Annotated in this window: 109 protein-coding genes and 1 other RNA gene (1 of these 110 running past the window's edge); 44 read left to right on the top strand and 66 right to left on the bottom strand. The window is 48.8% G+C overall.

Annotated features, from left to right (window positions below):
• The 3 genes in view from NH568_RS13510 to NH568_RS13500 are tightly spaced (at most 8 nt apart) and all read right to left on the bottom strand, a layout consistent with a single transcriptional unit that may run on beyond the window.
• Positions 1-562 carry the 5' portion of an ATP-binding cassette domain-containing protein gene (locus tag NH568_RS13510; protein ID WP_138544617.1) on the bottom strand. It extends 212 nt beyond the left edge of the window, so the window shows 562 of its 774 coding nt (coding positions 1-562); it begins with the start codon at positions 560-562; its stop codon lies off the left edge, out of view.
• Complete coding sequence (locus NH568_RS13505; RefSeq protein WP_235411245.1) at positions 555-1,523, bottom strand: ABC transporter permease; 969 nt, start codon at positions 1,521-1,523, stop codon at positions 555-557. Before NH568_RS13505 ends, NH568_RS13510 begins: the two co-directional genes overlap by 8 nt.
• Positions 1,524-1,531: 8 nt before the next feature.
• On the bottom strand, positions 1,532-2,617 hold the full coding sequence (locus tag NH568_RS13500; protein ID WP_253048113.1) for a substrate-binding domain-containing protein: 1,086 nt from the start codon (positions 2,615-2,617) through the stop codon (positions 1,532-1,534).
• 295 nt (positions 2,618-2,912) lie between these two features.
• Between NH568_RS13500 and NH568_RS13495 the strand changes: the two genes are divergently transcribed.
• The gene (locus NH568_RS13495) at positions 2,913-4,094 is read left to right on the top strand and encodes an ROK family transcriptional regulator (RefSeq protein ID WP_253048112.1); all 1,182 of its coding nucleotides are present in this window, start codon (positions 2,913-2,915) and stop codon (positions 4,092-4,094) included.
• On the opposite strand, the gene NH568_RS13490 is transcribed toward NH568_RS13495, so the two are convergent.
• Positions 4,091-4,927: a sulfurtransferase gene (locus tag NH568_RS13490; protein ID WP_253048111.1), complete on the bottom strand. Its 837-nt coding sequence runs from the start codon at positions 4,925-4,927 to the stop codon at positions 4,091-4,093. The two genes, NH568_RS13495 and NH568_RS13490, sit on opposite strands and share 4 nt — an antisense overlap.
• Positions 4,928-5,058: 131 nt before the next feature.
• A complete protein-coding gene (locus tag NH568_RS13485) occupies positions 5,059-5,685 on the bottom strand; it encodes a hypothetical protein (RefSeq protein WP_253048110.1) in 627 nt (208 codons plus the stop codon).
• 223 nt (positions 5,686-5,908) lie between these two features.
• Here NH568_RS13485 and NH568_RS13480 point away from each other — a divergent pair, with 223 nt between their 5' ends.
• Positions 5,909-6,922, top strand: a complete 1,014-nt coding sequence (locus tag NH568_RS13480) for a glycosyltransferase family 9 protein (RefSeq protein ID WP_253048109.1) — start codon at positions 5,909-5,911, stop codon at positions 6,920-6,922.
• A gap of 240 nt (positions 6,923-7,162) precedes the next feature.
• Positions 7,163-7,972 carry an FkbM family methyltransferase gene (locus NH568_RS13475; protein ID WP_253048108.1) on the top strand — a complete coding sequence of 270 codons (810 nt, stop codon included), beginning with the start codon at positions 7,163-7,165 and terminating at the stop codon, positions 7,970-7,972.
• Here the strand turns inward: NH568_RS13475 and NH568_RS13470 are convergent, their stop codons facing one another.
• The 5 genes from NH568_RS13470 to NH568_RS13450 all read right to left on the bottom strand — a co-directional run bounded on the left by NH568_RS13470 (position 7,973) and on the right by NH568_RS13450 (position 13,623).
• Entirely contained in the window at positions 7,973-8,353 is a 381-nt protein-coding gene (locus NH568_RS13470) for a group 1 truncated hemoglobin (protein WP_253048211.1), read from the bottom strand.
• Positions 8,354-8,434: 81 nt separating this feature from the next.
• Positions 8,435-9,277 carry a DUF3034 family protein gene (locus NH568_RS13465; RefSeq protein WP_253048107.1) on the bottom strand — a complete coding sequence of 281 codons (843 nt, stop codon included), beginning with the start codon at positions 9,275-9,277 and terminating at the stop codon, positions 8,435-8,437.
• Complete coding sequence (locus NH568_RS13460; RefSeq protein ID WP_253048106.1) at positions 9,264-11,579, bottom strand: EAL domain-containing protein; 2,316 nt, start codon at positions 11,577-11,579, stop codon at positions 9,264-9,266. Before NH568_RS13460 ends, NH568_RS13465 begins: the two co-directional genes overlap by 14 nt.
• Positions 11,569-12,306, bottom strand: coding sequence for a methylamine utilization protein (locus NH568_RS13455; protein ID WP_253048105.1), 738 nt, complete (start codon positions 12,304-12,306; stop codon positions 11,569-11,571). The genes NH568_RS13460 and NH568_RS13455 overlap by 11 nt, the downstream gene beginning before the upstream one ends.
• Positions 12,307-12,519: 213 nt before the next feature.
• Positions 12,520-13,623, bottom strand: a complete 1,104-nt coding sequence (locus NH568_RS13450) for a phosphoribosylaminoimidazolesuccinocarboxamide synthase (protein WP_253048104.1) — start codon at positions 13,621-13,623, stop codon at positions 12,520-12,522.
• Positions 13,624-13,818: 195 nt separating this feature from the next.
• Here NH568_RS13450 and NH568_RS13445 point away from each other — a divergent pair, with 195 nt between their 5' ends.
• Genes NH568_RS13445 through NH568_RS13435 form a run of 3 tightly spaced genes read left to right on the top strand, consistent with a single transcriptional unit; the run spans position 13,819 to position 16,455 of the window.
• Positions 13,819-14,505: an ABC transporter ATP-binding protein gene (locus NH568_RS13445; protein ID WP_253048103.1), complete on the top strand. Its 687-nt coding sequence runs from the start codon at positions 13,819-13,821 to the stop codon at positions 14,503-14,505.
• Positions 14,502-15,950 (top strand): FtsX-like permease family protein, encoded by a 1,449-nt coding sequence (locus NH568_RS13440; protein ID WP_253048102.1) that lies wholly within the window; start codon positions 14,502-14,504, stop codon positions 15,948-15,950. The genes NH568_RS13445 and NH568_RS13440 overlap by 4 nt, the downstream gene beginning before the upstream one ends.
• A 10-nt stretch (positions 15,951-15,960) precedes the next feature.
• A complete protein-coding gene (locus NH568_RS13435; RefSeq protein WP_253048101.1) occupies positions 15,961-16,455 on the top strand; it encodes a DUF3299 domain-containing protein in 495 nt (164 codons plus the stop codon).
• A gap of 60 nt (positions 16,456-16,515) precedes the next feature.
• Here NH568_RS13435 and NH568_RS13430 read toward each other — a convergent pair whose 3' ends face one another.
• The 5 genes from NH568_RS13430 to NH568_RS13410 all read right to left on the bottom strand — a co-directional run bounded on the left by NH568_RS13430 (position 16,516) and on the right by NH568_RS13410 (position 24,395).
• Positions 16,516-16,689, bottom strand: a complete 174-nt coding sequence (locus tag NH568_RS13430; protein WP_171039557.1) for a hypothetical protein — start codon at positions 16,687-16,689, stop codon at positions 16,516-16,518.
• An 81-nt stretch (positions 16,690-16,770) separates the two neighbouring features.
• Positions 16,771-19,245 carry a cation:proton antiporter gene (locus NH568_RS13425; RefSeq protein ID WP_253048100.1) on the bottom strand — a complete coding sequence of 825 codons (2,475 nt, stop codon included), beginning with the start codon at positions 19,243-19,245 and terminating at the stop codon, positions 16,771-16,773.
• A gap of 82 nt (positions 19,246-19,327) precedes the next feature.
• Positions 19,328-21,919 (bottom strand): M14 family zinc carboxypeptidase, encoded by a 2,592-nt coding sequence (locus tag NH568_RS13420; protein WP_253048099.1) that lies wholly within the window; start codon positions 21,917-21,919, stop codon positions 19,328-19,330.
• A 75-nt stretch (positions 21,920-21,994) separates the two neighbouring features.
• On the bottom strand, positions 21,995-23,389 hold the full coding sequence (locus NH568_RS13415; protein ID WP_253048098.1) for a hypothetical protein: 1,395 nt from the start codon (positions 23,387-23,389) through the stop codon (positions 21,995-21,997).
• Positions 23,390-23,447: 58 nt separating this feature from the next.
• On the bottom strand, positions 23,448-24,395 hold the full coding sequence (locus tag NH568_RS13410) for an ATP-grasp domain-containing protein (RefSeq protein WP_253048097.1): 948 nt from the start codon (positions 24,393-24,395) through the stop codon (positions 23,448-23,450).
• Between the two features lie 188 nt (positions 24,396-24,583).
• Between NH568_RS13410 and NH568_RS13405 the strand changes: the two genes are divergently transcribed.
• Positions 24,584-25,714, top strand: coding sequence for a M20 family metallopeptidase (locus NH568_RS13405; RefSeq protein ID WP_253048096.1), 1,131 nt, complete (start codon positions 24,584-24,586; stop codon positions 25,712-25,714).
• Here the strand turns inward: NH568_RS13405 and mutM are convergent.
• The 3 genes from mutM to NH568_RS13390 all read right to left on the bottom strand — a co-directional run bounded on the left by mutM (position 25,711) and on the right by NH568_RS13390 (position 28,737).
• Positions 25,711-26,520 (bottom strand): bifunctional DNA-formamidopyrimidine glycosylase/DNA-(apurinic or apyrimidinic site) lyase, encoded by an 810-nt coding sequence (gene mutM / locus NH568_RS13400; protein ID WP_253048095.1) that lies wholly within the window; start codon positions 26,518-26,520, stop codon positions 25,711-25,713. The genes NH568_RS13405 and mutM overlap by 4 nt on opposite strands.
• Positions 26,520-27,008 (bottom strand): hypothetical protein, encoded by a 489-nt coding sequence (locus NH568_RS13395; protein WP_253048094.1) that lies wholly within the window; start codon positions 27,006-27,008, stop codon positions 26,520-26,522. The genes mutM and NH568_RS13395 overlap by 1 nt, the downstream gene beginning before the upstream one ends.
• An 85-nt stretch (positions 27,009-27,093) precedes the next feature.
• On the bottom strand, positions 27,094-28,737 hold the full coding sequence (locus tag NH568_RS13390; protein ID WP_253048093.1) for a methyl-accepting chemotaxis protein: 1,644 nt from the start codon (positions 28,735-28,737) through the stop codon (positions 27,094-27,096).
• Positions 28,738-29,084: 347 nt separating this feature from the next.
• On the opposite strand from NH568_RS13390, the gene NH568_RS13385 reads away from it, so the two are divergent.
• Entirely contained in the window at positions 29,085-30,116 is a 1,032-nt protein-coding gene (locus tag NH568_RS13385; RefSeq protein ID WP_253048092.1) for a hypothetical protein, read from the top strand.
• Positions 30,117-30,274: 158 nt separating this feature from the next.
• Here the strand turns inward: NH568_RS13385 and NH568_RS13380 are convergent, their stop codons facing one another.
• Complete coding sequence (locus NH568_RS13380; RefSeq protein WP_253048091.1) at positions 30,275-31,135, bottom strand: LysR family transcriptional regulator; 861 nt, start codon at positions 31,133-31,135, stop codon at positions 30,275-30,277.
• Positions 31,136-31,222: 87 nt separating this feature from the next.
• On the opposite strand from NH568_RS13380, the gene NH568_RS13375 reads away from it, so the two are divergent.
• Positions 31,223-31,444 (top strand): DUF2798 domain-containing protein, encoded by a 222-nt coding sequence (locus NH568_RS13375; protein WP_253048090.1) that lies wholly within the window; start codon positions 31,223-31,225, stop codon positions 31,442-31,444.
• Positions 31,434-31,766 carry an antibiotic biosynthesis monooxygenase gene (locus NH568_RS13370; RefSeq protein WP_253048089.1) on the top strand — a complete coding sequence of 111 codons (333 nt, stop codon included), beginning with the start codon at positions 31,434-31,436 and terminating at the stop codon, positions 31,764-31,766. The genes NH568_RS13375 and NH568_RS13370 overlap by 11 nt, the downstream gene beginning before the upstream one ends.
• Positions 31,767-31,834: 68 nt before the next feature.
• Here NH568_RS13370 and NH568_RS13365 read toward each other — a convergent pair whose 3' ends face one another.
• From NH568_RS13365 to NH568_RS13355, 3 genes are all read right to left on the bottom strand, one after another.
• Positions 31,835-31,987: a hypothetical protein gene (locus NH568_RS13365; RefSeq protein ID WP_171045418.1), complete on the bottom strand. Its 153-nt coding sequence runs from the start codon at positions 31,985-31,987 to the stop codon at positions 31,835-31,837.
• Positions 31,988-32,091: 104 nt separating this feature from the next.
• On the bottom strand, positions 32,092-32,913 hold the full coding sequence (locus tag NH568_RS13360) for a hypothetical protein (RefSeq protein WP_253048210.1): 822 nt from the start codon (positions 32,911-32,913) through the stop codon (positions 32,092-32,094).
• A 296-nt stretch (positions 32,914-33,209) separates the two neighbouring features.
• Positions 33,210-36,020 carry a putative Ig domain-containing protein gene (locus NH568_RS13355; protein WP_253048088.1) on the bottom strand — a complete coding sequence of 937 codons (2,811 nt, stop codon included), beginning with the start codon at positions 36,018-36,020 and terminating at the stop codon, positions 33,210-33,212.
• A gap of 270 nt (positions 36,021-36,290) precedes the next feature.
• On the opposite strand from NH568_RS13355, the gene NH568_RS13350 reads away from it, so the two are divergent.
• A complete protein-coding gene (locus NH568_RS13350; RefSeq protein WP_253048087.1) occupies positions 36,291-36,863 on the top strand; it encodes a DUF4879 domain-containing protein in 573 nt (190 codons plus the stop codon).
• A gap of 44 nt (positions 36,864-36,907) precedes the next feature.
• On the opposite strand, the gene NH568_RS13345 is transcribed toward NH568_RS13350, so the two are convergent.
• The 4 genes from NH568_RS13345 to NH568_RS13330 all read right to left on the bottom strand — a co-directional run bounded on the left by NH568_RS13345 (position 36,908) and on the right by NH568_RS13330 (position 39,286).
• Positions 36,908-37,363, bottom strand: a complete 456-nt coding sequence (locus tag NH568_RS13345; protein WP_253048086.1) for a hypothetical protein — start codon at positions 37,361-37,363, stop codon at positions 36,908-36,910.
• 151 nt (positions 37,364-37,514) lie between these two features.
• A complete protein-coding gene (locus NH568_RS13340; RefSeq protein WP_253048085.1) occupies positions 37,515-37,736 on the bottom strand; it encodes a helix-turn-helix transcriptional regulator in 222 nt (73 codons plus the stop codon).
• Positions 37,729-38,238 (bottom strand): hypothetical protein, encoded by a 510-nt coding sequence (locus NH568_RS13335; protein WP_253048084.1) that lies wholly within the window; start codon positions 38,236-38,238, stop codon positions 37,729-37,731. Before NH568_RS13335 ends, NH568_RS13340 begins: the two co-directional genes overlap by 8 nt.
• Positions 38,239-38,392: 154 nt before the next feature.
• A complete protein-coding gene (locus NH568_RS13330; RefSeq protein WP_253048083.1) occupies positions 38,393-39,286 on the bottom strand; it encodes a hypothetical protein in 894 nt (297 codons plus the stop codon).
• Between the two features lie 191 nt (positions 39,287-39,477).
• Here NH568_RS13330 and NH568_RS13325 point away from each other — a divergent pair, with 191 nt between their 5' ends.
• A complete protein-coding gene (locus tag NH568_RS13325; RefSeq protein ID WP_253048082.1) occupies positions 39,478-41,592 on the top strand; it encodes a winged helix-turn-helix domain-containing protein in 2,115 nt (704 codons plus the stop codon).
• A 52-nt stretch (positions 41,593-41,644) separates the two neighbouring features.
• On the opposite strand, the gene secF is transcribed toward NH568_RS13325, so the two are convergent.
• From secF to rsmI, 5 genes are all read right to left on the bottom strand, one after another.
• Entirely contained in the window at positions 41,645-42,547 is a 903-nt protein-coding gene (secF, locus tag NH568_RS13320) for a protein translocase subunit SecF (RefSeq protein WP_253048081.1), read from the bottom strand.
• Position 42,548: 1 nt separating this feature from the next.
• Positions 42,549-44,363 carry a protein translocase subunit SecD gene (gene secD / locus NH568_RS13315; protein ID WP_253048080.1) on the bottom strand — a complete coding sequence of 605 codons (1,815 nt, stop codon included), beginning with the start codon at positions 44,361-44,363 and terminating at the stop codon, positions 42,549-42,551.
• Between the two features lie 114 nt (positions 44,364-44,477).
• Positions 44,478-44,930, bottom strand: coding sequence for a hypothetical protein (locus tag NH568_RS13310; RefSeq protein ID WP_253048079.1), 453 nt, complete (start codon positions 44,928-44,930; stop codon positions 44,478-44,480).
• A 212-nt stretch (positions 44,931-45,142) separates the two neighbouring features.
• An RNA gene (gene rnpB, locus NH568_RS13305) (RNase P RNA component class A) lies at positions 45,143-45,525 on the bottom strand.
• Between the two features lie 50 nt (positions 45,526-45,575).
• Complete coding sequence (gene rsmI, locus NH568_RS13300; protein WP_253048078.1) at positions 45,576-46,439, bottom strand: 16S rRNA (cytidine(1402)-2'-O)-methyltransferase; 864 nt, start codon at positions 46,437-46,439, stop codon at positions 45,576-45,578.
• Positions 46,440-46,502: 63 nt separating this feature from the next.
• Here rsmI and NH568_RS13295 point away from each other — a divergent pair, with 63 nt between their 5' ends.
• The 4 genes from NH568_RS13295 to dolP are packed head-to-tail and all read left to right on the top strand — an operon-like array spanning position 46,503 to position 49,920.
• Positions 46,503-48,395, top strand: coding sequence for a penicillin-binding protein activator (locus tag NH568_RS13295; RefSeq protein ID WP_253048077.1), 1,893 nt, complete (start codon positions 46,503-46,505; stop codon positions 48,393-48,395).
• 3 nt (positions 48,396-48,398) lie between these two features.
• Entirely contained in the window at positions 48,399-48,764 is a 366-nt protein-coding gene (locus tag NH568_RS13290) for a YraN family protein (RefSeq protein ID WP_138550179.1), read from the top strand.
• 1 nt (position 48,765) lies between these two features.
• Positions 48,766-49,350, top strand: a complete 585-nt coding sequence (locus NH568_RS13285; RefSeq protein ID WP_138550180.1) for an SIS domain-containing protein — start codon at positions 48,766-48,768, stop codon at positions 49,348-49,350.
• A gap of 3 nt (positions 49,351-49,353) precedes the next feature.
• A complete protein-coding gene (gene dolP / locus NH568_RS13280) occupies positions 49,354-49,920 on the top strand; it encodes a division/outer membrane stress-associated lipid-binding lipoprotein (RefSeq protein ID WP_054014300.1) in 567 nt (188 codons plus the stop codon).
• 50 nt (positions 49,921-49,970) lie between these two features.
• Here the strand turns inward: dolP and NH568_RS13275 are convergent, their stop codons facing one another.
• From NH568_RS13275 to zapE, 8 genes are all read right to left on the bottom strand, one after another.
• Positions 49,971-50,420, bottom strand: coding sequence for a ClpXP protease specificity-enhancing factor (locus NH568_RS13275; protein WP_253048076.1), 450 nt, complete (start codon positions 50,418-50,420; stop codon positions 49,971-49,973).
• Positions 50,420-51,046, bottom strand: coding sequence for a stringent starvation protein SspA (gene sspA / locus NH568_RS13270; protein ID WP_010386598.1), 627 nt, complete (start codon positions 51,044-51,046; stop codon positions 50,420-50,422). Before sspA ends, NH568_RS13275 begins: the two co-directional genes overlap by 1 nt.
• Before the next feature lie 127 nt (positions 51,047-51,173).
• Complete coding sequence (locus NH568_RS13265; RefSeq protein WP_054014297.1) at positions 51,174-51,911, bottom strand: cytochrome c1; 738 nt, start codon at positions 51,909-51,911, stop codon at positions 51,174-51,176.
• Entirely contained in the window at positions 51,908-53,200 is a 1,293-nt protein-coding gene (locus NH568_RS13260) for a cytochrome b N-terminal domain-containing protein (RefSeq protein WP_138546526.1), read from the bottom strand. The genes NH568_RS13265 and NH568_RS13260 overlap by 4 nt, the downstream gene beginning before the upstream one ends.
• Positions 53,200-53,790: a ubiquinol-cytochrome c reductase iron-sulfur subunit gene (petA, locus tag NH568_RS13255; protein WP_054014295.1), complete on the bottom strand. Its 591-nt coding sequence runs from the start codon at positions 53,788-53,790 to the stop codon at positions 53,200-53,202. The genes NH568_RS13260 and petA overlap by 1 nt, the downstream gene beginning before the upstream one ends.
• A 504-nt stretch (positions 53,791-54,294) precedes the next feature.
• Positions 54,295-54,684 carry a 30S ribosomal protein S9 gene (gene rpsI, locus NH568_RS13250; RefSeq protein ID WP_010386602.1) on the bottom strand — a complete coding sequence of 130 codons (390 nt, stop codon included), beginning with the start codon at positions 54,682-54,684 and terminating at the stop codon, positions 54,295-54,297.
• A gap of 12 nt (positions 54,685-54,696) precedes the next feature.
• Positions 54,697-55,125, bottom strand: coding sequence for a 50S ribosomal protein L13 (rplM, locus tag NH568_RS13245; protein WP_010386604.1), 429 nt, complete (start codon positions 55,123-55,125; stop codon positions 54,697-54,699).
• A 259-nt stretch (positions 55,126-55,384) separates the two neighbouring features.
• Complete coding sequence (gene zapE / locus NH568_RS13240; protein ID WP_138546538.1) at positions 55,385-56,479, bottom strand: cell division protein ZapE; 1,095 nt, start codon at positions 56,477-56,479, stop codon at positions 55,385-55,387.
• 142 nt (positions 56,480-56,621) lie between these two features.
• On the opposite strand from zapE, the gene NH568_RS13235 reads away from it, so the two are divergent.
• From NH568_RS13235 to NH568_RS13225, 3 genes are all read left to right on the top strand, one after another.
• Entirely contained in the window at positions 56,622-57,074 is a 453-nt protein-coding gene (locus NH568_RS13235) for a DUF1043 family protein (protein WP_253048075.1), read from the top strand.
• A gap of 111 nt (positions 57,075-57,185) precedes the next feature.
• Positions 57,186-58,538, top strand: a complete 1,353-nt coding sequence (locus tag NH568_RS13230) for a DegQ family serine endoprotease (RefSeq protein ID WP_253048074.1) — start codon at positions 57,186-57,188, stop codon at positions 58,536-58,538.
• A gap of 273 nt (positions 58,539-58,811) precedes the next feature.
• Positions 58,812-59,894: a trypsin-like peptidase domain-containing protein gene (locus NH568_RS13225; protein ID WP_253048073.1), complete on the top strand. Its 1,083-nt coding sequence runs from the start codon at positions 58,812-58,814 to the stop codon at positions 59,892-59,894.
• 68 nt (positions 59,895-59,962) lie between these two features.
• Here NH568_RS13225 and murA read toward each other — a convergent pair whose 3' ends face one another.
• Genes murA through NH568_RS13190 form a run of 7 tightly spaced genes read right to left on the bottom strand, consistent with a single transcriptional unit; the run spans position 59,963 to position 64,621 of the window.
• Positions 59,963-61,228: a UDP-N-acetylglucosamine 1-carboxyvinyltransferase gene (gene murA, locus NH568_RS13220; protein ID WP_253048072.1), complete on the bottom strand. Its 1,266-nt coding sequence runs from the start codon at positions 61,226-61,228 to the stop codon at positions 59,963-59,965.
• Between the two features lie 12 nt (positions 61,229-61,240).
• Positions 61,241-61,498, bottom strand: coding sequence for a BolA family protein (locus tag NH568_RS13215; RefSeq protein ID WP_010386610.1), 258 nt, complete (start codon positions 61,496-61,498; stop codon positions 61,241-61,243).
• Between the two features lie 5 nt (positions 61,499-61,503).
• Complete coding sequence (locus NH568_RS13210) at positions 61,504-61,797, bottom strand: STAS domain-containing protein (RefSeq protein ID WP_253048071.1); 294 nt, start codon at positions 61,795-61,797, stop codon at positions 61,504-61,506.
• The gene (locus NH568_RS13205) at positions 61,790-62,470 is read right to left on the bottom strand and encodes an ABC transporter substrate-binding protein (RefSeq protein ID WP_253048209.1); all 681 of its coding nucleotides are present in this window, start codon (positions 62,468-62,470) and stop codon (positions 61,790-61,792) included. Before NH568_RS13205 ends, NH568_RS13210 begins: the two co-directional genes overlap by 8 nt.
• Positions 62,471-62,478: 8 nt before the next feature.
• On the bottom strand, positions 62,479-63,024 hold the full coding sequence (mlaD, locus tag NH568_RS13200) for an outer membrane lipid asymmetry maintenance protein MlaD (RefSeq protein ID WP_253048070.1): 546 nt from the start codon (positions 63,022-63,024) through the stop codon (positions 62,479-62,481).
• A 14-nt stretch (positions 63,025-63,038) separates the two neighbouring features.
• On the bottom strand, positions 63,039-63,815 hold the full coding sequence (gene mlaE, locus NH568_RS13195) for a lipid asymmetry maintenance ABC transporter permease subunit MlaE (protein WP_253048069.1): 777 nt from the start codon (positions 63,813-63,815) through the stop codon (positions 63,039-63,041).
• Positions 63,815-64,621 (bottom strand): ATP-binding cassette domain-containing protein, encoded by an 807-nt coding sequence (locus tag NH568_RS13190; protein WP_253048068.1) that lies wholly within the window; start codon positions 64,619-64,621, stop codon positions 63,815-63,817. The genes mlaE and NH568_RS13190 overlap by 1 nt, the downstream gene beginning before the upstream one ends.
• A 228-nt stretch (positions 64,622-64,849) precedes the next feature.
• On the opposite strand from NH568_RS13190, the gene NH568_RS13185 reads away from it, so the two are divergent.
• From NH568_RS13185 to mgtE, 12 genes are all read left to right on the top strand, one after another.
• The gene (locus NH568_RS13185) at positions 64,850-65,809 is read left to right on the top strand and encodes a calcium/sodium antiporter (RefSeq protein ID WP_253048067.1); all 960 of its coding nucleotides are present in this window, start codon (positions 64,850-64,852) and stop codon (positions 65,807-65,809) included.
• A gap of 9 nt (positions 65,810-65,818) precedes the next feature.
• Positions 65,819-66,790, top strand: coding sequence for a KpsF/GutQ family sugar-phosphate isomerase (locus tag NH568_RS13180; RefSeq protein ID WP_253048066.1), 972 nt, complete (start codon positions 65,819-65,821; stop codon positions 66,788-66,790).
• A complete protein-coding gene (gene kdsC / locus NH568_RS13175) occupies positions 66,791-67,342 on the top strand; it encodes a 3-deoxy-manno-octulosonate-8-phosphatase KdsC (RefSeq protein WP_253048065.1) in 552 nt (183 codons plus the stop codon).
• Entirely contained in the window at positions 67,339-67,893 is a 555-nt protein-coding gene (gene lptC, locus NH568_RS13170) for an LPS export ABC transporter periplasmic protein LptC (RefSeq protein ID WP_253048064.1), read from the top strand. Before kdsC ends, lptC begins: the two co-directional genes overlap by 4 nt.
• Positions 67,883-68,422, top strand: a complete 540-nt coding sequence (gene lptA, locus NH568_RS13165; protein ID WP_253048063.1) for a lipopolysaccharide transport periplasmic protein LptA — start codon at positions 67,883-67,885, stop codon at positions 68,420-68,422. Before lptC ends, lptA begins: the two co-directional genes overlap by 11 nt.
• The gene (lptB, locus tag NH568_RS13160) at positions 68,419-69,144 is read left to right on the top strand and encodes an LPS export ABC transporter ATP-binding protein (protein ID WP_253048062.1); all 726 of its coding nucleotides are present in this window, start codon (positions 68,419-68,421) and stop codon (positions 69,142-69,144) included. The genes lptA and lptB overlap by 4 nt, the downstream gene beginning before the upstream one ends.
• 44 nt (positions 69,145-69,188) lie before the next feature.
• Positions 69,189-70,697 carry an RNA polymerase factor sigma-54 gene (locus NH568_RS13155; protein ID WP_253048061.1) on the top strand — a complete coding sequence of 503 codons (1,509 nt, stop codon included), beginning with the start codon at positions 69,189-69,191 and terminating at the stop codon, positions 70,695-70,697.
• Between the two features lie 25 nt (positions 70,698-70,722).
• Positions 70,723-71,010, top strand: coding sequence for a ribosome hibernation promoting factor (gene hpf, locus NH568_RS13150; protein ID WP_010386630.1), 288 nt, complete (start codon positions 70,723-70,725; stop codon positions 71,008-71,010).
• 2 nt (positions 71,011-71,012) lie between these two features.
• A complete protein-coding gene (locus NH568_RS13145; RefSeq protein ID WP_138546511.1) occupies positions 71,013-71,468 on the top strand; it encodes a PTS sugar transporter subunit IIA in 456 nt (151 codons plus the stop codon).
• 12 nt (positions 71,469-71,480) lie between these two features.
• A complete protein-coding gene (gene rapZ, locus NH568_RS13140; RefSeq protein ID WP_138546510.1) occupies positions 71,481-72,326 on the top strand; it encodes an RNase adapter RapZ in 846 nt (281 codons plus the stop codon).
• Complete coding sequence (locus NH568_RS13135; protein ID WP_253048060.1) at positions 72,323-72,601, top strand: HPr family phosphocarrier protein; 279 nt, start codon at positions 72,323-72,325, stop codon at positions 72,599-72,601. Before rapZ ends, NH568_RS13135 begins: the two co-directional genes overlap by 4 nt.
• 180 nt (positions 72,602-72,781) lie before the next feature.
• On the top strand, positions 72,782-74,140 hold the full coding sequence (gene mgtE / locus NH568_RS13130) for a magnesium transporter (RefSeq protein ID WP_138546508.1): 1,359 nt from the start codon (positions 72,782-72,784) through the stop codon (positions 74,138-74,140).
• A 24-nt stretch (positions 74,141-74,164) separates the two neighbouring features.
• On the opposite strand, the gene pmbA is transcribed toward mgtE, so the two are convergent.
• Entirely contained in the window at positions 74,165-75,511 is a 1,347-nt protein-coding gene (pmbA, locus tag NH568_RS13125; RefSeq protein WP_253048059.1) for a metalloprotease PmbA, read from the bottom strand.
• Positions 75,512-75,702: 191 nt separating this feature from the next.
• Between pmbA and yjgA the strand changes: the two genes are divergently transcribed.
• Complete coding sequence (gene yjgA, locus NH568_RS13120; protein ID WP_253048058.1) at positions 75,703-76,224, top strand: ribosome biogenesis factor YjgA; 522 nt, start codon at positions 75,703-75,705, stop codon at positions 76,222-76,224.
• Between the two features lie 56 nt (positions 76,225-76,280).
• Here the strand turns inward: yjgA and tldD are convergent, their stop codons facing one another.
• From tldD to NH568_RS13075, 9 genes are all read right to left on the bottom strand, one after another.
• On the bottom strand, positions 76,281-77,735 hold the full coding sequence (gene tldD, locus NH568_RS13115; protein WP_253048057.1) for a metalloprotease TldD: 1,455 nt from the start codon (positions 77,733-77,735) through the stop codon (positions 76,281-76,283).
• Positions 77,728-78,552, bottom strand: a complete 825-nt coding sequence (locus NH568_RS13110; RefSeq protein WP_253048055.1) for a carbon-nitrogen hydrolase family protein — start codon at positions 78,550-78,552, stop codon at positions 77,728-77,730. The genes tldD and NH568_RS13110 overlap by 8 nt, the downstream gene beginning before the upstream one ends.
• Positions 78,549-82,505 carry a YhdP family protein gene (locus NH568_RS13105; RefSeq protein ID WP_253048053.1) on the bottom strand — a complete coding sequence of 1,319 codons (3,957 nt, stop codon included), beginning with the start codon at positions 82,503-82,505 and terminating at the stop codon, positions 78,549-78,551. Before NH568_RS13105 ends, NH568_RS13110 begins: the two co-directional genes overlap by 4 nt.
• A gap of 4 nt (positions 82,506-82,509) precedes the next feature.
• Positions 82,510-83,982: a ribonuclease G gene (rng, locus tag NH568_RS13100; protein WP_253048052.1), complete on the bottom strand. Its 1,473-nt coding sequence runs from the start codon at positions 83,980-83,982 to the stop codon at positions 82,510-82,512.
• Positions 83,975-84,553, bottom strand: a complete 579-nt coding sequence (locus tag NH568_RS13095; RefSeq protein ID WP_253048051.1) for a nucleoside triphosphate pyrophosphatase — start codon at positions 84,551-84,553, stop codon at positions 83,975-83,977. The genes rng and NH568_RS13095 overlap by 8 nt, the downstream gene beginning before the upstream one ends.
• Positions 84,553-85,029, bottom strand: coding sequence for a rod shape-determining protein MreD (gene mreD / locus NH568_RS13090; protein WP_138550208.1), 477 nt, complete (start codon positions 85,027-85,029; stop codon positions 84,553-84,555). Before mreD ends, NH568_RS13095 begins: the two co-directional genes overlap by 1 nt.
• Before the next feature lie 2 nt (positions 85,030-85,031).
• Positions 85,032-85,865 carry a rod shape-determining protein MreC gene (gene mreC, locus NH568_RS13085; RefSeq protein WP_253048050.1) on the bottom strand — a complete coding sequence of 278 codons (834 nt, stop codon included), beginning with the start codon at positions 85,863-85,865 and terminating at the stop codon, positions 85,032-85,034.
• Complete coding sequence (locus NH568_RS13080; RefSeq protein ID WP_054014269.1) at positions 85,865-86,908, bottom strand: rod shape-determining protein; 1,044 nt, start codon at positions 86,906-86,908, stop codon at positions 85,865-85,867. The genes mreC and NH568_RS13080 overlap by 1 nt, the downstream gene beginning before the upstream one ends.
• A 139-nt stretch (positions 86,909-87,047) precedes the next feature.
• Entirely contained in the window at positions 87,048-89,072 is a 2,025-nt protein-coding gene (locus NH568_RS13075; RefSeq protein ID WP_253048048.1) for an SUMF1/EgtB/PvdO family nonheme iron enzyme, read from the bottom strand.
• Between the two features lie 211 nt (positions 89,073-89,283).
• Here NH568_RS13075 and NH568_RS13070 point away from each other — a divergent pair, with 211 nt between their 5' ends.
• On the top strand, positions 89,284-90,186 hold the full coding sequence (locus tag NH568_RS13070; protein WP_253048046.1) for a pyridoxal-phosphate dependent enzyme: 903 nt from the start codon (positions 89,284-89,286) through the stop codon (positions 90,184-90,186).
• Positions 90,187-90,339: 153 nt separating this feature from the next.
• Here NH568_RS13070 and NH568_RS13065 read toward each other — a convergent pair whose 3' ends face one another.
• Positions 90,340-91,983, bottom strand: a complete 1,644-nt coding sequence (locus NH568_RS13065; protein ID WP_253048044.1) for an EAL domain-containing protein — start codon at positions 91,981-91,983, stop codon at positions 90,340-90,342.
• A gap of 329 nt (positions 91,984-92,312) precedes the next feature.
• Between NH568_RS13065 and NH568_RS13060 the strand changes: the two genes are divergently transcribed.
• Genes NH568_RS13060 through NH568_RS13050 form a run of 3 tightly spaced genes read left to right on the top strand, consistent with a single transcriptional unit; the run spans position 92,313 to position 94,655 of the window.
• Positions 92,313-92,657, top strand: a complete 345-nt coding sequence (locus tag NH568_RS13060; protein ID WP_253048042.1) for a helix-turn-helix transcriptional regulator — start codon at positions 92,313-92,315, stop codon at positions 92,655-92,657.
• A 2-nt stretch (positions 92,658-92,659) separates the two neighbouring features.
• On the top strand, positions 92,660-93,394 hold the full coding sequence (locus NH568_RS13055; protein WP_253048040.1) for a hypothetical protein: 735 nt from the start codon (positions 92,660-92,662) through the stop codon (positions 93,392-93,394).
• Positions 93,395-93,416: 22 nt separating this feature from the next.
• Positions 93,417-94,655, top strand: coding sequence for a serine hydrolase (locus NH568_RS13050; RefSeq protein ID WP_253048038.1), 1,239 nt, complete (start codon positions 93,417-93,419; stop codon positions 94,653-94,655).
• 182 nt (positions 94,656-94,837) lie between these two features.
• On the opposite strand, the gene ssb is transcribed toward NH568_RS13050, so the two are convergent.
• From ssb to NH568_RS13035, 3 genes are all read right to left on the bottom strand, one after another.
• Entirely contained in the window at positions 94,838-95,533 is a 696-nt protein-coding gene (gene ssb, locus NH568_RS13045) for a single-stranded DNA-binding protein (protein ID WP_138550215.1), read from the bottom strand.
• Positions 95,534-95,560: 27 nt separating this feature from the next.
• On the bottom strand, positions 95,561-96,928 hold the full coding sequence (locus tag NH568_RS13040; protein WP_253048036.1) for an MFS transporter: 1,368 nt from the start codon (positions 96,926-96,928) through the stop codon (positions 95,561-95,563).
• A gap of 97 nt (positions 96,929-97,025) precedes the next feature.
• A complete protein-coding gene (locus NH568_RS13035; protein WP_253048034.1) occupies positions 97,026-97,778 on the bottom strand; it encodes a transporter substrate-binding domain-containing protein in 753 nt (250 codons plus the stop codon).
• Between the two features lie 124 nt (positions 97,779-97,902).
• Between NH568_RS13035 and uvrA the strand changes: the two genes are divergently transcribed.
• Together uvrA and NH568_RS13025 are read left to right on the top strand one after the other, a co-directional pair.
• Positions 97,903-100,722 (top strand): excinuclease ABC subunit UvrA, encoded by a 2,820-nt coding sequence (gene uvrA, locus NH568_RS13030; RefSeq protein ID WP_253048032.1) that lies wholly within the window; start codon positions 97,903-97,905, stop codon positions 100,720-100,722.
• A 68-nt stretch (positions 100,723-100,790) separates the two neighbouring features.
• On the top strand, positions 100,791-101,873 hold the full coding sequence (locus tag NH568_RS13025) for a hypothetical protein (RefSeq protein WP_253048031.1): 1,083 nt from the start codon (positions 100,791-100,793) through the stop codon (positions 101,871-101,873).
• A gap of 430 nt (positions 101,874-102,303) precedes the next feature.
• Here the strand turns inward: NH568_RS13025 and NH568_RS13020 are convergent, their stop codons facing one another.
• A complete protein-coding gene (locus NH568_RS13020; RefSeq protein WP_138546489.1) occupies positions 102,304-102,693 on the bottom strand; it encodes a thioesterase family protein in 390 nt (129 codons plus the stop codon).
• A 29-nt stretch (positions 102,694-102,722) separates the two neighbouring features.
• On the opposite strand from NH568_RS13020, the gene NH568_RS13015 reads away from it, so the two are divergent.
• Complete coding sequence (locus NH568_RS13015) at positions 102,723-103,439, top strand: 2OG-Fe(II) oxygenase (RefSeq protein WP_253048030.1); 717 nt, start codon at positions 102,723-102,725, stop codon at positions 103,437-103,439.
• On the opposite strand, the gene NH568_RS13010 is transcribed toward NH568_RS13015, so the two are convergent.
• Complete coding sequence (locus tag NH568_RS13010; protein ID WP_253048028.1) at positions 103,436-103,810, bottom strand: YacL family protein; 375 nt, start codon at positions 103,808-103,810, stop codon at positions 103,436-103,438. The two genes, NH568_RS13015 and NH568_RS13010, sit on opposite strands and share 4 nt — an antisense overlap.
• Before the next feature lie 135 nt (positions 103,811-103,945).
• On the opposite strand from NH568_RS13010, the gene NH568_RS13005 reads away from it, so the two are divergent.
• The gene (locus tag NH568_RS13005; RefSeq protein ID WP_253048026.1) at positions 103,946-104,854 is read left to right on the top strand and encodes an AEC family transporter; all 909 of its coding nucleotides are present in this window, start codon (positions 103,946-103,948) and stop codon (positions 104,852-104,854) included.
• Here NH568_RS13005 and NH568_RS13000 read toward each other — a convergent pair.
• Entirely contained in the window at positions 104,846-105,070 is a 225-nt protein-coding gene (locus NH568_RS13000; protein ID WP_054014253.1) for a hypothetical protein, read from the bottom strand. The two genes, NH568_RS13005 and NH568_RS13000, sit on opposite strands and share 9 nt — an antisense overlap.
• Before the next feature lie 237 nt (positions 105,071-105,307).
• Between NH568_RS13000 and NH568_RS12995 the strand changes: the two genes are divergently transcribed.
• Positions 105,308-106,621, top strand: a complete 1,314-nt coding sequence (locus NH568_RS12995) for a TIGR00366 family protein (protein ID WP_253048024.1) — start codon at positions 105,308-105,310, stop codon at positions 106,619-106,621.
• A 40-nt stretch (positions 106,622-106,661) separates the two neighbouring features.
• On the opposite strand, the gene NH568_RS12990 is transcribed toward NH568_RS12995, so the two are convergent.
• A complete protein-coding gene (locus tag NH568_RS12990; protein ID WP_253048022.1) occupies positions 106,662-107,675 on the bottom strand; it encodes a site-2 protease family protein in 1,014 nt (337 codons plus the stop codon).
• A 186-nt stretch (positions 107,676-107,861) separates the two neighbouring features.
• Between NH568_RS12990 and NH568_RS12985 the strand changes: the two genes are divergently transcribed.
• From NH568_RS12985 to NH568_RS12975, 3 genes are all read left to right on the top strand, one after another.
• Positions 107,862-109,070 (top strand): EAL domain-containing response regulator, encoded by a 1,209-nt coding sequence (locus NH568_RS12985; protein ID WP_253048020.1) that lies wholly within the window; start codon positions 107,862-107,864, stop codon positions 109,068-109,070.
• 89 nt (positions 109,071-109,159) lie between these two features.
• Positions 109,160-111,613 carry a prolyl oligopeptidase family serine peptidase gene (locus NH568_RS12980; RefSeq protein ID WP_253048018.1) on the top strand — a complete coding sequence of 818 codons (2,454 nt, stop codon included), beginning with the start codon at positions 109,160-109,162 and terminating at the stop codon, positions 111,611-111,613.
• A 210-nt stretch (positions 111,614-111,823) separates the two neighbouring features.
• Positions 111,824-112,528 (top strand): response regulator transcription factor, encoded by a 705-nt coding sequence (locus NH568_RS12975; RefSeq protein ID WP_138551604.1) that lies wholly within the window; start codon positions 111,824-111,826, stop codon positions 112,526-112,528.
• A gap of 6 nt (positions 112,529-112,534) precedes the next feature.
• Here NH568_RS12975 and NH568_RS12970 read toward each other — a convergent pair whose 3' ends face one another.
• Positions 112,535-114,052 carry a YifB family Mg chelatase-like AAA ATPase gene (locus NH568_RS12970; RefSeq protein WP_253048016.1) on the bottom strand — a complete coding sequence of 506 codons (1,518 nt, stop codon included), beginning with the start codon at positions 114,050-114,052 and terminating at the stop codon, positions 112,535-112,537.
• Between the two features lie 14 nt (positions 114,053-114,066).
• Positions 114,067-114,681: a trimeric intracellular cation channel family protein gene (locus tag NH568_RS12965; RefSeq protein WP_253048014.1), complete on the bottom strand. Its 615-nt coding sequence runs from the start codon at positions 114,679-114,681 to the stop codon at positions 114,067-114,069.
• Positions 114,682-115,343 lie beyond the last annotated feature (662 nt).

Here is a 115,343-nt window from a genome sequence, read left to right as displayed (position 1 = left end):
CAACACCCAGTGCTGCGGTTGGCTCATCCATAATCACGATGTCAGCGCCCCAGTTCACGGCACGGGCAATGGCCACAGCCTGACGCTGACCACCAGACAAGCGGTGGATCTGCTCCTGATAACTTGGAATGCGGCTGTTCAGTCGGTTCAGAGCTTTTTTCGCCCGTTTCTCCATGGCTTTTTTGTCCAGCCAGCCCAGTCGGCGCAGGATCGGATTTTTGTGCAGGATCTCGCGATTAAGAAAAAGGTTCTCCGTGATATCGAACTCGGGCACCATGGCCAGATCCTGAAATACCGTTTCTATCCCTGTCTCACGCGCAGCCAGCGGCGAGTCGATATGTACCGGCTGGCCGTTGACCAAAATCGCGCCTTCATCCGGCGGGTGGATCCCGGAGATACAACGCACCAGAGTCGATTTACCGGCACCATTGTCACCCAGTAAGCCAACCACTTCGCCTTTATTAATGGTAAAGCTGACCCCTTTAAGGGCGTGAACGCCGCCAAAGCGCTTATGTACATCCCTGACTTCGAGGGCGATTTGATCCAATGCACTTCTAACCATTTTTCAACTCCTTGACACCAATTGCCACTGCCACAATCAGGATAGCGCCGCGGGCTATCATTTGTTCATTTGTAGAAAACCCGGACAAGATCAGACCATTGTTGATCATGCCCATCAACCAGGAGCCCAGAATGGCACCGATAATACAGGCCCGGCCACCAAACAGGCTGGTCCCGCCAATCGCTACCGCGGCGATAACGGTCAACAGATCCGCCTCACCCAAAGTGTAACGGGCACCATGCAGGCGGCCGGCATACAAGAGTCCCGCCAGCGCAGCAGCCATAGATGAGATAACCAGAGCGTAAATACGCACCTGAGTCACCTTAATCCCCATCGCCAGTGCTGCTTTAGGACTACCACCTACCGCAAGTAAGTGCTTACCAAAAGCTAATTTAGTGAGCACCACATAACCCAGAGCCGCGATCACCAGTGTCCAGATAAATAGCGATGGAATACCAAACAGCTCACCAGCACCAAAAAACGCAGTGAACGTCTGATCTATGATAGGTACCGATTCAAGATTGGTCAGTTGACGCGACAGACCCGTGATCACGCCCATAGTGCCCAGGGTGATCAACAAAGAAGATACCTGTAACCGCTCAATCAGCAACCCGTTGATCAGACCCACGACCAGGCCCACACTGAGCGCCCCCAGGACCGCAAGCGGAATACCCACATGTTGTAATAGCAGAGCGCCAACCAGGGCTGATAAAGCGACAACCGAGCCTATGGACAGATCGATATGACCCACCGCCAGTGCAAAGGTCAAGCCCACTGCCATCACAGTAATGGGCGCAGTCTGGCGCACAATGTTCATAAAATTGGTCAGGCTAAAAAAGCCCGTATCATGCAGCGCAACTGCAAAAATCAGCATCACTGCAAGGAATATATAGTAGATAAAGAACTCTCGTTTTACTGCCAGCAACTTCAGCTGCTGCAAAGGTAGTTGATTAACGCTCATGGTATTCCTTATTGTTTTAACGCTAAATTCAGGAGTCTGGGCAGAGGCGACTGGAACGCGCGCTGCCAGATCTCAGCAATATTGTCTCGTTTCACCGTATCAAACGGCACCAGAGTAAAGTGCGGTGCTGGTAAACCCAGCGTTGCAGCCGCACCCAGCCTGGCCATGGTCTGGCCGATATCAAATGGGCGATCCGAAATGGTGCCGTGCACGTTGCCATTCATAGCCATATCCAGCAGATTATTGACCCCTAAGTCATGGGTGATCACTTTTATATCGCGCCGACCCAAAGAGCGCAGTGCTTCGACAACGCCTTCAGCGGCAGCATCCCAGGAAACATAAATCGCCTCCAGCTCAGGATGCTGTAACACCATGGCAGCAGCCACATTGCTTGTCTCATGCTCTTTGATAAACCCCTTCTCGATGATCACGTCGAGTTCAGGGTAGGCTTTGAGCCCTGTGCGGTAGGCATTATCGCGGTTGTTGGTGATAAAATAGCTGGCATCATGATAGATCATGCCAATTTTACCTTTGTTATCCAGCGCACTGGCCGTCAGGTCAGCTGCCGCCTTACCCATACCGAACATGTCATCGGTTACAATGCCGACAAAATCTTTGCCCTGCTCAAATCCGGGGATGGGGTTGCTGAGCAGCACCAGTTTGGCGCCCCGCTCAATGGCTTTCGCATAGCTTTGTTTCGTACTTACGCCATCTACACTCAGTGACAAAATGATGTCGGGGTTTAATGCCGCAATATTTTCGAGATCAGCCACTTGCTTGGCAGGATCAAACTGGGCGTCGGTTGCTGCCACCACTTTAATGCCTAACTTTTCAAATTCAGCACGCGCACCACGTGATACCGCAGCCACCCAGGGGCTGGCGCCATGCCATACCAGTGCAGCAGTCAAATCTTTTGATTTAATTGCCTGGCTCTGCTGTTCGCTCAGGTGAATATCACTGGATTTTGCCGCTTTGCTCCAGTCGATACTTTGCGTTGCCCAGCTCATCGACGTTGCGCACAGTGCAGCAGCGGCAAACATCCCGCTCAACCACGCCCGGCTACGATGGCCCTTTATCTGAGTTCCTGTAGACATAGGTAGATCCTGCTGTTGATTATTAAAATTCGCACTCGCGAATATCCTAACTGCCTTTTTAATACTGGCATTTAGGATCTGTTTTGTTGTATTTATAGTCATATTCAGCCAACAAACCGCTTATGTCAAATAGTTTGACTAATTATTTTTTATTCGGTTTAGCATCATGATCGAGTAAGATGATCGGCTTAGTTCAAGGAGAATGTGTTGTATAAGCAGGTACATATGACACATTAACAGGGGTTGTATGATGTTTAGAACCCCGTAATCAGATTCAAATAGTAAGGCGAACACATTGAAAGGCTCCAACGCAAAACAGAATAAATCGATAAATTTGCGTCTTGTACTCGCTCAGATTGTCACGCAGGGGCCGATCTCCCGTGTAGAGATTGCCCGCAATACACAATTGACCAAACAAACCATTACCAATATGGTCGAAGAATTACTGAGCGTTCAGCTTGTCGAAGAAACCGGCATAAAGAAATCTGAAGGGGCAGGTAAACCCTCAAAAATGCTGGTTCTGAATAAGAAGGCGGCGTATACCCTGGCCGTACGGATTGTCGATAGTGAGCTGGAAGTTGGCTTGTTTTACCTCAACGGTGAACTGCTAAACCGGCTGCATACCCGACTAGACACAAACGATACACCACTCGAGAAAGTCAAATATCTGATTGATACCCTGCTGACAGTGGCCAGCCTGACCGTGTCTCAGGTGCTTGGCTGCGGGTTGTCGGTGCAACTGAGTCATCTTAAAGGTGTCGAGATCTTTGCTCACAATCGACAATTACAGCAGCTGCTTGCCGATACACTGGCGGTTCCGGTTGCGCTCGAAACCACCGCATCCGCCTGTGCCAGCTTTCAGATGCTGTTTGGCGAAGCCCGGCTGCTCGATAGCTTTGTATACGTACATTTGGGTAATCAGGTTGAATCTGCGGTGGTGTACGACCGTCGGATACTGCTCGGACAAAATGGCCTTACAGGCGCCTTAGGTGACTTGTTTGTGACACCCGAAACCGATGATGATACCGCAGAATTAGGCAGACTGAATGACTTTGCCTCACTCAATGCATTGAAACAACACCTGGGACGACCGGGTTGTTCCACAGAAGAGCTACACCACCAGCTACAGGAACACCCAGTGATCGACCGCTGGCTTGAGCAAGCCGCGGAACCGATGCGGATCGCCATTCACAGCATAGAGTCGTTATTGAATACTCAGACTATTATTTTAGGAGGAGACATTAATGACTGGCTGTTGGATAAACTGACATCAGAACTGCGCCCGTTTATCCCATCCATTGCGCAGTTTGGTGAGCGGCAGGTAGTACGCCTGGTCAAAACCCCAGATGTGGCAAATATTGCGCTTAAAGGAGTAGCGACCCTACCACTACACAGCGCACTCAGCGCCAAAAATATGCAAACCTTGTATTTTCCAGCCCTGTGCCTGCCCAGTGAGCTTCAGGAACTGGTTTACTAACTCTCAGGGGCAAGTGTCGCAACCGGTACCTCCGAATCTTGCCCCCATTCGCTCCAGGACGCGTCATATACAGACAATGGATGGAACCCGCATTCATCAGCAATCATGGCCAGAATACAGGCAGTGATCCCGGAGCCACAGCTAAACTGCAAGGCCTGATGAGTGACACCCGCGTCGCTCAGTAGCGCTCTTAACTGCGTCCTGGACTTTAACAAGCCGCTGTCATCAAGTACGCTGGCATAATGGACATTGGCACTGCCCGGAATATGTCCGCTACGCATCCCCTCTCTGGGTTCACTTTCCTGACCACTGAATCTTGCCGGGCTGCGGGCATCCAGCAATAAAACACTGGGATCGTCTATTGCTGCCAGTACCGCCTGTTTATCTATAAAATAGCCAGCCTGAGGCTGAGCAACAAACTCTCCAGACTGTGGGCTCTGTGCATAGTCTGGCGCCACGGGCAAACCCAGTTCCAGCCATTTGACCAGGCCCCCATCCAGCACATAAACCTGCTCAAACCCCATGGCCTTAAACATCCACCAGGCACGGGCCGCGCTAAACAAGCCAAAGTTATCATAAACAATCACGGTATCCCGCTGGTTGATCCCCAACAACCTAGCCTCATGCTGAAATTGCTCAGCACTGCACATAGTGCTGGGAAACCTGCCATCGGGATCACTAAACGTCTGGCTGATATTAAACCGTTTTGCACCCGCGATGATCCCCGCAGGCTGATACTTTCCTGTTGCCCCGGGTTTGAGCATGCCGCAATCGAGTACCACAACTCGGTCGAGGTTCTTTAGTAACCAGTGACAGCTTTTGATGTTTTTCATTTTGAATGAATTGTATTGACTGTTTTAGTATGCCACTAATACTAGATGGGAAATATGGCAGAAACAATTGGATATTGTACAGAGTCAGTTAAATTCTGACTCTGGGACATCACTTTGTAGGGGCCTGTTGATTAGAAAGCAAACCTAAGGCTCAGCGTGGTCGACGTATAATCACCCGCGTCGCGATAAACCAAATTCGACGCCAAGTTCGAGTTAAAGCGATAACCTAAACCGGCAAGAAAAAACGCGTTGTCATCAGCTCCTTCTCCTGAAATATGCTCAAAGCCAATACCCAGTTTGGCTTCCCATTTTTCTGCAAACACACGTTGATACTGAACACGAGCGCCATAAATATCTGCATGATCATGCCACACGTTACTGACGCTTCTGAATGCGTTTTTGTATTTCAGACTGTGCTCAAACGTATAACGCCCTAACTGAATACCAAAATCAACGGCTGAGCGATTGCTGAGATCAACAACCTGACCCACTCCCAAACGCAAATGCTTGATTGTCTGTGCCGATTCGTTGAATTCACCTTCTACGTGATAACCCGACTCATCTTTGGTCCTGTCAACTTGTGCTTCCCAATAAATACTATCATTCCGACCCACAGCAGCAAACGAGAACCCCGATGAATCATCTGTAAAGTCAAAGGTTTTATGGCCAAGCTCTATGTAGTTGTAATCTACCTGATGTGCTACCACTGAAGCGTTGCAGAGTAATAATGAAGCACAGCCGAGCATGTACTTGTTCATAAATAAATCGCCTTTTTCCCTTAAAAATCAAAACCCTAATTGTACCCAATTATCACACTGAGCTCGACTTATTTTTGCGAATACTCACTCTATTACTGCAAACTCGTAGCAACTCCACTACCTACCTAATAACAAAACACTTCTACACCCAAAAACACACAGTGATGACCTCCCTTTTTAGACAGGTTATACTCGACGAATTCCGTCGATTATTTGTAACGTTATGTCCTCGAAAACAATCACACAAGACAATGTACGTGGCCCAATCCTGGTGGTTTTGCCTAAATTTATCGGTGATGCCATCAATACTTTGCCAGCAATTGCTATGCTCAGATCTCTATATCCCGAGCATCCTATACATCTACTGGCACGCCCCTACATGCTTGAAGTACTTGAGCGTGCAGCACATTACAACATTGAGTTGATTGCGGATAACCGCTATTGCAAAGAACACAAGCAAGGTATGTTTTCTTTTGCACGTACACTGAGAAAGAACAATTATGCTTTGGCAGTGTTGTTCAGAGGTTCAATACGTGAAGCACTACTCGCTAAACTGGCTCGTATAAATCTGATTGTTGGTTATGCACAGAACGGCCGTAAACCACTACTCAGCCATGCGCTAAAACTCAACGAATGCCATCATTATATTCATCGGTATTGCCGTCTGGTGAATGACGTTCACAATCGCCCTTTTTCTCACTTTGAGTTACCCACCTTGTTACCACGCACCACTAAGTTACCGGAGCACGTGCACAGAACAGCGGTCTACATAGGTGGCAAGAACAAAGGAACCCGACACTATGACATAGCAAAAAGTGTGGATGCCCTCACCCGTATAGCAAAATCGACAGAGACCCATTTTTTTATTGTGGGGGATCCATCCGAGTCAGAAGACGCAGTCCGTTTATGTCAGGCGTTAACACAAAATAAGATTTCTGTAACTAACATGGCTGGCAAGACCACGCTTGGGGAACTAGTTGATACAATCGCCGCTATGGACACTATGATTTCCATAGACTCTGGCCCGATGCATATTGCAGCAGCCTGTAATGTACCTTGCCTGGCCTTAGTAGGGCTAGGTACCTCCCCCTGGTCTATCGTAAGGCCACTACAAAAAAACCTTATGGCATTGGAAAGCCCATCAACCAGCTTGAAAGAACATGAGATCATCAATGACATAAGCCCAGAAATGATTGCGCACCAGTATATTGCGCTACTCGCTCACACTAAAACCTAACACAACCCGTCTCCTTCACCGCCACTCCTCATGGCGGTGAAACAGAAATAAAAATAAGAAAAACCAAAATCTTGTACAAAAACACGTATCACAGCCAGGAATAGACGCGTGTTACCAACGCACACCGAGCACAAATAATTAAAACAATTAAAATATAAGTGAACTTTAACGAAAAAAAATGTTCTACTAATGCCGGAACGTAAAGTCGAACAAATAATAATAAACTGCCGGAATATCTACATGAAAATCAACAAACACGCCCTGCGCCCAAATCACTGTCCAGACTTAATCCGTATGGGTAACCACTTTGATGGTGGATACATCGTGCCCAAAAGCCATATAGAAGAAACTGATGTTTTGCTCTCGCTGGGTATCAATGATGACTGGCGGTTTGACAAAGAATTTCAGGCGCTCAATCCAGATTGCCGGGTTGTGGGGGTAGACTATACCGTCGGGCTTGGCTTTATCGTTCGAAAAACCCTGCAAAATAGCCTCAAGTCTCTGATCAATACATTGTTGTTTCGCCATGACAAACGCCAGAAGTACTGGACGCGTTTATTAAACTGTGTGTTTTTTTACAGCTTTTTCCGCGGCAAAAACTGCCATTTACAACGCCGTGTCAGTAAGGCTTCAGATCAATTGGATATCAGCCTGGATGAATTAATCAACCAGCATTGTGGGGCGAAAGATGACATCATTTTTCTTAAAATGGATATCGAAGGGGCTGAATACCAGGTTATCGATGACCTGTGTAAACATGCCGACAGGATCAATGTCGTTGCCGCAGAGTTTCATCACCTGGACACGCAGACCGCTGACTTTAACCACTTTATTGAATTGATAAAAGCGCATTTTCATGTTGTTCATATTCATGGTAACAACTATGGTAAATACGCAGACTCGATTGATTTCCCTGAAACTGTTGAAATTACATTTATCAATAAAGCTTTGGCGCCTGATGCGACGGTTTCCCAACTCTCTTACCCGGTTGAAGGACTAGACTTTCCAAACAACCCGAAAAAACCGGATTACTCATTGGCGTTTGAGTGATCACATCTTTATCACCACACCGCGCAACGGTGCCAGTCTGGCGAGGATCTGGTTTTGCGTGGTGTGGTCAATGCCCGCTTCGGTCATGGCGTTAATCAATAGCTCAACGACCCGGTTAAAGTCGGCTTCGGTGATCTGCATGCCGGTGTGAATCTGTATCATAGAATCCCCCTGATAATCGCAGGGGCCGTCGAGGGTATCACACAGGTGAGTAATAAACCCCTGACGAAAGCGGCTTACATTGGCCTTAGCAAAGTAAGGCAGAATGGCTTTATCCCGTCCTATTTCCTGAATAAATAGATCAACCAGTCGCTCCAGACCGGCCTCACCGCCAATTTTTTGATACAGAGTCGGCCGGGCAGCGGACTGGCAGCCACCCATCCAGACGCAGGCTAGCAAGACTATCAGACTGGCTACAAGGTTGCGGGTCATGTGATGTGCTTTATTATTCACCCTAATCCCTTAAAAGTATCCGGTAACAGACACATACCAACCGGTTTGACCCGGCTGACCTGCGATACTGCCCAAATCCAACCAGGCTGCGGTGATATTGACCTGCTTATTGATAAACCAGGCAACAAACACATCCTGCCACTGTTGCTCGCCCAATCCGAGGTTGTCAGGCTTTTCACGATATTCGTAGCCCAAAGCCAGGTGCTGGCTAAGAAAAATGGCCGTACTGGCTTCAAGGTAAATGCGTTCACTGCCGTGCTGACCACCGAAACCCAGCAGACCCAACTGATTGGCCTTCGTATGACGCGCCGTGATATTCCAAAATGCGTTATAGCCGCCAAGCATGCCCAGATGCAGCTTGCTGGCAGCTAAATAAATATCGGTGCCGCTGTCATCTTCCGCGCCCAGTAAAGCGGCAACCGCATCGTCTTTTAACGACTTGTGTTGCAGGCCCAGGCTTAATTGTGGCCAGGTACTGTAAACGATATCCCCATACAGGCGCACTTTAACACCACTTACCGACTGTTCAATATCTGTATTGAGTGCTGGCACCGCAAAGGTTTGCTCGGCATAACTCAGCTCGACTCGATCAAACAGGTTAGCCTGAATGCCACACACATCGAGGCGATAGTCGTCGACGCTGGCACGGCTGCAAAATCCCCCAAGACTCCACTGAACTTCGCTGGCATAACCTGCAAGTTGTGCCCAGGGCACGATCCCACCCCCAGCGCTTCCTTCTACCTGAGAAACGCCCGGTGTGGCCAGTAACTTACCGGATCCTGCGATACTGTGTGTACTCACACACAGCACACAACTGGTCAGCAAAAGCAGCCACGACTCAGCCTGCTTCATGATATTGGCCAAGCCATTGAGTCAGTAGATCCGCTTTTAATGGCTTACTCAGATAGTAACCCTGCGCGTAATCACACCCCATTTCTTTAAGCAGCTCCAAAGAGGCTTTGTCTTCTACGCCTTCGGCCACCACAGAGAAACCCAGCTGATGACCCAGACTGATGGTGGAGCGCACAATACATTGATCCTGATGGGTTTCAGCAAGTTTCAGAATAAACACTTTATCCAGCTTAAGTTCATCAATGGGCAGCATTTTTAAGCGGCCCAGCGAGGTTTGCCCTACCCCGTAATCGTCCAGAGATATATGTACACCAATTTCTTTGAGTACTTTAAGCGCAGCTATACCTTTTTCTTCATTTTCTATCATGTCCCGCTCGGTCAGCTCTATGGTGATCAGCGATGGAAATATTTGATAGCGGTCTAACATGGCTTCCAGGTGCGGCACAAAGTCGGGATCGGCAATATCCTGCGCCGACACATTGATGGCTGCCTTCATGGTGATCCCCTGTTCAACCCAGTTGGCCACCTGAGCCACTACGGTTTTAAGCACCCACTGAGTCAGCTCAACAATCAAGCCGGACTGCTCAGCCAGATCAATGAAGAACTCAGGCGAGACCCATTCTCCATTGCGCCGTTGCCAGCGGATCAGTGATTCAACCTTATCGACCTGCTGACTGTGCATGTTCAGCTTGGGCTGATAAGTCATAAACAACTGGCCATCATCACTTTGCAATGCGGCTTTTAGTTCATCGATGATCAGCAAGCGTTCAAGATACGCTTCGTCTTCACCAGTCTGATAGAAATAAACCGAGTTATTGCCCTGCTGTGCGGCATTATCGGCTGCAATCAGTGCCCGTCGCACGAGATCTTCAGGATCGTCTGCCTGCTCAGGGTAATGCACGACGCCCACGCTAAATCGCAGGTTGATCTCCAGTTTTTGTACCTGATATGGCTGGTTAAGCGCACTTAAAAACCCCGCAACACAGCCCTCCATGGAGCTGTCTTCTTTGGCTGCCAGCACAGTTAAAAACTCATCGCCTCCCAGACGGGCATTGAGCCCTTCAAAACTGGCACCTATCTGTTCAATGCGCTGTGCAACGGCCTGAATACAGCTATCCCCAACGCGCGGTCCCAGTTTATCGTTAATGTGCCTGAGGCCTTTAATGTCCACAACCAGCAGGTAATAAACACGACCATCTTGCAACAACCGAGTGAGTTTCTCCATAGCCGCAGCCCGGTTGTAAAAACGCGTCAGACCGTCATGACTGGCCTGATAGCGAATTTGCTTTTCCCGCGCCTGAATGTCGTCGCCCATTTCATGAAAGGCATCCACCAGCTGGCAAATCTCTTTGGTAGGCCGAGACTCATGTACAGTCGCTTCATAATCTCCCAGGGCAAAGCGGCGCGCCATCACAGTCAACTGCTGCAAGGGAGTTGCCAGATTGCGGGCCAAAAAGCCACTGGCCACAAAGCCAAACAGCATAGTCACACACGACGACAAGATGATAGTCAGCACCAGCTGATCAAACTCCTGATAGTCTTTGGTCATATCGGCACTCAATACCAGGCTCACCGGCGAAGAGCTGAGCGCAGGCAAGGCCACTTCGGCATTGATATAAATCGGAAACTCACTCAACCACCGGGTTATTTTTTGCTCGTGTAAATAAGCAAACAGATCCTGTGAGTCCGGTAAACTCAAAGAACTGGCCTTGATCTGCTCACCATGGCCGATAAAACTCATCTCCATGCCAGTCAGTTCACGCAGCTGTCTTGCGACCTCTGTATCTACCGCAAAACCAACGATGGCAAAGGCAATGGTCCTGGGCGCCTTAACCGGAAGAATAATGGCTTGATACAACTGTTTGTCGAGGCTAACAAAGGCCGACTGTTCTGTGTGATTCAACAGCTCTCTGAGCAGCGGGCGCAAATCTTCAGCCAATTCAATTTCTGCCTGATTAGCGGAAATCAGCTGCCCTCTGACATCCAGCAATAGCATCAAGTCAGCATCAATTCGCTGACTGTGATTAAACAACACGCTTTCTATGGTGGGGGCATCCCGGGTTGCAACGGCCTGTTTAAAGCCAAAATCCTGTGTCAGCACAGTCGCAGCTGTGACCAGTAAGCGCTCTTTTGCACTCAGGTACTGCTGATAGACATTTTGTGCTACCTGTATATCCTGCTGCACTTTGCGTTCATTAAACTGGCTGGTGGACCACCAAAAGCTGGCCAAACTGGCTATGGCTGTTAACAGCACTAACCCGACGCACAGCGCGATAATGCGATTTTTAAAACTAGTGCCCATGATGCTCCTTAAACATCTCAGAGAATGTGTTTCTGGGTGCCGGTGCCTGTATCTCTACAATAACAGACCCGGATTGTTGTAATTCTGCCACCGCCACTACCCTGCGAGTGTCGATATCCTGTGTTTGCAGTGCGTGCCAGATGGCTACTTGCTGGGCGTATGCTGGTATTTGCACAGTTCCCTGCTGATTTGTTGTAAGCACATCTTTTGATTTAGAAACATAGATATAGCCGACCATTGAATCATGAATATTACATCCTAAAACAACGACACCAGATTGTTCAAATCGTATCGGTTGAATGGGGGTGCCGGCATACAATTTGAGTTCAAATCGTTTAGTATCAGAGAAGGAATATACATGATGGCGAATATCATCGCTGTTTGGAAAGCTGACCGCCTGGCCTTGCATAATGGTAAGCAGCCGAGGATGAAACTGTTTATCAATCTGATCCATTATCGCTATCTGCTGCACAGAGCCTGCACGCAGAGGGGCAATAACCTCGACTACTACATCGGGCAATGGAGCACCATGCTGGTCGCGTAATTGAAGGGTGTACCCGCTACCGTTACCACTCTCGGCTCCATAGGCAACGCCAGTCATAAGAACCACCGCACAGCAACCAAACAGGGTCATGCTGAATGCAGCCCATACGCCCCCTACGGTTCGTCTGATCACGTTCAGACGCCCTTGTGCGATCCTTACCGGGTTATGCCCGCTGACGTTCATGGATATTTGCCTGAGCCACTTGCATACTCTTAAGTAAAAGTGACGCTGAAAAGAAAAGCAAGGACTAACACGAATTCACGTTCAGATAATACGTAAACACGCAGGAAAATCGGCGCCAAGGGTATGTTTTTAGCTCTGGCTTGAAAGTGCTTGGTACGTCAAAATGAAAAAGCGGCACCGGGCCGCTTTTTCAGAAGAGTCGTATCAGGTGACTCAGGCGTCGATCAGAGCATACTCTTTATCTAACACCGCAATCACTTCGTCACGCGGGCTTTGAGGTATGCTTAACTGCCGACCAACTATTTTGCTGGCAATGCCGACATAGGTATCAGATACAGACATCATTACCTGCTCTGGCAGTTTGTAACTGGCAGCCAGCTGCTCACGCTCATCCATGCGGTCTTTGTTCAGCAGAACATCGCTGTCAGGAACATTGTTGATCAGCAGCTGGCGGAAGCCCTCTTTTGAGTTCTCGACAATGTTACCGTCGCGGTAGGCCGGGCCATCCCAGATCCGCGATGAATCCGGTGTTCCTACTTCGTCAATGTAGATCAGGCGTTCGGTGCCATCTTTGTCTTCCACGTAACCAAATTCAAATTTGGTATCAACAAAAATCTGGTCCAGCTGAGCCAACTCTTTAGAGATGAGCGCAAAGCCTTCGCTCAGCAGCTTTTCATAGAGTGCGACATCGTCTTCAGACTTAAAGTTGAACGCATCCAGATTATCTGTGATATTGCGACGGGTGATGTTCACGTCGTCCACTTCCGGTACATCTGCTAAACCACGAATGATCCCTTTGGTTGACGGGGTGATCAATACCTCATCCAGCTTTTGATGGGCCGTAAGGCCTTCTGGCAGATTGATGCCACAGAACTCGCGTACACCTTTGCTGTAATCGCGCCACATGCTGCCAGTGATATACTGACGGGCAATGGCTTCGACGCGCACTGTGCTGGCTTTACGCACGATCCACACGTAAGGGTGTGGAATATCCACGATGTGATTGCCGGCCAGTCCGGCTTCATCAAACAACTTAAACCAATGGGCGGCCACACTGTTTAGTGCGATACCTTTACCCGGCACACCATTGAGGCCGTTTTCGCCCTGCCAGATGCAATCAAATGCGGAGATGCGATCCGAGATCACCATGATCGCCAGCTCAGTTCCGGTTGGAACATCATAGCCTTTTTCTTCAATTAAACGGGCGCTGTCCTGGTCGGTTAACCAATAAACTGAACGTACTTTACCACTGTGCACAGCACCTTTGGTGCGAATGGGTAGATCGTCATTGACGTCTAGAACTTTGTAGCTACTCATTGTATCTCCATAGAGAACGGCTGCGTCTTGCTAAAGGACGCAAAATACAGAGGGGGTTAGAGCGGTGTATGATAGTCGAGCAGCCGCTAAATCACAATTGCTTTACCGCACTGATCGGCGATATGCCGCAGGCAGGTTTAGCTTGAGGCACAAGTATTTTATGATGCGGGTGTGATCCGCCATTGATGTGAGACTATGCTAGAAATTAATAACCTGATATTTCGCTGGCCAGGCCAGACAGACGCCACACTCAACATACCTAAACTTGAGGTAGCCGCTGGTGAGCGGGTGTTTTTACATGGCCCAAGCGGCAGCGGAAAATCCACTTTACTGGGGTTGCTCAGCGGTATAAGCAAGCCTGAGTCTGGACATATCCGATTACTGGATACTGATCTGGCAAACCTCAGCGATGCCGCCAGAGACAAATTCAGAGCCGATCACATCGGCACCATATTTCAGAATTTTAATTTGCTGCCCTATCTCAGCCCAATTGAGAATGTGATGCTGGGGTGCAATTTTTCTAAACTCCGCACTCAGCGAGTCAGTGCTTCTGGTAACACACTGACCCAGCAAGCCCAACAGCTGCTACACGCGCTCGGCCTGAGCCCCGAGATTATGTCGCGTTCAGTGTCGCAGCTGAGTATAGGCCAGCAACAGCGAGTCGCAGCTGCCCGGGCGTTTATCGGTCAGCCGGAACTGATAATCGCAGATGAACCCACCTCGGCACTGGATGCCGACAATCGCAATACCTTTATTGAGCTGCTGTTCCAGCAAGCCAGCCAGTATGGTGCCACTATCCTATTTGTCAGCCATGACAATAGCCTGGCGCCTTTATTTGATAAACAATTGAGTCTGGTTGAAATAAACGAGGTGAATCAATGAGGTTAGTCACGTTAGCAACCAAAAGTATGCTCAATCGCAAGGCCAGTGTACTGCTGACCCTGTTTACCATTGCCATCAGTGTGATGTTGCTGCTTTCCATTGAGCGGGTGCGTCAGGAAGCCAAAAGCAGTTTCAGCAATACCGTGTCGGGTACCGATCTGATTGTCGGCGCACGCAGCGGTGATATTCAGCTCCTGCTTTCCAGTGTATTTCGTATCGGCCATGCCAATAACAGCGTCAGCTGGGCAAGCTATCAGGATATCAAGGCTCAGCGCGGCGTAAGCTGGGCCATTCCCATCAGCTTAGGCGACAGCCATAAAGGCCACGCAGTGCTGGGCACCGACAGCGCGTACTTTACACACTTTCGCTATGGCAAAAAACAAAACCTGGCCTTTGCCGCCGGCCGCGCGTTTGTTAATGCGCAGGAAGTGGTACTGGGGAGCGAGGTTGCCAGCAAAATGCATTATCGGCTTGGCCAGCAAATTGTGATCTCACATGGTATGGGTAATACCAGCTTCCACCATCACGACGATAATCCGATGACCATAGTGGGGATCCTGGCGCCTACCGGTACACCCGTCGACAAAACCGTACACGTGCCACTGGCAGCCATTGAGGCCATGCATAGCCAGCCTAAATCAGCGCCCCGCATGATAGGTAAGCCTAAACAGTCCACTGATCATGATGATACGCATGAACACAATCACAGTCATGACCACGGCCATGCGGATGAGCATAAGCACAATGGCAGCCATGACCATGCGGATGAGCATGGACATAATGACGATCATGGCCATACAGACGAGCATAACCACGGTCATGAGCAGCCCGACACCGTCGCGGTCGCCGTACCAGCACCCGCACATTTGCATGGCGACCTGATCGGCGAGCCAAAACAGATCACCGCATTTCTGATGGGGCTGGATTCACCGCTCTATACCTTGCAGATCCGTCGAAACATCAATAATTACAAAGCGGAGCCACTGCTGGCCATCATGCCCGGTGTCACACTACGTGAGCTGTGGCGTATGTTAGGCCTGGTAGAGAAGATCCTGTTGCTGTTCTCAGGCGTAGTGGTACTCATCAGCCTGCTGGGTATGCTCACTACGTTACTGGCAACCCTCAACCAGCGTCGCCGTGAGCTGGCCATTTTGCGCTCTGTTGGCGCCAGACCCCGGCATATTTTTACACTCATGAGCAGCGAGGCCATCTTGATCACAGCCGCCGGTTGCGCACTGGGCATTGCCCTGTTTTACGCGCTGATCGCCCTGGCTCAGGGCACACTGCAAAGTCAGTTTGGGATCAGTCTGAGTATTTCACTGCTCAGTCACTATGAACTGATGTTGATCGGCGTTATCATGGCGGCCGGCACTTTGATGGGCATATTGCCTGCAACCCGGGCCTATTTCTATTCGCTCAGCGATGGCATGAGCATTAAGCTATAAGAGGTTTTGAATGACACCAATACGCACTTTTTTCTGGCTATACACTGCGCTATTGCTAATTTCAGTACAAGTTCAGGCTGGACCCCCGAAAGAAATTTTCTGGGATGACCTGCTACCAAAAGGCTATGAACTCAGCGATCAGGATGCCTCAGCCAGCCACGATGGCGATCAGCAAAACTGGGTACAGCCAGATCTGGATGCGCCCGTGGTCAAAAGCCTGGATGGCAAACAAGTGAGCTTACCCGGGTTTGTGGTACCGCTGGAAGGCGACAGTGAAGTGATCACCGAATTCCTGCTGGTGCCCTACTTTGGCGCTTGTATCCACGTGCCACCGCCGCCACCCAATCAGATTGTCCACGTTAAAATCAAGAACGGCGTGCCCATCGACAGCCTGTATGATGCCATTACCGTGACTGGCACTATGAAAGTTGCAACCTGGAAAGGTGACCTGGCACAAACTGGATATCAAATGGACGCGGTTGGCGTCGCACCATTTGAGCTGTAAGCCCTGGCCATTTATCAGAAAGTGGCTCAGAACTGAGCCACAGGTAATACCAATCAGCCTTTAGCAAAGGCAACTTCTGAAATGGAAAGTATCGCACTGGTCGATTGCCGTGTTACAGGTGGACCATGCGGTACGATATGCACCACCCGCAATCTGAGGTGTTTCGCCACCAGCAAGCGTACGTGCCGGTTTGCCAAGCTGCTTTATCGATTTTTTGTTTAACTGTAGTTTCATAGTTTATTTCCTTATTGGTATCTGTAGTGTGTGCTCGTAGGCACTTAACCACCATTGCATATATTTCAACCAGATGCAAAGCTAGCCCTGCGCCAGCTGTTGGCAAAGTATACGCATCAGCGCGGGGTCGTCCTGCATCAGTAACTTCAGCTTATCAACTGGGATCCACATCACTTCACAGGGCGTTTCTGCCAGATAATCCAGCGCCGAAGTGCCTGTCAGCAAGGCCGTAACCCCCAGGGCCTCACCCGGCCCCCGAACCACAGCCTGACTACTTCCGTCAGTGCCAGCGCCGACTTCTCGTACGCTCCCTCGATAAATGACCCCCAGTTTATTCAGCGGCTTACCCCGCTTGATCAAAGCCTGCCCGGCGTCATAAATGCCCCGCTCCTGGCAGCTGCTTATTTGCTCCCGGGTGGTGTGTGTTACGCCATGCAGCCAGGGGATCTGCTGATCCAGCTGCGCCGCCTCGGTCTGGCGAAAAATGGACACTTTTTGCAGTGCCGCCATACGCTTTTCGACACTTTCCAGCAAACGACTGGCTTCGGGTTTATCGAGCACTGCCAGCTTTAGTTGCTCATTAATCACCGCACGCTCCCGGTTAAGCAGCAATCGGGTAGCCGCCTGGGATTGCAGTGCCTGAACGATATCCGGAAACGTCTCCTGAAGATCATTGATGCGCGCTATGGTCTGAGCAATATTACCCTCAACCTGCTTACGCACCTGATCCGCTATTTGTGTGTTTGGCGATAAGGTATCAATGTGACTTTCCAGTGCTTCCTGCGCCTGAATAAAACCCCGTGCCACATCGTACCCCACCACCAGACGCTCAAAGTACAATCTCAATAACGCCCGCTCTAACCAGGCACTGCCACGCAGTCGTTCAAGCCAACCCGGTACTTGCCAGGTCGCAAACAGAGTATCGCGCGGCCCAATGCAGGGCTCGCCATCCAGTGCCTGCTCCACAGCTTCAACCAGCAAGTTGGTTGCTCGCTTACCCAGGGTCCCTTGCTCAAACTGTGTCCAGTAGTGTTTTCGTTCCGTCTCCAGCAGACGACGTAAAAAAGCGGTATTGAGATCGTCCTTATCTATTGGTGTTGCGGCGTCTGACTGTGCCATCGCGCCCAGCTTGACCTGTGCTTTCACCTGTTGCCAGTCAGCGCCCAGTAAAAACGGGCTGTTCATCATGGTCGGCAACATGGTTTGCAGGGTATTGGCGACCTGCTGATTGGCTTTGTCCACCGTAGCCTGTTTAGCCGGAGGCAGGCTATCGAGACGCAGAAACTTCAGCAGCATGCCCATAGTGCCGCCGTTAATTAAAATCGTCAGTACCACAATCCCGGCACATAAAAACAACATGCGATCGCTTACCTCCTTTGGGATCGCCTCGCTGGCAGCCACGGTCAGGGCCAGCGCTAATGAGACTGCGCCACGCAGACCCCCCCAGCATAATACACTGGCTTTTTCAAAGGTAATGCCCACGCCTATACGGCTTAACAAAGGTGTGAACACTGTGATGGAAGTCCCCCGGATCAGCATGATCCCCGCGTACAAGATACCCAGCGTCTGCCATGCCTGAAGGTCGTCCAGGGGCACCCGAATGGCCACCAGGATCCCCACCAGGAGGAAAATACAGGTGTTGGCAATATGCGCCATCATTTCCCAGAAATGATGTAAAAATCCGGCAACCTCCGGGCTTATCCGGGTCCGCCCGACACTGGCCAGTACCAGCGCCAGCGTCACCACTGCCACCACTCCGGATACATGGAACGACTCGGAAATAAAAAAGGCCGAGTACGCCGCTGCTATGGTCAGAGTGATCTCTATCATGGGATCGTTAAACACCCGATCGATCCACATAATACATAATCCGCCCAACACCAGCCCTATCGCCAGCCCCACCAAGACGACCCCGGCAAACTGGCCTACCGCTTGCCAGGGCGAGGCCATCGCCGCGCCTTCACCACCACTGCTGGCCAGTACCCAGACATAAAACAAGCTGAAAAACACAATGGCGGTCCCATCATTAAGCAAAGACTCGCCCTCAATCAGGGTTTCTAGACGTTTGCGCGAGCTCACTTCTTTCAGTAAAGCCACCACAGCCACCGGATCGGTGGCACTGATCAGGGCACCAAACATCAGGCACATGGCCCAGCTCCACTGCCAGTGTTCAGGCACGCTCACATGCAATAACTCAGCAGTCAGCCAAATGGCCAGCATCAGACCTGGCACCGCCAGAATGGCAATTTGCGTAAACATGCGCCGGAATAAATGCACTTCCATGGCAAACGCGCTTTCGAAGATCAGAGTAGGTAAAAATAGAAAGAGGAACAGATGCGGGTCGATGTCAGCCACCAGCGTCAGGGTATCGCCGACCATCTGCATATCACCAGTGAATGCCTCACCCCGCTGCGCCAGCCCGATACAGATCCCTATGACCAGCAGCGCTACAGTATAAGGGATTTGGGTATTTTTCAGGGCATGGCGAGTCAGCGCCCCGATAAACAGGGCCAGGATCAAAAACACCAGGACCAGAATGCCAGATTCAAACTGCATACCTGTCGCCTTAACCACCGCGTTCAGAATGGTTAAAGCTTAGTTCACTCAGGCTGGCCCTGTTAGTTTATGGTCAAAAAACTCAGCCCTCAGTTTTGCCCGCGTAGTAAATCGTCACTGGCTGCGAGTAATTGGGCACATCATCATAGCTAAATACCGCATAATACTTCGCAATATCCGGCGTACCAAAGTTATCCAGCGTATAATTGTCCCGACCACCGTACAACTTCACCCCATCAAACGGCGAGCGCGGCGGATGAAAACGGTTACGCACCACAAAGAAGCCGACCAGATCCTCGTCTTCTTCATTGTCCCAGGTCAGCTTAACCACGCCATTTTCGACCTGAGTTTGCAGGTTATGGGGCGCAGCCACCGGATGTTTACGGCGCTCGATATAATCGATCTTCAGCTGTGCCGGCTGCTGGTCCTGACAGTTGGTCCAGTTTACCAGTGCATCGGTAGCCTGCGACTCCGCGGTGGCACGAATAATAAAGTAAAATGGCGTCTGTGCCTGATGCAGACGTTCCAGCTCCTGCAAGCTGTAGCTGTCGAAAATAAAGTGATGTTCAGCACGCTCTCTGAGTTGCTCATTACTGACCTCATAGCCGATATATTCAATCTTCTGGCGCTGTTTAACATGCTGGTAGTCCACATCTCTGAGCTCCACCAGCTCGATGGTAAAACGCACATCCCGTGCAGATGCAATGGAATTACAACAGCGCACAGTAAGGCAGGCATTGGTAAATACGGTACGATCAACGGGCAAATCCACATTCAGATCAAACGCCATTTGTCCGTAAACAATATCGCCTTCGGAATCGAATCCCGATGCCAGCTTGTCGGCCACTACTTTGTCTTTGTAAATGGTATTGCAGGACAGCGGGCTCAGGGCGAGCTGTTGCTCGGGTAGCTGATAGACCAGCTCCAGGTTGGGCCGATAGTGCAGACCACTGCCAAACGAGCCGTAGCCAATATCGAATTGCATCACCTGAGAGTCTTTGCCCAGTGGCAATTTCTTGGGTCCCTGTAAGCGCAGCAGTAAGCGCTTCTGCTTGAGCAACTTGGCCAGCAGGCTGCGCTCAACCCCGTTAAACAGCCATTTCATCCAGATCCCCTGGGTGAGCTTGTCGGATTCTATGGTTTGTCCCAGCGTATGCAATGGCTTAGCATCGGCAATACTGCTGTAGTCATAGATGTCCTCAACCTGATCGGCATCGAGAATCGCCACCGACCACTCGCCATATTTTTCAATTTTGGCGGCCACCCGGTTCATTGGATAGATAAAGAACTGGGCGCTTAAGATCTGCGAGCCTTCCACAATACTGCTGAGATCAAACTGCACCACGCCCATGCTGATCCCACGCTTTTTATCGACGCCGATAAACATGGAGTTATAACCAAAATGCTCCTTGTTCTTGGCCTGATTGTTTTGCGATAAATAACCCACAGTTTCGCGAGAAGGGAACAAGGTACGGGCGCTTTCGGTCCGGCCCAGGCGGGTTTTCAGGCGCAATTCCGGGCTGAACGGGGATTTTATTTTAGTGACTTTATCGACGGCGCGAATGTTATAAAAATAGCTGTGTCCGCTTTGCAGCTGGCGATCGATAAAGCCCAGTGTTTTGGTGATCGCCACCAGAGTTTCTTCGCCGCAAGGGTTTTTGTTGTGCTGACTGCGATAGACTTCAAAGTAGATGTCATCCCGATCTTCATACTGCCACTCCAGCTCGACACTGTCATGGGCCACGGATTTGATGGTGAACCCTTCAACCCGCTTAGGCGCCAGCGGCGAATAGTTAATCGCTTCACTCAGTGCATATTGTACGGCGGGAATATTCTCGGCGACACTCTCGGACATGTTTTTCATATAATCCGGAATGTTTCGCGTACCCACTTCCACCACAGTGGCGATGATCCCTTTGCGATAATAATACTCGCGGCCACTGCCGTGGATCAACTGAGCCGGCGGCTTGCCACGGTGGATCCCATACTGACGTCCCGTGACCTTTTTGATCTCGTGGTTCATGTTAGCGCACAGCACATTCAGATCCGTGCCTTCGATCTCGACCTCATGATTAAACTTATGGGCGGGGAAAAACACGTTACCCTGAGAGTGATAATCCAGTGCAATGCGGATATTCTCATGACTTTCCACAAAATCGCGAATGGCACAGGTTTCCGGCTCAGAAAAGGCATGAGGACCGCCATAGGTATTCGAGCCGGTATTCTGATTGCGCATAAATTTGGCATCAAAGTTACGGTTCAAGTCCACCCCAAAGGTACCATCGCCGTTGTTACGCCGATTTTTGCGCCAGAACGAAAAATGATTGCGGGAATACTCAAAGCCATCGGGGTTCAGACAAGGCACCATGTACAGGGTGTTACGGGTCAATGCATGTTGTAGCTTAGGATTGAAACGATAGTTATCAATCACATACTGAACAAACTTCACCGCTAGTTCGTTGCCAATCCATTCCCGCGCATGAATGGACCCAGTATACAGTAAGGCCGGTTTATCATCGGCATAGGTCACATCCAGGGAAATGGTCACCAGCATGATCGGTCGACCTTCCCAGGTCTCACCTATGCTTTGTAAACGGATCAAATGGGGATGTGCGCTCATGGCGCTTTGCAGGAACTCTATGGTGTCCTGATAGGACGCATATTGGATTTTCATAGCGGTTGCTCAGTTGCATAAAAAGACATGCCATAACCCGGATCAGACTAGCTGATCCGGTACAGCCAGAAAGCACTAATGTGTGGTCAGCCCGGCGGGCATCACCTGTTGCCAGTGAGCAACAATCTTCTCCAGTTTCTTATCCTTCAGGTTTTTTACGACACATAACTGCTGTGGCTCGGTATTCAGGGCTTCAACCACACCATGTGCACCAAAGGTGGCCATGATCTCGTCGATCATCTTGTCGCCGATCCCTTTCACCTGCGCCAGGATCTCCCGGATCTGGGCATCATCAAACATCGGGGCCGGATAGCTGTTGAGCGCCATACCCGCCTGCTCATCGCTGCCCGGAATGGGTTGCAGAGCTTTGGCTTGTGCCGATTTGGCTTGCAGCACGAAGTTGTCTTGCAGATTCCAGATCTCACTGGGCCACTCTTCGACACGCTGATATTGGGTATCGAGAATTGGAAACTGTTGTTCATCCATACCGTGGAAGGTCTCGCCACAGTCCTGACTTGGCGTATAGCTGGAAAACCCAATATGACGCATAGTACGCAGCAAACGTGAATCGATTTTGCCCAGCTCCTCCCAGTTGTACAGCGGGATGCTCGGCTTACGGAAATGGCCATCAGAGAGCAGCCACATCAGATACTGGCCTATCCAATCTCGAATATATGGGAACGCAGCAAATGCCGTGGCACACTCCAAAATGCGTAGCTTGCCATCTTTGCCCAGCGCAATATCGCACGCCCAGTATTCCGCATTCGCCGCTTTCGAAGCAGCAGTGGCCAGCTTAAGCACTGATTTTGGTACTGCCTGATAATCCATGCTGCCACCCTGGCTGGTATTGGTCAGCCACTCACCTTCCGGTGGACGACGCCAAAAAGCGCATACCGGCTTATGGCCTACCAGCATGACACGAATGTCTGCTTCCATAGGCACAAAGTCTTGTACATAAGCCGGGTAGTATTTTTTCTCCGTCAGGAGTGCCATTGCTTCGTCGTAATTATCCACTTTATGTACAAAGTAGCCGCCGTAATTTGAGGGACCATACGAGCGCTTGATGATCTTTGGGTAGGTGGCCTGACTGAGATAACGCTTTGCTTTTTCAGGGACGTAAAAGATTTCGGTATGTGGCGCCGGCAACTTGTACTTACGACAGAAGTGGGTCACGTTTTCTTTTGACTTGTTTGAAAACTGGCTATCCAGCGAGGGTAAAAAACGTACATGTGGCAACGCACGGGCAATTTCACGGAACGTCTCATACGCTGTAGCAGGAATATTACCAATCAGCACATCGATTTTCTTTTGTTTCACTTCGGCAATAAAACGCGCTTTGTCGTTGCCCCAGTGATATACCACAGTTTCGATTTTATCTGGCCAACCTTTAAAGTTGGATTTGTCGAAAAAGCGTAAGACATAATCCAGATACAGAAGTCCAATCTTTGGGAGTTTGGGTTTTGCAGTCATTGCTCGGGCCACCTTGGCAAAATTAATGGGTTAGTAAAATAAGTCGGTCGCATGGCCATCAGGCCACTTTGTGCGTATGCAGGGCGCTTTTTTGGGTCGCTGTGCGCTCGATCAGCTCCACCATGGCATCTATCTTGGCCTGGTTAAAATTGAGCCCCAATGCTTCTTGTTCAGGTGTCGCAAACGCAGGAATGGTGTTTACTTCCAGCACCACGTATTCTTCGCGCTCGCGATCGTAGATTAGATCAACACCGGCAATCTCCAGCCCTAAGGTATTAGCAGCCCGGATCGCCAGCTCAACCACCTCCTCGTCAGGCTCTCGAACAAACACAGAGCCGCCACTGGTGATATTGGTTTTCCAGTCATCCTTCGGTGCTTTTCGGCCATAGCAACCGACAAACTTGCCATCCACCACATCAATGCGGTAGTCGGTGTTGTCGTAGTCAATAAAACGCTCAACATAGAAGTAACGTAAGTCGGTACGGCTCAAAAACGGCAGCAGCATGTCCAGTGCCTGCTCACTGTCAATTTTGACAATGCCGACGCCACCCCAGCCATCGGTGGGCTTGTAGATCAGCTTGCCGCCAAAATCTCTCAATGCCTGTTTCAGGCCATCCATATCGTTCTTGTGGCACAAACGATAATCCGCCGTGCAGATACTCTGGCTATTGAGCAAGTGAGAGGTGCGAAATTTGTCTTCCGCCAGCGCAAACGCCTCGTAGTTATTCAGTGTCGGGATCGCCTGGCTCAACGCCTGATAGAGATACACCTGGAACTGAGTTTGCTGGCCTGCGTTGTAGCTCAAAAACGCATCCAGCTGCTCCATCACTACGCCATTGCAGATGATCTGGCCATCTTTCGCCCGGGCGTCACGCAGATTGAGCCCGGTACTGGTTTGGATCCCGCGTTCAGCCAACGCGTGAACCAGGCGCTGCTCAATATCGCGCCCTCCACCATTTTCGTACATCCAGATGCCAACGTGCGGCGCCGCGACAGAGCGTGTCATAAAGTATCTCCTTGGTCCTTGAACAGGTGCATAAAATTTGGTCAGAAACGCTATTTTACAGGGCACTGTGTGACAGATTTTTGATCGTTTTTCTGTACCTGTCGGGATCCAAAAACTGTTCATAATTCCGTCACCTGACTGTCATCGAAAATCGCCACGATGGGCCAAAATTACCGCAGGGACCTGTTATGGATAGTCTGGACTTTAATGAACTCGCGTCTTTAATTCGTTGTAATTCTTACAGTAAGCATAAAGCCGGTGTGGATGCACACGGCGAGCAAATGATTGAGCTGGCTGCACCGCTGGGGTATACGCTCACCCGTTATCAGCGGGAACATATTGGTGATCATTTATTATTGCGTGCGCCAAGAAGCACGGGTAAAAAGATCCTCTTGCTGGGTCATCTGGATACGGTGTATCCACCCGATACATTCGTCGAATTCAGCCAGGACGATGACTGTGTGTATGGTCCGGGTGTGTGCGATATGAAAGGCGGTAACTGGGTAGCGCTGAATGCATTACGGCAATTGAAGCGTACCTATGGCACGCTCAACAACATTGACTGGCTGCTGGTCAGCGATGAGGAAATTGGCAGTGACGACAGCAAGGCGCTGACCAGTAAAATTGCGAAACAGTATGATGCCTGCCTGGTGTTCGAAGCAGCAGGAAAAAACCACGAACTGGTGGTGGCTCGCAAAGGCATTGCCACTTATACCATTACCATTACGGGTAAGGCGGCACATGCCGGTAACCATTACCGGGATGGTATTGATGCGAACTTTGCACTGGCAAACATGCTGATGGAAATGTCGGCCCTGACCGACCTCAAACGTGGCAGCACCGTCAATGTGGGTAAAATCCTGGGAGGCATTGGTGCCAACACCATTTCTCCATCGGCCACTATGGTAGTAGAAGCACGCTTTACCAAAGCCTCTGAACAACAGCGCTTACTCGAGGGCATAGAAAACATCTGCCTGGCCATTGAGGTCACAGGAGTGTCGGTTAAGTTAGAAGGGGGATTGCAACGGGGTGTGATGGCACCAACGGATAAGCAATCAGCCTTATTGAATGAGATCAATGAGATTCTGGGTTATGATCTGCCCGTGGAACATCGTGGCGGGGTGTCCGATGCCAATACTGCAGCCGCTACGGGGACGCCGACTTTGGATGGCTTTGGACCCTATGGTGATGGGGATCACACCATTCATGAACGCGCGATCAAATCCAGTTTTGCGCTGCGTATTGAACAGGTCACTCAGATCCTGGCAAGCCTGTGTTATCAGGCCGAACCGGAAGCTGAGTTAAGCAGTGACAGTTAGCGCTGACACTGGGAGCAATAGACGGTGCTGCGCTGACCCAGGCGGATCTCCTTCAGTTCAGTCTCACAGCTGACACAGGGTTCGCCTTTACGCCCATAGACCAGCAACTCCTGCGCAAAGTAGCCTGGCTTACCGTCGCTTTGCGCAAAGTCCTTAAGGGTCGTCCCACCTTGTTTTATGGCGCTTGCCAGTGTGTCTTTGATAATGGGTGTCAGGCGTTGATAGCGCTGCAAAGACACTTTACCTGCTTCGCGCTTTGGGTGGATCCCCGCTTTAAATAAAGACTCATTGGCATAAATATTACCGACGCCCACCACCACATGATTGTCCATAATAAACTGTTTAATCGCGACTTTCTTGCCCCGGCTGGCCGAATACAAGTGCTCGGCCGTAAACGCCTCTGTCAGTGGTTCAGGGCCCAGCTTTGCAAACACCGCATGCGCCTCATCCGGTGATTGCCACAAACATGCACCAAAGCGACGCGGATCATTAAGGCGTAAGGCCAGCCCATTTGCAAAGTGAAATTCGACATGATCGTGTTTCTTTAATGGGCTGTCCTTATCAACCACCCGCAAATTGCCCGACATGCCTAAATGCAAAATAGCCGTACCCAGCGCACTCTCAAGCAGCAAGTATTTGGCCCGCCGATGGACACCCTGTATGTGTTGTCCTTCTAGCAGGCTCACTTGCTCTGGGACTGGCCAGCGCAGCTGGCGCTGATGCACCACAACTTTAGTGACAGTTTGATTCAGAATATGGGGTTCAATGCCTAAACGGCTCACTTCTACTTCAGGTAATTCTGGCATTACTTCAACTCTATAGGGGCGAATAATTGTTGTGCCTGGGTTTTGCTCAGGCTGAACCAACGTTGTGATTGTCTGGCAAAAAGATAATAGCGCTGCTGCTGGCGGTACAGCTGATAGCTGACAGGTAATTCGCTGCCAGCCAGCCAGAACTGAGCCACACTCAGTGCTGCACTGGCTGGCAACCCCGGACTGTCAGTCAATGCCAGCTCACTTTCCTGCCACCGGGTAACTAACGCATCCAGTGTGGCCGGTTGTGCCTGCCAGGTGGCCTCGGCATCAGCGCTGAGCCGCCAGGAGGTGCCAATACGTTCAATCTTGTAACCCGGAAAGCCCAATGCCAGCACAAAGCTCTGCTGCTCAAAAAGCGGCATGCTACCCATTTCCTCATCCGAAGGGTTCATTTTCTGGTGAATCCCATTGAGAAAAAAGATCATGATCAACATGGAAAAGATCACCACATTATTCCAGGCCTTACGACTCAAACGCATAACTGCTCCAGTGCTTTTTCATACCAGCAATCCGACGGGTTAATTTTGACCCCGAATTTTATCCCGCACACTGTGCTAAGTACACTCAGATCCGAAAGAAGCCAATATTTTTACCCAACACACCAGACATTTCTGTCAGCTTACTGGTAGCCTGTTTATTGTCGTTCAACGCGCTCATCGCATCCTGAGCGGCCAGTGTGATCTCTTCCATGTTTGACGCCACCTCGTTGATTGCCGATGCCTGCTGCTGAGCGACGCTGGCGACCTCTCCAACCTGAGACAAGGAGTTTTGTGCCTGGGTATCTATTTGTTCCAGTAGCTCGGTGGCTTCAAACGTCAGCGTACGGCCATGCTCAACCTGAGGTTGGGTTTTTTCCATCGCCGCCACCGTGGCAGAGGTTTCACTTTGTACTTCCCGGATCATGGTTTCAATCTGATCTGTGGCTTCAAAGGTTCGGCGTGCCAGCTGGCGCACTTCATCAGCCACCACAGCGAAACCACGGCCAGATTCACCAGCCCGTGCAGCTTCAATAGCGGCGTTCAGTGCCAGCAGGTTGGTCTGCTCAGAGATCCCACTGATCACATTGGCAATACCGCCGATCTGCTTGGTCTGCTCAGCCAGTTTCTGAATTTGTGACACCGTACCGTCCACTGTCTGCGCAATCGTATCCATTGCCTCAGCGGTATTACGAATTGCCTGGCGTCCCTGATCAGCAAAAGTCACCGTTTGTGTGGAGTTTTCTTCTGTTTGCTTGGCGATATCACTCACCCGCATCATGTTTTCTCGCAAAGCGTCGAGCATATTTGCAGTCTTGCTGGTGGCCTCCGCCTGATGCTGTGCTGCGTCATAAATTTCACCGGAAGCTCCAGATACAGTCGAAGCCTGCACAGACAGCTGTTCGGACACCTCTTTAATACTGGTCACAATACGGGTTAGTTCACCGGACATCCGACATACAGAGTCTAACATGCTGTCTGGGTAGTCGGTCTGGATCTGCCCTGTCAGGTCGCCTCCGGATATACGTGTCACAGCAGCGGCTGCATCCTGTGGCTCGCCACCTAAAGAACGCTGAAAACTGCGCTCAATAGCCCATCCCACCAGCACACTAATCGCAACGGCAATAACGGTAAACCACAACATAAGCTGCGAAAACCCGCCTGCGGCTTCTCGCGCTGCCGGCGTCAGTGATTGATTTTGCTGCTCCTGATAGTCAATAAACTCGTTAATCACGTTGAGCCAGGTAATAAATGCCGGACGGGCCTCATCCAGTACCAGCGCATCAACAGGCTGACCGGCTTTTTTATTACTGAGTATGGTGCGGATCAGCGGCAGTGTACTGGACTCAATCCGTTCGATCCGGGCCAGGATCTCCCGCTCTCGGGCGCTGAAGTGTCCGCCGGAGTTAATCATTTGCGTCATCTTAGCATCTGAATCCTGATAGAAACGTGCCAGCCGATCGATTTCCCGCTCATACTCAGCCACCTCTGACGCGCTTCTGGCGATCGCCACGTCACGAATGGCAATTGCTCTATCGTGTACACTGCCCCGAAAGTTAATGGCGTAGCGTTGCTTAACCGAGTTGACATCGGTGATCTCTGTTAATGTATGATCGATAAAGGCCACCCGATTGCTGCCAATAATGGTCATCACTACCAGCAACGCCAGCGCAATACCAAACCCCACTACCAGTCGACTTTTCACCGACAGCCCCATTAACCACTGCACCATATTGTGCCTCCATGATAGCAACATATTGAAAGTTCAAAGTTAGTCTCAGGACTTTACGCTGTAAAGCTGATTAAATAAATTGTCATTATAGAAAAAATAATATTCTGGCAGCCGGAGCGCGTTAACCCGGTCTCGCGTACTTCATTAAATCCGCTTAACACAAACATGGCACTGCATAACGGCCGTATCAACATGAGAGGTGAAAGTCAAGGTCGGAACGCACGTTCAGAGAAAAAGTAAAACGCGCGTACACATAGCTGACTCAAATTAGGTATAATTGTGGAAAATTACACAAAGCAATTAATCGGCACTTATTCAAACGAAGTTAAGTGTGTCAGGAATTTAAAATGAACAAACGGATCCTTTCTCTGCTTATTTGTACATTGTCAGCAACAGCACACGCAAAACCACTGTTTACCCCACCAAAGTTAGCAGACAACGCCAATACCAGCGCTTTTGCAGAAACCAAAGACGGCAGCCGCAATGAGGCCTGGGTAAATTCAGATTTTATGGTCGGACTGGATGGTAAACCGATGCATGTTTTACTCGAGTCGGAGGATCCCAGATACTTTGGTCGAACCAAGCTGTACCTGCAACAACTTAACTACGCCGTAGCCAGCCTGAATGGAGAAAAAATAGCGTCCTCATCACAGTTCTATTTACGACACTATAAAACCTTCACAAGACACTCAAACAACAACGTATCCACTACCTATACCAAAAACTTTGATCAAACCAAACAATTAATCGCCGGGAATAAATTGAGTGAAGCCAAACCTGCATTGGCTGAACTGACCGAGAAATATACTAAGAATATCGCTGAGCAAGCATACACAGCCTGGCTATCCAGCGCTTATTTCTACAATATTCAGGACTGGCACAATTACGAGCTGCAGCTTCGCAAAGCGACGGACATGCATAGTTTTTTAGAACCTGATCTTGCTCTGATGTCTATGCAAAGCCTGATGAACCTGGAACTTTACAATCAGCAATATGGTAATGCGTTGCAGACACTACTAAAGATGCGCCACATCAAGAACAAACAGTTATCTAAGCAGACCGTCACTGAATTTAAGGCACAATTACATGAACAACTGGCGGCGCAGCCAGTCAATACAGTGACATCCAAACTGGTTCAGTCGCGTACCTGGCGTCATATTCTCAACCGCAGTACTATTTCACTCAGTGCAGAAAATGGCAACCCGAGTGCCGTGGCTTTATATTGCCAAAATGGTTACCAACGCTTTAGCGAGCTTCCCGTAAACAATTATCAGGTACCAGACAGTTACGGCCGTTGCTATCTGGCGGTGCAAGGTGAGACAGATACCCAAATCACCTATCGTGAGGAGGGCAAAGTCCGGCTCGGACTGAATCTGTAAATTTGACAAAAAAATTAAAAATGAGTGATCCGGATAACCGGCGCATTCGTTTTATAGAATGAAGGGTTCGCAGTACGGTGTACTAAACAATCCCCTTCGCGACGGCACTGATAAACGCGCACATTAAGTGCGCGTTTTCTCTGTCTTAACCCTCACTCTTATTTCAGGTCTTTTGACCCTTCACATATTGCGCCTTGTAGCACTTTCGAGTCGGCACAAAACGCTTTCAGCTGATTGATGAAAATCTGTACCATAGCCGGCGGTTTTCTTGTATTTGCCCACAGGGCATATACCGGGCGCATGTGCTGCCACTCTCCAAGGTAGTGAAATGGCTGATCCAGCTGCGCGACTTCCGTCATAGGTAAAATGGCCGCACCTAACCCGGATGAGACCATTTGCCTGGCCAGAGTGATATCCCCCACATACGAAACCTGATCAAAACGTGCCAACAGTGAACGCCAGGAGGCTGAATCCGGTACTTGCTCGGCTTTAAAGGGCATAAACAAAGTGCTTACCTCGCCTGCCTGCGCTGATACCACACATTTGACCCCAATCTGGCCTACCCGGGTATGAAAACAACTGGAGTCTTGCAATGTACCCACCCGGATGATCACGTCAAATCGCTTCTGACTCAGCAGCACATTGGTATTATCTGGCTCAATATGCAGTGTCAGATCTGGATAAGCACGCTGAAAAGTCTCAACCACAGAATACAGCGGGCCATTGATCAAATTCTGCGGACACAACAAATGAAACGCTCTGACCTGCGGATTAAGTAACTCAGTGCATTGCGCGTTCAGTGCTAATAGTTCTGTTGCAACCTTATCATACACCGCATGTCCGTGAGACGTGAGCAGCACGCCCCGTGCGGAGCGGATCATCAAGCTGTACCCAAGCCTGGCTTCTAACCCGGCGAGGCGTTTCGACAACGTAGGCGCACTGAGTGCTAACGCCTCAGCCGCTTTGGCAAAACTACCACGCCGAGCAACTTCAACAAAGAGCAAGAGATCATCAAGCATAGGGATTTCCTTAATCTTAACTTTCGATTTCTGATATTCCACTTTTTTCGGCGGTGGATATGATGGGTGGGTAACCAAGGAGCCAAGATGCAAAAACTGATATTTACGACCCTCTTCTCATTTTGCCTGTCTGCATTGGTATCTGGTTGGGTCACGTACTTAAACCTGGGCATTGACGCTGAGTTTGTACCACACTGGTTCAGCGCATTTTTACACGCCTGGCCTGTGGCACTGATCACCGCATATCTGCTAAGCGGCCCTGTTCAAACACTCACACACTGTATTCTGGAGGTCTTCAATGACACATGACAACGCACTTAATGACTTGCCCCAACATGATGACGCCGTCAATTTGATTGCCTATATTAGTCCAAAAGCTGACAGCTACCAAGATTGCAAAGCCGCGATTGAGGCAATTATCGAAGTGACACGATGTGAACCGGGCTGCCAGCGTTTTGAGCTTTATGAAAACAAGGAGCAATCACAGCTCACGCTGATAGAGCGATTTTCACGACGCCATGACTTTGATTTCCACCATGCTCAGCCCTACACCCAAAAAGTGTATCAACTTTATGAGCAGGCTCTGGCAACCCCCATAGAACTCCACTTTATGACTGAGCTCGACGTGTAAGGCACACGAAAATGCCCGCAAAATGCGGGCATCTATCTCAGTTTATTGTATTAATACACAATGAGCGCTTAGTGCATTCTACAGGCAGCATAGGCTGGGTGTGTCCAGCAAATATCAACACTTGCCTGATTACCCGCGCCAGCAATTGCTTTAGTCTGATCTTTGTTTAAGCCATGGTCCTGAAGAGTTTTGACTGCTTTTTTATTCAATTTCAGTTTCATAATCCTTCCTTAATCAAAATATGAATGCCTTAAGTGGCCAATCAGGTTTAACACAGAACCTCTCTGATTGGTACAAAAAAAGTACAAAAACATGCTTCCTCAGGCTAGTCTTGAACTGGTCTCAATCGCTCGATCACCTGTGCATCCACCCAATAGATATCCCCTTCTGCGGATTCGGCATCACGGTTAAAGAACAAATACTTACCATCGGGCGTGACGCTGGCTGATGCTTCCCTGCCGGCAGTATTCACTGGAGCCCCTAAGTTTATGGCCTCCCCCCAGCTGCCGTCTTTTTGTCGAAAACTAATATACAGATCGCTGTCACCATACCCCTCTTCTCGCTGACCGTCCCAGATAATATAAGAGTCATCAGGCGCTATAAACGGATGTGCATTATACTTGCCGGTATTGACCTCCGGACCCAGTGCAACAGGAGGCTGTCGCTTGCCATTAACCACTTCTGACACACGAATGACATCCCCGCTTTTGTAGTCGTCCAGAATATAAGTGCCCTTGCGGGATGAAGTCAGGCGCATAATACCCCAATCATTGCGAGCAAACATGGGGCCTAACACCTGCAACGATCCCCAGCCACAGGCTGTACGCGCCATATAGTATTTTCCAAGATGCATGGTTTGTCCGTCCGGAGCCAGAAACGGACGCCCTACCCGTGGGCCAACTACCTGTTCATGCCATTGATTGTTTTGCTGGACATAGGATATTAAGGTCCAGTTACCCGTATCGTTATCTCTGCGGGTGAAATAAAACTCCGTCATATCGGGTGAGAAAAAGGCATTGTAATCCCTGTGCTTGGTAGAGACTGCCCCCGGAGCAAATACCTGAGGGACATTCCCCGGCTTTTTTTGCCCCAGGTAGGGCCCTGTTAACGTCTCCGATACCTGATTGGCCATGCTGGCTGAACTCATTATTAAGAGTGAGAAGGATACAGTGAATATTGACATCGCTTTCATTGCTGAACTCCCGGACTAAATCGTGTTGTTTTTTGGCACTGGTATACAGCAAGGTTAACGAACGGGCCGGCCATTACATGATGTTTTGCTGATGTCTTTATGAATAATAAAAAAGCATAAGAATCAGATTGATATCGGCATAAACACTGATAAAACGCATAAAAAAGCCACCCGACTAAGGTGGCTTGATCAAAGTCACACTCAACATTTAATGTGCCAAGGTAGAGTGTCGGCAGCAACAGACTTGCCGGTTAAGATGCCCGTATGGCTTTTCTTCTGCGTAACCAGGCTGCGCCTCCAATCATAGCTAGCAGCGTGCTGAGCATACCGCTACTGCCACCTGGTTTGACTTCGCTTGTATCGTCACCCGAGTCACTGCTTGAACCATCGCCTGAACCATCGCCTGAACCATCGCCTGAACTATCACTGGATGCTTCAACATCAAACTCCAGCTCAAGCGGTTGATTGAGTTCACCATCACTGACTTCAATAGTCACCTTGTACTCGCCCGGTTGGGAAAACTGCCCGCTCAGAGTCCCCCATGGTGTCAATTCGAACCCTTGCGGTAACTCAGTCGCACTAAATTGGTAGTCATCCCCGTTCAAGTCAACCACCAGCTCGATCAATTCTAGCGTTATGGGCTCGTCCTGCCTGACAGTCAGTGTCTCAGGCTGTTGACGCCATTGTGGTGCCTGGTTCGGTACATCCAGCGCAATACGATATACACCACGACCATATGTGAATGCATAAAGATAGTTGATGTGCTCAATACGCCTCAATACCATGCGATACACAGCGACATTGGGCAGCCCGTGAATGAATGGCTGCCAGTGCTCGCCGCCATTATCCGTGTGATACACACCATAATCTGTGCCAATGAACAAGGTATCCGGGTCTTCTTTGAGCTCAACCAAAGTATGTACCGGTAAATCAGGAAACGCCCCTTCCCCTTCGCCGTCGAGTGCTCGCCAGCTGGTCCCGTCGTCTTCGCTCTTCCAGATGTGTTTTTCATCAAATGTGGATGTGACCGCATACATATGTGCGGGGTTATGCAGGCTATAGTGTAATTCGCGCACATAGGCGGTGTCAGAGAAACTGATATCTTGCCCTATGGTCGTGCTGTCTGCGCTCAGCGCATTAGTCATGCGCTTCAGCGCGCCGTCCGTTTGTGCGTAAACAACGGTGTTGCTGTCTCCTGGTTTAACCGCCAGCGCAGTGATCCCCCGACGATACTCCTCGGTAAACCGCTCAGATGCGCGCTCAAACTGACCATCGGCCAGCTCATCCAGACGCCATAAACTCTGCCCGCCCAGCCAGACTCGTTCAGAGTAATTCGGGTCGACCACATACGGTGCAATGAACAGGGCATTTTCATAGTCCGCTTTTTGTATATAGCGGTTTTCTCCGTTTTCACGCAGGAACAAAGTGCCGTTCTGACTGGACATCAGCGTACGTGCTTCATCAATAAAAAACGCATAACTACCATCACCGGCTCCGACATCCTGCCACCCCATATCCGGGGTATACATCCAGCTGCCGTTGTCCTGAGCGCCACCGACTACCCGGCTGCCATCTTCCGATACATCGCCGTGGTAAAACTGAGTGACATTGTAACCTGAGTTCAAAGAGCGCCAGGAGATCTCAGCAGTCTCTTCTGCACAGGCACTCACCCCTGACGCAAAGGGATTATTAGTCTGGGCAATACCACCGTCATTGACGTTATATAGTCGGGTTTCATTGACCCCATCGTAGTTGGGGTGAAAATAAAGTCCATGGTGATCCACATGCGGGAGCGCCTCGCCACTATAATAAAACGACATCTGCTGCCAGCTCTGACCACCATCTACGGAGCGCATCAACTCAACCGCACCAACCCAGATCACATTCGCATCTGTGGGATCTATAGTCAGCGTGTTATCAAACCAGCCCTGACCATAAATGAAACTCCGCTGTGGATCGTCACAATTCAGTGTCGCGGGGTTAGAGAGCACATACCGGCCCAGTATGTCTTCGTGTTGCGGACCTGTGACCAGCGTCCAGTTTTCACCTCCGTCCACCGATTTATACAAGCCCTGCAGCGCATGGGGTATATCTCCCCGAGCGTTAAACGCAGCCAGTGCGTAAACCGTGTTTGGGTCAGACGGTGCAAAGGCCAAAGTCGTCCGCCCCTGATTAGGCTCTGTAATCACCGTCTGCCAGCTCAGTCCCGAGTCCAGACTCAAATAGACTGCACCGCCCTCGCCAAAGTTGCCACAGCTTGCCAGGATACGATCCTGCTCGTCACTTAATGGGCTCACCGCCAGTTCCAGACAACCGCCCACCACCTCGCTTTGATCCAGTGCCAGTTGCCAGCGCTCACCTTTGTCATCAGACAGCCAAATCCCGGTATTCGTCACCGCATACAAGCGGCCTTTGGCTCCAAAACGGAGCTTGTTTACATACTGGAAATTGACATTATTGTTGGTGCTCTCCAACTGATACCAGGTCTCGCCCCCATCCTCAGATGTCATGATGCCATCACCGGCAAAGCCGATGCTGTTTGTGAATCCACGACCCACGTAGACTCCTTCACCGCTGCCCGCAAACAGGCGATTACTGTCGGCAGGGTCAAAGACCAGAGTGCCTATCGCCATACTGGGCAGGTCATTGGCAACCGGCTGCCAGTTTTCTCCGCCATCCACAGATTTCCATATTCCTCCGGAAATCCCGGCAGTGAACACAACGTCGGGGTTTTGCGGGTGAAATACCAGGGTCCGGGTTCGACCACCAACCATTTCTGGCCCCAGGTTTTGCCACTGGGTGTCTGAGTATTCCTGCGCTCTGTGTGCCTGGACCTGCTTGAATGCCTGGTCATATCGCGCCTGTATATCGACCTGACGTGCAGGATTAACGCGGATCAGGCTCTGCATCGACTTATCGGGTTCACGAATATTTTTCTCGTGAACTTTTACTGTGGGGGTTATATCGTGAATGGTGGGTTGATGATTTGCGTAAATGACCGCTGCAGCAATCGCCGATAAGGCGACGCCACCCAACCAGCGGGCATGTGTTTTATGACGCATATTCACTCCTTTTTAATTGTTTTTGTCCTGTACTGACGACCTGAATAGCCGCTCATTTGTCACCTTATCAGATACGTAATAAGTCTGTATACCAGATAAACAACCTTGTTGTGGTCTTGACACACATACTTAGACACCCAGCCTTCTTGATCCAAAGCAAGCTCGCCACAACAAATGTAAAATAAAAGTTTAAATTGATTCACAAAAAGTAAACAATACATCTGTGACGCACTTTGCGTCACAGACACACTAATTAAAAAGGACAATTTTATGAAAAATTTGCGAAACACTGTATTGGGTCTGGCTGCAGTTATGTCGGTTTCGGCACTGGCCGGTGACATTGAAAACGGCATTATGAAAAATGCAGAAAACTACTACGGTATAGAGTTCTCAACGTCAGACCTCGTAAAACAGGCACCGGAATTCAGAGAAACGACCAAGCAATACCCTCGCTTTGACGTTCAACCTATGGCCCCTGCCACAGGTATCTCCTACTTTGAATTTGGTCTGGTGCGATCACAGCAAGGTGACGACCAAACCATTCTGGCGGGTGACTTCTCAACCGGCAGCACAAATCATGGTGGTAGCTACTTATTTGTGTATGCCTGGCAAGTCGGCTACGGTAATCCAAATAACGCTACCATGAATGGCCTGTCGAAGTCTGCTGCGCTCAGAGAGGCGCGATGCGGCTCTAATTTACATCGCTGTCAGGCAGGGGAAACTGTCACTGGCTGGTTGTATGGTTGGGATTTCACCGGTCAGTCTGCAGGTCAGGTAAAAGCCTCGGCGAATTCAGTGGCTTCTCCGTTTGGTTACTGGAGTGACTCTCTGTACATCAACTAGTGTTTTGAACACTGGGTGCATTCAGCTGTTATGCACCCATTTTGTTAAGCCGCGGGATCAGAGCGGGTTTTACCCAATCTTTCGAGCACTTCGATAGATTTCAGATACAGCTCACTGGACTCTTTGCTGTGCCCACCCATGGCGGACGATAGTTGATAGGTATGACGCATATCGTTCAGTAAATCGTGCTTCTTGAGCGGATCTTCATTCATGGCAGTCGGTGCGCCTATCACCATCATTTCACCCGTGCCGATAAAGCCCCCATCAAATAGCTCTCGTGACAGACTGCGCATTTCACCTGCCGACATATTGTGTACATCATAGTTGGCTGCAAGTTCTTGCCACTTGTTTTCCGCCTGCCTGGCTTTGTCACTGAGCGTGACAGTATCACTTGCAGTTTTGGTTGTCTCAGCGGTTTGCTCGTCGGCCGTGTAAGTTGCGCGTGTCGCGTAGACCTGGCTGGCTGCACTGGCGCCAGCGCTTGCATTAATTGCGTTCATTGATGATATCCTTCCATTGGTGGAGATTAGGGCGGGTCATCTCTCAACGGCAAACTAAGCAGGCCCGCTATTTACATTTTGTTAATGCAATTAAGGTGCCAAGAAAACCATCCATTTTACCTAGCTAATTTTATTCGCGTACCGACTTTTTTCACAGCTCACGATGCTGATACTGAAAAACAGATTCCAGCGGCTCGCCAAATACCTGAGCAATTTTAAACGCGACCTCCAGTGATGGTGAGTATTTTGCTGCCTCAATCGCCATAATAGTCTGCCGGGTCACGCCAACACGCTCAGCCAGTTCTTTCTGCGTCATCTCGCCAGCCATAAATCTGAGGGTTTTGATTTGATTTGTGATAGCGCACTCAGCCATAGAGGGTCACCATACGGTTTCTGATCAATTGAGTGGCGTAGTTAACCAGCTCCGCCAATAAAAAGGCGCCAACCATGATGTGTAACGTGAAAAACGGCAACGGCGCACGCTCAGCAATACCCATACCGTTTTGCTCAAAAGCATATTGTCCAATCGCAAAACAGACCCCGGCCTGAAGCGTCCAAAGTGCATATTTATTACCTACCAGCGACACCTGTTTTTCTCGTTCATCCATAGGCTGATCGACTTCGCCATCACTGACCAGCTCCAGCAATAGCTGACTGACAATAGACAAAGCAATCGAAACACCCACAACTTTGACGAGCAGCTGGGATATCCAAACCCCACTGGCGAGCTGTTCTGCTGTAGCCATCATCAGACTGGAGGCGTAGAAATAGACTACAGCACCGGTTACCAACAGATCTAAGCTCAAAGTCAGATCCCGAAAGCTCAGCGAGTCGAGCAGCGCCTTGAGCACTTTCAATTTTTCATTGCTTGTCATGACTACCATCCTTAACTCAAAGTAAAAAATATTTGACTTAATACTGGTTGAAAATTCCACTTATGTCAAATATCTTTTACTTCAGGTCGAACATCCATGACAATCTAGCCGTCGATGAACGTCACCGTTCGTGCAAATCTGACCGCTCGGGACCTCAGTCAACGGGCCTGAGCTCATCAATAATTTTTGCATCAACCCAGAACAAGTCGGACTGTGCTTCACCAGCTCTCCCCTTAGACTTAACCATTCTGTTGAAAAACAGATATTTACCATCCGGTGTTACCTGAGGTCCTCCTTCTTCGGCAGCCGTATTAACTCGCGCTCCCAAATTAATCGCTTCACCCCATGAGCCATCGCGCTGGCGAAAGCTAATATACAGATCTGAACTGCCAAACCCCTGCTCCCGCTCACCATCCCACATAACATAAGACTCGTCAGGTGCAATAAACGGATGGGCATTCCACTTACCTGTATTGATTGCTGTGCTAAACGCTGTTGGTGCCTGCCACTCACCCTTATCCCATTTTGAGTATCTCAGTACGCCATTACCGTCACGAGTAAACTCGTCGAACACTAACGTGCCCTTTCGCGACATTTTAAGCCCCATCAAAGGGATATCATCAAAAGCAGGGCCGAGCTTTTTCATCTCAGACCATCCGTCTGAGGTGCGCGTTTTATATTGCTTGCCGTAAAACACCATTTGTCCATCCGGGCTGTAATACGCCGCACGACCTGTGTGCTCAGTCACAACTTTTTGCCAGCCTTCGGCAACTCGTTTGAATACCACATGAGCCGTTTCACGCTGGCCATTGGCCACCCGCCATCGAGATACATAAAGCAGTTCTTTATCAGGTGCGAAATGCACCGCATCTCCCCAATCGAGTGTCGATACGATGCCAGGGGCAAACACTTTGGGTGTGAGCCCGGGAGGGTTTTGGCCCAGATAAGGGCCGTTCAATCCGGCCAGCACACCTTGAGCATGGCTGTTGCTGCACAGCAGCAGGGTAACAACAGAAAAAAGTAACTTTGGTAATTCAGACTTCATCATATATTCTCCATGTAAGCGGATAGATAAGCCTTCACCTTAATCGTTTCAAAAATTAAAACTGGGCTTTATAGTGACTTCTCGCTGACTTTAATCTGTAAACCATAAAAAGCATTACTATCAAAATCTTACATAAAATTTCAGTGTAAGGTTTTGGTACAGATGCAGAAAGCGCCAAGCGCACTAGGGGTGTTATGACACAGCAATACTGGATTGGTGAGTTTTTTGTAGACTTATCGCGCAATCAAATCACTGTCAAAGAAGAGATAAAAACCTTAGCCCCCAAAGCACTGTCTGTACTTACCGTACTGGCACAGCATCAGGGTCAGGTACTCAGTCAGGATGCTCTGCTGGATCAGGTCTGGCAGGATACCGTGGTCTCGCCAAATACTTTGCAGCGCTGCATTGCCCAGTTAAGAAAAGCACTGGGTGATGATGGCAAAGAGCAGCATATCATTAAGACCCATGCCAAGCAGGGCTATAGTCTGGAATGTGAAGTACGCTGGCAAACCCAGCCGCCAAGCGCAGCGTCTGAACAGCACACAGAAGACACTCACCCCGAACCAAGTCGAACACCTGCGCCAACTCAGGTACGTTCGCGCTCGCAATTCGGTTTTGCCCTGTTTGCGGCGGCATTTTTTATTGTTGGCCTTGCGGCTTCTGTGTTGTTTGAACCAAGTTCAGGCGAACAGCTGACGATCAGCGAGTTTCGACCTTTGACGGCCACCGACAATCGCGAAGTGGCCGGGGTTTACTCGCCCGACGGCGAATATATTGTGTTTCACCGTTACTCCACAGAACTATGTCGTAACAATATCTGGGCAAAACGTATCGACACCCAGCAGGAATTTCGCCTGACGGATAACCTGGATATCAACGGACAGCATCAATTTTCACCCGATGGCAAAACACTGGCATTCGTGCAAACCTCAACCTGTGCGCAGCCCATAACCCAGAAACTCTGTTATCACCTGATGACGCTGGATTTCGATAAAGCCTTGCAAACACCGCAAACCCCTACTCGCGTGCTGGAATGCAAAAACTCACAGATCAGAGAGCCGCAATGGCTGGATAGCGAGCATATTGCACTGCTACAAAAAACAGATGAGCGCTGGAAACTGATCCGCTACTCAATGACAGATAACAGCAGCGCGCCCCTGTATGAGGTCAACGACGGCGACATCATCAGCTATGATTATTCCCGTAAAGACGGCTTGCTGGCGGTGGTGCGCCTTGGTGAGGGTGAGCACTACTATCTTGATATGCTGAGGCCCGATGGCGAGCAGGTATCCAGTCACCGCATTCACTATCCAAATACCATAGCCCGATTCAGGCCCATCTATCCCAATTTTTCGCCCTATGAAAACCAGCTAGCCTTCAGCACCGGACGGCAGTTATATACCCTCACCTATCAGGGACAAGTCAGCCCCGTGACCCTGCCAGTTGATGAACCTATGGGCTCACCGGTGTTCCATCCCGACGGTCACCGCATGCTGGTGATCAAGGGACAATATGACAGTGATATCCTCACTATGCCGTTTGGCAATGACGCCTCGCTACAAACATCACAAGCAAAGATCATTGAACGTTCAACTAAGGAAGAAAGCAATGCGATATTTCAGCCGGGTGGTGACCTGCTCGCCTTTAATTCCGCACGCTCCGGACAAATGCAGATCTGGCTCAGCGACGGGCAGGTCCCCCGTCAGCTCAGTAACTTCCCGATGGATACCTTTTTATACGAAACCCACTGGTCAGCCGATGGCACTGAGCTTTTAACCAACGCCGACAAAGCGCTGGTGAAGCTCTCTCTGGATGGCACTGCGCACGCCATTCCCCTGGCGCACCCGGTAGAGCAATTATTTTACTGGAACAGCCGCGCTCAGAGGGCACTTGCCCAGCTCAAAATAAATGGGGTGCTCACGTTTGCCGAGCTGAACCTGACAGACTCAGCCATACGTGTTCTGAACGACCGCGAGGTCAGCTGGGCACTGAAAACCACCGATGGCACTTTGATCTATTCCGATCATATGGATCGCTTCTGGCGATCCGGCCCGGTTGAAGACGAGCTGATTGAGCCACTTCTGGATCAGGGCAGCGAGCGGCGCTTTACTGCATTTGGCAATACTCTTTATGGGATTAATGAAAATGCACAATTGTGGTCTTACGATCTACACAGCGGTGATTTTGAGATCTTAACCACATTGGCAAATGATATTGTCCGCATTTCGGCCGTCAACGATCAACAAATCTTGTTAATCAAACAGCTTACATCCCGCAAAGAAGTGGTGGAATTGCTGCTGGCGGACTAAGCAGAAACTCAAAAAGGGCAGCCCGCCACCTGCCCTTTAAACAACACGCTTTTTAAGGCTCTGCCAGCTGCTGCTGTTCTTCTTCGCTCAACGAACGCTGATAATTACGATGACTCAGGCCCAGCCACTGCGGTAAAGTGGCACTGACAAAAATAGAAGACCAGGTTCCCACCGCAACACCGATAAACAAGGCACTCGCAAATCCCTGCAAACTGGCCCCACCGAGCCACCATAATGCTGCTATGGTTGTCAGCGTGGTTGAAGAAGTAATGATGGTTCTGCCCAGTGTACTGCTAAGTGCCGCATTGATGGTGTCGCCGACCTTGCAATCTCCCCTGGCACGCACCAACTCCCGGACTTTGTCGCCAATCACAATAGAATCATTCAGTGAGTAACCAATGATAGCCAGCAAAGCGGCCAGCACCGTCAGATCAAACTCCATGCCGGTGAATGCAAACCAGCCCAGTGTAATCAACACGTCGTGCAGCAAGGCCAGACTTGCCGACACAGCCAGGCGCCACTCAAACCGAACAATCAAATACAGGCCTACGGCCAATACGCTAACAAGTAATGCCAGGCCGCCCTGCTCAATGAGTTCAGCACCAATCTGGGCACCCACAAAACGGCTGTCGAGGATCTCCACCCCCAGGTTGTCGGGTAACTGAGTGTGCCAGTTAAGCGGCGTCGGGCTGTCATTGTGTGGCGACTGGAATACTTGCCAGTGAAGTGCCCCCTGAGCAGATAAACGAAACTCTCCACTCACATGAGGTGCCAGTTGGTGTTGTAATTCATCATCGGGTATATCCTGAGCAAGCTGGAATTCTGTGACATAGCCACCTGTAAAATCCTGTCCGAGCTCAAGACCACGCTGACTGATAAGCACACAACTGAGTATCATCGCAATCAGACTCAGCAGTAAGCCTGAGGTTCGAAGTGTTTGCCATAAATCGCGCATATCAGGCTCCTTTTACCGGTTTGGTTCGATAGAACCACTGAGACAGTTGCCCGGAGACCACCACACCGCAAAACATACTGGTCATAATCCCCAGTGCCAGGGTGATGGCAAAGCCCTTAACCGGGCCATAGCCAATGGACATTAATACCAATGCAGTGATCATGGTAGTCAGATTGGCATCTATGATGCTACTTTGCGCTTGCTGATAGCCACGTTGTAACGCCACGCGTATACTGCTTCCCTTGCGCCTTTCTTCTTTGATCCGCTCAAAGATAATCACATTGGTATCGACTGCCATGCCAATGGTCAGGACCAGTCCCGCAATCCCCGGCAAGGTTAGCACTACGCCGGGTAACAAAGACATCAGACCGACTAAACACACCAGATTTGCCACCAGCGCCACGCAGGCAATAACGCCCAGTTTACGATACCACAGCAACATAAAACCCAGCGTCAGTGACAGGCCCAGTGCCAGTGCCGCAAAGCCGCTGCTGATGTTCTGCTCACCCAAACTCGGTCCTATGGTGCGCTCGGTTACTATGGTCAGGGGCGCGTCTAAGGAGCCTGCCCGCAGTAACAGTGCCAGATCCTGCGCTTTTTGCCACGACCCTAAATTGGTTATACTGAAGCGCTGCCCCAGTACCTGCTGGATGGTAGCCACTGAGATCACCTGACTGCTTTCGCGGATCTCTCCCCGGCTGTCGGCAATGTACTCACTGTACATAGTCGCCATAGGCTGACCCACATGCGTGCGGGAAAAACGCAGCATTTTATCGCCGCCCCGGGATGATAGAAACAACTGAACCAGAGGCTTTCCGTATTCGTCCCGTCCAGCCTGTGCCGAGTCGATATCGGCCCCGGTAAAGATGGCTCGTGGATCTAACCCCACCATGCCATGTTCAGCCTTCACCCGCTTGCCACCGAATTCCTGCAAGGCGTGAAAAGACAACTGTGCCGTAGCACCGATGATCCGCTTTGCTGCCGCCGGATCCTGCACACCGGGTAGTTCAATGCGAATATAATTCGCCCCCTGACGCTGCGTTACAGCTTCTGTAATACCCAGCTCTTCAATCCGAGAGCGCAACGTCGTCAGCGCCTGTGTCATAGTTTGTTTTTCAAAAGCCGCCTTGCCGGTTTCATCGTAGCTTAAGGTGGCACGCAATAAGCTGCCTTGTTGGTGTGTACTGACACTCAGGTGCTGAAACTGCTCCAGTAATGCCGACTGTAACTGATGCAAGGCCGCCTCTCCCTGAGGAAGTGCCACCAACTCAAGACCGTACACCAAACTGCGCTCAACACGCACCCCCTTTAACTTGTCGCGGATCCGCAGCGCTTTGGCCTCCAGCGCAATGTTTTCCATGCGCTTTTCCAATGCTTTCTCTGTGTCGACTTTCAGCACGAACAGTACACCACCGTTCAAATCAAGACCCAGTTTAATGGGAGACAGGCCCAGTCGTTGCAGCCAGTAAGGTGCAGTAGCTTGTTCAACCACGGTTACCGAAGCCTGCCCGCGCAGTGCCTCAGCCAATACCTCTTGTGCTGCAGCGGAGGCAGTTTGTGGAGTTAATGTGACTAAAGTCGGTTCGCCCGACTCTATGTCAGCCACAGTAAAGCCGCGACTTTGCAGCAACTGCACAAGCTGGTCCGGGCCGGGTGCTGCCGGCTCTGATGTTAGTGTACGGATACTGAGTTGGGTGGTGTTTTGATATAAGTTGGGCATAGCACACAGACCCAGCACCAGGATCACGGCTACCACCAGCAGACGTTTAAGCCGCGCCGGCCAGGCCGTACCCGCAGCGTTCGTTCTTCTATTCATAATTTGACTCACTTAACGGTGAGCTGCCTCATTTGGCCGCTCACACTCTCGCTATTTACCTGATAAAACGTGTTGTAATCCGACCGAATCTTGCGGTCGGTTTGTGTGGTGAGATCAGGCGCTCAGCTGATAAGTCAGTCTTGCTCGATAGGTTAAGTTGGCGGGCTGACAGTCATTGATCAGCCCCGTGCGAGCACGAGTCGCACACTGATGCCAGGGTCGCGTCAAAGGTTGATGAATATATTGCTGGCTCACCCGGTACAAGTCGGGGTCGGCAAAGACATAGAGTAGATCATAATCCGGCTGCTGGTCCGGATGCAGAAAGTAACTAGGATGCGTTAAACGGTTCTGTGACGGCAGTTGCGCGGGATAGCTTGCCGGTTGTGAATGCGACACCTCAGTAACAGGTGCAGGCAAATGCTTTATCAGTGCGGTGTCAGTGACCTTATGCCAGAGATCATTAGCGTCTGGTTCTGTATGTGGCTCGGTACTCGCGGCCTGTGACAACACAACCACAGAGACGGGTTGAGTTTGCCAATCTGCGGCCACGGCATCACGACTACCCATATTCAGTAGCGTACATAACAGCAAAAACGGCACTAAACACCGCAGTATTTTGGCAAATGTCTCACATTTCATGTGGTGAAGATATAGACGGCGAAACGGTTTTTCAATACCTGCAAGGCTAAATAGTTTGCTTATCTGCAGGGTGAAAAGAATAGATATGCATTCAAGAAATAAGTTCCAGCGCTCAACTTGTTAAGCGCTGGAATTAAAATGGGGTGAGTCAGCCTGTAAGCCGGGTTCTGTTCTCTCCCGAGGGAGATCGATAATCATTCGTCTAGGCTTGGGATCGCTCCCAAGCTCGAGCAACCTACCCGGTTCCCGTGCGGGCCACACGTTCTTTTTAAAAAGATGGAACCCTATTTGGTCTTGCTCCGGGTGGAGTTTACCTTGCAACCAACTGTTACCAGTGGCCCGGTGCGCTCTTACCGCACCCTTTCACCCTTACCGGTTCCGAAGAACTTAGGCGGTCTTCTCTCTGCTGCACTTGTCGTAGGCTCACGCCCCCCAGCCGTTAGCTGGCACCCTGCCCAATGGAGCCCGGACTTTCCTCCCCCTGATCATTTTCGTCACAGGCAGCGATTATCCGGCTGACTCAGGCGGGCGATTATACGCACCTTTAGCGTAAAACGCAGCATTAATTTGCGTTTATTCCCCTTCACGCTCGGCGATGATGGCTTTATACAGGGCGTTTTTCTTCAATCCGAAGTACTCAGCGGCAATACCACAGGCTTTTTTCAGCGGCATTTCCCCTTCCAGCAAGCCGATCAATTGTTTCGCTTCCGGCGTCATTTCGCTGCTCACCTGAATTTTACCCGGCAGCATCAGCACCAGCTCACCACGCTGGCGTTCGGGTTCGCTTTCAAGAAACGCGATTAGCTCACAGACAGGCCCACTGAAAAAGGTTTCATAGGTTTTGGTCAGCTCTTTGGCGAACACCACCTGCTGCTGCTCACCCAGTGCCGTTTGTAAGTCAGCCAGGCTGGCCATAATACGGTGGGTGCTTTCGTACATAATGCTGGTGATGCCGGACTCGTGTGCCTCTTTAAAGAAACTCTGACGGGCCTGACTTTTAGCCGGTGTAAAACCGATAAACTGAAAGCGGTCGGTTGGTAACCCTGAGCAGCTCACCGCGGCAATTGCGGCACAGGCACCCGGCACAGGGGTAACCTGCGCGCCGGCTTCACGACATAAGTTTACCACCGCATAGCCTGGATCGCTAATAAGCGGCGTGCCGGCATCGGATACCAGCGCGATGTCCATGCCCTGCTCCAGCCAAGTCAGGATCTGCTGCGCCTTTTGTTTTTCGTTGTGGTCGTGCAGCGCAAAGGTTTTTGCTTTTATGCTGAAGTGGCTCAATAATTTACCTGTGTGACGCGTGTCCTCAGCAGCCACTAAGTCGACTTCTGCCAGCACTTTCAGCGCACGTTCACTGATGTCTTCTAAATTGCCTATGGGTGTGGCAACGATATACAGGGTGCCAATTTTGTCTGAGATTTCGGCATTTGTCATTGAGCTCTCCAGGGTCAGTCAGTAAGATATCCACAAACAAAAGGTATGAGTAAAGGTTTGCGAGTGCGACTGAAAAATATAAGTCTAGTGATTGCGGTATTGTCGGGGTTATCGGCCTGTGGCACAACCCCTAAAACGCCATCAACACAAGACAAACAGACATTAGCGGCAACCACCACCGCACCAGCCGAACAACTGGATGCACAGGGCTTGTTTGATAAAGCCAATCGTAAACAAGGCGCAAGCAAAATTCAGTTGCTGTATCTGGCAAGACAGGCTGCCATTGAGGAGCAAAACTGGCCCATTCTGGAACAGGCCTGTAGTGAACTCGAAAGTAAGGCCAGTGTCGACCATGTACAAAACAAGCTTTATACCGCATTGGCCCGACAGCAACAGCAAAAATACAGCAGTGCGCTGGCCTTATTACAAACCTTAGAAAGTAAATTAAAACTGCCAGAGCATCAGGCCTGGCATCAGTATCTGATGGGGAGTGTGTATGCCGCTCAACAGCTTCCCAAAAAAGCCCTGGTCCATTACTTCAACAGTGCAGACCTGGCCAACAAACATCAGTTAAACATTGCCGGGCTGAATCAGGATATCTGGCAGGCACTACAACAGCTGTCTTCATACGCGTTAGAGCGATTTGATCGCGGAACAGTCGTACAACAAGGCTGGGTTAAACTGGCCAAATATCATCAAATCTACCTGGGGTCGACGGTGCAGCTTCATCAGGCGCTGAATAACTGGCAACGTCGCTATACCAATCACCCGGGTAGTGAAATTATTCCGACGAAAGTGAAAGCCACACTGGACCTGGCTCCATACGAAGTGACTCGACTAGCAGTTTTATTACCTGCCTCGGGAAGCAGTGAGCGCCTTGGCAGAGCCCTGAAAAATGGATTTTTAGCCGCCATGGACAATAACCGGATCGAAGAGATCTTCTTTATTGATGAAACACTAGATGTAGCACAAATAGACAGGGAGCTGCAGCAGAGCCAGGCCGATTTCGTGATTGGCCCGTTACTGAAAAGTAATGTTGAGAAGCTCACCGCCAGTACCTATTTGACTACAACGCCGGCCCTGTTCCTCAATACGCTTGATGGTGAAACACAGCCAGACAACCCCAACCACTATTACTTTGCATTGGATCCCGAGCACGAAGTAGAACAAGCAATGGTGCACTTTTTGGCTAAGGGCTATCAAAAACCGATGCTACTGGCACCCGATACGGCGTCTGGTAAACGCTTGATCAATCATTTCGAGACACAATGGCAAAGATACAGTGGGACCCAGCCTGAAGTCGGGCTGTACTCGGACAGTGAAAACATGGCCCAGGTGGTTCGCCAGCTGCTCGAAGTTGATAGCTCAAAGCAACGGATAGCGACCATAAAACGTATGTTCAGACGCGAACTGGAAAGCGAAACGCGCTCACGTCGTGATATAGATGCCATTTACATTCTGGGTGATGCCATCGAGACCCGATTGCTTAAACCTTACCTGGACGTAAATGTCAGCACCTTTGCCGATCGTATTCCGCTTTATGCCAGTTCTCGCAGTTACAGCAAACAGATAGACAAGACAGATAAAGGGGATCTCGATGGGCTATTCTTCACTGAAGTCCCCTGGATGTTACCAGGCGCGATTAAGTCGCAAAGCTTGCGCGAACAACACACCCAGTTGTGGCCTGAACAATCCGACATCGAACAGCGCCTGTTTGCCATGGCCTATGATGCGCTCAATTTGATCCCGGAAGTTAAACAGCTGAGCAAAATCCCCGGTAAAGAGTTTGATGGCCTGACCGGCGCACTCACAATCAAAGCGGCAAACCGGATCAGCCGTCAATTGAGCTGGGCGCAATATCACAAGAAACAAATCAGGCTGGTAAGTCTGGATCAAAGAGCACCGACCCCGCTGTTTATGAAACAGCTGTATGATGACTATCAGGCGCAGCAATAAGTCATGTTTGGCAACCTATTCAATCACAGCCGAGAAAAAGGCCAACATTATGAAAGGGTTGCTGAAACTTTCTTACATAAGCAAGGTCTTAAGAGCATAACTCGCAATTATCTCTGCCGATATGGCGAAATCGACCTGATCATGAAAGATGGTGATACCTGGGTCTTTGTTGAGGTAAAATTTCGCCGAGGTGGTGGTTTTGGTGGTGCACTGCAGGCTTTGAGTCAAAGTAAGTTACAAAAATTACGTCGCAGTATATATAATTACCTGCAACAATCTGCGTTGCACAATGTCCCTTTGCGAATAGACTTTGTAGCAATTCAAGGCGATAAGAACCCAGATATCCAATGGATTAGAAATATTACTTAGTATGCAAGAATCAATAAAAGAGATCTTTACCGAAAGCATTCAGGCACAAATTGCCGCAGGTGAAGCGCTGCCTGAAGTATTAGAGTCAACGGCTTATGCCATTGCACAGTGCCTGATTAACGGCAATAAACTGATCTGTTGTGGTGTGCCAAGCTGCCACATGATTGCCGATCACTTTAGCAACCTGCTGGTCAATTACTTTGAAACTGAACGTCCTTGCCTGCCAGCACTAACCCTGAGCCAGACCCAGATCAACCTCAGCAACACTGAAGAAAGCCAGGGCTATGACTATTTTGCCCGTCAGGTTCGTGCTATTTCCAATCAAAATGACCTGCTTTTTGTGGTTGCCATCGATGGGCACGAGAAAAGTGTGATCAGCGCCGTGGAAGCTGCTTTGACGAATGACCTGAATGTCATCGCCTTGATTGGGGATGATGGCGGAGAGCTGACTGGCCTGCTGGGGCCAAATGATGTAGAAATACGCGTACCCAGCAAGCGAGCGAGCCGCATTCTTGAAACCCACCTGTTTACCGTACACTGCCTGAGCCAGTTAATCGATAATATTCTCTTTCCACAGGACGCATAAAAGATGTTAAAACGACCTGCACTGATACTTTGCTCCGTACTGCTGATCCAAGGCTGTGCCGCCGCAGTAGTCGCGGGAACGGCTGGTGCCGTGACTTCAGCTAATGACAGACGCACATTAGGTTCACAAATCGATGATAATAATATCGAAATTAAAGGGACGCTTGCGCTAAAGCGTATTCCTGCTCTGGCAAACCATGCCAATATAAGCCTGGTGAGTGTCAACGGCCATGTGCTGATGGTAGGCCAGGTGAGCACCACAGAAATGAAACAACAGGCACACAATACCCTGCAGAGTGTTCAAGGCATTAAACGCATATACAACCAGCTTCGGATCGGTAGCAATATCGGTATCACCACACAAACTAACGACAGCTGGCTGACCACCAAAGTTAAAACCAAATTGATTGCAGACGATCACATCGATGGTGGCAATATTAAGGTGGTGACTGAGAACAGTGAAGTCTTTCTGATGGGCCTGGTCAATCAGGATGAAGCGAATCGCGCGGTTGAAATTGCGCGCAATGTCCATGGCGTGCTTAAAGTCGTTAAAGCCTTCGAAATCTTATAATAGGTATAAAAAAACCTGCCAGAGGGCAGGTTTTTTTGTTGTTTGACGTGCTACTTTATCACTCTCAGATGCGAGGGCTTTTTCGTCTTTTCAGACGTTTCTTTCTCTGTTGAAGGGGCTTCAACAGGCTCCTCAGTCATCACTTCTTGAGTCTGAGCGTGTTCTTCTGAAGCCTCATCATCTTGCGGTAAATCCGGCTCGGAGAAGATCGTACCTTCACCATTTTCACGCGCATAGATGGCCAATACTGCACCAATCGGTACATATACCTGCATAGGCTGACCAGAGAAACGCGCATTGAAGCTCAGTGCGTCATTGTCCATTAAAAAGTTAGCAGCTGCTGAAGGACTCACATTCAGCACAATCTGCCCCTGCTGAACAAACTGACGTGGTACCTCAACCGCCGGATACTCAGCATCAACCACGATATGCGGTGTACACTGGTTATCAACAATCCAGTCATAGAAAGCACGTAATAGGTAGGGGCGATTTGAAGTCATTAGCTGCGGATCTCTCGCTCAGCTTCGGTCAATGAAGCCTGGAATGAATCACGTTCAAATAAACGCAGCATGTATTCTTTCAGCTCTTTTGCACCTGCACCTGACAAGTCAATGCCAAGCTGTGGTAAACGCCACAACAGTGGAGCCAGATAACAATCAACCAGGCTGAACTCTTCACTCATGAAGTAAGGCGCTTCGCTAAAGATAGGCGCAATCGCAAGTAACGCTTCTGTCAGCTCTTTACGCGCTTGCTCAGCATCAGCACCACCTTGCGCAATTTTTTCCGCCAGGCTGTACCAATCAGTTTCAATACGGTGCATCATCAGACGACTGCGACCACGCATAACAGGGTAGACAGGCATTAATGGAGGATGAGGGAAACGCTCATCTAAGTATTCCATTATGATATTTGCCTGATACAGACCTAACTCTCTGTCGATCAGAGTGGGAACTGTACCATAAGGGTTAATCTCATGTAGTGCCTCTGGCAAGTTGTCCTTTTCGGCCAGATGAATATCGACACTTACCCCTTTCTCGGCCAATACGATACGAACCTGATGGCTGTACATACAGTTTGCACCGGAGAAAAGAGTCATAACAGGGCGCTTATTGGCAGCAACGGCCATGCCTACCTCCATAAATTAATGACAAAGTAATAACATCACTTTAATACCAATTTTATGTAATAAAATCGATAAAAACAGCAATAGGGGCTTAAGCCCCTATTGCATCAATTGCTGGTAAGTGTCCAGATTAATGGACATCTCTCCAGTATTCTTTCTTCAGCAGGAATGCCAGAATGAAGAAGATAACCAGGAAGCCAAGTACTTTGATACCCATCGCTTCTGATTGAAGGCGTGAAGGTTCACCAACATAAGCCAGGAAGTTAGTCAGGTCACGAACCGCCTGATCATACTCATCCGCGCTTAGCTCACCTGAGCCATCTGTTGTGATGCTTTTCACTTTCTGAACTTTTACACCGTGCTCTTCTACTTCTTCGAACTCTGCAGTAGGCACACCTTGCAACTCCTGCAGAACGTGTGGCATACCAACCAGTGGGAACACTGAGTTATTTACACCAAACGGACGGCTTTCGTCAACGTAGAACGACTTCAGGTAAGTATATACCCAGTCAGCACCACGTACACGTGCAACCAGAGTCAGGTCTGGTGGCGCAGCACCAAACCATTTTGCAGCGTCATCAGTGTCCATCGCGTTAAGAATGTGGCCACCGACTTTTGAGTCATCAAAAATCAGCGTCTCTTTACCAATCTCAACCGGGATACCGATATCGCGGAACGTACGCTCATAACGCTGATACTGCATCTGGTGACAACCCAGGCAGTAGTTCATGAACAACTTAGCACCGCGTTGCAAAGACGCATTATCAGTCAGGTCATGGTTCGCTTCCAGTAAAGGAACCGACGGACCGGCTGCCATTGCAAAGGTAGGCAGCAATGCGAATAAACCAATCAGTAGCTTTTTCATCATTTCGTCAACCTCGTTGGCAATGGCTTAGTATTTTCATTCTTCGAGTACACAAACAGTAATACGAAGAACATGAAGTAGGTTACCGTACAAATCTGTGACAAGATTGTTGAAGTCACAGTTTGTGGTGTTGCACCAGCCCAACCCAAAATGAAGAAGGTAACAACGAACTGAGCAATGTTCAGCTTGTGGATACCACTACGGTAGCGGATTGAACGAACCTTACCACGGTCTAACCAAGGCAGCAGTGCCAGCATCACGATAGACACACCCATCGCAATAACCCCCATCAACTTGTCAGGGATTGCACGCAAGATGGCGTAGAAAGGTGTGAAGTACCAAACCGGGAAAATATGCTCTGGTGTTTTCAGCGGGTTAGCCGCTTCAAAGTTAGGCGCTTCTAAGAAGAAACCGTTCATTTCAGGCATAAAGAATACCACCCAACAGAACAGGATTAAGAAGCCAGCCACACCCAGAATATCTTTAACGGTGTAATACGGGTGGAAAGGGATCGCATCAACGATGTCTTTCTTACTCGTGTAGTACTCATGGAATTTAAATTTAGGCTTGTCTTCTTCAGCAACCGTGCCTTTCTTACGTTTGATGTCGATACCGTCAGGGTTGTTTGAACCCACTTCGTGTAGCGCAACAATGTGCAGGAATACCAGAATAACCAGTACCAGAGGCAATGCAATTACGTGCAGAGCAAAGAAACGGTTCAGGGTTGCACCTGAGATTACGTAGTCACCACGGATCCACAGTGTCAGGTCATCACCAATCACCGGGATTGCACCAAACAATGAAATGATTACCTGTGCACCCCAGAATGACATCTGACCCCAAGGCAGTAAGTAACCCATGAACGCTTCAGCCATCAATGCCAGGAAGATCAACATACCGAAAACCCACAGCAGTTCACGTGGCTTCTGGTAGGAGCCATAGATCATGCCACGGAACATGTGCAAATAAACCACAATGAAGAATGCCGACGCACCGGTCGAATGCAAATAACGAAGTAACCAACCGTACTCTACATCACGCATGATGTATTCAATTGAAGCAAATGCGCCTTCGCCTGAAGGAACATAGTTCATTGTCAGCCAGATACCAGTCAGGATCTGGTTAACCAATACCAGAATGGCAAGCGAGCCAAACAGGTACCAGAAGTTAAAGTTTTTAGGTGCTGGGTATTGCGCGATATGCATATTCCAGACACGCGTCATAGGAATACGATCGTCAATCCAGTTCATCACAGCGCCGATTGCGCCTGGTTTATCAACCTTCGCAGTCATTATGCAACCCCTTCTTCTTCACCTACCAAAATGGTAGTGTCGTCAATAAAGGTATAAGGCGGGATCTCCAGGTTCAACGGAGCTGGTACAGCCTGGAATACCCGGCCGGCCATGTCGAACTTAGAACCGTGACAAGGACAGAAGAAACCATGTTCAGTACCTTCAACCTTTTCACCAAAACCACCATTGAGGAATGACGGAGAACAACCTAAGTGAGTACAAATACCGACTGCGACAAAAATCTCAGGACGCTTAGAACGGTGAGAGTTTTTGGCAGAGTCGAGCTGTTGTGGCTCTTCTGAGTTAGGATCACGAAGGTTACCTTCGTGTTTTTTCATTTCATCCAACATCGCAGGCGTACGATAAACAACCCATACAGGTTTGCCTCGCCACTCAACACGAATCAATTGTCCAGGCTCAAGCTTGCTGATATCTACTTCTACAGGCGCACCTGCAGATTTAGCTCGCTCACTCGGATTCCAAGACGCAATAAAAGGAACAGCAGCTCCAACCGCACCAACGCCACCTACGACAGAGGTAGCGATAGTTAAGAAGCGACGTCGGCTGTTGTCTACAGGCGCATTGCTCATCCACTTATCTCCACTATGATTCTCAACACTTGCTATATTGAGAACATCAGTTACAGCAGGTTAATTTTAAGAAACTACAAAATAGACGCGATCATAAATAAATCCCTTGATTAAAACAAGGTTATTCCAGCACCATGCCCGAATAAACCCACGAATATTAGGGGATTGGTTACTTCGAGCATGAAGCCGATTTACTATGGTAAAACGTCATACGCGACCTTTCACTGACTAAGATCAAGCTCTGCTGGCGAGCTATCAAAATTTAACCAGTGTTTTCGCGACTCATTACTTGCCCCGCAATTGTAGCAAAAAAATGCGCTGAGATATCGTCCGAACTCGACTAATTATTATAATTATTGAACTTTTTTGACCATAAAGCAGGTCGAGGGAATGTATGTTGCAAACTCAAAGAAAAGAGACAGTAAAAAACACGGCGATTTGAGTCGCCTGAAAACAAAAAACCCAGCACGAGGCTGGGTTTTTGCAATTCTGAAACGTAATAAATTAACGTTTTGAGAACTGAGTCTTCTTACGTGCTTTCTTAAGACCAACTTTCTTACGCTCAACTTGACGAGCGTCGCGAGTAACAAAGCCAGCTTTACGTAGAGAAGGACGTAGTGACTCGTCAAACTCCATTAGCGCACGAGTGATACCGTGACGGATAGCACCAGCTTGACCAGTTGAACCACCACCTGCAACAGTGATGTATAGGTCAAACTTTTCTGTCATTTCAACTAGCTCTAGAGGCTGACGAACAACCATGCGAGAAGTTTCACGACCGAAGTACTCTTCGATAGAACGCTGATTAATTACGATGTTGCCAGTGCCTGGGCGTAGGAATACGCGAGCACTTGAACTTTTACGACGACCTGTACCGTAGTATTGATTTGCCATGAGTAGTGCTCCTTAAATGTCTAAAACCTGAGGCTGTTGAGCCGCGTGGTTATGCTCGTTACCAGCGTAAACTTTCAGTTTACGGAACATTTCACGACCCAGAGGACCGCGAGGTAACATGCCTTTAACTGCTTTTTCGATGATCATTTCAGGCTTTTTAGCTTGAAGTTTTTCGAAGTTTACAGATTTAAGGCCACCTGGGTAACCAGAGTGTGCATAGTACATTTTGTCCTGAGCTTTGTTACCAGTTACAGTAACTTTCTCAGCGTTGATAACGATGATGTAATCACCAGTGTCAACATGTGGAGTGTACTCAGCTTTATGCTTACCGCGTAGGCGAGAAGCGATTTCAGTAGCAATGCGACCTAAAGTTTTACCTTCAGCGTCAACTACGTACCAGTCACGTTTTACAGTTTCTGGTTTAGCAACAAACGTTTTCATTATAAAAATCCAAAGTTTTCAGTTAAAACCACAGGTAGTCCGAATGACTACCGCTCTACTTTTTGGTGCTTTAACCCCTTCGAGTTTAAGACTTTTTTGCCGCTCAAGTCAGTGGCTAAGCCGACGAGGGCAATAGTAACGCAACGTGGCAGGCCGCGGATTATAGCAAGGGTTTTGCCACGATGCTAGGGGATGGCTGTTTTTTCCACAAAAAACATGCCATTCTCTGAAATATGTGTGAAACGGAATGGTTCAGGTGTTATGCCAGGTGCTCTCGGGCGAGGTATTCCAGCGACTGCATTTCCTGCAAGCGACTGATACACCGCTTAAACTCAAAGTTCAGCGTGCCGTCGGTATACAGTTCAGTGATCGGTGCCTCTGCGGAAATGATCAGCGTTACATTACGCTCATAAAATTCATCCACCAGAGCAATAAAGCGCCGTGCCGCGTCATCATTATTTTGTCCCATCTGTTTTACATCCGATAAGATCACTGTGTTATACAGGCGGCTGATCTCCATGTAATCTACCTGAGAGCGTGCGGTTTCACACAAGGCACTAAAGTCGAACATGACAATGCAGTCAGAGACTTTACGGGTCTGGATCAGGCGCCCTTCAATCTCGATTGGTTCATTTAGCTTGCCCGGCTCAGGTGACAGCTTATCAAAGTACTCAAACAGGTTGTCGTCGGCTTCTTTGCCCAAGGGGCTGTGAAAGATTTCGGCCTGCTCCAGAGTCCGCAAGCGGTAGTCTATCCCCGAATCCACATTAACCACGTCGGTATTTTCATTCACCAGAGCGATTGCAGGTAAAAAGCGTGCACGTTGCAAGCCATTGCGATACAACTCATCAGGGATGATATTGGAGGTCGCAACCAGCACTATGCCGCGTTCAAATAAGGCTTCCATCAAGCCACCCAGCAACATGGCGTCGGTAATGTCCTGCACAAAAAACTCATCAAAGCAGATAATATCCGTTTCGGCCTTGAAAATATCCGCCACCACTTCAAGTGGGTTTTTCACTTCTTTGAGCTTTTTCAGTTCATCATGAACCCGGTGCATAAAACGGTGGAAATGCACCCGCATTTTTCGCTCAGTTGGCAGGGCTTCATAAAACGTATCTACCAGATAAGTTTTTCCGCGACCTACCCCACCCCAGAAATATAACCCTTTGACTTTAGGCTGTTGTGTCTTTTTCAGACCAAACAGGCTGCCTAACAGACTTTTTTTGACCGGCACCTGATTAGCCAGATCGTCATAAAGTCTTTGCAGGTGCCTGACGGCATTTTCCTGTGCGCTGTCATAGTGAAAGTCATCACGCTGTAAGTCTTGTTGGTACTTTTCCCAGGGCGTCATCATCTTTTTTAGTGTCGAAGAGCAGTTTTATTTGCCCGCTATATTAACACGCATCGAAACTCAGCGTATATTTAAGCTATCGAAGTCGATTATTTTTTTGCATTCGGTGCGGCAACTTCCGCACCATTAACAGGAGTACTTTATGACGACAATCGCCTGGTTCGGGATCCTTGTAATAGTCGCACTGGCCGCATTTTTTGCCGGCACGCAACTCACTAAAAAACGCTTCAAGCATGATGAACTGGAACAAAAAGCGCAGGAAGCACAACATGCATTAGAGCAATATCGTCAGGATGTTACTGACCATCTGGCTGACAGCAAAAAGCTGATGGCTAAACTGGAAGAAAACTACAGCCAGCTCAATCGCCACTTTGAGCAAGGTAAACAACTTCTTAGTCAGGAGAAAACGCTGCCAGATGAGCCTTTTTTCTCTAAAGAAACCACCGAGCAGTTACACGCCTCGTTACACATGCGAGACGAGAAACGCCGTGCAAGTGAGCAAACTCATGACGCTCCACCAAGTGACTATGTCGAAGGAGAAAGCGGCCTGTTCAAAGGAGAAGGGTCACAAAATGAGCAATTAAAAGCCTCTTGATGAACTTTTTTTTGACCCCATAGTCTGTAGAAATAGCAATTGAATAATGGGTGGTGCGTTATGGCGCATCATCCAACGGACTAACGCTGTTTCCAGGAGAATTCCACGACTATGAAACTGAAATTATCATTACTTACCGCAGCGCTACTTTCTTCAAGCTTACTCTTATTACCCGAATCCAGTCATGCACGCCTGCCTGTTGCCGTCGACGGCCAGCAGCTGCCGACACTAGCCCCGATGTTAGAAAAGGTCACTCCCGGGGTGGTCAGTATTCAGGTATCTGGTGCAAAAGAAGTACGCCGACGCGTTGATCCATTTGATTTCTTTTTCGGTAACCCCGCCCCGCGCTCTCAAAAGCGTCCTTTTAGCGGCTTAGGCTCGGGCGTGATCATTGATGCAGACGAAGGCTATGTCGTGACCAATAATCACGTCATCGACGAAGCCGACAATATTATCGTAACACTTAAGGATGGCCGAGAGTTCAAAGCTGAACTGGTCGGTACTGATAAAGAGTCGGATATTGCCCTGTTACAGATTGAAGGGGAAGATCTCACCGCCGTTAAGCTGGCTGACTCAGACAAGCTTAGAGTCGGCGACTTCTCCGTTGCCATTGGTAACCCATTCGGCCTGAGCCACACTGTCACCTCCGGTATTGTCAGCGCATTGGGTCGTAGTGGTCTGAATATCGAAGGGTATGAAGATTTTATCCAGACCGATGCCGCCATCAACCAGGGGAACTCTGGTGGTGCACTGGTTAACCTGCGTGGTGAACTGATCGGGATCAACACTGCCATACTGGGGGCTTCGGGCGGAAATGTCGGTATCGGCTTTGCTATCCCTTCTAACATGATGAAAAACCTGGTTGATCAGATCATTGAGTATGGTCAGGTGCGTCGTGGTTCACTGGGGATCCGGGGACGAACGCTCGATGCAGGTTTGGCTAAAGCGCAGGGCTTCGACGTCAAACAAGGTGCCTTTGTTCAGGAGGTCGTCAAAGATTCAGCGGCAGATGAAGCCGGCATTAAAGCCAACGATGTCATCGTTGCGCTCAATGGCGATAAAATTGAAAGCTTCGAAGAGCTGCGCGGTAAGATTGCAACTCTTGGCGAAGGGAAAAAAGTCAGAATTGAAGTCTACCGAGACGGTGATACCCGCACACTCAATGTTGAACTGAAAGGTGCGAGTGAGCAACGTGCGGAAGCAGACCGTATTCACCCCAGCCTGCAAGGTGCAGTACTGGAGAGCGGTGAACGCAATGGCAACCAGGGTATTGTGGTGGTGTCCGTTGAGGAACGCTCTCCGGCTGCGAGAGTCGGACTTCAGGAGGGGGATGTGATTATGCAGGTTAACCGTCAGCGTGTTGCATCGGTCCGAGATATGAAACGCCTGATCGACGACATTCAGGGCAATATTGTTCTGGGCATTAAGCGGGGTCGCGACTCGGTGTTCTATCTAATTCAGTAACCTACCTCACTCACATCATTACGTTTAAACACAAAAACATACACAGCGGCCCCGTCGCTGTGTATGTTTTTAACAGCCAGAAATTAAGTTACTCGCTGTCACACGAGTCAGTCTCTGCAAGTTGAAGTAACCGCTCTATTTATTTGTCATAAATAAAGATTTTCAACTTATTCAAAGGCAGATTTAAACTCCTACCAGGTTTTGTCTTAATGCAGATTACTGTTAATTATGCCATCATTACTTTCTACACCGATAACTAGATAAAAAATAGCCGTGTTTAAATTATTCAAGCTTATTGTCCCGCCGATCTTCGTTGGTTTAGGTCTGGCATTGATTATCATCTGGCTCACGCCCGAGTTACGTCAAAATGCACTGCGCCTCAACCTCAACAGCCACTACACCGCGCAACATATGAGCTTTGCCTCCGGCGTTAATCGCGCAGCGCCTGCGGTGGTATCAATTTTCTCCGAAAGCTTTAGCAACCAGCCAAGATTTAAACGACAAAATACGGTTCAGGAACTCGGCTCAGGTGTGATCATGAGTCGAGAAGGCTATATCCTGACTAATTACCACGTCGTCAATAATGCCGATCAAATCATTGTATTGCTGCCAGATGGTCGCTTATTTAACGAAGTACAATTGGTAGGATATGACACCATCACTGACCTGGCCCTGCTAAAAATTAAAGCTGAGCATCTTCCGGTTATCCCGGTTGATGATGCGTTTAACCCGCAAGTCGGCGATGTGGTGCTGGCCATCGGCAACCCGCTGAACCTCGGACAAACCATCACCCAGGGTATCATTAGTGCCACCGGGAAACAGACGCTGACCGACAGCCAATACAACAGCCTGCTGCAAATGGATGCGGCTGTGAATATGGGTAACTCAGGTGGTGCACTGGTGAACTCAAACGGTGATCTCGTTGGTATCACCTCTGCCCAGTTCAGGGCCAGATATAATATCGATATTCAGGGTATTTCATTCGCGGTGCCTTATTCACTGGCCAAAGATGTAATGGCCAAACTAATCAAAGATGGTCGGGTGATCCGTGGCTATCTGGGTTTTCGGGGCACCCCCGTCGATAATACAGGTCAGGAAGTCACCAATGTCTATACCACCATTGTCGGCTTAAGGATTAGCGACCTCGACCCCCTGGGTCCTGCCTGGCAGGCCGGTATGAAGGAAAATGATATAGTGACAAAAGTAGCCGGTGAGCCCGTTATGAATCCACAACAAACTTTGCGTAAGATAGGCAATACCGCACCAGGCACTCAGTTAGAATTTGAGGTGTATCGAGGCGATCGCCATCTGACCTTTATGGTAGAAGTCGCTGAGCTGGAAACCCCGATTTATTAGCCCCCTGAAACGGGGTGAAGAAAACAAAAAAGCGAGCTCAGCTCGCTTTTTCATAATCATAAATGTGCTTAATTATGGCGACGCTTTATCTTAGCGCCCAGCTTACTGAGCTTATCCTCTATACGCTGGTATCCACGGTCAACATGATAAATACGATCGACAACGGTTTCTCCACTGGCAACAATCCCGGTTAGGATCAGACTCGCAGAAGCACGCAGATCCGTCGCCATGACCTGAGCGCCAGAGAGAAACTCAGTCTCACCACAATACGCTGTGTTGCCTTCAAGGCGAATGTTTGCGCCCATACGTTGCAATTCAGGGACATGCATAAAGCGATTTTCGAAAATCGTCTCTGTGATGGTTGCGCTGCCATTGGCAACCACATTCAATGCCGTAAACTGTGCTTGCATATCGGTTGGAAAGCCTGGGTGTGGCATGGTTTTAATATTCACGCCTTGCAGTGTCCGGCCCTGCATACTGACAAAAATGCTGTCTTCTGCCACCTCAACTAAGGCGTTAGCATCACGCAGTTTATCCAGCACAGGCTCAAGGCTATGATAATCGGTGTTTTTACACAAAACCTCTCCACCACTCATCGCAGCGGCAACTAAAAAGGTACCCGTCTCAATTCTGTCAGGAAGGATCTTGTGTTCACAACCTCGAAGGGCTTCCACCCCCTCGACTTCAATACGACTGGAGCCGGCACCGGATATCTTGGCCCCCATGGCAACCAGACACTCTGCCAGATTGACGATTTCGGGCTCGCGCGCGGCATTTTCCAACACCGTTTTGCCTTCTGCCAGCGTTGCCGCCATCAAGAGGTTTTCAGTTGCGCCAACAGAGACTGTTTCCATGAAGATTTCGGCTCCATGTAATCGTTTACCCTGTGCAATATCAGCATTGATATAACCGTTTTCAACGCGGATGGTCGCGCCCATTTTCTCCAGCCCGGCAATATGTAAATCAACGGGTCGCGCGCCGATAGCACAGCCACCGGGTAATGAAACCTGTGCCTTCCCAAAGCGGGCAAGCAAGGGACCTAGTGCCAGTACTGACGCACGCATTTGCTTAACCAGCTCATAAGGTGCCAGCACTTTGTCGACCTTAGCGCCATCAATCTCTAACAACTGGCCACGCCAGTTGACCTCAGCACCTAAGGTGCGTAGTAAGGCTTCTGTAGTCCCTATATCTCTGAGTCTTGGTACATTACTGAATGTGCTTTTTCCATCGGCAAGGAGCGCCGCAAACAGAATTGGCAGGGCTGCGTTTTTAGCCCCGGAAATAGTGACTTCACCGTTTAAAGTGGTGCCACCTTGGATAACAAACTGATCCATTGTGGCTCCAGATTATTGAGGTAAGATAAATTTGCGCTCGCGCTGCCATTCAGTAGGCGTAAAAGCTTTGATGCTGACGGCGTGGATAGTGCCGTCTTTAATCACTTCCATCAGAGGGGCATAGACCATTTGCTCGCGCTTAACCCGACGCAGATCTTCAAAACAGCCGCCAACTGCGATCACTTCGTAATGACTACCTTCTGATTTAACTTTGACTTCGTCAAGTTCCAGCGCTTCTTGTAGTAAAGCTTCGACTTGGTTTGTTTCCATTGGACTCACTCAAATAGGTTACTGACCTGACCTAATGCCATTAGGTTTTGTAGCTGATCAGGTACATTTTTTAACTCAAGACGTACGTCTTGCTGCTTTAATTTGCCTAAAGAGTGAATTAACCAAGCTAAGCCCGCGGTGTCAACCCTGGATACCTCAGAAAGGTCAAAATACAGGACTGACTGCGCATTTTCTAGCAACTGGTTAAGAAGCGATTCATTTGTGAGACTATCTCGGGTTAATTCCCCGATAACCGCCACTGTATCAGCGGCGGGTTTGGTAAATTGCAAATTAGGCATTGCCGTCATCACCTCGAAACTGCACGGGCAGTTTGCTTTTCTTGTCCAGTAACTCGATTACATGCTCAATACCTTGCTGACGTAAAATGCCGTGCAGCTCAGATTGCTTGGCATCCAATAGACTGATCCCTTCAGCCATCATGTCAAAGGCACGCCACTGGCCATTGCTATCGCGGCGCACTTTAAAATCGATTTTAATATCCGGCTTCCCGGCTTCCACGATCTTAGTTTTCACAATGGCAATTTTATCATCTTCCGCATCACGTGCTGGTTCAAACTCGACTTTCTGATCTGTGTATTGAGTGAATACACCCGCATAGGTTGCAACCAGATATGACTTAAACACGTCAATAAAAGTACGGATATGTTCTATCGCCTGGCGCTTCTCTTCTTTATCTTCGATATTGCGGACTTTCTGAATATGACTACCCAATACACGATAGGCGGCATATTTGTAATCGATATACGGCAGCAGCTCTTCTTCAACGATCACCCTAAGGTGCTCTTTGCTCTGCTCAATTTTAGCCTGATCTTGGGTTACACGCCTGAACGTGTTGTCTGCAACCTGTTGCACCATAGTATAAGGGTTAGTCATGTCTACTTCACTGGCAGACACTGTGCCGGCTAGTACAATCAGAAAAACACTTACGATGAATCCAAAAACTTTCGCCATCATGGTCATTACTCACTACTTTGATTGAACAGGAACTGGCCGATCAGTTCTTCCAGAACTAATGCAGACTTAGTGTCGGTGATCATGTCACCATTTTTGAGTGCCGCGCTTTCCACGCCAAATAATTCACCCAGATCGAGCTCATCGTTATTGGCCACTTCTTCGCCCAAACAGGTTTGCTTGGCAGATTTAGAAGCGATCACCGGAGAAATTCCCAGATATTGCTCGCCCAAAATACCTGAAGTCAAAATGGAAACAGACGTCGTGTCTGAGAACTGACACTCGTAATGTTTGTCAATACTCATACTCACGACAGGTACAAATTCTTGTGGATGGATACTGATCCCATCAACACGACCAATCACCACCCCGCCTACTTTAATAGGTGCACGTGTTTTAAGTGAGCCGATGTTGTCAAATTTAGCCTGCAGTGTGTAGGTTTCACTATTGCCGCTGATCCCTGCATTCGCAACTTTGAGTGCTAGCATAACAAAGGCGGCCACACCCAAGGCTACGAACAGGCCGACAAGTATTTCTATTTTCCGTGTATTCATGTTTCTACAAACCCTTAACTTGAAAACATCACTGCTGTCAGAACAAAGTCAAAGCCCAGAACAGCAAGAGAAGAATGAACCACCGTTTCTGTGGTGGCTTTACTGATCCCCTCGGACGTTGGGATACAGTCATACCCTTTGTATAGCGCAATCCAGGTCACAATGAGCGCAAATACAAAACTTTTAATCAAACCATTGACAATATCCTGCTCGAACGAAACCTGAGATTGCATAATGGACCAGAAGCTGCCTGAATCAACACCCAGCCAATCGACGCCAACTAAGTGAGCACCGAGAATGGCGATGGCCGAGAAAATCAATGCAAGTAGCGGCATACTGATGAAGCCTGCCCAGAAACGCGGTGAAATCACCCGTTTTAATGGGTCAATTGCCATCATTTCAAGACTGGATAATTGCTCAGTCGCTTTCATCAGGCCTATTTCCGCGGTCAATGCACTGCCAGCCCGACCAGCAAATAGCAATGCCGTTACCACGGGCCCGAGTTCACGTAATAAACTCAGCGCAACAAGCGGACCGAGGCTGTCTTCGGCCCCGTAATCGACGAGTACCGTATATCCTTGTAAAGCCAGTACCATGCCGATAAACAGACCCGACACCATAATAATAAGGAGCGACTGGTGGCCAACCATATACAATTGGCGAACCAGCAGAGGTCCGCCTTTTCTGAAATTGGGCATACTACACAGTGCCCCTATCAGCATTCTGGTCGCCCGGCCTAGTGAGGCAAATCGACTCAGCGTCTTATGGCCTAATTTCTGCAAAAAATCCATTAACGGCTTCCTCCTGCAAGTAACTCATCCTCATAAGGAGCTGCATCAAAGTGGAATGGTACAGGCCCATCTGAATGACCTTGCAAGAATTGTTGTACCAGAGGTGAATCATGAGCCAACATCTGCTCAGGCGTGCCACTACCGATCACACCTTGCTCGGCAATGATCACAACATGGTCGGCAATACTCAGTACCTCAGTTACATCATGCGTTACGATCAATGAGGATAACCCCAAGACTTCATTCAGCGATTTAATCAGGCGCACCAGGACTCCCATAGAAATAGGGTCCTGCCCTGCAAACGGCTCGTCATACATGATTAGTTCTGGGTCAAGTGCAATGGCTCTGGCCAACGCTGCACGGCGCGCCATACCACCCGATAACTCCGAAGGCATGAGATCACGGGCCCCACGCAAGCCGACTGCCTGTAGCTTCATCAATACCACCAAGCGAATTAGTTCTTCACTCAGTTTGGTGTGCTCTCGCAACGGGAAGGCAATATTGTCAAAAACAGACATATCCGTGAACAAGGCCCCGCTTTGGAACAACATGCTCATGCGCTTACGTGCCTGATATAATGCCTGACGAGACATAGAAGGAATGCTGTCACCAGAGAAGAGAATCTCACCGCTATCCGGCTTGAGTTGACCTCCGATCAGACGCAACATGGTGGTTTTACCGATACCACTGGGTCCCATGATTGCCGTAATTTTCCCTTTGGGAACGGAGAAACTCATGTTTTTGTAGATTGTCCTTTCACCACGAGAAAAGGTCAAATCCCTGACTTCAACTATTGACTGCGTCAAGTCGCTCTCCACATCATACTTTTTCAATTGTGGAATAATACGTTGTTTTGCTACGAGATGGAAAACCCTTAATGGTAAAATTTTGTAATTCATTCGCCACAATTATTGTGGGAAATTGACACTATTATATGCATTTGCATGACCCAAAGCCGATGACTTTATTTATACATTTGATAAGCTATTTGATACTATCAGCGCCATTGAATTTAGTAACTTGGCTTAGACTTCATGGTTTTATCGTTTGTCATTCTCATTCTTGGATTCATTGCCCTGGTTTGGAGTGCAGATCGCTTCGTGTATGGCGCAGCTGCACTGGCTAAAAACCTTGGGGTACCAACGTTAATTGTGGGTTTGACTATCGTTGCAATGGGCTCCTCAGCACCTGAAATGATGGTCGCCGCGCAAGCCGCTCTGGTTGACAAAACAGACACGGCTGTTGGCAATGCCGTGGGCTCAAATATTGCCAACATCATGATGGTGCTTGGTATCACTGCGTTATTGCGCCCGCTTGCCGTAGGTTCAGGCATTTTGAAGCGTGAAATGCCGCTACTGGTCGTCGTGTCGTTGGCAGCCTGGTTCATCATCAGTGATAACCATTTTAGCGCACTCGAAGGCTGGCTGTTGCTCATTGGTTTTTTGGCTTTTATCGGCGGCCTCATTTATATCTCAAAAGCAGGTAAAACTGACCAGGACGATCCGCTGATTTCGGAAGCCTGTGATGAAGTGCCCAACGACGTTCCCATGAGCAAAGCCTTATTCTGGCTGGTCGTCGGTATGATTCTGCTACCTGTCAGTGCCGATTACCTGGTCGATTCTGCGGTAGATATTGCAAAATATTTTGGCATGAGTGACTTACTCATCGGCCTGACAATTATCGCGATCGGAACAAGCTTACCTGAACTCGCTGCCTGTGTTGCCGGAGTCCTTAAGAATGAAGATGACCTGGTGCTTGGCAACATTATCGGTTCGAATATCTTTAATATTTTAGCGGTTTTGTCTATTGCAGGGATCCTCAATCCAGCCACGCTGGACAGTAACATCGCAAGTCGGGACATTTATGTCATGCTTGGCGCCACTGCTGCGCTGGTGCTGATGAGCCTGAGCCTGAAAGGTCGCCGGCAAATCAATCGTATTGAAGGTGGCTTGCTGCTTAGCGCGTTCGCCGGTTATATGTACTTCATTATTTAAGGAAGCAGCATGAGCACCTACAATTTTATTGGTTCCGCCAAACAAGTACTTGAGATAGAGCAACAAGCTATAGAAGAAATTACTCAATATATCGACGCACAGTTTACCGCTGCCTGTGAACTCATGCTGCAATGCCGTGGTCGTATCATTGTCGTTGGTATGGGCAAGTCAGGTCATATTGGTAATAAAATAGCAGCCACGCTTGCCAGCACCGGCACACCGGCTTTTTTTGTGCACCCGGGAGAAGCTAGCCATGGCGACTTGGGAATGATCACAGCAGATGACGTTGTGCTTCTGATCTCGAATTCCGGAGAAACCCATGAGGTACTCGCCATTGTGCCTGTGATAAAACGTATTGGCGCACAGGTCATCAGCATGACAGGGAATGCTGAATCAAGCATGGCCAAACTGGCAGATATCCACCTGTGTATTAAAGTGTCAAAAGAAGCCTGCCCGCTGGGGCTTGCGCCGACAGCCAGCACCACTGCTACTCTGGTAATGGGAGATGCGTTGGCGGTGGCGTTATTGGAGGCCCGAGGCTTTACAGCTGATGATTTTGCCTTGTCTCATCCCGGTGGCAGCCTGGGAAAACGTCTGTTGCTAACACTCGCGGATGTGATGCACACAGGTAAAGCGGTGCCCATCGTGTCGCAAGGCTGCACTATCACTGATGCCTTGTTTGAAATGTCTGGTAAAGGCCTAGGTATGACAACCATTGTCGATGACCAAGGTCAGCTCAAAGGCTTATTCACAGATGGAGACTTACGCCGAATTATTGAACAACGGCTCGATTTGCACAACACTTTAATCGAGTCTGTGATGACGAAACACTGTACCACAGTGACACAGGATATGCTGGCTGCAGAGGCACTGCATATCATGGAGAAAAAACGCATCAATGGTCTCATTGTTATTGATGAGCAAGGTTGCCCAATCGGCGCGTTAAATATGCAAGATTTACTGCGAGCAGGAGTATTGTAAATGCAGTTTTCCGACCTATATCAGCCCATTGACGACGCCATCGTTCGTAAGGCGCAGGCAATTAAACTCCTGATATGCGACATCGATGGGGTATTTTCTGATGGCCGTATTTACCTGGGTAATCAGGGAGAAGAGCTTAAAGCCTTCAACACTAAAGATGGCTTTGGAATCAAAGCACTGATCAACGCTGGCGTTGAAGTCGCAGTGATCACGGGCCGCCATTCACAGATAGTTAAGCAACGTATGACTAGCCTCAACGTTAAACATATCTATCAGGGGATGGAAGATAAGTTGCAAGGCTATGCAGAGCTGAAAGACAAGCTGCAACTTGCAGATCATGAAGTTGCATATATTGGTGATGATGCACCGGATTTACCCGTGATGCTCAAAGTCGGTTTGTCTGTTGCAGTGAATGACGCACACCCAATGGTCATCCGCCAGGCGGACTATACCACCCTGCTACCTGGCGGCTATGGTGCTGTACGTGAACTGACCGACTTGCTATTACTGTGCCAGGATAAGCCCCTGGGATATGAAGGCAGCAGTATATGACCGTGCTCCGCGTCCTGTTGCTCATTGTATTCAGTCTGACGATGCTTTGGCTGTGGTATCCTTATTTAACCCAGTCAGGACAAACAGCGCCAAAGTCTGAAGAAGTATTAGCCAAACCTGATTATGTTGCTCTCGACCTTAAGCAGACTAATTATGCTGAGAATGGCCAGCTGAGCTATCAGATCACCGCCGATAGAATGGAGCTCTATCAGGAGCTTGGCTTCAGCCACTTTACAGCGCCTATTTTTACGCTTCATAACGATCAGCAAAACTGGCAACTAAAGGCCAATGAAGCCACATTATATGGTAATAACACACTCATATTAGAAGGCCAGGTACAAGCAACAAATCTGACCGACAACGCAATGATAAAGCACATCAATGCGGATCATGTGCAAGTCGATATTAGCGAAAAGCATATGCGTTCCGAACACCCGGTTGAAATTACCGGGCCTAACTTAACCATTTCGGGCAAGGGGTTGATTGCCGATCTCAATACCGAAATCATTGAACTCATCAACCACACTAAAACGATTTATTATGAGCAATAAATTAACTTATTCCCTGATCCTACTGTGTACATTAAGTGCATTTCAACCCAGCGCTTATGCAGAAGAAAAGGTAGTCGATCAGGTCATTATCAGCTCGGGTACTCAGCTGGCACAATTACAAACCAACATTGGTGTATTCGAAGAAAACGTTGAAATCATCCATGGCGACAGGACAATTTTGGCAGATCGCCTCGAGGTCCACCGCAGAGAAGAGCTGGGAAAAAACAAACAACTACTGGTCGCTACAGGTAACCCGGCGGTATTTCAAGAGCGCCAGGCTGATGGTTCGTTACTAAAAGCAACCGCCAAAGAAGTGCGTTATGACGTGGCAAATCGTATGCTGACCATCAAAGGGGGTGCAGAAATAAGCCAGGCAGGCCAGAAAATCAGCGCACAAACCATAGTCTATGATATGGAGAAAAAGCTGATCAGCGCACAACGGGGTGAACAAGAGAAAAATCGTGTAAGAACCATTCTTTTGCCCGAAAAAGAGAGCAGTAAGAATGCACAAAAGAAGGGTAATCCGTGAGTAAGTTAACAGCAACTGCCCTGGCCAAGAGCTACAAGGGCAGACAAGTTGTCAAAAACGTCGAATTGAGCGTTGAGGCAGGCAGCATTGTTGGCCTGCTTGGCCCTAATGGTGCGGGTAAAACCACGACTTTCTATATGATCGTAGGTTTAGTGCCGAGTGACAAAGGCAGCATTCATATTGATGATCAAGATATCACTTTACTCCCAATGCACAGCCGAGCACGCCTGGGCATAGGTTATTTGCCACAAGAATCCTCGATTTTCCGTAAACTCACAGTGTATCAAAATTTGATGGCGATTCTGGAAACCCGAAAAGCACTCAGTAAAGAGCAAAGAGAAGTTATCCTCAACGAGTTATTAGATGAGTTTAATATTCAGCATATCCGTGACAGCCAGGGCATGGCATTGTCGGGCGGTGAACGGCGTCGGGTAGAAATTGCACGCGCGCTTGCGGCAGATCCAAAATTTATCTTATTGGATGAGCCTTTCGCTGGTGTTGATCCCATTTCAGTGTTAGATATAAAGAAAATTATTGAACACCTAAAAAACCGCGGTATCGGCGTATTGATTACAGACCACAATGTGCGTGAAACGCTGGACGTCTGTGAGAAAGCTTATATAGTGTCACATGGTGAACTGATAGCAGCAGGCACCCCGGAGCATGTTCTGGCCGATCAAACCGTACGGGATGTCTACCTAGGTGAGCAATTCAGGCTATAGTTATAAGATTAGAAGTAAATAACAAAAAGGATTGTTAGAGATACATGAGGCAATCGCTACAGCTGCGCATGGGGCAGCAACTGACAATGACACCACAGCTGCAACAGGCTATTCGTCTGTTACAGTTGAGTACGCTAGATCTCCAACAAGAAATCCAAGAAGCGCTTGATAGCAATCCTTTGTTGGAAGTGGAAGAGGGTGAGTCTGAATCACACGATAATGAAACACAGTCCAAATCGGATACTGAGTTAGATCAACACGCAACCAATGATAGTGACAGCTTTGAGGACTCGGCTGTCAGTGACTATGAGCAAGACAGCGACGCTGCATTAAACAAAGACACCGTCAGTGACGATCTGGCAATGGACGTCACCTGGGATGAGTACATCAGTGCCGCCCCGGCAAGCAGCTCTGGCCCTATGCCAGAAGATGAAACCATCTATCAGGGAAAAACCACTGAGACGCTGCAAGAATACATGATGTGGCAACTGGAGCTCACGCCCTTTAGCCCAACTGACAGAGCCATTGCTCTGGCAATCGTCGAAGCCGTTGACGACGCTGGTTTATTAACTATCAGCTGCGAAGACATTGTTGAGAGTATGAATCATGACAATGACGACGAACAAATCGAATTGGATGAAGTCGAAGCCGTACTGAAACGAGTTCAATTATTTGATCCCGTTGGTATTGCAGCCCGCAGCTTGCAGGAATGTTTGTGTATCCAGCTCAATCAGTTTGATCCAGCCACTCCGTGGTTAACCCAAACCAAAGAGATTCTGACGGAACATATCGATCTACTCGCAAGTCGTGACTACCGAACTTTGATGAAAAAGACTAAGCTCAAAGAAGCTGAGCTTAAAGAAGTCATGACCCTGATCCACAGTCTTAACCCCAAGCCTGCCGCCAGTATAGTGCAAGAAGAAGCAGACTATGTGATACCGGATGTCTCGGTGAAAAAAGTGAAAGGCCGCTGGGTTGTTGAACTCAACCCGGACTCTATGCCGAAGATAAGAGTAAACGATCACTATGCTGCTATGTCTCGTTCAGTCAAGTCGAGCACCGACAGTCAGTTTATCCGCTCGCACTTGCAAGAGGCAAAATGGTTTATTAAAAGTCTCGAAAGCCGCAATGAAACTTTATTGAAAGTTACCAATTGCATTGTGCAACAACAACAGGCATTCTTTGAACATGGCCCCGAGGCAATGAAACCTATGGTACTCAATGATGTGGCCGAAATGGTCGACATGCATGAGTCCACAATTTCACGTGTAACAACGCAAAAGTATATGCACACGCCGCGCGGTATTTATGAGTTGAAGTATTTCTTCTCAAGCCATGTCAGCACTGAAAACGGAGGAGAATGCTCTTCGACTGCAATCAGAGCATTGATCAAAAAGTTAATTGCCGCAGAAAATACAGCTAAGCCATTAAGTGACAGCAAAATCGCGGACGTATTGGCAGATCAAGGGATCAAAGTGGCTAGACGTACAATTGCCAAATACCGAGAGTCTTTGGCTATCCCACCGTCGAATCAGCGTAAGAGCTTGATTTAGACGTAACTACAGAAGGAAAATGCTTATGCAACTAAATTTAACTGGTCGACATGTAGAAATCACCGATTCGTTAAGAGACTATGTAACAAACAAGTTTGCGAAGCTAGAAAGGCACTTTGATCACATCAACAATGTGCATGTAATCCTAGATGTCGAAAAGCTCATCCAAAAAGCAGAAGCCACATTACATGTGAACGGAGGGGAGATTTTCGCCTCGACCGAACACCGGGATATGTATGCCGCAATAGACGGACTCATCGATAAGCTTGATCGTCAGGTGATCAAGCACAAAGAGAAGCTAACTCGACACTAATCATGAAACTAAGCTCATTGATTTCACAGGACTGCAGCAAAGCTGCGGTCCTTTTTAATAGCAAAAAACGTATTTTAGAATACATCAGCGAGTTGGCACATAGTCAGCTGCCAGACAGCAATGCCCATGATATTCTGGATTCACTTCTCAGTAGAGAAAAACTTGGCAGTACAGGTATAGGCAAAGGGATTGCACTACCCCACGGCCGCCTTCCGGGGATCGATAAAGTCGTCGCTATGCTCCTCGTTAATCAACAAGGTATTGCTTTTGACGCCATCGACAATCAACCCGTCGACATTTTTGTGGCACTCATCGTACCTGAAGGAGAAAATCAACAACATTTGCAGACCTTGGCAACAATCGCTGATAAACTTAAAAACAAGGTGTTTTGTAAACGTATCAGACAAGCTCACGATGATCAGGAGTTATTCTCGATAATTGAAGAGTTTGACAACTAACGGAGAGTTTTTGTGCAGCTAATTATTGTCAGTGGTCGTTCTGGCTCGGGAAAATCGGTCGCTTTGCGTGTACTGGAAGACCTTGGTTACTACTGCGCCGATAATATCCCTGTTAACCTTCTGCCCGCGTTAGTGCGCAGTGTATCCGACAGCTACGATAAAATTGCCGTCAGTATTGATGTGCGCAACCTGCCAAAAGATCAGCAAGAACTCGACGATATTCTGGAGTATTTACCAGGATTTGCTGAGCCGAATATTTTTTACCTGGATAGTGAAGATCAAATCCTGATCCGCCGCTTCTCCGAAACACGCCGTCTGCACCCACTGTCATTAGCGGATCTATCGCTGGACAAAGCAATCAAAAAAGAAAAAGAGCTGCTGGATCCATTGATCCGTCGCGCTAATATTACAATCGATACAACGGACATGAGCATTCATCAGCTCGCAGAGCAGATCCGTGAGAAGATACTGGGTAAAAAAGACAAGCAATTAATTATTACGTTCGAATCATTTGGTTTTAAGCATGGTATCCCAAAAGAAGCTGATTATGTTTTTGATGCCCGCTTTCTCCCTAACCCTCACTGGGAGCCAGAACTTAAGCCTTTGACTGGGCTAGATAAGCCTGTCATTGACTATCTAGCAAGCCATAGTCTGGTGCAAAAGTTCACCTGGCAAATACAAACTTTTGTGCAAACCTGGCTACCACACCTTGAGCGTAACAACCGCAGTTACCTGACAATTTCGATTGGTTGTACTGGCGGTCAGCATCGCTCTGTTTACCTGGCTCAAACGTTGGGTGAACGCTTTGCCCGCACACATAGCAACGTGAAAATCCATCACCGCGAACAAGAAAAATGACACAACGCTTTGAAGATACCTTTTTGATCCAAAATAAATTGGGCCTGCATGCCCGTGCAGCCAGTGTTCTGGCTGAGCTTTCGGCTCAGTTCGACGCCAATATCACGCTCTTTCAGGGAGACAAAGCGGCTGAGGGCGACAGCGTGTTGGCGCTACTGCTGCTGGAAAGCAGTCAGGGTAAGGAAGTCAAAGTCGTATGTGAAGGGCCTGATGCCGAGCAAGCTTTAAGTGCAATTGGTAATCTGATAGACGATAAATTTAACGAATCCGAGTAGCTCCCTTCCCCTTTTTACGCAGCCACCAGCTGTGCCATAGCAAGGCTATTTGCATCACTTAATGCTGCTTTTTAGTTATACTAATTGATATTAAAACAGCTATAATTATCATAAGCCTATAATCGGCGCGCTTTACAATCATGACAAGCTTAATTGTCGACTATCCAATCTGGGACGCCTATGCCTGAAGTTTTTGAACAAGACTACACACTGGAGCTATTACAGCAAGTTACCAATGCCCTCAACAGTGGTCAGTTTGTTCAAGTCAGGCGCACATTAGCCGAAATTCCGCCCTGTGACACCGCATTACTCCTTGAGTCCTCTCCGCATAAGGTCAGAACTCTGCTTTGGCAGTTGGTTGACCCGGATATTCAGGGTGACGTGCTAGAGGAGCTGTCAGAAGACGTACGACTCAGCATCATCGCCAAGATGGAGCCTGAGCTCATTGCTGCGGCAACCGAGGACATGGACGATGACGACCTGGGTGAGGTCCTGAGAAGCCTGCCAGACCCTGTTTATCAGGATGTTATCGGTGCTATGGACTCGCAAGACAGAGCCCGAGCGACACAGGCGCTGTCTTATGTAGAGCACTCCGCCGGCGCCCTGATGAACACAGATACGGTGACCATTCGCCCGGATGTATCTTTGGACGTTGTCTTGCGTTACTTGCGCCTTAAAGGCGACCTGCCTGCTGGTACGGATGATCTGTACGTCGTTGACAAAGACAATTGCTTTTTGGGTTCTCTTTCTATCAGTATGTTACTCACCAGCCAGCCTGATAAGCTCGTCAAGGAGCTTATGAATGATGAGCGTGAGACCATTCCCATTTCCATGGATGAAAGCGATGTCGCTCAGTTGTTTGAGCGCCACAACTGGATCTCAGCCCCGGTAGTCGACGATAACGCACATCTGCTGGGCCGTATCACCATCGATGACATCGTTGATGTCATTCGTGAAGATGCAGAACACAGCCTGATGAGTATGGCTGGTCTTGATGACGAGGAAGATACCTTTGCACCAGTGTGGAAAAGTAGCCGGCGCCGCTCCATCTGGTTAGGGATTAACCTGCTTACTGCACTGATGGCCGCTTTTGTTGCCAGCTTTTTTGAAGGCACCTTAGATATTTTACCGATCCTGGCTGTCTTAAATGGCATAGTGCCAAGTATGGGTGGGGTTGCAGGTAGTCAGACACTGACTCTGGTTATTCGGGGCATTGCACTTGGCCATGTGAATGCCACTAACCAACGCTTTCTGCTCGGAAAAGAATTAGCCATTGGCGCATTAAATGGCCTGCTATGGTCACTGCTCATAGCAGGCGTGATTGCACTGTGGCAATGGGATTTTGTACTCGGTGGCGTGATCGCCTTTGCGATGTTTATGAACCTGGTCGCTGCAGGCATCGCCGGAGCCAGCATCCCTTTGATCCTGAAAAGGATGAATATAGACCCTGCTCTGGCAGGCAGTGTGGTGCTAACGACGGTCACCGACATAGTAGGCATTTTCGCCTTTCTGGGCACCGCGACCTGGCTGCTGGTTTAAGCAGCCAGATATCAGGTAAGCATGTTACTGACCAGCAATTTGCATGCTTTCAATAAGCACTGAACCCGTTTGTACTGCACCTCGGGTTTCAATGTCTCCACCAATGGCTTTGACAGACTTAAACATCTCTTTGAGATTGCCGGCAATGGTGATCTCACTGACCGGATATTGGATCTCGCCATTTTCTACCCAAAAACCCGCTGCACCACGCGAATAATCTCCTGTGACTGTGTTTACGCCTTGCCCCATCAACTCTGTCACTAACAAGCCGCGTCCCATGGTGCGTAGTAAAGCAGCCAGATCCGGTTCCGTTGCTTGTACCAGCCAGTTGTGGATCCCCCCGGCATGACCGGTGCTGCGCATACCTAAACGTCTGGCGGCATAGCTGGGCAACAGGTACGTCTCCAGCACGCCGTCTTTGATAATATCGCGCTCAACCGTACGCACGCCTTCCGCATCAAACGGACTGGATGCTAAAGCCTGCAGCATGTGCGGTTGTTCCTTGATTGAAACACAGGGGTCAAACACCTCGCTCCCCAGACTATCCAGCAAGAAACTCGACTTTCGATATAAGGCACCACCGCCAATTGCCGATACCAAATGACCAAACAGGCTGTTAGCAATGTCCGCACGAAACACCACAGGCACCCGCATCGTATCCAGCTTACGGCTATTTAACTTTGCCAGTGTTGACTCCGCCGCTTCCACCCCCACAGCTGTGGCATCGCGCAGCTGAGTATGCAAGCGTGAGATAGAATAGGCGTTGTCACGTTGCATAACGCCATTTTCTTCCCCAATCACCATAGTGCTTAATGTATGCCGGGTACGCGGGAAACCAGCCAAAAACCCGTGGCTATTGCCATAGACACGTAAGCCCTGATGGCTGGCCACACTGGCACCATCTGAATTAACGATACGTGGGTCAAAATTTAATGCGGCCTGCTCGGCTTCAAGACATCGCTTTACGCCTTCTTCCGGGGTTAGAGTCCAGGGATGAAAGAGATCCAAATCAGGCACTTGTGTTGGCATAAGATCCGCATCAGCCACACCGTTGCACGGATCGTCGGAGGTAAACCTGGCGATTTCAACGGCTTTTTCCACAACAGAGCGTAAGGCATCAGGGCCCAGATCGGCAGTCGATGCCGAGCCTTTGTGTTGACCCACATACACACTCAGGCCCAGACCACCATCTTGATTAAATTCAATCGTTTCAACTTCACCCATACGGGTGCTAACGGACAAACCCGAAGTTCGACTCATCGACGCCTCAGCGGAGGTCGCGCCAAGTTGCTTTGCGTAGTCAAGGACATCGAACACGGCTTGTTTCACTTCATCAATCTGCGTCCAAATGGGATCTTGCTGCTGGCTCATGTTTTTCTTCCACAAATCATAGTACTTCCTTAATCCTAACACAGCCCGCGCCATTACGCTGTGACTCGCACAAAGATTCTGATTTCCAGGCAAGCGTATTGCGTGCATATAGCTGGTGCAATCGCAGACGTTACTGCTTTTCTTACTTCTGGTATAATCAGGTCATTAATAACTTGATTAAGTGCGATACCATGGCCAAAAAACCGACTCAAGAGCCAGAAGAAGAGATCATTTACGTCTCAAAAAGCGAGCTAAAACGCGATGCGCAGCAGTACCATCAGCTAGGTGTTGATATCGCCCAGTTAGGCAAGAAGCAAAGAGAGAAGATCCCGCTCACCCCTGAACTGGTTGCAGCTATGGATCTGGCCGACAAGCTACGCGGTAAACATGATGCTTACCGCCGTCACCTGAACTTCATCGCCAAACAATTGCGTACCACCAGCAATGTAGATGAATTACAGCAAAGCCTGGATCTGATATTGAACAGGAATAATCAGGCCGATGTCTTGCTCAATCAGGTCGAAAACCTCAGAGATGAGCTGATCGCCAAAGGTGATGACAAGATCAACGCCCTACTTGATGAACACCCGACACTGGAGCGCCAAAAGCTGAGACAGCTGGTACGTCAGGCAAAGAAAGAGCAACAGGCAGAAAAACCGGGGAAAGGTTATAAAGAGCTGTTTCAGTTGCTTAAAGAATTGATCTTGCCATAACAGCCTTGGCTATATACACCCGCAGCGTCACACATAGTGCTACTGCGGGTGAGTTCTTAAGCGGTGCCACCAACGGTGAGTTCGTCAATTTTCAGACTGGGCTGACCCACCCCGACAGGTACGCTCTGCCCACTTTTACCACAGACACCGACACCCGTGTCTAACTCCAGATCATTACCTAGCATAGAAATTTTTTGCATTACGTCCGGACCATTACCGATCAGCGTGGCACCTTTAATGGGCTGTGTCACTTTGCCATCCTCTATCAGATAGGCCTCCGACGCAGAAAACACAAACTTACCAGATGTAATGTCCACCTGACCACCGCCGAAGTTAGGCGCAAAGATCCCCTTCTTGACCGACGCTATAATCTCACTCTGACTATGTTCACCAGGCAACATATAGGTATTGGTCATTCTTGGCATTGGCAAGTGCGCGTAGGATTCACGCCGGGCATTGCCCGTCGGTGCCACCCCCATCAACCTGGCATTGAGCTTGTCCTGCATATAACCTTTCAATACGCCCTGTTCGATCAGGACGTTATAACCTGCTGGAGTCCCTTCATCATCAATGTTCAATGAGCCTCGGCGATCATTCAGCGTTCCATCGTCCACCACAGTGCACAGGCTGGATGCGACTTGCTCGCCGACACGGCCGCTAAATGCTGACGCTCCTTTGCGGTTAAAGTCACCTTCAAGGCCATGACCAACGGCCTCATGCAGTAAAACACCTGGCCAGCCAGCCCCCAATACCACAGGCATAGTGCCCGCTGGTGCATCAACCGCTTCCAGATTAACCCTAGCCTGGTGAACAGCCTTGGAGACATACTGTTGCCACCGCGGTTTACCATCAACCAACTCGCGGAAATAGTTGTAGTCGAGACGCGCGCCACCACCGGCACTGCCCCGCTCACGACGACCATTTTTAGCCAGTAATACAGAGCAGTTTAAACGCACCAGAGGGCGTATATCCGTTGCAAAGGTGCCATCACTGGCGGCAACCAACACTTCCTCGTATACGGCAGACATTGAACTAACCACCTGCTCAGCCTCCGGAGCCAATTCACGAATGGCGGCTTCTACTTCACGTAATAAAGCGACTTTCTCAGAATCACTCATACTCAGTAACGGTTGAGTTGCCTCAAATTGGGTCGCCGCTTTGACGTCAGTGAACACCTGCACCTGCTTGTCTTCACCTTGCTGTGCAATGCTTCTGGCCGCCATTGCAGCCTGATTTAATGCTTCGATATTAATGGCATCAGAGTAACTAAAACCGGTTTTTTCACCACTTACAGCACGCACTCCCACACCGCGTTCTATGTTGTAGCTGCCCTCTTTGACGGAACCATCTTCCAATACCCAGGTTTCGTGGTAGCTGGACTGAAAATACAGGTCGGCATAATCCACCTTGTGCTGATGAATATATGCCAGCGTCTGCTGTAGCTGCTCCCGGGTTAAGTCACTGTCAGTCAGTAAATGTTGTTCAACGTGCTCGCTACCAAAATTACTCATAAAAATCGCTCTTAAATCGGTTATGTGCCGCTACCGGCATTTTCTGTCGGATGGCGTGCAATGCTGTCAGGTCAACTTGAGCATGATTAATGCCCACTTGGGTTGACGCTTCAGCCAGACAAGTGCCCCAGGGTGACACAATCAGGCTATGACCATAGGTTTGCCGACCATTCTCGTGATGCCCGACCTGAGCCGCAGCAACCACATAACATTGTGTTTCTATTGCCCTTGCCCGTAATAATGTCTGCCAGTGCGCATCTCCGGTCACCGTTGTGAATGCGCTGGGTACCAGTAATACCTCAGCGCCCTGTTCTCGCATCATTTGATAGAGGCCGGGAAAGCGCACGTCATAGCAAACACTCAAGCCCAGACGACCAAAAGGGCTGGCCACAGTGACAACGTCATCCCCGGCGCGGGTCAACCTAGATTCCCGATACTGCCCCGCACTGTCTGCAACATCCGCATCAAACAGATGGATCTTATTATAGCGTGCAACTTCCGTCCCTTCATTGTTAAACAACAAGCTGGCAGCATAATAGCGGCCTTCGCCATCCTTCATGGCGATAGTGCCCGCTGCTAACCAAATATCAAAGTCCCGACAAAGTTGTTGAATTTGTTCGATCCAGTTATGGCTTTCTTCAGCTTGTGCCAACGCCTGTTGTGGCGTTTCACAAAACGCCAGCCATGATTCGGGCAAACACACCAGTGCAGGCTGCTCCAGAATCTGTGTCTCAAGTAGTTCCCGTAGCTGTTTCAGGTTGTGCGCAGGATGTATCCCCGAGCACATTTGCACTGTATAGATATGACAGATACTCATGGCTTTTCCTCTTTAACCGTCGAAGGTTGAGCTACTGTGTTGTCTGTAGCACCTGAGCTGGCGTCCTGTGTGCTCTGCTCAGGTTGCTCAGTTGCTCCCCTTTCATGTTGAGGCTGCACTGGTACTTCGGGTTTATCAGGCTCAGCATCCGGAGGTTTAGGTAATTCAACTTCCCGGCTCTTGCGATCCAGCTCCGTCACGACAGGTTCAGTCATTGTGCCGGTCACCTTAAACTTGATCTCCGAGATCACTCGCGCGGAATGGATCACCTTATCTATTGCTAACGCGGCAAGGCCAGTCACCGGGTTGACCATCCAGCCAACTATTACGGGTAGGCTGGATGTGACCTGAGGCGCCACAGACAGCTCGTAATCAATAGCCTGGCTATTTAGATCGGCATAGCCTTTCGCAGACAGATCGGCTGGCACGCCATCCAGCTGAGTATCCTCAGTGAAAACAACCCCTTTGTTCAACTGAAAAGTGCCATCAATTCGGTTGTAGAAAAACCCTTTTGCAAACACGTCACGAAAGTCCAGCTTGAGCTTACGCACCAACGAATCCAGGCTGAGTAAAGAAAACACTCGTGCACCGTGATCGCTTATCTCCGCCAAATGTCCCTCACCCAGTTGCCATTTAACTTCTCCATCCAAGCTGGCAACATCAAATTCATAAGGAGGTTTAGCCCAGCTCAATGCAAACTCTATATCCGCACTGGAATCCTGAACGCTAGAGGTGATATCAAATTCTTCCATAAGTTGACCAAAATCGTCACTGGTCAGCGTTCCGTTAAAGTTGGTTCGACCATCTCGCCAGCCCCCGCTGCCTTCTAGCAGGTGGTCGCCCTTATCGACACTCAGCTGCTCTATCAATAACTCTTCTCCATTCCCGGCTAATTTCAGGTTGACCTTATCGAGCTGATACTGGGCAATTTTGCAGTCATCACAGTTTAATTCAATAGCCGGCATACCTGCTAACCATTGATGTGATTCTTGAGTGCCTTCAGCTTGTGACGCATCTTGTGCTGTGACCGCATTTTCCTCAATAGGAATGGGGTTCAAACGCAGGTAATCCGCCTGGATCTGAATTGGCTGCGTCGACTTGCTGTCCGGGATTTGCACCTGTGCTCGCAGTTCCTTGCCATTCAATCTGGCCTGTAACCCCTGAGCATCGGGAGTTAAGCTTAATTCGAAGTCACTGACGGCGAGCTCTAGTGCATTCAGCTGCGCAATTTGGGCACGTAACTCACCAAAGGCGGGTAATATTCCCGGCTCAGGGGACGTTTGCTCGACCTGTGCAATGATACGTTCAATAAACGGCAACCAGGGGGCCAGAGAGAGCTGAGGCTGGGTAATCGCGATGTTAAAGCCGGGTTTACTTAATGCACTGTTATCATTGGCAAGAACCAATTGGGCACGTTCAATCAGACCACTATTGTTATCCAGAATGCCGTCAAAATAGAGTTGCTCCCCCAGCGCCACGCTGATCAGGTTGGATATATCATCACCACGCACCTGTGCCTGTAATTGCATACGCTCATTGACCTGCTTACCAACCGGCATGGGTAAATCTACAGCCACGCCCTGCAAGTCTGATGCAAAATTTGCTTCGTAGCTGAATCCTTGCTCCGTAAAATCGAGCATCACACGCCCAGCCAGTAGCGCTTGTCCATCTACAAACCCATTCATCAAACCTTGTGTCAGCGGCATCAGCTTGTCACTGTCTGCATTCAGTCTTGTCTCTATTCCCAAACGGTAACGACTACTGTCTCCCTGCCCAGATAAACTAAATAGCAAAGGCATACCGCGCCAAAGTGCTCGCGTATTCTCCAGCTCAATGTTGTCGTCAATAAAATTAAGCGTACCACTCAGCCTATCGAGTGCCATACCCGGCTGCTGCAAATAGAGCGCATTATCTTTAAATTCCACGGACCCCAGCACATTGACATCCAGTGAGGCCAAATCAATTAACAGGTCAACATTGCCCGTTACATTTCCCTGAACCTGAGCAACCTGAAGAATATCAGCGAGTGGATCCGCGATAGGTGTTGCACTAAAAAAAGCGGCTAACGTGCTGGCCTCTGTAGTATGGGCAATATTCACCGTCAGCAGATCTGTATGCTCAAGGTCAGCCAGGCTGACGACCACCCCGGAATCCAATTCCTGGTTTAACAATGTGCCTTGATTCACAGTGATATCCATCCGCTCATCCGCAAAGTGCAGGGTCACATCACCATCGTGCAAAGCCGCCCAATCAGGTGCAAAAGCAAATTTAGCCTGATCAATACGCGCCAACACTTCAAAACGGCCCTGATGACCGCGATAGGGAAATTGTTCTAACGGTCCGGATAACAGTACCTGAGTATGCCTGAGTCGCCCTCCCTGAATCCCATTATTCAAATAGTCGACCAGGTTTTCATTCATCAGTTGTAGCGGAAAATACCGCCCTGCTATGCTAGCGTCACCACCAAATACATCGGCATAGAGATCAAGTTCTGGCTCATCAAGCAGACGCAAGTGCATCTCCAAAGCCAAGCTCAAGTCATCATTACTAAGCCACAAGTTATCCGATAAAACATGCCATTGCTGCGCATCGTCGAGGTAAAAATGAATATCGCCATTGAGCTCATTGACTGCCAGTGGAGCGACAAACTGTTCTTCCACCTGCATAGTTTGGTTCTGAGCACTCACGGAGACCACGCCACGTTCGGGCATCAGTGTCAGTTCAGCATTCAATCCGGAAAAGCCAGGGATCCCACCATCTTGCAACCAGCCAATATCCTGCAGGGCCAACCACATCGACATAGGTTTGTCGTCTTCAAGTGACAGTCTGGCCGCAGTGACCTGGCCAAATGGAGAAAGTGTTTTCACTTGCTTTGCCCAGTCAAAGTGTGTCAGCGACACAAGCTGAGCAACAAAAGTCAGATCCAGTTGCTGCATCCACAAGGTGCGCTCATTCTCGCTAAATTGCCCCTGAATACTTAACGGCGCAAGGCTTTGCTTGTCGCGTGATAGCTGTAACTCGGAGCTGCTCAGCGCCCACCCACCTTGCGCTGGCTGCAAGTAGAGAGACCCACCTTGCACTGCCAGCTGCTTGTCGACTTGCTCCTGCTGCCAGCTAATATGACTGGGTAACCAATCCACTAAGACATCTTTAAGTTGCCCTTGCTCCAACTGCGCCCAAAGCTGCATATTAACACTGGAGTTGACATCGCTGTACTGAGGGTCAAGGTAGGCCTGTAGCCAACTCATTATTTCAACCTGTTGCGCGTCGATAAAGATATCGCCCGCCATGGCTTTAAGTTGCTGACCATGGAAGCGAAAGCGCGCGTTGAGTTGCCCCTTAGCAAGTCCGGGCAACGAGATTTGCCCCTCTCCATGATGCATGTCTGCACTATTTTGCCAGATCAGATCTGGTACCAGTAAAGTATGCGAAGTGTCGTCACTGAGCAGTAAAGTCACCTGGCTATTCTGAACAGCAAAATGCCCGGTGTCGCCCAGAAACAGTTCTTCAATCAACGCATGTTGCTCAAACTCCCCGCTGCCTCCCTCCATATCGGTTGTCATCGCATCAATATCTAGCGTGGCATCAAATCCATCAAGCACAAAATAATTTGAAACCAGTCGCCACTGTCGAACGGATTCAACCAGATTGAGCTGCAGGCTGGTTTGTGCAATATGTAAAGAAATTGGCGAGAGAAGGTTGTCTTCAAAACTGACATCACGTAATACCAGTGCTGGCCCATTGCCCTGCCAGCTGGCACTGATACTTCCGATATTTAACTCGACCCCGAGCTGCTGGTAGAGCAGCGACTCGATGTCGTTTTTATACTCATTGGCGTAAGGCAGGCTATATTTAACCAGGGACACCAAGACGGCAAGCAACACCAATGTGACCGCAAACACCTGCCACATCTTTCGCACACAAAAAAAGCAAACCGTCTTTACTTGCATCATGTCACTACATCATGACGACATCAAACTGCTCCTGGCTGTACAGGCTCTCAGTCTGAATGTTGACTTGCTTACCGATAAACAATTCCAGTTCTGCCAGATTGTGATATTCGTCATTGACCAGGGCTTCGCTGACTGCCGGTGATGCGTAGACCATAAACTTGTCAGCGTCGTAGGCACGATTAACACGCACAATTTCGCGTAAGATTTCGTAACAAACAGTTTCAACTGTCTTGAGTGAACCGCGACCTGAGCAGGCAGGGCACACGTCACACAGAATGTGCTCAAGACTTTCTCGCGTGCGCTTTCGAGTCATTTCAACCAAACCCAGCGCGGATAAACCATTGATGTTAGCCTTCGCCCGATCTTTTGCCAGTGCCGTTTCCAGCGAATGTAAAACCCGGCGCTTGTGCTCATCCGAAATCATATCGATGAAGTCAATAATGATAATGCCACCCAGATTACGCAGCCTGAGTTGTCTGGCAATGGCTGAAGTCGCCTCAACATTGGTATTAAATATAGTTTCTTCGAGGTTGCGATGGCCAACGAACGCACCCGTATTCACGTCAACTGTAGTCATGGCTTCAGTTTGATCAAATATCAGATAACCGCCCGATTTCAATTCGACCTTACGGTGCAGTGCTTTTTGAATTTCTATCTCAACATCAAATAAGTCGAAGATCGGACGCTCGCCCGGGTAGTACTCGAGCGTTTGTGACAACTGAGGGACGAACTCTTCTGTAAAATCTTTTAGCTGCTGGTAGGTCAGTTTAGAGTCAACACGGATACGCTCCATGTCTTCACCAACATAATCTCTGAGAGTGCGAAATGCGAGTGTCAGATCCTCATGGAGGATACTGGCTTTGCTGGTTTTTCTACGGCGCTTGATGATTTTTTGCCAAAGCTTCTTCAGAAACTCAGCATCATGCTGCAACTCAGCTTCTACCGCCCCTTCTGCCGCTGTGCGCACAATAAAACCGCCATTTTCATCATTGTACTGAGCAACAATTTTTTTCAGTCGACCACGCTCTTCTTCCGTTTCAATACGCTGGCTGACACCCACATGAGTCGCATCCGGCATAAACACCAGGTAACGTGATGGAATGGTAATGTCTGTCGTCAGGCGAGCACCTTTAGTGCCGATAGGATCTTTCACCACCTGCACCATAATAAACTGGCCCTGTTTTACCAGTTCACGAATATCCTGGACCTTCTTGATCGGCTGGTCGTCGACGCCCTCTTCAATCGAAGCACTATTAACAATATCGGATGCATGTAAGAAAGCGGCTTTCTCAAGGCCTATGTCTACAAAAGCGGCCTGCATACCTGGCAGGACTCGGCTTATTTTGCCCAGATAGATATTACCTACAATACCGAGATTACCAACTCGCTCTACTTGCACCTCTTGTAAAACACCATTTTCAATGAGTGCAACCCGGCTTTCGCTGGGAGTCACATTGATCAATAACTCACTACTCATCTACACCCGCCATAAATGCTTTAATCAGTTCATCCGTCTCGTATAAAGGTAAGCCGACAACAGCGAAATAGCTACCTGACAACTGAGTAACAAAACGCCCACCTAACCCTTGAATGCCATAGCCTCCCGCTTTATCGTGCGGCTCTCCACTTTGCCAGTATTGCTCAATTTCTTTTTCATTCAAGGGTTTAAATGTAACATCTGTTATCACCGTTCGGCTTAGGATCCGATCTGTACCGGCAACGGCAATTGCAGTCATAACTTGATGCGTTTTACCAGATAGCGCCTGCATCATGACGATAAAGTCATGTTTGTCTTTGGGCTTACCCAGCGCCTGTTGTCCGAGCACGACAATGGTATCACTGCCCAGTACAGGTGCATCCTGATAGCCCATAGCAACGCCACTTGTGGCCTTCAGCCGCGCCAGTCGTTCGACATAAAGCAACGGTGCCTCACCGGGTAATTGGCTTTCGTCTGCATCTACAGAAAATTGCGAGAAAGAATAGCCGAGTTGAGTCAACAACTCACGCCTGCGTGGCGATGCTGACGCCAGATAAAGTGTCGGTGTCATTAACGGATCCTAAAATGCCTGCGATACTTGCGTAATAGCAGGAAAACCCAAGGCCAGCACAGCATACCTATCAAGGCCGGCCATAAATATCTCGGGTTGAAATAAATGTCTAACAAGAAATGGTTCAGCCAAAATTGCAGCAAGTGATACAAAGCTAAAAACAAGCCAATAAGCACTGCCTGCTGCCAGATTGAGAAGTTCCTAATCTTTTGAAAATTACTGGTCGTGATATACACACAAATGGAATAGGTGAGTGAGTTCACACCCAACGGAGAGCCTGTTGCCAGATCCATAACCAGCCCGGTACACCATGCCCAGCCAATATTGACACGATGCGGTAAGGCAATAGACCAGTACATTAATACCAGTAAGACCCAGTCGGGCCTAAATGGTTCAAAGGATATAGGCAGCGGCATCAGTGCCATAATTAATGCAATAAACAGGCTCAGTGCTACCAGAGCATAACTTCGGTTCATACTCACTGCTCCTCTTTGGCCATTTTACCCAAGATCACGAGCAAACGAATACGATCCAACTGTGCAACCGGCTCTGCATAGACTTTGGAAAAAGGGAGTCCCTCGTCGCGATCTATCTCGGTCACCACAGCAACGGGGTACCCCTCCGGAAACGTGCCGCCGAGTCCGGACGTAACCAGGATATCTCCCAAACGAATATCCAGGCTGTGTGGTACATGCTGCAATTGCACCAGGTTGATTTTGCCTGTGCCTTCCACCACAGTACGCACATCATTACGAAGGATACGTACAGGTGTAGCATGGGTCGTGTCAGTCATGAGCAATACCCGGGACGTGGTACTGCCAACCTGGGTAAGCTGGCCAACGATCCCCATTTCATCAATCACTGGCTGACCTTCCAGCACGCCATCAATAGCGCCCCGATTGACCACCACCTGATGACTATAGCGACTCGAACGCACCGATAAAACTTCCGCAATTAAACGCTCCCTTTGTTGCCGGGAAGATGCACCGAGTAAAGCTCGTAGTTGCTGGTTTTCACGTAACAGAAATTGATACTGCTGCAATTGCTCACTTTGCAGTAACTGTTTTTTACGGAGTGCTTCGTTTTCCTGAAATAACCTGTCGCGGGTATCCAGGCTTTTGGCACCCAGACTAAAAACTTCATAGGGAACATTCGCCACATAGAGCAGCGGGCTTACCAGAGTATTCAGGCTGGTTCTGACTAAGGTACCGCCTGAAGTATAGCGATCTCCCAGGATCAGCAGTACGCTAAGCACAACTGCGACCGTAAGTCGCAGTTGTAAAGAAATAGTACGTCCAAATAGCAGGTTCATCAGTCGTAACTAAATACGTCACCACCGTGCATATCTATCATTTCAAGGGCTTTACCACCACCACGGGCAACACAGGTCAGAGGGTCTTCAGCCACCACAACCGGGATCCCGGTTTCTTCCATCAGCAAACGGTCCAAATCTTTAAGCAGTGCACCACCACCGGTCAGCACCATGCCGTGCGCTGAGATATCCGACGCCAGTTCAGGCGGAGATTGCTCCAGAGCAACCATTACCGCGCTCACAATTCCCATCAACGGCTCTTGTAAGGCTTCTAAAATTTCATGAGAGTTCAGTGTAAACGAGCGTGGTACCCCTTCAGCCAGGTTACGACCACGGACTTCAATTTCTACCGGAGTTTCACTCTTGAAGGCTGAGCCAATCTCGTGCTTAATGTGCTCGGCGGTAGCCTCACCAATCAGGCTACCAAAGTTACGGCGCACATAGTTGATAATGGCTTCATCAAATTTGTCACCACCAATTCGAACAGACGATGAATAAACCACACCATTCAGTGAGATGATTGCCACTTCCGTGGTTCCCCCACCGATATCGACTACCATGGAACCTGTTGCTTCTGAAACAGGTAATCCGGCGCCAATTGCCGCCGCCATCGGCTCTTCAATGAGATATACCTCTCTGGCTCCCGCACCCATTGCGGACTCGCGAATGGCACGCTTCTCAACCTGTGTTGCACCACAAGGAACACAGATCAGCACTCGAGGGCTCGGACGCATAAAATTATTATTGTGCACCTGCTTGATGAAGTGCTGCAGCATCTTTTCCGTCACATAGAAGTCGGCGATCACACCATCTTTCATAGGTCGAATGGCTTTGATATTACCAGGCGTACGACCCAACATTTGCTTTGCGGCAGTACCCACAGAAGCAACGCTCTTTGGTCCACCCGCACGTTCCTGACGGATCGCAACAACGGAAGGCTCGTTCAACACGATCCCTTCTTCTTTCACGTAAATCAGGGTATTTGCCGTACCTAAGTCGATCGACAGGTCATTTGAAAATAGTCCACGTAGTTTTTTAAACATGAGGCTGGGTAACCTTTAAGAATTCTTTTTGCAAACCATACAGTGACTTACGTCACTGCGTTGAAATATTTCTCTGTGTGTCAAAGACACAGTCGCACAGGCATGAATAACGCTGCCTCATTGGCGTGCTAAAACAGCCTTAACGCTCTCGTACTAATCTAAATCCAATATAATTGGCCCGAAAATCAGGGGCCAGCGCCAAACGCGTGGATACCCGAGCAAGACTCGGTGCGAAGTTCCAGGCGCCTCCACGTACCGTCACATCATCTTGCGACGCGCGTTTCTGTGTCCACTCCCAAACGTTGCCTACCGTGTCATACAGCCCATAAGCATTTGCTGCAAACTGACCTACGGGCGCCGGGCTTTTATTTGACCATTCACTGCCACACCAGCCACAGTTTGCCTGATTACGGCCGATTTCATTGCCCCACGGGTATTCAGAAGTGGTATCACCCCGAGCTGCATATTCCCATTCAACCTCGTTAGGCAAACGGTATTGCATCCCCTGATCGCCAGATAACCAATTCGCATAGGCTTTAGCATCTTCATAAGAGACACAGACAACAGGAAAATCGTCAGCTTGTTGATACCCAGGCGTGCGCCAGTTGTAATCTATTTCCCAGACAGGCTCGCCATTTTTATAGTGTGCACAACCCTTGCCTTTCTCTGCCTCAGTAACATACTGAGAACTTTCGATAAAACGGCGAAATTCAGAAACCGTGACTTCTTTGCTTTGCATCACATATGAATGGCTAAGCACCTTTTCTACAACTGGACGTTCATTGGCCAGACCATTACCTGTCAGGTCTCCCATTTTAAAGCTACCAGCAGGAATGATCACCGTTTCATTAATGACCCTGTCCGGATTCACTACTTTAACGGGTTGTGATACGACGACTTGTTGTGCTGGCTGAGTTTGCTCGCTTTTTGGTGTCGGTGCAGCAATCGACTCAGGCTTTTTTACCAGCCGGGCGTTTAAGGTCCGGGCTCGTCGCAAATTAAGGTTGGCCTTATAAGGTTCATATCCCAGTTTACGTACTTCGATGTCATGCATACCGGCGGGCAGATTCACCACCAGCTTGGTCGAGCCATAACTGACACCGTTAATAAAGACTTCGTCGTCATACACATTGGAACGCAAAGTCAATTCAACCTCACGATTCTTTGGTGGCTGAGGCGCTATCTCCGTGGTGATATCGGGAGAGACAGGCATTCTGGCTACGCTGACCACCGGTTTACTCTGAGGTAAGTCATTTGAAAATGTTAGCTGTTCATCACTGTATGTTGTCGGATAATTGGCCTGATATCCCAGCGCAAGCGGTGAGCCATACTCACTGCAATAACGGTTATCTAAATTCAGCAGGCTACACAAGCGACTGTTATTCACATCGCCACGCATAGTCACACTCAGATTGACGCTGTAATTGCCCTGACCACTGAACGCACTGCCAACCACATGACTGCTGACAACCTGTACCTGCGCACCTGCCAGATGACGCTTAGGTTCAACAACTCGTTGCTCCGTCAGGTTAGCGAAAATTTGGTCAATAAAATGCTTGGTCGCTTTTTGCAGGCCCAATTGCTGGCCTCGTTGTTCACACGCTGCCAACGTTTCGGTCCGCTTACAATTGATTGTATGGTCCACCTCTAACGTGCCTTCACGGCTAAACTCGTTCCGCAAACGCTCAATTCGAGCGGTGCTGAGCTGGTCATTCAAACTGGCGATGGTGTTAACTAAGGTGTGCTTGGTAACGCGGATTTGCTCAATGTCTTTACGGTGTGATGCAATCGCCGCCAACTGCATTACAATGTCTTCTTTGTTCTGTTTATGCTCTGCAACTGCCTGCTGATATCTGCTCTGTGCCGCTGAGATATCCAGAGAAGGATCATCAATCAAGCGCCGATAAATATCATTCATTGCATCAAGGGCCTGGTTTTTTTCTTTATCCAGCTCCGCGGAACGCTGTCGCAACAGGTCGAGCTGTGCCTGCAAGCGAGTTTCTTCACTCAAGTGCTTATCAAGTACTTGAGTATAGTTATCTAATTCAGCTTGCTTTTCAGTACGCTCAGATTCAATGGCAGTCACAGTTGCAGTATCTTGCGCCGACACACTTAAAGATAAAAGGGTCGCAGAGACAAAAAGAGATAAAGGAGCAATTTGCATAAATTCCATTCCCAACAGCGGCAGTTGTTTGGTCTTTGTTATTTTTTATAATTTAGCGCTTAATGCTATGTACTTAAGAAGTAAAACACAAGCCTAGCACAATTAATATCTGAGTTTACAACTATTAGCCACTTCCTTACCAGTGTTCTACTAAGATTTTCATGAAATAATAACGGCTATTCGACACCAAAGAACACAGACTGAACCTGAGATGGACAAGCTTGAATTTCCTGAGTCTCCGTTACAACAGATCCGGGCACCTGAACTCGACACTGCAGGCGTTTCGTTGCAAATCAAGCGTGACGATCTGCTTCATCCGACTATTCAGGGCAATAAATGGCGTAAGCTCAAATATAACCTCAAGGCCATGGCACAGGAAAACAAACGTGCTCTGGTTACCTTTTCCGGTCCCTTTTCAAATCATCTGTATGCCACCGCGATGGCCTGCAAACAATTTAATATTCATGGACATGCCGTGATCCGAGGCCCTGAGCTGGATTTGAATAATCCCACAATTCGCTTGGCGCACGCCTGTGGGATGGCCTTACATGCGGTTTCTCGCAAAGAGTACCGGCGACGCAATGAGCCAGATTATCTGGCACAAATAGAACGGCAGTTTCCCGACGCCTTTGTCATTCCCGAAGGCGGTAGTAATCACTTTGCCCTTGCCGGCTGTAAAGAGCTTGCACTGAGCCTGCCCGACAGCGATTATGTGTGTTGCGCTGTGGGTAGCGGCGGTACACTGGCAGGCATACTGGAAGGGCTTTCACCTGACTGTCAGTTATTGGGGGTAGCAGTGTTAAAAGGAGCACAGTACCTGCGCGATGAAGTAATACGGTTAAATCCGCAAGCAGCCACACGTGCCAACTGGCAGCTGCTGTGTGACCATCATGATGGTGGATATGGCAAGTTTTCAGCCCCATTGTGGCAATTTTGCCTTCGTATGCGTCGGGAGCATTCATTACCATTGGAGCCCATATACACAGGTAAGTTGATGTTTGCGCTTTGGCAGTTGATAGGGCAAGGATATTTTCCTCGTGGCAGTCGGATCATTGCGATCCACAGTGGCGGATTACAAGGCTTAGACGGCTTGCGCTACCGTGGGCTAATCTAAACTCGTAACGGCTCCCCAGCCCGGCGGAGAGAGCCCGCGTTTGCCACGCACGTGGCGTTTTGTGAATCGCATGAAGAAGTCTACAGGCTTATCTCACTACGAGCGGCAGGCATACTGCTCTAGACTGAGTGCTATACACTTAGAGCGTGATAATTACAGGCTTTGTTCCAGTTGTAGCAAAGGAGCGCTAAAATAATAGCCCTGAGCCCCATCCACCCCCAGGTTGGTGATACACTCAAACTCCTCTTTGGTTTCTACACCAACCGCGTAAACCGGTATCCCAAGTAATTTAGCCTGAGACACAACCTGACGAACGACACTACGCCGTTTGGCGGAATGATGCACTTCATGGATCAGCTCAAAGGCCAGTTTGAGCGCCGTTATCTTGCCAAACTCACGCAGTGCCTCAATTTTCACCGGCGCATTGACGTGATCCAAGACAAATCGACACCCCTGCTCAGACAAGCTAGTCAATACCTGAGCGCAGTATACTTCATGTTGATAGAAATCCTGTAATGTAAGTTCAAACGCAATATCCGTTGCCCGCCCCGACTCAGCCACTTGTTCACTAAGCCAGGCGACAAAGTCCCTATTACTCCAATTAAGTACATGTAAATTCAGACTAACAGAAAAGCCTACAGGTTCTTTAGACAACGCATTTAACGCGTGGCGAACCATGGTTTTATCCAACATCAGCAGGTGATCTGCCTGATGAATTTTGTGAATAAACTGCCCGGCAGACATGAGCCCCAGTGAGCGGTGACGTACACGTAACAGCGCTTCACTTTGGATCACATCTTGTTGAGCAAAGCCAAACAAAGGCTGGAAGAACAACATAAAGCGCCCTGCTTTTATGTCATCAATGATTTCACTTTCGGCACGACGCAGACTGGTGCTCAAAGTATGATTCAGGGGCATGATATGTACGTGCTGCCAGACATTGCTCTGCGCTATACTCAGCGCCGAACGGACAACCTGATAAACCATTGCCTGATCAGCCCCTTTAGCGTAAAAACACACCCCGCATTTCACCGCGCTTCGTGACAGGTCTGGGCGAAAAGACAGCAAAGCCTGATAGACTACCTCATGGATCCGTCGAGCCAGCGCATCGACATCCACTTTGTCAACCGGCGCCAGCGTCATCACCAAAGCGCCAGACGATAAGTATTTACAAGAGCACCGCTCATACTTTGAGAAACACCGCGCCAGCGTGACACTAAAATGGCTTTGTGGATCCAAATCGTCAGGCAATGCCAGGCGCCATTTTACCATCGCAAAAACAGACACTTTTCGGCTTTCTTCCACTGCTTGTACTTTCATTTTCGGGACCGGTGCTAAGTCTGAGGTAATGGCCCGAGCCTGAGAGGCAGACAATTCAGAACGGGAAAGCCCTCCCATCCACCTGGAAAACAGGTATCCAGCTCCCAAAATGAGTAAGTTCATAAACAGGACAACGGGTAAACAGTCTTCTAGTATCGGAGCGGGTGACAGCGCCAGCGTTTGCTCAGCAAACTGGAAGGTCTCACTCTCAGTCGCCCACAGCCAAACGGGTGCGGCCTGGTCTTCACTGATAAAGCCGTAGTGGCGGATCAAGGTAGAAAACTCACCAACCTGTTGCGCCGAAGAGGATGCGTCTAACTGCGCCAGGTGACTTTGTAACTGCCCGGCCTGTTGCACTACCTGCGCATGTGTGAATTGCCATAGCGCGCCATTAACCAACAACCAGACAACTCCCATCACCGCGCGTATTCCCCACCCGGTAAATATCTCTTTGTCTGCTTTAACTAGTCGACGCATGCTACTACACAAGCCAATAAACCCTGTATCAAGTTTTGTTCAAGACAGACTAAAACTCAAGTTGCCTGAAGCAGATTCCTCCGCGGACGAATGAGCGCGGTCAGACCAACGTTGTAGTGACGGCAATTTTGTCCCTCAAGCAGAGCTGCAAAGCCTTACTGCATCCTATATATCCCATTCGTACTATCTCTCAGCCCTTTACACAAACCTGAGTTATCGCTGCAGTTCCCATAAAACCCGAAATAAAACTACATTGTAGTAATAATATCTTGCAGTAAATTCCTATTTTGTAGTAAAAATAAGAAAATTAATTTTAAAGGCTTTCTGTTATGTCTGAAAAAGATAAATTCTTAGGTGAATTCGAACAAATGACTATGCTTGCGTTACTTCATCTTGAAAATGAAGCGTATGGTGCAGCGATTAGGCAACTATTGGCAGAACAAGTAGATCGCAATGTCGCCATTGGCGCACTCTATTCAACACTAGAGCGATTGGAGCGTAAAGGTATGGTGGAATCACGACTAGGTGAAGCCACAGCTCAGCGAGGTGGCCGAGCAAAACGCTATTTCAAAGTGACTGCGCAAGGCCATAATGCACTTAAGCGTGCCAGGCAGGCAATGGATACATTATGGCACGGACTATCTATTCGCCATGCTTTATCTCAGGAGGTGTAGCAATGAGCCTCTACTCAGACAAGAAATCAGATGTCAAACCGCCAGCACTGGCAAATAAAATTCTCTCGATATTGCTCCCTCATCGACTGGTAGAAAGTGTTCTGGGCGACCTTGAAGAAGAGTTTAACTTACGAGCGAAACAAAGTATCAAACATGCTAGTCAATGGTATTGGCAGCAAACTCTTGAAACAAGCTTGATTTATCTACAGAAAAAACTGGCTTCTGTCGATGTATTGGGGCGATTGAATTTTTACTTGCCACTTATCATGTTCGTTGTGACTGCGGGTTTAATTGTATTGCTGTCCATATTGAACGACCCAACCTTTATTTCTGAAACTTTTTGGGATGAACTGCTACAAGGAAAAGTTCATACGGCGCTCTTTAGTGCACATTTTTGGCACAATTTCTGGGACATTTTAGCGCTGGCTGAATGGGGCATGTTTATACATTTCGAGTCTTTGCTCATCTCGTTCTTCAGTATCGCAATGATGCTCTATTTATATAAACAACAACAAGCTTCCATCATTGAACTCGCTATATGTGGTTATTCACTTGCTTTCATTCCTTACTTATGGAGCATCATGCATATCGCACATCATAGCTTTGAAGCAAGGCAAATAGGGCCCATTGTTGCGACCGGTATTCTTTGCCTGCTATATCAGCTACCACCTGTAAGCTACATTATCCATCGCAAATTACAGCAGATAAAAACAGAACGATTTGAATTTAATAAATAAAATAGAACTATAAGGAGAGGTTATGGCTCGCGTGAAATACACACTGCTACTGCCTTTTATTGTCTGTAGCTTTGCAAGCATGGGTAATGAAGCATCTTTAACGCCAGTAAATAAAATGGCACCAACGGCCAGCGATGAGGAAGCAATAATACGACACTGGAGGCAACCTGAAATAAATCGTGAGTTTTGGGATATCTCTGTACTACCACAAGCTTTCATTGATGTTAAGCCAGCTCTAAGAAGCGATGGCTTAGCGGTTGGTGAGTTGGGCATTGACGGCGGTAAAAAAGCCAATATCCTTGCACTGGCTGACGAACTTGCCAAAAAACAGCACGGTAATTTTGACAGCCTTCTAATTCACCATAAGGGCAAGCTGCTGTTTGAGTCATATTACCTCAGAGGCCGCGTAGATTTATCCCACCCCCAATCATCCGTTACTAAAGCTTATACAGGCATGTTGCTTGGTCGTGCCATTCAATTGGGTTACCTCAGCATGGATGATTTGGATAAGCCCGTGGCAGGCTTTCTGGACAAGCTGGACGCTTCAAAGTTTGTTGACGGCGCAAGTCATATTACCTTACACCAGGCTTTAACCATGACAACCGGTCTTCGGATCAGCAATGCAACCCGCAAGTCTATGATGGAGAACCCTCCATTAGTCAAAGGGCAAAAAGAAATTCAATTTCTTTTTGCAAACAGTGCAGCCATAACTCCCGAATCGAAAAGCTTTTATTACGATATTGGTCCTCAGCTTATTATGCAGGTAATCGAGGCGGTTGTACCCGGCAATGTTGAAAAATTCATTGAGAAAGAGCTATTGGGACAATTAGACATTACAAATTTTCATTGGAAAACGGCACCGAGTGGATTACCCGAGTCGATATGGAGATCGAGTTTAACTTCGAGGGACATGATAAAAATGGGCATACTCGCGGCAAACAAAGGCAAATGGAAAGACAAGCAAATAATTAACCGTGATTTTATGACCAGATCCACAAGTAAACTTATCACCACAGGAGATGATGAAATTTTCGGTGATGGCAAAGACGTTTCTAATCAGGGATATGGCTATTATTGGTGGAGTTCAGATCTTCAGTACAAGGATAAGAAATATGCGAGTGTCTCTGCCCAAGGAGGGGGAGGAATATACATCATTTTGATTGAAGAATTAGACTTAATTATTGCAATAACTGCGCATCACGTTGACCACGCAACACAGCAAATTGTAGCTGAGCGGATCTTGCCTGCATTTGTGAGTTAGCGTCTCAGATGACTGCTTATTGCTCGGGGAGGTTTGGGGCCGTCGGCGATCAGCAGACACATTCAAGTGAAAGTGCACACCTATTCGTACTAATCTTACAACTCGTTTTCCAATAAACTAAAAAAGCCGCTCAACCGCGGCTTTTCAGAGTATTTTCCAACACTAATAATATTTGTCTTTGATTAGAACGGAATATCGTCATCAAAGTCGATAGGCGGTTCCATTGGGTTGCTGGCGCTGCCACTTGCATTGCCACCGGTGTTACCACCTGCATTGCCTTGCTGAGGAGCGAAACCACCTTGTGCAGGCGCATTATGCTGCGGTTGCTGACCCATAGACTGACCACCACCAAAGCCGCCGCCTTGCTGTTGGTTTTGCTGAGGCTGTTGTGCTTGCTGAGGTGCAAAACCGCCCTGCTGCTGTTGTCCGTACTGAGACTGACCACCCTGGTTGCCATAGTTAGACTGGTTAGACTGACCATAGTTTTGGCCGCCCTGCTGTCCACCCTGGTACTGACCACCGCCTTGTTCACCGCGGCCACCCAGCATTTGCATCTGGCCACCCATATCAACAACGATCTCTGTCGTATAGCGCTCCTGACCACCTTGATCAGTCCACTTACGAGTCTGCAGACGACCTTCGATATAGACTTGTGAACCCTTGCGTAAGTATTCGCCCGCTACTTCTGCCAGCTTACCGAATAGCACTACACGGTGCCATTCAGTGCGCTCTTGCATCTGACCTGTGTTTTTGTCTTTCCAACTGTCGGTCGTTGCAATGCTGATGTTCGCTACGCCGTTTCCGTTAGGCATATAACGTACTTCAGGATCTTGGCCTAAATTACCAACCAAAATAACTTTGTTTACACCGCGTGCCATGGCACCCTCTCCTCACACTATTGCAAGCTAGCGCAAGCCCAGGGCTTGCTTTGCTTGGTTTAAATCAAATTCTTTATCGTTTACTTTCAAGTAGGTACGATTTTCTTCACTGACAACGGTCGCTTCGATTACCCCGGGTAACGCGACCAGCTGATCGGCCAAAGCATCGGCTCGCTCAGGCTCGTCCACGTCAGTTACAAAACTGAGTGTTTTACTTCGCACCGGGATTTGCATACGCCACGCAATAAATAGCCATATTACCCCAATTGCCGCAGCCGCAGCAAACACAGTTTGAGGATTAAACTGCTGCGCCAGATAACCTCCCATCACACCACCTGCAAATGCACCAAAAAATTGCGAAGAGGAAAAGACACCCATTGCAGAACCTTTTTGGGTCGCCGGGGCAATGCGCGAAACCAAAGCAGGCATCGTTGCCTCAAGAAAGTTAAACGCAATGAAATACACTGTCATCGCTACCGCTATCCCTACCAGTGAGTTTGCCGCTGGGATTAAAGCCAGCGTGCTCAGCACCAGTAGGGCTATCGACGCCAGAAATACCTGTTTCTCTTTTTGCTTACGAATGGCCACTATCATCAGCGGCGCCATCAATACGAACGCAAGCAATAAAACGGGGATATACAATTGCCAATGGTCCTGCGCAGCCAAACCATCAGCAATGAGCTGACCCGGCAGCGCGACAAATAACGTCGTCAAAGTTAAGTGTAGCAGCAACACGCCCAGATCCAGTCTTACCAGCTGCGGATGACGCACTAACTGACGAATATCTGCCATGCTGGCTACCGTGTCTCCTTTGGGCGCCCGGTTTACTGCACTTGGCACGATAAACATCACTATTCCGATCCCCAGTACAGCCAGTGCCGCCGTCAGCCAGAAAATTCCCGCTATGCCAAAAGCAGCAGCAACCATAGGACCCAACAACATCGCTACGGCAAAGCTCATACCGATACACATACCAATGACAGCCATGACTTTGGGTCGCTGTTCATCTCGGCTTAGATCAGAAGCCAGCGCCAGCAAAGCACTTGCAATCGCGCCCATGCCCTGCAAGGCTCGCCCTGCTGTCACCCAGTAAATCGAGTCAGCCAGTGCCGCTACCACAGAGCCAATAGCAAACATAATTAATCCAGCAACAATAATCGGTTTGCGGCCAAATTTATCAGACAACCACCCCATGGGAATTTGCAGTAACGCCTGTGTCAGTCCGTAAGCTCCAATTGCCAGACCAATCCACAATGGCGACACATCAGTGAGTGACTGACCATAAATGGCCAACACGGGCATGAGCATAAACAGCCCGAGCATCCGAAAGGCAAAGACACTGGCCAGTGAAATAGCAGCACGTTTTTCAAGAGAGTTAAGTGATTGTTTCGACATGACACTTATTTGGCTAAGACAAAAACAGGCGCTAGTCTAGCAAAAAAGTAACCAAGTGTTGACGACCAGAGCGGATTTTAGTGAGAAAAACCGGTAATTAGTCTAATCCATATTTGGCCAGGATCTGCTTTAGACGGCCTGAGTGTTGCAACCGCTTAAACGCTGCCGCCAGCTGCTGCAACTCCCTGGCCGACACTGACTGTTTGCTCATGGCATAATAAACTGGCTCTCGGTTCACCACCAGCGGGCTCACAGTGATCTGGGCAAAGTCCGGATTGTGTTGCGACTGGTACAGAACGTTAAATTTCTCTTCCAGAAACCCGGCAATTCGCCCATGCTTAAGCAAACTTAGCTTGCGCTGGTTGTCTGCCACATAGATAAATCGTTGCGATTCAACCTTGCTTTGTTCTAATAATAACCGTTCATTGAATGCATGACCGTAAAACGCTTCTCGCTGAATAGCGACAGGCACAGGCAAGGTAAATAGATCGGTCAGTGTATGTACTGCAAACGGGCGTGAGCGACTCATGGCAAACACGATTGTTTCCATTCTTTGCGGGCCAATAAAATAGGCAAATTGCTCCCGTTCGGGCGTACGGCTGACACTGAGTACCATATCAAGCTCGCCTTCCGCCAGCATTTTCAGTGCCCGTCCCCAGGGGACATTAATAAACTGATAGTGACAGCCGGCCTCATCTAGCAGAGCTCTGGCAAAGTCGACGTCCAGCCCATGCCAAGTCAGATTATTATCTTGTCGAGATTGCGCTGCGTAGTTTTCAAATCGGACAATCAGCTCGCAGCTGGCTGTCACCGGGGTAAACAGTACGCATATCAGAACGAGCCAATACAATTGTGATCCCCAGTTTCAAGGTTTCTCGTAAGTTTAGTCAAGATAGCTTAATTTTACAGACAGGATAGGGTACTCTTGGAGTCTGAGAAAAACACTGTAAGTTTGTACAGCAAATAAGGCCACCATGGATAAAATAGAAGTTAGAGGTGCACGCACGCACAACCTCAAAGACATCTCTCTGACAATACCGCGCGACAAGCTCATTGTGATCACCGGCCTGTCGGGGTCGGGGAAATCATCGCTGGCATTCGACACCTTATATGCCGAAGGGCAGCGCCGCTATGTCGAATCGCTCTCAGCGTATGCCAGACAATTCCTGTCACTGATGGAAAAGCCTGACGTTGATCACATCGAAGGGCTTTCGCCGGCGATTTCCATTGAGCAGAAGTCGACTTCTCATAATCCGCGCTCAACGGTCGGGACCATCACTGAAATTTATGATTATTTGCGCTTATTGTTTGCCCGAGTTGGTGAGCCACGCTGCCCGACGCATGATCTGCCTCTCAAAGCCCAAACCATCAGTCAGATGGTGGATACGGTACTGGCCCACCCCGAAGGCAGCAAGCTGATGCTGCTTGCCCCGGTGGTGAAAAACCGCAAAGGGGAGCACGTCAAGCTCCTGGAGCAGCTTGCCAGCCAGGGCTTTATCCGCGCTCGTATTGATGGTGAGGTATGCGACTTATCCGATCCACCAACACTGGAATTACATAAAAAGCATACCATTGAAGTGGTGGTTGACCGGTTTAAAGTAAAGGAAGGACTGGAACAAAGACTCGCGGAATCTTTTGAAACCGCGCTGGAACTGGCCGATGGCATCGCTGTGGTGGCCGCGATGGATGACAGTCTTGAAGAAGAGTTGATATTTTCAGCCAACTTTGCCTGTCCAACATGTGGCTATGCCATGACCGAGCTTGAGCCTCGCCTGTTCTCTTTCAACAACCCCGCAGGAGCCTGTCAGAGTTGTGACGGCCTTGGTGTAAGACAGTTTTTTGACCCCAGCAGGGTTGTGCAAAACCCAGAGCTGAGCCTGTCCGGTGGCGCCATTAAGGGCTGGGATAAACGTAGTTTCTATTATTACCAGATGCTCAGTTCCGTGGCCGAGCATTATGACTTTGATCTGGAAGTGCCATTTCAGGATTTACCACAAGAAGCGCAAAAAGTGGTACTTGAAGGCTCAGGACGAACCAAAATTGCCTTCAATTATCGTAACGACAGAGGTGATTTAATAACTCGGAACCATGAGTTCGAAGGCGTGTTGAATAATATGAATCGCCGCTACCGGGAAACAGAGTCAGCCTCAGTCCGTGAAGAATTGGCTAAATACCAGACCAGCCAGGCATGCCCAAAATGCGAAGGTTCTCGACTGAGAGAAGAAGCGCGCCACGTATTCATTGGTGCCACTAATTTGCCAGCTGTTACCACTATGAGTATTGGCGAAGCGTGTGACTTTTTCGGTGACCTGACCCTCAGCGGCCAGAAGGCCAAGATCGCAGAAAAGGTACTTAAAGAGATCCGTGATCGCCTGTCCTTCTTGATTAATGTCGGCCTGAATTATCTGTCACTGGAGCGCAGTGCCGATACCCTCTCCGGTGGTGAAGCTCAAAGGATCCGATTAGCCAGCCAGATTGGTGCCGGTCTGGTTGGGGTCATGTATGTACTTGACGAGCCGTCAATCGGTCTGCACCAAAGAGACAATGATCGATTACTGAGTACCCTCACCCATCTACGCGATCTCGGTAACACTGTGATTGTAGTTGAGCATGATGAGGATGCTATCCGAGCAGCGGATCACATTATTGATATTGGTCCGGGTGCTGGCGTACATGGTGGTTATGTGGTCGCAGAAGGTAGTCGCGACGACATTATGACCAACCCGGAATCACTGACCGGACAGTATCTCAGTGGCAAACAAGCCATTGCAGTCCCTGCACAGCGTCATCAGCCGGGCGAACAATGGCTGGCACTCAATGGCGCAAGTGGAAATAATCTTAAGGACGTTAACCTGGAGATCCCATTTGGTCTGATGACGTGTGTCACTGGTGTATCTGGATCAGGTAAATCGACACTCATAAACGACACACTGTTCAAGCTAGCTCACAGAGAGCTCAATGGTGCTACGGTCGCTGAACCGTCGCCTTATCAGTCGATTGAAGGCCTGGAACACTTTGACAAAGTGATCGACATAGACCAAAGCCCTATTGGACGTACACCACGCTCAAACCCGGCCACCTACACCGGGATATTTACAGCGATCCGGGAATTGTTCGCTGGTACTCAGGAAGCACGTTCTCGGGGATACAAAGTAGGTCGTTTCAGCTTTAACGTGAAAGGTGGTCGCTGTGAAGCCTGTCAGGGCGACGGGGTGATCAAGGTCGAAATGCACTTCCTGCCTGATGTCTATGTCCCCTGTGATGTGTGTACAGGTAAGCGATACAATCGTGAGACCTTAGAAGTCCTTTATAAGGGCAAAAACATTCACGAAGTATTGGAGATGACGGTAGAAGATGCCCGTGAATTCTTTGATAAGATCCCGGCCATTAAACGCAAACTACAAACCCTGATGGACGTGGGCCTGTCGTACATTCGACTGGGCCAGGCTGCAACCACCTTGTCTGGCGGTGAAGCGCAGAGGGTTAAATTGGCCCGAGAGCTATCTAAGCGAGACACAGGTAAAACCCTCTATATTCTGGATGAGCCCACCACCGGCCTGCACTTCCACGATATTCAACAGTTACTGGTGGTTCTGCACCGCTTACGCGATCATGGTAACACTGTCGTGGTGATAGAGCACAATCTGGACGTCATAAAAACCGCAGACTGGATCGTCGATCTGGGCCCGGAAGGCGGCGCAGGCGGAGGCCAAATTCTTATTTCAGGTACACCAGAGGAGGTTGCAAACTGCACAGCCTCTCACACTGGTCGATACCTCAAGCCTATGCTATAACGGAGCATCTAAAAGGGGGGAGTCTCTCCCCCACAATAATGAGTACGTCAGGGAATGGAATAATAATAATGAAACTGACAATACCTGGAGCCATACAGAATGCATTAACCCCGTTGCAGGTCATCCACAAAAAATGGCTGGCATTTTGGCAGGCGCTAAATGTCGCCCAACGTTGTTATTGCTCGGCAACCATACTCTGCCTGCTTGGCATTTTTAATGAAGCGCCTGAAGACAGTCCCCTGTATCTGGGCGCATCGGTTCTGGCACTGATAGCTATGACCCGAGAGTTCTGGCCCAGGTTTATTCACCTCTGGGAAAGCCTGCCCGGCAAAGCTGTGATCTTATTGTTCTACGCGTTTATTGCCAACTATGCGCTGGCACAGGCGGCTGGTATGGTCAATGACATCACCGGAGTGAATGCCGATCATCTCCCCTATTCGCATAACTTTAGTATGCTGCTATCTGTGCCAACCTGGTTTGTCACCACCAGCATCCTGCTGCTGATCCTGTTACAACTCATCCAGCCTGTTTATTTGTTTGTGCTGATGTTGTTAAGACCCTTTGGTTTACATAAATGGTGGCACAGCCCGGACTATCAGTATCCTGTTACCACCGGATTGGTGCGCTTTTTCTTCGGACTGTTTTTACTCTACCAAATGGCCATATTTATTTCTTCTACTGGTATGTCACGTGGTGTGAATAGTTTTTTGCAACATATCTTCGAAGGCTTTACCGGCCAATCAATTAAGGTCAATGTTGCCGTACCAGAAGAGGCTCAAAATGCCATCGCACGCGCAAATGTTGACGCCATTGCAGGTTCTGGGGTCGATGATGTAGCGCAAGCTAAACTGGCAGAGAAACAAGCTGAGCTTGAAGAAATTAAGGTACAGTTATCCGCCTTTGAAAAAAATGCCGATAAATACGAGCGTCATCTGCAGAACGTACTCACTTACTTCATTTATGAGTATGAATCGGATAGTCGCTCACGCTGTGAGATAACACCCGGTACCCGAATCATTGAGCTAAATGATTACGAACTGCTTGAGATCACTAAAATTGAAGGTGAGCCTACCCGGTATGAATTTGTGGTGAAACCCTGTATCTCCGCAGCCATCGGACACCAGTTTCGGGCAACGCCAGGCAGTCGGTAGCTGACATGAATTGGTGGTGAGCCCCAGCACCTCTGCGGCTATTGGACATCAATGCCCTCGGGCAACGCATGACAGTCGCTAGCTGACATGAATTGGTGGTGAGCCCCAGCACCTCTGCGGCTATTGGACTTCCATGTCTTCGGGCAACGCATGACAGTCGCTAGCTGACATGAATTGGTGGTGAGCCCCAGCATCTCTGCGGCTATTGGGCTACCATGTCTTCGGGCAACGCATGACAGTCGGTAGCTGACATGAATTGGTGGTGAACCCCAGCACCGCTGCGGCTATTGGACATCAATGCCCTCGGGCAACACAACACAATCTGTAGCTGATATGAATTGGTGGTGACCCCCTGTATCTTCGCAGCCGTTGGACACCAGTTTCAGGCAACACCTGACAACGAATCGTTGAGTCAGATGGCGCGTGAAATCTAAAGCGCGTAAGCAGCCAGCTCAGCTTTTTCTTTATCATTCAGAGCCTGAGAAGTTTTGTTTGCAAAATCATAACGCACCATTACTGTGCGCCCTTCTGCGCAGCACTCCCCGTGCTGCCAGGCCTGCTGAAGGATCACAAAAGAGCTGTTACCAACCTTCTCAATGGCGGTTTTAACTTCAACTTGTTGCCCGTAAAACAACTCGCCTTTAAAGGTTACCTCCACTTTGGCAACAATCAGCTTCCATTGATGTGGATTAAGGTCTGGTGTAAAAATTTTGAAAATAGGGGTGCGCGCCGCTTCAAACCATACCGGGAGTGCGGTATTGTTGATGTGTCCGAGGACGTCCGTTTCACTAAAACGGGGCATAAGAGTTTCTGACAACATAATAATTCTAACCAATTTTGGATATCAACATGACTGATTTTATTCGCATTTATGAAAATGCACTGAGTCCCGAATTCTGCCAGCAGTTTATTCAGACTTTTGATAACAGCCCCCACCTGGCGCAGGGTACAACCTCAGGCGGTATCGATCTCAGTAAGAAAGTCAGTCAGGATCTGTATTTAAATCAATACCCGGATTATGCTCAGCAATTAACACACATTCAACAAACCACGTCAAAATACCTGTTCGATTATATTGAAGAGCATTTCTTTATGATGATCGGCGCGTTCGGGCTGAGTGTATTCCACCCGAAAACTGGCCAGCCAGTCAATTTAACCGTTGATAATTTTGAGGAAGTGGGTAAACCGCAATTACCTATTTTAACCCAACAATTGTTTCGTTTAGGGTCAATTCAGGCCCAACGTTACCCGATCAACAAAGGCGGTTACCCCTATTGGCACAGCGAAGTTTACCCGCAATTACAACATAACGAAGCGTTGCACCGCGTACTCTTGTTTATGTTTTACCTCAACGATGTAGAGGAAGGCGGCGAAACCGAGTTTCATTATCAAGATAAGCTGATTAAACCAAAACAAGGTTCTATGGTTATTGCACCAGCCTATTTCACACATACGCATCGGGGTAACATGCCACGCTCTAATGACAAGTATATTCTTACATCCTGGGTGCTATTTAACCGGGCGGAGCAACTATATGGAGCCCCGCCTCAGCAAGCAACGAGCTAGCGACGACGACGGATAAATTCCTGCCAGTCGAGCAGCAAGGCTTCGAAATCTTCGAAGCCACAACCTGCACTCAGGCCATACTCTTCCAGAGACAGTGCGTCATCACTGAAAGCGGATAGCGCATCCGATTGTTCGTGGTATAAATCATGGGCTTCAAAGATCGCTTCCTGGTGTGAGACGGTTAATCGCACTTCCCGCCCTTCAAGACAAAGTTCATCCCGACTGGTTTTTAACGCTTCAAGTTGTGCCAGAAATACAGGCACCTCTTCATGAGCAAGCTCATCATTCAGCCAGCGGCCAACCAGCTCATGTTCAGCCGACATTTTGACGCGAAATCCAGCAATCGGATCGCGAATAAATTGATACTCCATACTAACTTCAAGTTATGATTAAACACCTAAGTAAGTATACCCTAACTGCGCGACAGTGCATTGTTTAGCTCTGATAAACCCGTATAATACGCGCTTCACTCTGATCCAATATCGTTCGCAACTGGCGAGTAACCCGTGACTTTCATTGATATTCTGTTTCCGCTGATTTTTGTTGTCACCTGTGGGTTCATCTCTGCCCGCACCCAGTTTATTTCGTCTGCACAATTAGATGGGATCCGCGTCTATATTTTTAATCTGGCGATCCCTGTACTGCTATTTTTAAGTATGTATCGTGCAGAGCTGTCGGATATTGCATCAGCCAGACTGCTACTGGCCTTTTATTTACCAGTCTGTGCCATCTATTTGCTCATCGTTGGCACCATGCAACTTTACAGAAAATGTACCATTAAAGAAGCTGCGCTTAGTGCTCTCAATAGCACTTACTCTAATACAGTGGTTGTGGGACTCCCAGTGATCCTGGCTGCACTGGGTGAACAGGCCGCGGCAATGGTATTTATGATCATCCCTTTGCACAGCGCAGCGCTGTTTTCTCTCACCTTTATGCTGGCACGAGAAAAAGACACCCGCGGTATGACGTGGCTAAAGCCGCTCTTTCTGAACCCAGTTGTACTGAGTATCAGCCTTGGATTGATAGCCAACCTGCTGCAATTACCTATCCCGACCTTACTGCTCAGTGGCATGGACTGGTTTGCAAAACCAGCCATTGCAGGCGCCCTGTTTGTATTGGGTGCCAGCCTGGTCCAATATGGGTTTCGTCCGGTGTGGTTTCCCGCACTGATACTCAGTACAGTCAAGCTGTTGATATTGCCACTAGGTGTTTATCTGACAGCTACCCTGCTGATGCTGGAACCACTGCAGCGTCAGGTTGTCACCTTGATGAGCGCAGCGCCACTTGGTATTAACGCTTACCTGGTCGCGCGTCAACTATCGGTTCAACAGGCAGTGAGTGCTGGTAGTGTAGTGTTATCTACACTGTTAAGTGTCGCCTCACTGAGCCTGTGGCTGGCCATTTTATCAGTCTGAAGAACGGTATTTAGCGGCATCAATGATCGACCATAATTGCACGATTGCCGCCAACACTGCAGGCACTACTAACCACCAAAGTGCATATCCGCCAACACAGATGACTGCAAAGATCAGAGCCGCCAGTAAACGTCCCTGCACTAATTGACCTAAGCCCGGGAAAAACACATTACATATCGCGGCAATTACATTGCCTCCTGAACCCTGTCCTGCCATAAAGACCTCTCTTTTTTAGATTTAACTGCGCAGTTGAATAGTGACGCGCAGACAATTCAAACGTATGATTTATCTGTAACACGTTCTGTGCCAGAATTATAAATACTTAATAATCAATAAAATACAAAAAACATGCGACTCACTCAGCTGTTAATATAGCTTAATTGACTAACTTTTAGTGAATTAAATCACTAAGCCAAGAAGCTGTTTGTCGCGCACATTCAATGGGAATTTGTCATGCTAAACCGTATAACACAGCCACTCAGCCGACTGGTCGAGCGCTATTTACCCGACCCCTATATTTTTGTCTGCCTGCTGACTATGCTGGTGCTCGCCCTTGCCAGCATGTTCACTCCCACGACACCGACAGAGGCACTCTCTATCTGGGGACAGGGGTTCTGGAACCTGCTGCAATTTGCCATGCAGATGCTATTGATCTTGGTCTGTGGCTATATGTTAGCCAGTACCCGCCCTTGTGTCATGGCGTTAAATAAATTAGCGACTTTTGCTCGTACACCTGCCCAGGCCATTATGCTGGTGACTCTGGTTGCCATGCTGGCCAGCTGGCTCAACTGGGGTTTTGGCCTGGTGGTCGGTGCTTTGTTCGCCAAAGCACTCGCGCGCCAGGTTGCTGTAGATTATCGGCTACTGGTTGCCAGTGCTTACTCCGGGTTTATTGTCTGGCACGGCGGGCTGGCAGGTTCGGTACCGTTGACCATCGCGACCACAGGGCATTTTGCTGAAGCGCAGATAGGTATTCTGGACACAGGTCAGACTTTGTTTGCACCGTTCAATCTGCTTATTTTAGGTACACTTTTTGTGGTCATGCCGTTGCTTAACCGTTTTATGCTGCCACCAACCGAAGCCCAGATTATCGTCAATCCTGAAAAACTGGTACAACCTGAACCACAGAGCCCCCCGGCTTCACCAACCCCAGCTGAGCGGCTTGAGAATAGTACACTGGTTGGTACCCTGATAGGGTTATTGGGATGTGGCTATCTGCTGCATTATTTTTTTGTCGCCGGCGGCACGCTTAACCTCAATAGTGTTATTGCACTGTTTTTGTTTTTGGCCATCTTGCTACATCGCACACCTGTCAATCTACTGAACAGCCTACAAGAAGCGATCAAGGGGGGCGCAGGTATTGTGATCCAGTTTCCCTTTTATGCGGGGATCATGGCCGTGATGATCAAAACCGGACTGGCACAACAGATCTCCAGCGGCTTTGTCGAGATCAGTACCAGTACAACTCTGCCATTGTGGAGCTTTCTCAGTGCCGGGTTGGTCAATATTTTTGTGCCTTCCGGTGGCGGACAATGGGCCGTTCAGGCGCCCATTGTTATCCCTGCTGCACAAGAGTTAGGAGCTGACATTGCACGTGTTGCAATGGCCGTCGCCTGGGGAGATGCCTGGACCAACCTGATACAACCATTTTGGGCACTTCCCGTACTGGCCATTGCTGGTTTAAAGGCAAAGGACATTATGGGGTTCTGTCTGGTCCAGCTGCTGGTCAGTGGGATTGTCATAGCACTTCTGCTGACCCTGGCTTAACCTCAAAGATATGCCGGTCATAACGCTGACCGGCAAGCAGTTAGTTTGACAGCACTTTGATGGGTAAGCTCAGCAACACGCTATCAGCGTCTGCGAAGTGCCACATAACGGCAATTAAACCGCCAGAGACAATCACGTAGAGTGCCGTTGACACAATCTGTCCATAGCGGTCCAGTGGGATTAAATGCGCCTGATGACGACCACGCCATTCCAGCAAAATATCTATCGTACCAATCACCAAAAAGAACACCAGCAACATCAGACCAAAGGTATAGCTGATCACCACGCCCAGCAGGATCCCTGCCAGACAAACAAGTAACCCGGCCCAGGAGCGCATAGAGAAACTGATACTTTTCACTACATGACCGCCATCCAGAGGCACAATCGGTAGCATATTCAATAAGTTTAACAACGCACTCAGCACGGCGACGCCTGCGAATATTTCCAGCCCGGTAACATAGTACAGTACAACAGCCACCAGAGAGGCCAATAAACCAAAAGCAGGGCCCATCAATGAAATAATCACATTCTGCCAACGTGTGGTAAGTTTGTCTTCACTTACAGCTAACCCACCAACAAATGGGATTAAGTATATTCCTTTTGTTTTTAACCCGAAGTAACGCATAGCACGGATATGGCCGTATTCATGAATGACAAGACACGCCAACAGCATGACAGCAAATTGCCAGGAAAACAGCCAGGCATAACCCGCTAAAGATGCGCCAGCTAATGCTGCCTTAACAACATTGGCACTTTTTAGCAGCTTAAAACCTAAAGCCGCCAGGCCAAACCAGCTGCCTTTGTTATCACGTTGCTGGACAGGCACTTCGAGCCATTGCCAAGGCTCGTTATCAACGGCAATCGCCAGCAGTCCTTCTGGTAAGCGGCTTGGATCCAGGCGTAGTTGATGACCATCGACTGCCACTAAGTATTGCCGATCGCCTGTTGGCTCGTGTGCCAGGCATTGCTGATCCTGATATACCTGGAGGATCTCCTGGCGATTCACTAATACAGACACCTGATAGCCTGCTAATGGAAATTCAATGCGGGTCATGATGACTCGTAAATAAACATACAGTGTGCCCATTATACGCATTTTTTATACGCAAGTACCTATCCCTGCCGGACCCCGCTATCGGCCTGAGTAGCACAATATTTTCATGAAGTAGAGCGTCTGTCATGTGCGTTCTATAACCAATGTACTAGACTTAGACTTGGGTTCCATACTAAGGATAGCGTTATGCAACATCAGGCTAAGCACGTTCTCGTCGTAGATGACTCTCAGGCCATTTTGGTCGTAATGAAAGCCATTTTGGCAGAGCTGGAGGTAGACTATGTTACGACTGTGTCCAGCGCGCCTCAGGCTCTGGATCTGGTGAGACAAACCCCACTTCAATATGACGCCGTTTTTACGGATCTCAACATGCCTGATATGGACGGTATGGAGCTCATCCGCAAGTTAGGCGAGCTTAGATACCCGGGTGGGATCGTCATAATCTCTGAGATGGAAACCCGGGTCATGGATCTGGCAGCGAATCTTGCACGACAACACAACACGCATCTGATTGGTAACATTTCCAAACCTGTCCAGCTCAATGATGTCGACAGGCTACTGAAAAAACTGGATAGCTTTATTGGTGGGGATGATCCTGAAGATCCCTGTGTGACAGAAGAGCAACTCCTGTATGCCATCAGCAATAATGAGATCACGCCGTTTTACCAACCTAAAGTACACCGAGGTAGTAAAAAGATTAAAAGCGTCGAGGTACTCGCCCGTATCGTATCACACCAACACGGAGAAACACTTTTACCCCATCGTTTTATCGGCGTTGCTCAGGATCTGGATTTGATCAACCTGGTCACCTTTCAGCTATTTGAAAAAGCGACCAAAGAGTTCCAGAAACTCAGAGCGGAGCTCAACTATCCTTTCAAACTCGCTTTTAACCTCTCACCTGTGCAACTCAATGACAGCGGGTGTCCCGACAAACTTGCCCTGATCCTGGAACTCAATCGTCTTGAGCCCAAAGAGGTGATCATTGAAATCACGGAGAACCAACCTATTGTCAGTAACCTGCAACTCGAAACCATTAACCGGCTCAGGTTACGTGGATTCGACTTGTCACTTGATGATTTTGGCACAGGGTTTACCAATTTACAGCAGCTAAAAAACCTGCCATTTACTGAAATCAAACTGGATCGTTCACTCATTACGTATATTGAGTCAGATCGCTTCTCTCAGGTGTTGGTTGATAGCCTGATTGACATTGCGCAAAACCAGCAAATGGACATTGTGGCGGAGGGCATAGAGAGAATTGAAGAATTGCAGTATCTGGAAAAATACAAATATAGCCTGCTGATGCAGGGATACCTGATCAGCCGCCCTAAAGCATTACCCGAGTTCATACGCTGGATCCACTCCTGGCAGAGAATGATCAATTCAAATCCATAAAGTGTTGAGAAGTTAACCTCACTTCAGGATGAGAAGCGCAAAGTCTATGTTATAGTATACGTCCAATTTACCCACAATAGGCGCAAACTATGAAGTTAAGATCGGCTGCTTTGCTGCTGTTGTCTGCCCTGAGTACCTCACTGAGTGCTGCTCCAATCGACAAGCAAGATATTCAATTTATAGGCCCACTGGGTCAGGCCAGTACAATTAAGCCCTACAATACCGCACATCAAAAAACCATCATTGCAAACCTGATCCCCAGTTTATCGGGTTCTGAAAAAGCCATATCTATGTTGGGTATTGACGCCGAATGGCAGTCGCTTTCAGAGGTCAAAGCGTTGACCATGGGTGGTCTGCAAGCGATGAAAATGGAATTTTCTGTCAGCCGCTTTGTACAGGGTGAGTTGGTATTGAATGGCATAGAGAAGGCACATATTTTTGTCAATGGTGAGCGCCACTCTGACAAAATGACCTCGTCACTCAACTTACCGACCGGTGACCACCAGGTCATTATCGTTGTTGAGCAAGCTGACGACTGGAAAAAAGTGGCTGTAGAATTCAACGGTAAAACCGACCATGATACGCTCTTGTTTACCGATAAACCCACCCGCTCCCTGTCCGCTAAACAACTCTTTGACGCCCCGGTTCTCAGCGCCATTTCCTTTGCACCTAATGCAAAACATTATGTGACAACACAAAAGCACTACCAGAGCAATCGTGGCAACCAGGCACTGACCAGCACAACTGTTTACAATGAAGACGATAAAGTGGTATTCACACTCGACGGGGTCAATGCCAGCTCATTAGCCTGGCGTCAGGATGGCGAGCAAGTGGTTTATAGCCAGAATGGTCAGCTAAAGTTATTGGATATTGCGACTTTAAAGTCCCGGGTTATTGCTGAAGATCTGGCCGGCGCAAGTGGGTTCGCCTACTTTAACGACACAAGTTTGATATTTAGCTGGTCCAAATCCCCAGAGGATGACAAAGCACTTGTGAAGCACTATCAGGGCCTGGAAGACCGCTGGTCATATGCCCGTACCAACACGCAAATCTATCTGCTTGATATCGCAACAGGCATGATACAAGCGGTCACAGAGGGGAAACACAGCCATACCCTCGAAGATCACGATGGACAAAACAATCACATACTCACCACTCGTGCTTTGCAAGACTACTCGGCACCGCCACATATGCTCTCAGAGCTGGTTGAGTACGACCTTTCACAAGGCTCCAGCAAGGTGCTTGGCCAGTATCGTAGCATCAACAGTGCCAAATACGGCGCGAAAGGTATCTACGTGACTGCGGGCCCTGACTTTAAAAATGGGCTTGGCAGAACGGTCGATAAAAATCAGCTGTCGAACAACTATGATGGCCAGTTATACTGGTTAGACAAACAAGGGACTCAGGCAAAAGCGCTCAGCAAGCAGTTTGATCCCGCCATCGGCTCCATCGAAGTTCTAAACAATGGTGATGTAATTGCCAAAGTCACTGATGAAGATCGCCAGCAACTCTATCTCTATGATGTCAGCAAAGACAGGTTCACACGACTAAAAACCGGTTTAGATGTGGTTGAGCGTTTCAGTGTAGCAGATAGCCGTAAACCAGCATTGCTGGTGACAGGCACACAAGCTTCTGCACCTCAACAACTCAAGCAGATTAACATATATAAAAACCGTGCCCGCACTTTATGGGATTCGACGCCACTGGAATATGCAAATAGCGAGATTGCAAAACTAGAAGAGTTTAACTTCAACAACAGCCAGGGCACCGAGATCAAAGGCCGGGTTTACCTGCCTCATAATCTGGACAAGTCAAAGCAATATCCGGCATTGATTTATTACTACGGTGGTACTTCACCCGTTTCCAGAGCGTTCACTGGTCGATATCCATTTAACTTGTGGGCAGCCAATGGCTACGTGGTTTATGTTCTGCAACCGACAGGAGCAACCGGATTTGGCCAAGAGTTCTCCGCGCAGCATGTCAATGCCTGGGGTGAACAAACGGCTGATGACATTATCAAAGGCACCAAGGCTTTTCTTAATGAGTATCCATTTGTCGACAAGAATCGCCTGGGCAATCTCGGCGCTTCTTACGGCGGCTTCATGACCATGTTGCTAACCACCAAGACAGACATGTTCAGTGCCTCTATTTCACATGCAGGTATCTCCAACATTACCTCATACTGGGGTCAGGGTTGGTGGGGCTACCTTTATTCAGGTGAAGCGTCAAAACACAGCTTCCCATGGAATAACCCGAAGCTGTACTCTCAACATAGTCCAGTCTTTCATGCCGACAAAGTTAAGACACCTTTGTTGTTGTTACATGGCGATGCCGATGTAAACGTACCTGTTGGTGAAAGCCACACTATGTATACCGCGCTAAAACTGCTTGGTCAGGATGTGGAGCTGATTGAAATAAAAGGAGCGGATCACCAGATATTCGCCCGCGATCGTCGCTTTCAGTGGTGGGATACCATGTTGGCATACTTTGATAAACACCTGAAAGATCAACCTCAGTGGTGGTTGCACCTTTATGGTAAATAACAAGTAAGGCAGCACTTAGGTGCTGCCTTTTTTTATAAAACCCATTCAACTGTATGATTTCTCATAAATACCACATTTTTATTCACTTACATGCCTCATACTAAAGTTTCATTTAAATTGTTTTTTATTTGAAAATAATCAACTTACCCTTCTCAGCCCAGTTTTCTCAGTGCTAATATATAAGTGATTTATTGATAAAGTTATGGTGCTATGAACATTAACGTGCTTCTGGTGGAAGATGATGACCTACTGGCAAAAAGGATCTCGAATCATTTTGCTGATACTGAATTTCAGCTCACACTGGATAATACCGGTGCACAGGCATTGCAGCTCGTTCATAGCAAAATCAATGACGGCACACCATTTGATATGGCCATTGTAGATGTTGTATTGCCCGCAACAGACGGCCTTAACCTCGCCAAAGAGCTCAATACATTGACTGACATTGGTGTGATCATGTTATCCAGTCGAGATACGCAAGCTGACCGTATTGCAGGCTTGGCTCAGGGCGCGGACGACTACGTCTGTAAACCTGTTGATCTTCTGGAACTTGAACTACGCATGCGTGCCCTCTACAAACGCATTGCAGGCACTAAAGCAGAGGACGAATCTGAGGAGTTCATTGAATATGCAGACTTCAAGTTGCACCCAGATAATCGTACGCTCATCAACCCTCAAGGCGAAGAAGCCCGACTTACTGAAGCAGAGCATAAAGTACTTATTTGCCTGATTGCGAATGCTGGTAAGGCGACGTCACGCGCAAAGATTTCGGAAGACATTGGCCAACCAGACTGGAGCCCAAGTGACAGAACGGTGGATGTCCTCATTGGTCGGCTTCGTAAAAAGCTGGGTGACGAAAAAGAACAAAAGCGGATAGTCACTGTACGCGGCAAAGGCTATATGCTGTCAACCTAACCGGCCTCAGCTGTAGGTCAACTGCCCCAACAGCCGTTCAAATGCCCGATAGCTGAGTGCCTCTTTCAAATCGGGGACCGTAATATCTCCGCGCTGTGCCAAATCTGCAATCGTTCTGGCAACCTTAATAATACGATGATAGGAGCGAGGAGACAGATTAAGCTTCTCTGTGGCTCTGGCAAGCAGCTGAGCAACCTCCGGGTTAAGGACACAGTATTGCTCTATTTCCCGAGTCGAGAGCCTGGCATTAGCCTTCCCCTGGCGCTTCAGGGCAATTTCAAATGCAGCCTCCACCCTATTGCGGATCACTGCACTTGTCACTTCCTGCCTTGTGGATTGTAGTTCCTGCGTACTTAACCGAGGCAACTCAATTTGCAAATCGATACGATCTATAAAAGGACCTGATATCTTACTCAGATATCTCAGCACCTGATCAGGAGAGGCCCTTTTATCAGTATGGCAGCCCGTGGGGCTCGGATTAAGCGCCGCAATCAACTGAAATGAAGCGGGAAAGTCGACCTGTTGTGCCGCACGTGAAATGGTCACTAATCCCGTTTCCATGGGCTCTCTTAACGAGTCCAGTACCTTACGCTCATATTCAGGTAGCTCATCCAAAAACAGGACACCATTGTGCGCTAAGGAGATTTCTCCGGGTTTGGGGTTTGAAGATCCTCCCACCAAGGCCACAGCTGAACAAGTATGGTGAGGCGCACGAAAAGGCCTGTTGCGCCAATTATGATGATCCAGCTGCTTACCAGTCAAAGAGTAAACGGCCGCCGTTTGCAGCGCTTGTTCCACACTCATTTTTGGCATAATACCCGGCATTCGTTGCGCCAGCATAGACTTACCTGTACCAGGAGGGCCGAGAAACAAAATATTGTGCCCGCCAGCAGCGGCAATTTCGATCGCCCGCTTTGCCATAGGTTGCCCTTTAACATCACTCATATCCATAAAGCACAAGTGTGTGCTATCAGCAGGTGTTACTTTAGCACAATCAATTGAAGGGAGTTGAGCCTGACCACTTAGGTCCAACCAAAGTCCTTGGAGTGTATTTGCAGCGACGCAGTGCTCATACTCGACCAGTTTAGCCATAGCGACATTTTGACCTGGGATGTAGCACTTGTGCCGCTCATTTTTGGCAGCCATCACAACGGGAATAATTGCAGTGACAGGCCTGATTTCACCATTAAGCGCTAATTCACCGTAAAACTCACAACCTTGTGTTGTTTGCTCATTGAGCTGCCCCGATGCTACCAAAATACCGATGGCAATCGCCAGGTCGTACCGCCCCCCTTGTTTTGGCAGGTCGGCTGGCGCCAAATTCACCGTAATACGTTGGTCTGGAAATATAAATCGCGAATTATGCAGCGCGGAGCGCACGCGCTCTTTTGATTCTTTAACGGATGTTTCGGGCAAGCCTACAATATTAAAACTCGGCAGCCCATTGCTAAGGTGTACTTCGACTGTTACTACAGGAGATTCAATACCAACCTGAGCCCGTGTGAGTATTCTCGCTAGTGACATTCCTTGTCCTTTGTTTAATCTTTGTAGTTAAAGACATGCAATACAATGTGCCAACGCATGGCTGCCAGACGGGCAAACAGCGTAGTGGCCATTGCAAGCAGCATGACAACCTCTGTTGATAAATTAAAGCCTATGAGTTGAGTATAAACGATCCCACCCAAAATACAGGTGATAGCGTACAACTCCCCTTTTAACAACAGCGGTATTTCTCTTGCCAATACATCTCTGATCACACCGCCAAAACACCCTGTCAGTACTCCCATGATCACCGCCGTTGTATCTGGCATACCGATATTGAGGGCTTTTTGGACCCCCATCACCGCGAAGAAAGCTAAACCAAAAGCATCCGCTACTTGCAGATATAAAGTTGGGATCTGTTTTCTCCGATTAAGCGTCCAGATACTGACCGCAACCGCCGAAAATATCGCAATAAAGTAGCTAGAATCATGTAACCAAAATACAGGTACATCAAGAATGACATCACGAATTGTGCCCCCACCTATGCCTGTGACAGTCGCGAGCACCACAACACCAAACCCATCCATATGCTTGCTATAAGCAATCAAAGTACCCGAAATGGCAAAAACCATGACACCAAGTAAATCGAACCAATGATAGAGTTCAGACATTATTTTCTCGCTATGATACTGACATGAGTGGATATTAGCCCAGTTTCTAGTAATAAAGTAGCTTAACCGATCATCCACGCACCCTGATGGTCAGCAATAATGGTAAAAGCTTTAACAAGGGTTGTGCATCCCATATGGGTGGACTTTCGCGAAGAGGTTATGGGGTACACCCCCTCCTCAATGGAATACCATCAGAGAGTGTCAATTCGTAGTGCAACTCATATTAACGGTGTGGCCTGTTCGAAGATCCCGCATCAAGTGCGGGGTGAATTGCGACTGAAGCAACGCTTCGCAGCGCAATGAACGCGAGGGTGACGACAAACCGAAGCAACGCTTCGCAGTTCGAGGAAGTGAGCGCAAGGACCCACATGGATGTGGGGAAGTAGAATAATACAGGAGCAATTATCGAGATGCGCGAAGGGCGATGAGAAACCGAAGCAACGCTTCGCAGTTCGAAGAGGTGAGCGCAGGGATGCGCGATGGGACCAAGCTTCATGGATGAATAGACAACACAGCTCTATCTACACGCTTCTATAAATGACATAAACGCAAAAAAGCCCGACTCTTTCGAATCGGGCTTTCTTTTATTAGGAGCTTGGCAATGTCCTACTTTCACATGGGAAACCCCACACTATCATCGGCGCTATTTCGTTTCACTACTG

Origin of the sequence: Pseudoalteromonas sp. XMcav2-N (assembly GCF_024124545.1) — a bacterium.
Taxonomy (GTDB): domain Bacteria; phylum Pseudomonadota; class Gammaproteobacteria; order Enterobacterales; family Alteromonadaceae; genus Pseudoalteromonas.
This window is presented reverse-complemented; position numbering and strand designations above follow the sequence as displayed.

What these genes read in the sequence shown, in the direction of transcription:
- NH568_RS13505 (WP_235411245.1), bottom strand. Translation starts at nt 1,523, where the DNA reads ATGAGCGTTAATCAACTACCTTTGCAGCAGCTGAAGTTGCTGGCAGTA.
- NH568_RS13500 (WP_253048113.1), bottom strand. Translation starts at nt 2,617, where the DNA reads ATGTCTACAGGAACTCAGATAAAGGGCCATCGTAGCCGGGCGTGGTTG.
- NH568_RS13490 (WP_253048111.1), bottom strand. Translation starts at nt 4,927, where the DNA reads ATGAAAAACATCAAAAGCTGTCACTGGTTACTAAAGAACCTCGACCGA.
- NH568_RS13485 (WP_253048110.1), bottom strand. Translation starts at nt 5,685, where the DNA reads ATGAACAAGTACATGCTCGGCTGTGCTTCATTATTACTCTGCAACGCT.
- NH568_RS13480 (WP_253048109.1), top strand. Translation starts at nt 5,909, where the DNA reads ATGTCCTCGAAAACAATCACACAAGACAATGTACGTGGCCCAATCCTG.
- NH568_RS13475 (WP_253048108.1), top strand. Translation starts at nt 7,163, where the DNA reads ATGAAAATCAACAAACACGCCCTGCGCCCAAATCACTGTCCAGACTTA.
- NH568_RS13470 (WP_253048211.1), bottom strand. Translation starts at nt 8,353, where the DNA reads ATGGGTGGCTGCCAGTCCGCTGCCCGGCCGACTCTGTATCAAAAAATT.
- NH568_RS13465 (WP_253048107.1), bottom strand. Translation starts at nt 9,277, where the DNA reads ATGAAGCAGGCTGAGTCGTGGCTGCTTTTGCTGACCAGTTGTGTGCTG.
- NH568_RS13460 (WP_253048106.1), bottom strand. Translation starts at nt 11,579, where the DNA reads ATGGGCACTAGTTTTAAAAATCGCATTATCGCGCTGTGCGTCGGGTTA.
- NH568_RS13455 (WP_253048105.1), bottom strand. Translation starts at nt 12,306, where the DNA reads ATGAACGTCAGCGGGCATAACCCGGTAAGGATCGCACAAGGGCGTCTG.
- NH568_RS13450 (WP_253048104.1), bottom strand. Translation starts at nt 13,623, where the DNA reads ATGAGTAGCTACAAAGTTCTAGACGTCAATGACGATCTACCCATTCGC.
- NH568_RS13445 (WP_253048103.1), top strand. Translation starts at nt 13,819, where the DNA reads ATGCTAGAAATTAATAACCTGATATTTCGCTGGCCAGGCCAGACAGAC.
- NH568_RS13440 (WP_253048102.1), top strand. Translation starts at nt 14,502, where the DNA reads ATGAGGTTAGTCACGTTAGCAACCAAAAGTATGCTCAATCGCAAGGCC.
- NH568_RS13435 (WP_253048101.1), top strand. Translation starts at nt 15,961, where the DNA reads ATGACACCAATACGCACTTTTTTCTGGCTATACACTGCGCTATTGCTA.
- NH568_RS13430 (WP_171039557.1), bottom strand. Translation starts at nt 16,689, where the DNA reads ATGAAACTACAGTTAAACAAAAAATCGATAAAGCAGCTTGGCAAACCG.
- NH568_RS13425 (WP_253048100.1), bottom strand. Translation starts at nt 19,245, where the DNA reads ATGCAGTTTGAATCTGGCATTCTGGTCCTGGTGTTTTTGATCCTGGCC.
- NH568_RS13420 (WP_253048099.1), bottom strand. Translation starts at nt 21,919, where the DNA reads ATGAAAATCCAATATGCGTCCTATCAGGACACCATAGAGTTCCTGCAA.
- NH568_RS13415 (WP_253048098.1), bottom strand. Translation starts at nt 23,389, where the DNA reads ATGACTGCAAAACCCAAACTCCCAAAGATTGGACTTCTGTATCTGGAT.
- NH568_RS13410 (WP_253048097.1), bottom strand. Translation starts at nt 24,395, where the DNA reads ATGACACGCTCTGTCGCGGCGCCGCACGTTGGCATCTGGATGTACGAA.
- NH568_RS13405 (WP_253048096.1), top strand. Translation starts at nt 24,584, where the DNA reads ATGGATAGTCTGGACTTTAATGAACTCGCGTCTTTAATTCGTTGTAAT.
- mutM (WP_253048095.1), bottom strand. Translation starts at nt 26,520, where the DNA reads ATGCCAGAATTACCTGAAGTAGAAGTGAGCCGTTTAGGCATTGAACCC.
- NH568_RS13395 (WP_253048094.1), bottom strand. Translation starts at nt 27,008, where the DNA reads ATGCGTTTGAGTCGTAAGGCCTGGAATAATGTGGTGATCTTTTCCATG.
- NH568_RS13390 (WP_253048093.1), bottom strand. Translation starts at nt 28,737, where the DNA reads ATGGTGCAGTGGTTAATGGGGCTGTCGGTGAAAAGTCGACTGGTAGTG.
- NH568_RS13385 (WP_253048092.1), top strand. Translation starts at nt 29,085, where the DNA reads ATGAACAAACGGATCCTTTCTCTGCTTATTTGTACATTGTCAGCAACA.
- NH568_RS13380 (WP_253048091.1), bottom strand. Translation starts at nt 31,135, where the DNA reads ATGCTTGATGATCTCTTGCTCTTTGTTGAAGTTGCTCGGCGTGGTAGT.
- NH568_RS13375 (WP_253048090.1), top strand. Translation starts at nt 31,223, where the DNA reads ATGCAAAAACTGATATTTACGACCCTCTTCTCATTTTGCCTGTCTGCA.
- NH568_RS13370 (WP_253048089.1), top strand. Translation starts at nt 31,434, where the DNA reads ATGACACATGACAACGCACTTAATGACTTGCCCCAACATGATGACGCC.
- NH568_RS13365 (WP_171045418.1), bottom strand. Translation starts at nt 31,987, where the DNA reads ATGAAACTGAAATTGAATAAAAAAGCAGTCAAAACTCTTCAGGACCAT.
- NH568_RS13360 (WP_253048210.1), bottom strand. Translation starts at nt 32,913, where the DNA reads ATGAGTTCAGCCAGCATGGCCAATCAGGTATCGGAGACGTTAACAGGG.
- NH568_RS13355 (WP_253048088.1), bottom strand. Translation starts at nt 36,020, where the DNA reads ATGCGTCATAAAACACATGCCCGCTGGTTGGGTGGCGTCGCCTTATCG.
- NH568_RS13350 (WP_253048087.1), top strand. Translation starts at nt 36,291, where the DNA reads ATGAAAAATTTGCGAAACACTGTATTGGGTCTGGCTGCAGTTATGTCG.
- NH568_RS13345 (WP_253048086.1), bottom strand. Translation starts at nt 37,363, where the DNA reads ATGAACGCAATTAATGCAAGCGCTGGCGCCAGTGCAGCCAGCCAGGTC.
- NH568_RS13340 (WP_253048085.1), bottom strand. Translation starts at nt 37,736, where the DNA reads ATGGCTGAGTGCGCTATCACAAATCAAATCAAAACCCTCAGATTTATG.
- NH568_RS13335 (WP_253048084.1), bottom strand. Translation starts at nt 38,238, where the DNA reads ATGACAAGCAATGAAAAATTGAAAGTGCTCAAGGCGCTGCTCGACTCG.
- NH568_RS13330 (WP_253048083.1), bottom strand. Translation starts at nt 39,286, where the DNA reads ATGATGAAGTCTGAATTACCAAAGTTACTTTTTTCTGTTGTTACCCTG.
- NH568_RS13325 (WP_253048082.1), top strand. Translation starts at nt 39,478, where the DNA reads ATGACACAGCAATACTGGATTGGTGAGTTTTTTGTAGACTTATCGCGC.
- secF (WP_253048081.1), bottom strand. Translation starts at nt 42,547, where the DNA reads ATGCGCGATTTATGGCAAACACTTCGAACCTCAGGCTTACTGCTGAGT.
- secD (WP_253048080.1), bottom strand. Translation starts at nt 44,363, where the DNA reads ATGAATAGAAGAACGAACGCTGCGGGTACGGCCTGGCCGGCGCGGCTT.
- NH568_RS13310 (WP_253048079.1), bottom strand. Translation starts at nt 44,930, where the DNA reads ATGGGTAGTCGTGATGCCGTGGCCGCAGATTGGCAAACTCAACCCGTC.
- rsmI (WP_253048078.1), bottom strand. Translation starts at nt 46,439, where the DNA reads ATGACAAATGCCGAAATCTCAGACAAAATTGGCACCCTGTATATCGTT.
- NH568_RS13290 (WP_138550179.1), top strand. Translation starts at nt 48,399, where the DNA reads ATGTTTGGCAACCTATTCAATCACAGCCGAGAAAAAGGCCAACATTAT.
- NH568_RS13285 (WP_138550180.1), top strand. Translation starts at nt 48,766, where the DNA reads ATGCAAGAATCAATAAAAGAGATCTTTACCGAAAGCATTCAGGCACAA.
- dolP (WP_054014300.1), top strand. Translation starts at nt 49,354, where the DNA reads ATGTTAAAACGACCTGCACTGATACTTTGCTCCGTACTGCTGATCCAA.
- NH568_RS13275 (WP_253048076.1), bottom strand. Translation starts at nt 50,420, where the DNA reads ATGACTTCAAATCGCCCCTACCTATTACGTGCTTTCTATGACTGGATT.
- sspA (WP_010386598.1), bottom strand. Translation starts at nt 51,046, where the DNA reads ATGGCCGTTGCTGCCAATAAGCGCCCTGTTATGACTCTTTTCTCCGGT.
- NH568_RS13265 (WP_054014297.1), bottom strand. Translation starts at nt 51,911, where the DNA reads ATGATGAAAAAGCTACTGATTGGTTTATTCGCATTGCTGCCTACCTTT.
- NH568_RS13260 (WP_138546526.1), bottom strand. Translation starts at nt 53,200, where the DNA reads ATGACTGCGAAGGTTGATAAACCAGGCGCAATCGGCGCTGTGATGAAC.
- petA (WP_054014295.1), bottom strand. Translation starts at nt 53,790, where the DNA reads ATGAGCAATGCGCCTGTAGACAACAGCCGACGTCGCTTCTTAACTATC.
- rpsI (WP_010386602.1), bottom strand. Translation starts at nt 54,684, where the DNA reads ATGGCAAATCAATACTACGGTACAGGTCGTCGTAAAAGTTCAAGTGCT.
- rplM (WP_010386604.1), bottom strand. Translation starts at nt 55,125, where the DNA reads ATGAAAACGTTTGTTGCTAAACCAGAAACTGTAAAACGTGACTGGTAC.
- zapE (WP_138546538.1), bottom strand. Translation starts at nt 56,479, where the DNA reads ATGACGCCCTGGGAAAAGTACCAACAAGACTTACAGCGTGATGACTTT.
- NH568_RS13235 (WP_253048075.1), top strand. Translation starts at nt 56,622, where the DNA reads ATGACGACAATCGCCTGGTTCGGGATCCTTGTAATAGTCGCACTGGCC.
- NH568_RS13230 (WP_253048074.1), top strand. Translation starts at nt 57,186, where the DNA reads ATGAAACTGAAATTATCATTACTTACCGCAGCGCTACTTTCTTCAAGC.
- murA (WP_253048072.1), bottom strand. Translation starts at nt 61,228, where the DNA reads ATGGATCAGTTTGTTATCCAAGGTGGCACCACTTTAAACGGTGAAGTC.
- NH568_RS13215 (WP_010386610.1), bottom strand. Translation starts at nt 61,498, where the DNA reads ATGGAAACAAACCAAGTCGAAGCTTTACTACAAGAAGCGCTGGAACTT.
- NH568_RS13210 (WP_253048071.1), bottom strand. Translation starts at nt 61,797, where the DNA reads ATGCCTAATTTGCAATTTACCAAACCCGCCGCTGATACAGTGGCGGTT.
- NH568_RS13205 (WP_253048209.1), bottom strand. Translation starts at nt 62,470, where the DNA reads ATGGCGAAAGTTTTTGGATTCATCGTAAGTGTTTTTCTGATTGTACTA.
- mlaD (WP_253048070.1), bottom strand. Translation starts at nt 63,024, where the DNA reads ATGAATACACGGAAAATAGAAATACTTGTCGGCCTGTTCGTAGCCTTG.
- mlaE (WP_253048069.1), bottom strand. Translation starts at nt 63,815, where the DNA reads ATGGATTTTTTGCAGAAATTAGGCCATAAGACGCTGAGTCGATTTGCC.
- NH568_RS13185 (WP_253048067.1), top strand. Translation starts at nt 64,850, where the DNA reads ATGGTTTTATCGTTTGTCATTCTCATTCTTGGATTCATTGCCCTGGTT.
- NH568_RS13180 (WP_253048066.1), top strand. Translation starts at nt 65,819, where the DNA reads ATGAGCACCTACAATTTTATTGGTTCCGCCAAACAAGTACTTGAGATA.
- kdsC (WP_253048065.1), top strand. Translation starts at nt 66,791, where the DNA reads ATGCAGTTTTCCGACCTATATCAGCCCATTGACGACGCCATCGTTCGT.
- lptC (WP_253048064.1), top strand. Translation starts at nt 67,339, where the DNA reads ATGACCGTGCTCCGCGTCCTGTTGCTCATTGTATTCAGTCTGACGATG.
- lptA (WP_253048063.1), top strand. Translation starts at nt 67,883, where the DNA reads ATGAGCAATAAATTAACTTATTCCCTGATCCTACTGTGTACATTAAGT.
- NH568_RS13155 (WP_253048061.1), top strand. Translation starts at nt 69,189, where the DNA reads ATGAGGCAATCGCTACAGCTGCGCATGGGGCAGCAACTGACAATGACA.
- hpf (WP_010386630.1), top strand. Translation starts at nt 70,723, where the DNA reads ATGCAACTAAATTTAACTGGTCGACATGTAGAAATCACCGATTCGTTA.
- NH568_RS13145 (WP_138546511.1), top strand. Translation starts at nt 71,013, where the DNA reads ATGAAACTAAGCTCATTGATTTCACAGGACTGCAGCAAAGCTGCGGTC.
- NH568_RS13135 (WP_253048060.1), top strand. Translation starts at nt 72,323, where the DNA reads ATGACACAACGCTTTGAAGATACCTTTTTGATCCAAAATAAATTGGGC.
- mgtE (WP_138546508.1), top strand. Translation starts at nt 72,782, where the DNA reads ATGCCTGAAGTTTTTGAACAAGACTACACACTGGAGCTATTACAGCAA.
- pmbA (WP_253048059.1), bottom strand. Translation starts at nt 75,511, where the DNA reads ATGAGCCAGCAGCAAGATCCCATTTGGACGCAGATTGATGAAGTGAAA.
- yjgA (WP_253048058.1), top strand. Translation starts at nt 75,703, where the DNA reads ATGGCCAAAAAACCGACTCAAGAGCCAGAAGAAGAGATCATTTACGTC.
- tldD (WP_253048057.1), bottom strand. Translation starts at nt 77,735, where the DNA reads ATGAGTAATTTTGGTAGCGAGCACGTTGAACAACATTTACTGACTGAC.
- NH568_RS13110 (WP_253048055.1), bottom strand. Translation starts at nt 78,552, where the DNA reads ATGAGTATCTGTCATATCTATACAGTGCAAATGTGCTCGGGGATACAT.
- NH568_RS13105 (WP_253048053.1), bottom strand. Translation starts at nt 82,505, where the DNA reads ATGATGCAAGTAAAGACGGTTTGCTTTTTTTGTGTGCGAAAGATGTGG.
- rng (WP_253048052.1), bottom strand. Translation starts at nt 83,982, where the DNA reads ATGAGTAGTGAGTTATTGATCAATGTGACTCCCAGCGAAAGCCGGGTT.
- NH568_RS13095 (WP_253048051.1), bottom strand. Translation starts at nt 84,553, where the DNA reads ATGACACCGACACTTTATCTGGCGTCAGCATCGCCACGCAGGCGTGAG.
- mreD (WP_138550208.1), bottom strand. Translation starts at nt 85,029, where the DNA reads ATGAACCGAAGTTATGCTCTGGTAGCACTGAGCCTGTTTATTGCATTA.
- mreC (WP_253048050.1), bottom strand. Translation starts at nt 85,865, where the DNA reads ATGAACCTGCTATTTGGACGTACTATTTCTTTACAACTGCGACTTACG.
- NH568_RS13080 (WP_054014269.1), bottom strand. Translation starts at nt 86,908, where the DNA reads ATGTTTAAAAAACTACGTGGACTATTTTCAAATGACCTGTCGATCGAC.
- NH568_RS13075 (WP_253048048.1), bottom strand. Translation starts at nt 89,072, where the DNA reads ATGCAAATTGCTCCTTTATCTCTTTTTGTCTCTGCGACCCTTTTATCT.
- NH568_RS13070 (WP_253048046.1), top strand. Translation starts at nt 89,284, where the DNA reads ATGGACAAGCTTGAATTTCCTGAGTCTCCGTTACAACAGATCCGGGCA.
- NH568_RS13065 (WP_253048044.1), bottom strand. Translation starts at nt 91,983, where the DNA reads ATGCGTCGACTAGTTAAAGCAGACAAAGAGATATTTACCGGGTGGGGA.
- NH568_RS13060 (WP_253048042.1), top strand. Translation starts at nt 92,313, where the DNA reads ATGTCTGAAAAAGATAAATTCTTAGGTGAATTCGAACAAATGACTATG.
- NH568_RS13055 (WP_253048040.1), top strand. Translation starts at nt 92,660, where the DNA reads ATGAGCCTCTACTCAGACAAGAAATCAGATGTCAAACCGCCAGCACTG.
- NH568_RS13050 (WP_253048038.1), top strand. Translation starts at nt 93,417, where the DNA reads ATGGCTCGCGTGAAATACACACTGCTACTGCCTTTTATTGTCTGTAGC.
- ssb (WP_138550215.1), bottom strand. Translation starts at nt 95,533, where the DNA reads ATGGCACGCGGTGTAAACAAAGTTATTTTGGTTGGTAATTTAGGCCAA.
- NH568_RS13040 (WP_253048036.1), bottom strand. Translation starts at nt 96,928, where the DNA reads ATGTCGAAACAATCACTTAACTCTCTTGAAAAACGTGCTGCTATTTCA.
- uvrA (WP_253048032.1), top strand. Translation starts at nt 97,903, where the DNA reads ATGGATAAAATAGAAGTTAGAGGTGCACGCACGCACAACCTCAAAGAC.
- NH568_RS13025 (WP_253048031.1), top strand. Translation starts at nt 100,791, where the DNA reads ATGAAACTGACAATACCTGGAGCCATACAGAATGCATTAACCCCGTTG.
- NH568_RS13020 (WP_138546489.1), bottom strand. Translation starts at nt 102,693, where the DNA reads ATGTTGTCAGAAACTCTTATGCCCCGTTTTAGTGAAACGGACGTCCTC.
- NH568_RS13015 (WP_253048030.1), top strand. Translation starts at nt 102,723, where the DNA reads ATGACTGATTTTATTCGCATTTATGAAAATGCACTGAGTCCCGAATTC.
- NH568_RS13010 (WP_253048028.1), bottom strand. Translation starts at nt 103,810, where the DNA reads ATGGAGTATCAATTTATTCGCGATCCGATTGCTGGATTTCGCGTCAAA.
- NH568_RS13000 (WP_054014253.1), bottom strand. Translation starts at nt 105,070, where the DNA reads ATGGCAGGACAGGGTTCAGGAGGCAATGTAATTGCCGCGATATGTAAT.
- NH568_RS12995 (WP_253048024.1), top strand. Translation starts at nt 105,308, where the DNA reads ATGCTAAACCGTATAACACAGCCACTCAGCCGACTGGTCGAGCGCTAT.
- NH568_RS12990 (WP_253048022.1), bottom strand. Translation starts at nt 107,675, where the DNA reads ATGACCCGCATTGAATTTCCATTAGCAGGCTATCAGGTGTCTGTATTA.
- NH568_RS12985 (WP_253048020.1), top strand. Translation starts at nt 107,862, where the DNA reads ATGCAACATCAGGCTAAGCACGTTCTCGTCGTAGATGACTCTCAGGCC.
- NH568_RS12980 (WP_253048018.1), top strand. Translation starts at nt 109,160, where the DNA reads ATGAAGTTAAGATCGGCTGCTTTGCTGCTGTTGTCTGCCCTGAGTACC.
- NH568_RS12975 (WP_138551604.1), top strand. Translation starts at nt 111,824, where the DNA reads ATGAACATTAACGTGCTTCTGGTGGAAGATGATGACCTACTGGCAAAA.
- NH568_RS12970 (WP_253048016.1), bottom strand. Translation starts at nt 114,052, where the DNA reads ATGTCACTAGCGAGAATACTCACACGGGCTCAGGTTGGTATTGAATCT.
- NH568_RS12965 (WP_253048014.1), bottom strand. Translation starts at nt 114,681, where the DNA reads ATGTCTGAACTCTATCATTGGTTCGATTTACTTGGTGTCATGGTTTTT.